This window comes from Stutzerimonas sp. Brlt_14 (genome assembly GCF_051948915.1).
Classification (GTDB): domain Bacteria; phylum Pseudomonadota; class Gammaproteobacteria; order Pseudomonadales; family Pseudomonadaceae; genus Stutzerimonas; species Stutzerimonas stutzeri.
This window is the reverse complement of record NZ_JAYJLM010000002.1, coordinates 114,005-229,347: the sequence shown is the minus strand read 5'-3', so window position 1 is coordinate 229,347 and position 115,343 is coordinate 114,005. Positions and strand designations below refer to the sequence as shown.

86 protein-coding genes (1 of these 86 cut by a window edge) are annotated in these 115,343 nt (G+C 65.2%); 47 read left to right on the top strand and 39 right to left on the bottom strand.

The genetic code is table 11. The features are described 5' to 3' along the window. The 6 genes from VF716_RS04950 to VF716_RS04925 all read left to right on the top strand — a co-directional run. A protein-coding gene (locus VF716_RS04950; protein WP_049324797.1) for an FUSC family protein crosses the window boundary here: on the top strand, window positions 1–367 show its 3' portion. The gene continues 1,673 nt to the left of window position 1, outside the view; the window shows 367 of its 2,040 coding nt (coding positions 1,674–2,040); its start codon lies beyond the left edge, outside the window; its stop codon occupies window positions 365–367. Further along, window positions 364–567 carry a DUF1656 domain-containing protein gene (locus VF716_RS04945; RefSeq protein WP_049324796.1) on the top strand — a complete coding sequence of 68 codons (204 nt, stop codon included), beginning with the start codon at window positions 364–366 and terminating at the stop codon, window positions 565–567. The genes VF716_RS04950 and VF716_RS04945 overlap by 4 nt, the downstream gene beginning before the upstream one ends. Window positions 568–570: 3 nt before the next feature. Then, the gene (locus VF716_RS04940; RefSeq protein ID WP_049324795.1) at window positions 571–1,470 is read left to right on the top strand and encodes an efflux RND transporter periplasmic adaptor subunit; all 900 of its coding nucleotides are present in this window, start codon (window positions 571–573) and stop codon (window positions 1,468–1,470) included. Then, entirely contained in the window at window positions 1,467–2,921 is a 1,455-nt protein-coding gene (locus VF716_RS04935) for an efflux transporter outer membrane subunit (RefSeq protein ID WP_049324814.1), read from the top strand. Before VF716_RS04940 ends, VF716_RS04935 begins: the two co-directional genes overlap by 4 nt. Beyond that, the gene (locus tag VF716_RS04930) at window positions 2,921–3,856 is read left to right on the top strand and encodes a LysR family transcriptional regulator (protein WP_049324794.1); all 936 of its coding nucleotides are present in this window, start codon (window positions 2,921–2,923) and stop codon (window positions 3,854–3,856) included. The genes VF716_RS04935 and VF716_RS04930 overlap by 1 nt, the downstream gene beginning before the upstream one ends. 279 nt (window positions 3,857–4,135) lie before the next feature. Next, window positions 4,136–4,372 (top strand): DUF2790 domain-containing protein, encoded by a 237-nt coding sequence (locus tag VF716_RS04925; protein ID WP_013982800.1) that lies wholly within the window; start codon window positions 4,136–4,138, stop codon window positions 4,370–4,372. A 41-nt stretch (window positions 4,373–4,413) separates the two neighbouring features. Here VF716_RS04925 and VF716_RS04920 read toward each other — a convergent pair whose 3' ends face one another. Next, entirely contained in the window at window positions 4,414–5,463 is a 1,050-nt protein-coding gene (locus tag VF716_RS04920; RefSeq protein WP_049324793.1) for a curlin associated repeat-containing protein, read from the bottom strand. A gap of 413 nt (window positions 5,464–5,876) precedes the next feature. Between VF716_RS04920 and VF716_RS04915 the strand changes: the two genes are divergently transcribed. Both VF716_RS04915 and VF716_RS04910 read left to right on the top strand, forming a co-directional pair. Continuing rightward, window positions 5,877–7,352 carry an FAD-dependent oxidoreductase gene (locus VF716_RS04915; RefSeq protein WP_049324790.1) on the top strand — a complete coding sequence of 492 codons (1,476 nt, stop codon included), beginning with the start codon at window positions 5,877–5,879 and terminating at the stop codon, window positions 7,350–7,352. 136 nt (window positions 7,353–7,488) lie between these two features. Beyond that, window positions 7,489–8,502 (top strand): SDR family oxidoreductase, encoded by a 1,014-nt coding sequence (locus tag VF716_RS04910; RefSeq protein ID WP_049324789.1) that lies wholly within the window; start codon window positions 7,489–7,491, stop codon window positions 8,500–8,502. 32 nt (window positions 8,503–8,534) lie between these two features. On the opposite strand, the gene VF716_RS04905 is transcribed toward VF716_RS04910, so the two are convergent. The 3 genes from VF716_RS04905 to VF716_RS04895 form a co-directional block, all read right to left on the bottom strand. Continuing rightward, entirely contained in the window at window positions 8,535–10,337 is a 1,803-nt protein-coding gene (locus tag VF716_RS04905; protein ID WP_049324787.1) for a thiamine pyrophosphate-requiring protein, read from the bottom strand. A gap of 62 nt (window positions 10,338–10,399) precedes the next feature. Then, window positions 10,400–12,955, bottom strand: a complete 2,556-nt coding sequence (ligD, locus tag VF716_RS04900; RefSeq protein WP_049324785.1) for a DNA ligase D — start codon at window positions 12,953–12,955, stop codon at window positions 10,400–10,402. 28 nt (window positions 12,956–12,983) lie between these two features. After that, the gene (locus VF716_RS04895; RefSeq protein ID WP_013982806.1) at window positions 12,984–13,280 is read right to left on the bottom strand and encodes a hypothetical protein; all 297 of its coding nucleotides are present in this window, start codon (window positions 13,278–13,280) and stop codon (window positions 12,984–12,986) included. A gap of 287 nt (window positions 13,281–13,567) precedes the next feature. Between VF716_RS04895 and VF716_RS04890 the strand changes: the two genes are divergently transcribed. Then, complete coding sequence (locus VF716_RS04890; protein ID WP_013982807.1) at window positions 13,568–13,843, top strand: DUF1652 domain-containing protein; 276 nt, start codon at window positions 13,568–13,570, stop codon at window positions 13,841–13,843. A gap of 6 nt (window positions 13,844–13,849) precedes the next feature. Here the strand turns inward: VF716_RS04890 and VF716_RS04885 are convergent, their stop codons facing one another. Continuing rightward, window positions 13,850–14,134, bottom strand: a complete 285-nt coding sequence (locus VF716_RS04885) for a DUF2061 domain-containing protein (protein ID WP_013982808.1) — start codon at window positions 14,132–14,134, stop codon at window positions 13,850–13,852. Between the two features lie 107 nt (window positions 14,135–14,241). After that, window positions 14,242–14,772: a ferritin-like domain-containing protein gene (locus VF716_RS04880; protein WP_053527438.1), complete on the bottom strand. Its 531-nt coding sequence runs from the start codon at window positions 14,770–14,772 to the stop codon at window positions 14,242–14,244. Between the two features lie 203 nt (window positions 14,773–14,975). Between VF716_RS04880 and VF716_RS04875 the strand changes: the two genes are divergently transcribed. Further along, the gene (locus VF716_RS04875) at window positions 14,976–16,088 is read left to right on the top strand and encodes a mechanosensitive ion channel family protein (protein ID WP_019406136.1); all 1,113 of its coding nucleotides are present in this window, start codon (window positions 14,976–14,978) and stop codon (window positions 16,086–16,088) included. A 3-nt stretch (window positions 16,089–16,091) separates the two neighbouring features. Here VF716_RS04875 and VF716_RS04870 read toward each other — a convergent pair whose 3' ends face one another. Next, window positions 16,092–16,598 (bottom strand): CinA family protein, encoded by a 507-nt coding sequence (locus tag VF716_RS04870; protein ID WP_019406135.1) that lies wholly within the window; start codon window positions 16,596–16,598, stop codon window positions 16,092–16,094. 298 nt (window positions 16,599–16,896) lie between these two features. Between VF716_RS04870 and glgA the strand changes: the two genes are divergently transcribed. From glgA to VF716_RS04835, 7 genes are all read left to right on the top strand, one after another. Then, entirely contained in the window at window positions 16,897–18,447 is a 1,551-nt protein-coding gene (gene glgA / locus VF716_RS04865; protein WP_045632111.1) for a glycogen synthase GlgA, read from the top strand. 12 nt (window positions 18,448–18,459) lie between these two features. Next, complete coding sequence (gene treZ / locus VF716_RS04860; protein WP_049324404.1) at window positions 18,460–20,232, top strand: malto-oligosyltrehalose trehalohydrolase; 1,773 nt, start codon at window positions 18,460–18,462, stop codon at window positions 20,230–20,232. Continuing rightward, on the top strand, window positions 20,229–22,304 hold the full coding sequence (malQ, locus tag VF716_RS04855; protein WP_049324402.1) for a 4-alpha-glucanotransferase: 2,076 nt from the start codon (window positions 20,229–20,231) through the stop codon (window positions 22,302–22,304). Before treZ ends, malQ begins: the two co-directional genes overlap by 4 nt. Continuing rightward, window positions 22,301–25,111, top strand: coding sequence for a malto-oligosyltrehalose synthase (locus VF716_RS04850; RefSeq protein WP_049324401.1), 2,811 nt, complete (start codon window positions 22,301–22,303; stop codon window positions 25,109–25,111). Before malQ ends, VF716_RS04850 begins: the two co-directional genes overlap by 4 nt. Beyond that, window positions 25,108–25,446 (top strand): DUF2934 domain-containing protein, encoded by a 339-nt coding sequence (locus VF716_RS04845; RefSeq protein ID WP_013982816.1) that lies wholly within the window; start codon window positions 25,108–25,110, stop codon window positions 25,444–25,446. The genes VF716_RS04850 and VF716_RS04845 overlap by 4 nt, the downstream gene beginning before the upstream one ends. A gap of 100 nt (window positions 25,447–25,546) precedes the next feature. After that, a complete protein-coding gene (gene glgX / locus VF716_RS04840) occupies window positions 25,547–27,697 on the top strand; it encodes a glycogen debranching protein GlgX (protein WP_049326132.1) in 2,151 nt (716 codons plus the stop codon). A 286-nt stretch (window positions 27,698–27,983) separates the two neighbouring features. Then, the gene (locus VF716_RS04835) at window positions 27,984–28,832 is read left to right on the top strand and encodes a M23 family metallopeptidase (RefSeq protein ID WP_011913275.1); all 849 of its coding nucleotides are present in this window, start codon (window positions 27,984–27,986) and stop codon (window positions 28,830–28,832) included. Window positions 28,833–28,836: 4 nt separating this feature from the next. On the opposite strand, the gene VF716_RS04830 is transcribed toward VF716_RS04835, so the two are convergent. Beyond that, complete coding sequence (locus VF716_RS04830; RefSeq protein WP_049326131.1) at window positions 28,837–29,676, bottom strand: DUF2218 domain-containing protein; 840 nt, start codon at window positions 29,674–29,676, stop codon at window positions 28,837–28,839. A gap of 27 nt (window positions 29,677–29,703) precedes the next feature. Further along, window positions 29,704–30,531, bottom strand: a complete 828-nt coding sequence (locus VF716_RS04825) for a DODA-type extradiol aromatic ring-opening family dioxygenase (protein ID WP_049326130.1) — start codon at window positions 30,529–30,531, stop codon at window positions 29,704–29,706. A 104-nt stretch (window positions 30,532–30,635) separates the two neighbouring features. On the opposite strand from VF716_RS04825, the gene VF716_RS04820 reads away from it, so the two are divergent. The 6 genes from VF716_RS04820 (at window position 30,636) to VF716_RS04795 (ending at window position 37,083) form a co-directional block, all read left to right on the top strand. Beyond that, complete coding sequence (locus VF716_RS04820) at window positions 30,636–31,556, top strand: LysR family transcriptional regulator (protein WP_049326129.1); 921 nt, start codon at window positions 30,636–30,638, stop codon at window positions 31,554–31,556. A 296-nt stretch (window positions 31,557–31,852) separates the two neighbouring features. Next, window positions 31,853–33,106, top strand: coding sequence for a zinc-dependent alcohol dehydrogenase (locus VF716_RS04815; protein ID WP_011913279.1), 1,254 nt, complete (start codon window positions 31,853–31,855; stop codon window positions 33,104–33,106). Window positions 33,107–33,120: 14 nt separating this feature from the next. Next, the gene (locus tag VF716_RS04810) at window positions 33,121–34,038 is read left to right on the top strand and encodes a DUF72 domain-containing protein (RefSeq protein WP_011913280.1); all 918 of its coding nucleotides are present in this window, start codon (window positions 33,121–33,123) and stop codon (window positions 34,036–34,038) included. Beyond that, window positions 34,035–34,838 (top strand): endonuclease/exonuclease/phosphatase family protein, encoded by an 804-nt coding sequence (locus VF716_RS04805; protein ID WP_013982822.1) that lies wholly within the window; start codon window positions 34,035–34,037, stop codon window positions 34,836–34,838. Before VF716_RS04810 ends, VF716_RS04805 begins: the two co-directional genes overlap by 4 nt. After that, a complete protein-coding gene (clsB, locus tag VF716_RS04800) occupies window positions 34,835–36,079 on the top strand; it encodes a cardiolipin synthase ClsB (protein ID WP_049326128.1) in 1,245 nt (414 codons plus the stop codon). Before VF716_RS04805 ends, clsB begins: the two co-directional genes overlap by 4 nt. Next, on the top strand, window positions 36,076–37,083 hold the full coding sequence (locus VF716_RS04795) for a lysylphosphatidylglycerol synthase domain-containing protein (protein ID WP_049326127.1): 1,008 nt from the start codon (window positions 36,076–36,078) through the stop codon (window positions 37,081–37,083). The genes clsB and VF716_RS04795 overlap by 4 nt, the downstream gene beginning before the upstream one ends. 141 nt (window positions 37,084–37,224) lie before the next feature. Here VF716_RS04795 and glgB read toward each other — a convergent pair whose 3' ends face one another. The 3 genes from glgB to VF716_RS04780 form a co-directional block, all read right to left on the bottom strand. Continuing rightward, window positions 37,225–39,438: a 1,4-alpha-glucan branching protein GlgB gene (gene glgB, locus VF716_RS04790; protein ID WP_350424153.1), complete on the bottom strand. Its 2,214-nt coding sequence runs from the start codon at window positions 39,436–39,438 to the stop codon at window positions 37,225–37,227. Next, a complete protein-coding gene (gene treS, locus VF716_RS04785; protein ID WP_125856198.1) occupies window positions 39,431–42,757 on the bottom strand; it encodes a maltose alpha-D-glucosyltransferase in 3,327 nt (1,108 codons plus the stop codon). Before treS ends, glgB begins: the two co-directional genes overlap by 8 nt. Before the next feature lie 134 nt (window positions 42,758–42,891). Continuing rightward, on the bottom strand, window positions 42,892–44,904 hold the full coding sequence (locus tag VF716_RS04780) for an alpha-1,4-glucan--maltose-1-phosphate maltosyltransferase (RefSeq protein ID WP_020307462.1): 2,013 nt from the start codon (window positions 44,902–44,904) through the stop codon (window positions 42,892–42,894). Window positions 44,905–45,223: 319 nt separating this feature from the next. On the opposite strand from VF716_RS04780, the gene VF716_RS04775 reads away from it, so the two are divergent. Next, on the top strand, window positions 45,224–45,388 hold the full coding sequence (locus tag VF716_RS04775; protein ID WP_013982827.1) for a hypothetical protein: 165 nt from the start codon (window positions 45,224–45,226) through the stop codon (window positions 45,386–45,388). A gap of 3 nt (window positions 45,389–45,391) precedes the next feature. Here VF716_RS04775 and fdhE read toward each other — a convergent pair whose 3' ends face one another. The 8 genes from fdhE to VF716_RS04735 form a co-directional block, all read right to left on the bottom strand. Continuing rightward, a complete protein-coding gene (gene fdhE / locus VF716_RS04770; RefSeq protein WP_017244540.1) occupies window positions 45,392–46,339 on the bottom strand; it encodes a formate dehydrogenase accessory protein FdhE in 948 nt (315 codons plus the stop codon). A gap of 21 nt (window positions 46,340–46,360) precedes the next feature. Next, a complete protein-coding gene (locus VF716_RS04765; RefSeq protein ID WP_017244541.1) occupies window positions 46,361–47,065 on the bottom strand; it encodes a formate dehydrogenase subunit gamma in 705 nt (234 codons plus the stop codon). Continuing rightward, window positions 47,062–48,000 carry a formate dehydrogenase subunit beta gene (gene fdxH, locus VF716_RS04760; RefSeq protein ID WP_017244542.1) on the bottom strand — a complete coding sequence of 313 codons (939 nt, stop codon included), beginning with the start codon at window positions 47,998–48,000 and terminating at the stop codon, window positions 47,062–47,064. The genes VF716_RS04765 and fdxH overlap by 4 nt, the downstream gene beginning before the upstream one ends. A 10-nt stretch (window positions 48,001–48,010) precedes the next feature. Next, window positions 48,011–51,076, bottom strand: coding sequence for a formate dehydrogenase-N subunit alpha (fdnG, locus tag VF716_RS04755; protein WP_141239052.1), 3,066 nt, complete (start codon window positions 51,074–51,076; stop codon window positions 48,011–48,013). Window positions 51,077–51,244: 168 nt separating this feature from the next. Beyond that, the gene (ligD, locus tag VF716_RS04750) at window positions 51,245–52,165 is read right to left on the bottom strand and encodes a non-homologous end-joining DNA ligase (protein WP_017244543.1); all 921 of its coding nucleotides are present in this window, start codon (window positions 52,163–52,165) and stop codon (window positions 51,245–51,247) included. 3 nt (window positions 52,166–52,168) lie between these two features. After that, on the bottom strand, window positions 52,169–53,125 hold the full coding sequence (gene ku, locus VF716_RS04745) for a non-homologous end joining protein Ku (RefSeq protein WP_014596735.1): 957 nt from the start codon (window positions 53,123–53,125) through the stop codon (window positions 52,169–52,171). 33 nt (window positions 53,126–53,158) lie between these two features. Further along, window positions 53,159–54,016: an SDR family oxidoreductase gene (locus VF716_RS04740; RefSeq protein ID WP_011913295.1), complete on the bottom strand. Its 858-nt coding sequence runs from the start codon at window positions 54,014–54,016 to the stop codon at window positions 53,159–53,161. Between the two features lie 106 nt (window positions 54,017–54,122). After that, window positions 54,123–55,139 (bottom strand): zinc-dependent alcohol dehydrogenase family protein, encoded by a 1,017-nt coding sequence (locus VF716_RS04735; protein ID WP_011913296.1) that lies wholly within the window; start codon window positions 55,137–55,139, stop codon window positions 54,123–54,125. Window positions 55,140–55,398: 259 nt separating this feature from the next. Here VF716_RS04735 and VF716_RS04730 point away from each other — a divergent pair, with 259 nt between their 5' ends. From VF716_RS04730 to VF716_RS04700, 7 genes are all read left to right on the top strand, one after another. Continuing rightward, window positions 55,399–56,316, top strand: a complete 918-nt coding sequence (locus tag VF716_RS04730; protein WP_049324462.1) for a LysR substrate-binding domain-containing protein — start codon at window positions 55,399–55,401, stop codon at window positions 56,314–56,316. Between the two features lie 282 nt (window positions 56,317–56,598). Further along, the gene (locus VF716_RS04725; protein WP_181120523.1) at window positions 56,599–57,828 is read left to right on the top strand and encodes an efflux RND transporter periplasmic adaptor subunit; all 1,230 of its coding nucleotides are present in this window, start codon (window positions 56,599–56,601) and stop codon (window positions 57,826–57,828) included. 97 nt (window positions 57,829–57,925) lie between these two features. Then, window positions 57,926–61,096: an efflux RND transporter permease subunit gene (locus VF716_RS04720; protein WP_440552030.1), complete on the top strand. Its 3,171-nt coding sequence runs from the start codon at window positions 57,926–57,928 to the stop codon at window positions 61,094–61,096. After that, complete coding sequence (locus tag VF716_RS04715) at window positions 61,093–62,481, top strand: efflux transporter outer membrane subunit (RefSeq protein ID WP_045159070.1); 1,389 nt, start codon at window positions 61,093–61,095, stop codon at window positions 62,479–62,481. The genes VF716_RS04720 and VF716_RS04715 overlap by 4 nt, the downstream gene beginning before the upstream one ends. 236 nt (window positions 62,482–62,717) lie before the next feature. After that, the gene (locus VF716_RS04710) at window positions 62,718–63,506 is read left to right on the top strand and encodes an AadA family aminoglycoside 3''-O-nucleotidyltransferase (protein WP_181120529.1); all 789 of its coding nucleotides are present in this window, start codon (window positions 62,718–62,720) and stop codon (window positions 63,504–63,506) included. Further along, the gene (locus tag VF716_RS04705) at window positions 63,506–63,862 is read left to right on the top strand and encodes an MmcQ/YjbR family DNA-binding protein (RefSeq protein WP_181120656.1); all 357 of its coding nucleotides are present in this window, start codon (window positions 63,506–63,508) and stop codon (window positions 63,860–63,862) included. The genes VF716_RS04710 and VF716_RS04705 overlap by 1 nt, the downstream gene beginning before the upstream one ends. A gap of 327 nt (window positions 63,863–64,189) precedes the next feature. Beyond that, complete coding sequence (locus VF716_RS04700; RefSeq protein WP_013982843.1) at window positions 64,190–65,182, top strand: TRAP transporter substrate-binding protein; 993 nt, start codon at window positions 64,190–64,192, stop codon at window positions 65,180–65,182. A gap of 56 nt (window positions 65,183–65,238) precedes the next feature. On the opposite strand, the gene VF716_RS04695 is transcribed toward VF716_RS04700, so the two are convergent. The 4 genes from VF716_RS04695 to VF716_RS04680 are packed head-to-tail and all read right to left on the bottom strand — an operon-like array spanning window position 65,239 to window position 74,183. Further along, entirely contained in the window at window positions 65,239–66,732 is a 1,494-nt protein-coding gene (locus tag VF716_RS04695) for an efflux transporter outer membrane subunit (RefSeq protein WP_181120532.1), read from the bottom strand. Next, window positions 66,729–69,833, bottom strand: a complete 3,105-nt coding sequence (locus VF716_RS04690) for an efflux RND transporter permease subunit (protein ID WP_440552025.1) — start codon at window positions 69,831–69,833, stop codon at window positions 66,729–66,731. The genes VF716_RS04695 and VF716_RS04690 overlap by 4 nt, the downstream gene beginning before the upstream one ends. Window positions 69,834–69,861: 28 nt before the next feature. Next, window positions 69,862–72,942, bottom strand: a complete 3,081-nt coding sequence (locus tag VF716_RS04685; RefSeq protein ID WP_125871837.1) for an MdtB/MuxB family multidrug efflux RND transporter permease subunit — start codon at window positions 72,940–72,942, stop codon at window positions 69,862–69,864. Next, window positions 72,939–74,183 (bottom strand): MdtA/MuxA family multidrug efflux RND transporter periplasmic adaptor subunit, encoded by a 1,245-nt coding sequence (locus VF716_RS04680; protein WP_053527453.1) that lies wholly within the window; start codon window positions 74,181–74,183, stop codon window positions 72,939–72,941. Before VF716_RS04680 ends, VF716_RS04685 begins: the two co-directional genes overlap by 4 nt. Before the next feature lie 276 nt (window positions 74,184–74,459). Here VF716_RS04680 and murJ point away from each other — a divergent pair, with 276 nt between their 5' ends. Further along, a complete protein-coding gene (murJ, locus tag VF716_RS04675; RefSeq protein WP_125883559.1) occupies window positions 74,460–75,926 on the top strand; it encodes a murein biosynthesis integral membrane protein MurJ in 1,467 nt (488 codons plus the stop codon). A gap of 102 nt (window positions 75,927–76,028) precedes the next feature. On the opposite strand, the gene VF716_RS04670 is transcribed toward murJ, so the two are convergent. The 6 genes from VF716_RS04670 to VF716_RS04645 all read right to left on the bottom strand — a co-directional run bounded on the left by VF716_RS04670 (window position 76,029) and on the right by VF716_RS04645 (window position 86,184). Then, window positions 76,029–77,216 carry an NAD(P)-dependent oxidoreductase gene (locus VF716_RS04670; RefSeq protein ID WP_011913309.1) on the bottom strand — a complete coding sequence of 396 codons (1,188 nt, stop codon included), beginning with the start codon at window positions 77,214–77,216 and terminating at the stop codon, window positions 76,029–76,031. Window positions 77,217–77,525: 309 nt separating this feature from the next. Then, complete coding sequence (gene tpx, locus VF716_RS04665; protein WP_011913311.1) at window positions 77,526–78,026, bottom strand: thiol peroxidase; 501 nt, start codon at window positions 78,024–78,026, stop codon at window positions 77,526–77,528. Between the two features lie 136 nt (window positions 78,027–78,162). Continuing rightward, window positions 78,163–79,506: an alanine/glycine:cation symporter family protein gene (locus tag VF716_RS04660; RefSeq protein WP_011913312.1), complete on the bottom strand. Its 1,344-nt coding sequence runs from the start codon at window positions 79,504–79,506 to the stop codon at window positions 78,163–78,165. Between the two features lie 481 nt (window positions 79,507–79,987). Then, a complete protein-coding gene (locus tag VF716_RS04655) occupies window positions 79,988–83,668 on the bottom strand; it encodes a translocation/assembly module TamB domain-containing protein (RefSeq protein ID WP_440552018.1) in 3,681 nt (1,226 codons plus the stop codon). Beyond that, window positions 83,665–85,347: an autotransporter assembly complex protein TamA gene (locus tag VF716_RS04650; RefSeq protein WP_440552367.1), complete on the bottom strand. Its 1,683-nt coding sequence runs from the start codon at window positions 85,345–85,347 to the stop codon at window positions 83,665–83,667. The genes VF716_RS04655 and VF716_RS04650 overlap by 4 nt, the downstream gene beginning before the upstream one ends. Before the next feature lie 201 nt (window positions 85,348–85,548). Then, entirely contained in the window at window positions 85,549–86,184 is a 636-nt protein-coding gene (locus VF716_RS04645; RefSeq protein WP_011913315.1) for a GNAT family N-acetyltransferase, read from the bottom strand. Between the two features lie 220 nt (window positions 86,185–86,404). On the opposite strand from VF716_RS04645, the gene xthA reads away from it, so the two are divergent. From xthA to xylB, 10 genes are all read left to right on the top strand, one after another. Further along, the gene (gene xthA, locus VF716_RS04640) at window positions 86,405–87,217 is read left to right on the top strand and encodes an exodeoxyribonuclease III (protein ID WP_013982852.1); all 813 of its coding nucleotides are present in this window, start codon (window positions 86,405–86,407) and stop codon (window positions 87,215–87,217) included. 91 nt (window positions 87,218–87,308) lie between these two features. Beyond that, a complete protein-coding gene (locus VF716_RS04635) occupies window positions 87,309–88,682 on the top strand; it encodes a phosphate ABC transporter substrate-binding/OmpA family protein (protein WP_440552014.1) in 1,374 nt (457 codons plus the stop codon). Between the two features lie 96 nt (window positions 88,683–88,778). Further along, window positions 88,779–89,711 carry a carbohydrate kinase family protein gene (locus tag VF716_RS04630; protein WP_125882150.1) on the top strand — a complete coding sequence of 311 codons (933 nt, stop codon included), beginning with the start codon at window positions 88,779–88,781 and terminating at the stop codon, window positions 89,709–89,711. A gap of 66 nt (window positions 89,712–89,777) precedes the next feature. After that, on the top strand, window positions 89,778–90,683 hold the full coding sequence (locus tag VF716_RS04625; protein WP_011913319.1) for an AraC family transcriptional regulator: 906 nt from the start codon (window positions 89,778–89,780) through the stop codon (window positions 90,681–90,683). Window positions 90,684–90,979: 296 nt separating this feature from the next. Next, a complete protein-coding gene (locus tag VF716_RS04620; RefSeq protein ID WP_014596749.1) occupies window positions 90,980–92,287 on the top strand; it encodes an ABC transporter substrate-binding protein in 1,308 nt (435 codons plus the stop codon). Window positions 92,288–92,369: 82 nt separating this feature from the next. After that, window positions 92,370–93,314: a carbohydrate ABC transporter permease gene (locus tag VF716_RS04615; protein WP_234492891.1), complete on the top strand. Its 945-nt coding sequence runs from the start codon at window positions 92,370–92,372 to the stop codon at window positions 93,312–93,314. 10 nt (window positions 93,315–93,324) lie between these two features. Then, the gene (locus VF716_RS04610; RefSeq protein WP_011913322.1) at window positions 93,325–94,158 is read left to right on the top strand and encodes a carbohydrate ABC transporter permease; all 834 of its coding nucleotides are present in this window, start codon (window positions 93,325–93,327) and stop codon (window positions 94,156–94,158) included. Between the two features lie 38 nt (window positions 94,159–94,196). After that, window positions 94,197–95,300, top strand: a complete 1,104-nt coding sequence (locus VF716_RS04605) for an ABC transporter ATP-binding protein (RefSeq protein ID WP_014596752.1) — start codon at window positions 94,197–94,199, stop codon at window positions 95,298–95,300. A gap of 103 nt (window positions 95,301–95,403) precedes the next feature. Continuing rightward, window positions 95,404–96,882 (top strand): mannitol dehydrogenase family protein, encoded by a 1,479-nt coding sequence (locus VF716_RS04600; protein ID WP_279641489.1) that lies wholly within the window; start codon window positions 95,404–95,406, stop codon window positions 96,880–96,882. A 10-nt stretch (window positions 96,883–96,892) separates the two neighbouring features. Further along, window positions 96,893–98,416, top strand: a complete 1,524-nt coding sequence (gene xylB, locus VF716_RS04595) for a xylulokinase (RefSeq protein ID WP_440552006.1) — start codon at window positions 96,893–96,895, stop codon at window positions 98,414–98,416. Window positions 98,417–98,510: 94 nt separating this feature from the next. On the opposite strand, the gene VF716_RS04590 is transcribed toward xylB, so the two are convergent. Continuing rightward, the gene (locus tag VF716_RS04590; RefSeq protein ID WP_013982861.1) at window positions 98,511–99,737 is read right to left on the bottom strand and encodes an acyl-CoA dehydrogenase; all 1,227 of its coding nucleotides are present in this window, start codon (window positions 99,735–99,737) and stop codon (window positions 98,511–98,513) included. Window positions 99,738–99,883: 146 nt separating this feature from the next. On the opposite strand from VF716_RS04590, the gene VF716_RS04585 reads away from it, so the two are divergent. Further along, window positions 99,884–100,795, top strand: coding sequence for a LysR family transcriptional regulator (locus VF716_RS04585; RefSeq protein ID WP_011913327.1), 912 nt, complete (start codon window positions 99,884–99,886; stop codon window positions 100,793–100,795). A gap of 24 nt (window positions 100,796–100,819) precedes the next feature. Here VF716_RS04585 and VF716_RS04580 read toward each other — a convergent pair whose 3' ends face one another. The 4 genes from VF716_RS04580 to VF716_RS04565 form a co-directional block, all read right to left on the bottom strand. Further along, a complete protein-coding gene (locus VF716_RS04580) occupies window positions 100,820–101,839 on the bottom strand; it encodes a LacI family DNA-binding transcriptional regulator (RefSeq protein ID WP_014596756.1) in 1,020 nt (339 codons plus the stop codon). 58 nt (window positions 101,840–101,897) lie between these two features. Further along, complete coding sequence (locus VF716_RS04575) at window positions 101,898–102,914, bottom strand: TRAP transporter substrate-binding protein (protein ID WP_014596757.1); 1,017 nt, start codon at window positions 102,912–102,914, stop codon at window positions 101,898–101,900. A 61-nt stretch (window positions 102,915–102,975) separates the two neighbouring features. After that, entirely contained in the window at window positions 102,976–104,253 is a 1,278-nt protein-coding gene (locus VF716_RS04570) for a TRAP transporter large permease (RefSeq protein WP_011913330.1), read from the bottom strand. Window positions 104,254–104,303: 50 nt separating this feature from the next. Continuing rightward, window positions 104,304–105,383, bottom strand: coding sequence for a gluconokinase, GntK/IdnK-type (locus VF716_RS04565; protein ID WP_440552365.1), 1,080 nt, complete (start codon window positions 105,381–105,383; stop codon window positions 104,304–104,306). 228 nt (window positions 105,384–105,611) lie between these two features. Between VF716_RS04565 and VF716_RS04560 the strand changes: the two genes are divergently transcribed. Then, a complete protein-coding gene (locus VF716_RS04560; RefSeq protein ID WP_011913333.1) occupies window positions 105,612–105,890 on the top strand; it encodes a peptidylprolyl isomerase in 279 nt (92 codons plus the stop codon). Here the strand turns inward: VF716_RS04560 and zapE are convergent. Both zapE and VF716_RS04550 read right to left on the bottom strand, forming a co-directional pair. Continuing rightward, window positions 105,878–107,017: a cell division protein ZapE gene (zapE, locus tag VF716_RS04555; RefSeq protein WP_170915858.1), complete on the bottom strand. Its 1,140-nt coding sequence runs from the start codon at window positions 107,015–107,017 to the stop codon at window positions 105,878–105,880. The two genes, VF716_RS04560 and zapE, sit on opposite strands and share 13 nt — an antisense overlap. A 32-nt stretch (window positions 107,018–107,049) precedes the next feature. Then, window positions 107,050–107,958: a LysR family transcriptional regulator gene (locus VF716_RS04550; RefSeq protein WP_045159086.1), complete on the bottom strand. Its 909-nt coding sequence runs from the start codon at window positions 107,956–107,958 to the stop codon at window positions 107,050–107,052. Between the two features lie 117 nt (window positions 107,959–108,075). On the opposite strand from VF716_RS04550, the gene VF716_RS04545 reads away from it, so the two are divergent. Together VF716_RS04545 and VF716_RS04540 are read left to right on the top strand one after the other, a co-directional pair. Continuing rightward, complete coding sequence (locus tag VF716_RS04545) at window positions 108,076–109,320, top strand: D-amino acid dehydrogenase (protein WP_108241718.1); 1,245 nt, start codon at window positions 108,076–108,078, stop codon at window positions 109,318–109,320. A 46-nt stretch (window positions 109,321–109,366) separates the two neighbouring features. Further along, complete coding sequence (locus VF716_RS04540) at window positions 109,367–110,344, top strand: TAXI family TRAP transporter solute-binding subunit (protein WP_108241717.1); 978 nt, start codon at window positions 109,367–109,369, stop codon at window positions 110,342–110,344. Between the two features lie 15 nt (window positions 110,345–110,359). On the opposite strand, the gene VF716_RS04535 is transcribed toward VF716_RS04540, so the two are convergent. After that, window positions 110,360–112,471 (bottom strand): TonB-dependent siderophore receptor, encoded by a 2,112-nt coding sequence (locus VF716_RS04535; protein WP_279640318.1) that lies wholly within the window; start codon window positions 112,469–112,471, stop codon window positions 110,360–110,362. Between the two features lie 330 nt (window positions 112,472–112,801). On the opposite strand from VF716_RS04535, the gene VF716_RS04530 reads away from it, so the two are divergent. Further along, the gene (locus VF716_RS04530; protein ID WP_017244570.1) at window positions 112,802–114,391 is read left to right on the top strand and encodes an ABC-F family ATPase; all 1,590 of its coding nucleotides are present in this window, start codon (window positions 112,802–112,804) and stop codon (window positions 114,389–114,391) included. Window positions 114,392–114,453: 62 nt separating this feature from the next. Here the strand turns inward: VF716_RS04530 and VF716_RS04525 are convergent, their stop codons facing one another. Further along, a complete protein-coding gene (locus tag VF716_RS04525) occupies window positions 114,454–115,284 on the bottom strand; it encodes an undecaprenyl-diphosphate phosphatase (RefSeq protein ID WP_013982872.1) in 831 nt (276 codons plus the stop codon). Window positions 115,285–115,343 lie beyond the last annotated feature (59 nt).

The following is a 115,343-nucleotide window of genomic DNA, read 5'->3' as shown; positions in this document are numbered from 1 at the left end:
GCCTCGACTGACACAACTCGCAAACCAGGGCCTGGCGCTGAACGATGTCACCCGCGAGCTGCGGGTCTGCTTTCGCTTGCTGGAATTGCGCGAGCTACGACCAAGCGGCCCCCTGCGCCGGCAGCTGACGCCGGTCCTGACGATGATTCAGACGTATTTTCGCGATTGCGCCATGGCGCAGCGTGAACTGCCGCCCCCGGCCGCCCTGCGCCATGCCTTGGAAAGCACCGTTGTGCGTCTGCAGCAGGAGGCCCCGCAGGCGGCGCAAGCCCTCCACGGCCTGCGGCTGGCCCTGTTCCCGGACGCGCCGGCCAGCGTGCCGTGTCGACCATCCGCCGGGCCAGCTAACGCAGGTGCCTTCGCATGACGGGCCATCTCAATCTCTACGGCGTCTATGTGCCAGTCCTGCTGGTGACAATGCTGGCGGCCTATGGCCTGAAGAGCCTATTCGCCGCGCTGTTGCAGCGTGTCGGCTTCTACCGCTGGGTCTGGCACCCGCCGCTGTTCAATCTCGCCCTGTACATCATCGTGCTCGGCGCCCTGGTCTATTTCGTAGCGCGGATTTGAATCGTGAAGAACTGGATACCCACCGCCGGCTCGGTACTGTTGACCCTGCTGGCTGTAGCCATCGCCACCGTCGTCAGCCTGCACCTGTGGGACTACTACATGGAAGCGCCCTGGACCCGTGATGGGCATGTGCATGCCGATATCGTCCAGGTCGCGCCGGATGTGTCCGGGCTGGTCACCGAACTGCGGGTGCGCGACAACCAGCGTGTCACGCGTGGCCAGGTGCTGTTCGTGATCGATCGGGCGCGCTTCCAGCTGGCCGTCGACGAAGCGAAGGCCACCGTGCTGGAGCGCCGCGCACAGCTGGAGCAGGCGCAGCGCGAAGCCCGACGCAACCGCGTGCTGAAGGATCTGATCGCCGCCGAGACGGTGGAAATCGGCGACACCCAGGTCAAGCGGGCCGAAGCGGCACTGGCAACCGCCGAGGCGGCCCTTGGCGTGGCGCAGCTGGACCTGGAGCGCACCAGCGTACTCAGTCCCGTGGACGGCTATCTGGGCGACCAGACCATGCGGGTCGGCGACTACGTGAAAACCGGCACGCCGGTGCTGTCCATCGTCGACACCAACGCCCTGCGCGTAGAAGGCTACTTCGAGGAAACCAAGCTGCACGCCATCGAGATCGGCCAGCCGGTAGACATCCACGTCATGGGCGAAACGCAGCACCTGCGCGGCCACGTGCAGAGCATCGCCGCCGGTATCGAGGATCGTGACCGGGTCCGCGGCAACTCGCTGCTGCCCAATATCGACCCGAGTTTCAACTGGGTGCGCCTGGCGCAGCGGATTCCGGTGCGGGTGCTGCTCGACGAAGGCCAGCCGAGCGACATCCGCCTCGTGGTCGGCCGCACGGCTACCCTCTCGGTGCTGCCGTGGCCGGCCGCCGACGCGAGCAGCGCGACACCATGAGCCGCTACCTGTACCCCGCCCTGCCCCTGCTCGCCACGCTGCTCGCCGCTTGCAGTGCGGTCGGCCCGGACTACCGCGTACCGGACCAGGCCGTGGTGCGCCAGGCTGCAGCGCAGGCGCCATTCGATACGCTCGGCAATCGAGAAGTCGAACAGACGCCGCTGCCGGACGGCTGGTGGCAGCTGTACGACGACCCCCTGCTCGACAGACTGGTGCGTGAGGCGCTGGCGGGCAACCGTGACATACGCCAGGCCCGTCACAACCTGCGTCAGGCCTATCAGGGCTTCCAGATGGCCCATCACGCCCAGGAAGTGGTGGTGGGTGGCGACGGTTCGCTGGCGCGCGGCCAGCTGTCCAGCGAGGCGCTGGCGCTGGAAGAGAGGCTGCCGGTGATGAACCTGGCCGATGCCGGCCTCGCCGTGAGCTATCAGCTGGACCTGTTCGGCCAGCTGCGGCGCGGCGCCGAAGCCGCCGGTGCAACAGCCGACGCCAGTGCGTCGCTGCTCGAGGCGGCACGCATCAGTGCGGTAGCCGGGGTCGTGCGCAGCTACATGACGGCCTGTCATGCCGGCGAAGAGCTGGCCATCGCCGAACACTCGCTGGCGATCCAGCAGCGCCAGCTTGAGGTGGCCGACCGCCTGCTCGCTGGCGGCCGCGGCAATGAAGTGGATGTTGCCCGCGCCCGAGCGCAGGTCGAGACCCTGCGCGCCGAGCTGCCTCCCTTCGAGGCGAAGAAGGCCGCGGCGCTGTATCGGCTCGCCGCCCTGCTCGGTCACACACCGGGCGAGCTGCCTGAAGCCGCCGCGGCCTGCAACCACGCCCCACAGCTGAGTCAGCCGATTCCGCTTGGTGACGGCGCCGCCCTGCTCCGCCGACGCCCCGACATTCGCGCAGCCGAACGAAGCCTGGCCGCGGCCACGGCACAGATCGGCGTGGCCACGGCGATGATGTACCCACAGATCAGTCTCGGCGGCACGGCAGGCTACACCGGCATGCTCGAACACCTCGGCGATGCGGTGACGCAGCGCTGGGCATTCGGCCCTTCGATCAGCTGGCACGTTCCAACCCAGGTCGATCGCGCCCGGGTGCGTGCCATGGAGGCCGGAGCAGACGCCGCCCTGGCCCGCTTCGACGGTGTGGTGCTGGAGGCACTGAGGGAAACCCAGACCCTGCTCAGCCGCTATGCGCATGATCTGCAGCGCGACCAGGCCTTGCACGAGGCGCGTGACGCGGCGCGCAATGCCGCCGATCACACCCGCCGGCTATACCAGGAGGGTCGCCTGGGTTATCTCGACAGCCTGGACGCCGAGCGCACCCTGGCCACCGCCCAGGCCGCGCTGGCCGCCTCGCAGGCGCAGCTTTCACTGGATCAGGTCGACCTGTTCCTTGCCCTAGGTGGAGGCTGGCGCACGAGCCAGCCGCCCGCCGCCAGCCAGGAGGACGACGGTTGATGGACATGCTGCATGCGATGCGCGCCTTCGTCCGGGTCGTCGACACCGGTAGCTTCACCGCGGCGGCCAGGCAGACCGACACCTCCACGGCGCAGGTGTCGCGCCTGGTCAGCGAGCTGGAGAACCATCTGCACGCCCGCCTGCTGCAGCGCACCACCCGGCGTCTGGCGCTGACCGAGGTCGGTGCACGCTTTCTCGAGCGTTCCCGCGAGATACTGGCGCAGCTCGATGACGCCCGGCAGGAAGCCTGTGGAGCGCACCTCACGCCGCGCGGTCGCCTGCGGGTGCACTCCACCACCGGCCTCGGCATCCAGCTCCTGTCCGGCCTCGCCGGGCACTACTGCGAGCGCTATCCGGAGGTCAGCCTCGAGCTGAGCCTGTCCCAACGCCAGCCGGACCTGCTGGAAGCCGGGCTGGACGTGATCATCACCCTGTCTCGTGACCTGCCCGACTCGGAATTGATCGCCCAGCGGCTCGGGCCGGTGTTTCACGTCGTCTGCGCCGCACCGAGCTATCTCCAGCGGCATGGCGTGCCGCGACGGCCAACCGATCTGCATGACCACCGCTGCCTGCGGCTGCTCGATCCGGTGTTCGCCGACGACTGGCACTTCGTCGGCGACGGCGTCGAAGAGGTGATCCGCCCCGGCGAGACGTTCAAGGTGAATGTCGCCGAAGCCATGGCCAGCGCCGCCGAAGCCGGCATGGGTATCTGCCTGCTGCCCGACTACGTGGCGGCGCCGGCGCTGCAGCGCGGGACGCTGTTGCGCCTGCTGCCGCAGTACCGCCTGCAGGAAAAGCAGATTCATGCGCTCTACCCCTCCCGCCGCTTTCTCGACGCGAAGATCAGGACCTGGCTGGACTTTCTCGCTCAGGCACTGCCGCGCGCCTTCGACGACTATCACCGGGTGCTGCGGGACGAGACGCATTGGGCCTGAACGATTGTTGCGCGCTCGGTAAAGGTGTTTCACCGGCGGCGCGGTTTTTCCGGCCCAGCGCGCTTCCTAGAATTGGCGGGTGGCAGCGGACGGGCAACCCTCAGTTCCGCGTTGCTGGCCGAATCGCTCCGTCGGCCAGCCGTCCGGCCACCTTCAGGCTGCTCCCCTCGTGGCAGCCTCGTTTATTCCTGACGCCCGCTGCTCGGCGGGCGTCGCTTGCAAGACCTGCCAATGCCCGTCGAAGCGTCTCGGGCGTGCAGGCGTTTCTGGAGGTTACCCGTGAAAAGACTGATCTGGATCGCCGCCCTGGCTTTCAGCGCCCAGCTGGCGCATGCCGCCGATGAGCCCAAGCCCTACCAGTACGGCGACAAGCTCGACATCGCCAAGGTCGTCTCGATGGACGTGCCCGCAGGCGGCTGCGAGATCGTGCAGGCCAGGATGACCTACGTGGACTCCAAAGGCGAAACCCACGAAACCACCTACCTGCGTCAAGGTCCGGACTGCATGGACCACTGAAAACGAAGTGCGACCGCCAATCGGTTGCGCCCGCTGACGCCTCAATAACGCTGTGTGATCGACGCGCTATTGCCGGTGCCGTTCTGGATGATGGCCGTGGCGGGCACCGGGAATTCGAACTGTGTCGTCTGATTCAGCAGCGCGACGTTGCCATCGCCAGTCTGGGCGATTGACACGGTGCTGTAGGGGGTATGCTGCACCACATCGATTTCGTTGGCCGAACCGTTCTGGGCGATGTCGAGCACCGGGCTGTCATAGATCTGGTCGATATTGACGCGGTTGTCGTTGCCAACCGTATTGCCTCGAATGATCCCGTCACGGGTCGCCTGCCGGGCGTTCAGATCGTTGCCGCTACCCTCCTGGGTGAAGGTGAAGCTACTGAAACCGGCCCATTGCGTTACCCGCGCGCGGTTAGCGCTACCGAGCTGTCTCAACTCGACCTGGCCGACGTAGTAGCGCCCGCCTTGCTGGTTGACCGCCGCTTCATTCGAGCCGCCGTCCTGATACACCGAGACCAATCCGCCATAAGGCAGGAAACCCTGCTCGATCGTGATCCGGTTGTGGTTGCCGAGCTGGTCGGTACGGGCGCTGCCGGCCCACTCCTGACTGATCTCGGTCAGGTTGTTCGTGCCAACGGAGCGGCTGTCGGCCTCGTTCATGTAATACAGCTGCGTAACCCGGTGAACATTGCCCGCTCCCTCTTGGTGAATGTTCGCCTGTGCGCCATTGCCATCCATCTGACTGACCTCGGCGAGGTTGTCCGTCCCGAGCTGAACGATGGATGCCGAATGTCCGGAGTAGATATCTCCGATCTGAATGACGCTTGCCTGGTTGGACGATCCGTTCTGCACCACTTCAGTCCAATTGTCGAGATTGAGCTGGTTCGTCTGCACCCGATTGTCACCGCCGTCCTGCCTGACCCGCGAATAATTGCGATCCCCTTGCTGCACCTGGCTTGCCGAGTTCCAGCCGTTCTGCTCGAGAATGATTTCGTTGTCATTTCCGGTCTGGGTGGCGGCGGTCTGTGCCAGCGCCAGTGCCGGCAGCGAGCCGAATAGAAAGCAAGCGATCAGCGGTTTATGCGAGAACATAGGGAACACTCCTTTGAAAGTCGTCGTCGGCCGACATCATGCTGACCCCGTCTGGCGTGTCCCTGCCGCTGCCACTCCCTGAACGCGCCGACTGTTTTGCCTGGCGCCGCGGAGCAAGTATTGCCTGTTCGGTGCAGACGAAACGGCGTTCGGACGGATGGCGGCTTAATCCTGTGCATGTTCGGTCCCCAACGCGCGCTACGCCCAATCCCGTACAGATTCCACCAGGTTGCGCTCCGTCCGCGGTGCACATTTGCGGGCGAACCCATCGCGCTTGAGCGGTCGGCTAACCGTCGCGCTCTGCCGGGCACGCCCGATGACGGCGGTGCCTCGATCGCCAACCGCCCGATGGTCGGAACCCGGTCGGGCAGGTCCGCTCTACAGCCTATGCCACCCGTGAGGAGGACCCGCCAATGCCTGCCCTATCCGCAACCCCTGATTGCTGCTGGAGCGCCAGCGCGCCGCGTGGCGACTTTCCGCGCCTGACCGGCCACAGCGAATGCGACGTGGTGGTGGTCGGCGCCGGCATCGTCGGGCTGAGCGCCGCCATGACGCTATGCGAAGCCGGCAAGTCCGTCGTGGTGCTCGAAGCCCGCGAGGTCGGCGGACAGGTAACCGGGCGCTCCACCGCAAAGGTCACCACCCAGCATGCGCTGATCTATCGCTACCTGATCGATACCTTCGGCCAGGAACTGGCGCAGTGCTACGCCGACGCCAACCGCGAAGCCGTGGAGCGTATTCGTCACTGGGTCACCGAGCACGCCATCGATTGCGACTACGAGCGTCAGTCCGCCTACGCCTATGCGTGCTCGGCGGACTGGCGCCGAGCCATCGACGATGAAGCCGAAGCGGCGCGCCGCCTGGGCTTCGCGGCACGGGTCATCGACCAGCCGCCCCTGCCCTTCGCCACCGCCGGCGCACTGGAATTTCCGGATCAGGCCCAGTTCAACCCGACACGCTATCTGATCGGCCTGGCCAACTCGCTGCACGCCCGCGGCGGGCGCATCCATCAGCACACCCGCGCGACGAGCTTCGAGCGCCAGGGGCGCTGGCAGGTTGGCTTCGATGGCGGAAGTGCGGAAGCCGATCAGGTCATCCTCGCTACGCACATGCCGGTGGAAACGCCGGTCGACCTCGTCAGCCCGACCCAGCCACGTTGCCACGTGGCCATGGCCTTTCGTCCGCAGGACGGCGCGCATCTGGACGGCATGTTCATCGGCGTCGACGAGCCGACTCATTCCATCCGCATGGGCCGTGATGACCAGGGGCTGCTGTTCATCGTGCTCGGTCCGCGCTTCAGGACCGGCCAGGACGCAGACGTCGCCAGGCGGTTCGTCGAACTCGAACACTGGGCACGCGGCCACCTGCCAGTGGGTGAGGCCGTCTGGCGCTGGTGCAACGAGGATTACGACACCGCCGACCGGGTCGCCTATGCCGGCGAGCCGGACCCGGAACAATCCCCCGGCCTGTTCGTGGCCAGCGGTTTCAACGGCTGGGGTATCAGCAACGGCACCGCCGTCGGGCTGGGCATGGCCCGCCAGATCATCACCGGCCGCTGCCCGTGGAAGCAGCTCTACGACCCCAACCGTCCCTCCCCTGATGACTTCAATCAGAGCAGCGATAGCCAGACCAGGGTCGACGACCTCGATGCCATCGGCCCGGGCGAAGGCGGCGTAATCACCCGCGGCGATGAACAGCTCGCGGTGTGGCGCGACGATGCCGGCACCCTGCATGCCGTGTCCGCGGCCTGCACCCACATGGGTTGCAGCGTGACCTGGAACAACGCCGACCGGACCTGGGACTGCCCCTGCCACGGCTCGATCTTCCAGGCGGACGGCGAAGTCATCCACGGCCCCGCCATCGAACCGCTGGCCGCCCGCTCGCTTTGAGCCTTTCTGCAGGGCACCGCACTGGCGGATCCCTGCGTCACGCACGTGGCATGCCGCCCAGGGACGCCGTCGGCCTAATTCAACGCGAGCCTCGACCGATGGACGGCCAACGCCGCAACACGCTGCAGGATTTCCCATGCATTCCGACGACCATGACAGCTCCCGACGCAAGCTCATCCAGGGTGCGGCCGCAACCTTCGCCGCCGGCATGGTGTTGCCGGGCTTTGCCCAGGCCGCTGATGCCGACGCCACGCCGCAGGCGGCGCCCGCACCGCTGCGCGATCCCAAGGCTCTGCATCCGCAACCGCCCTTCGACAAGCAGTCGCAGCCCTGGCCCGGCCTTGCACGGGACATGCAGCCACCGCCGGATCATGGCGAAAAGAGCTACCGCGGCTCCAACCGGCTTGCCGGGCGCAAGGCGCTGATCACCGGCGGAGACTCGGGAATCGGGCGTGCCGCAGCGATCGCCTTTGCCCGCGAAGGCGCCGATGTCGCCATCGGTTACCTGCCGGACGAGGAGCCGGATGCACAGGCAGTCGTGGCGCTGATCCGCGACGCCGGACGCAAGGCAGTGGCGCTGCCCGGTGACATCCGCAATGAGGCCTTCTGTCGTTCGATGGTCCAGAAGGCGGTGGAGGAACTGGGCGGGCTGGACATTCTGGTCAACAACGCCGCGCGACAGAGCAGCGAGCAATCGATCCTCGACATTTCCAACGAGGCGTTCGATTGGACGCTCAAGACCAATCTCTATGCCATGTTCTGGATCACCAAGGCCGCCGTGCCGCATATGCCGGCGGGCGCTTCGATCATCAATACCTCCTCGGTCACCACCTACGACCCACCTGCCAACCTGCTGGATTACTCACTGACCAAGGCGGCAATCACCAATTTCAGCAAGGGGCTGGCCAAGCAGCTGATCGACAAAGGCATCCGGGTGAATGCCGTGGCGCCCGGACCGTTCTGGACGCCCCTGCAGGTCAGCGGTGGGCAGACCATGGAGAACCTGCAGCGCTTCGGCGGCGATACGGCCATGAGCCGCCCGGGCCAGCCGGCCGAAATCGCCCCGCTGTACGTGCTGTTGGCGTCCACCGAGGCCAGCTACGTAACCGGCCAGGTGTTCGGCGCCTCCGGCGGCAACGGTCAGCCCTAGCGCCGGGCCTGTGCCGCCTGCTGAAGGTGGCTTCAGCGCTTGTCCTTGCGGTGTCCTGGCAGGATCGAGCCGAGCACCTGCTTGGCGGTCTGCTTGATGATGCCGGCCTGGTCCGGATCGCCATGCAGCAGCACCGAGGCGTAGGCCTTGACCTGCTCCAGCTTGATGTGAGGCGGCAGCGGCGGCACGTTGGGATCGGTACGAAACTCCAGCAGCACCGGGCGATCGGCGGCCAGTGCCTGCTCCCAGGCGGCGGCCACCTGGTCCTCGCGGTCGCAAAAGATGCCCTGCAGCCCGATCAGCTCGGCGAAGCGGTGATACGGCACGTCGGGCAGATTCTGCGAAGCCTCGAATTTCGGGTCGCCCTCCATCACGCGCTGCTCCCAGGTCACCTGGTTGAGGTCCTGGTTGTTGAACACGCAGCAGATCCACTGGTGGTTCTGCCACTGGCTCCAGTACTTGGCCACCGTGATCAGCTCGGCCATGTTGTTCATCTGCATGGCGCCGTCGCCGACCAAAGCCACCACCGGGCGGTCCGGATGGGCGAACTTCGCGGCGATGGCATAGGGCACCGCGGCGCCCATGGAGGCCAGCCCGCCGGACAGGGACCCCATCATTCCACGCCGCATTCGGATATCGCGGGCATACCAGTTGGCGCAGGAGCCGGAGTCGCTGGTGATGATGGCCCGTTCGGGCAAGCGGGGCGACAGTTCCCAGGCCACACGCTGCGGGTTGATCGGGTCGGCCGCCGCCATTGCCCGCTCCTCCAGCGTGCGGTCCCAATCGGCGCGCCATGCTTCGACCTGTTGCTGCCAGCTGCGATCGCGCTTCTTCTCCAGCAGCGGCACGAGCGCGCGCAACGTTTCGCCGGCCTCGCCGTGCAGATTCACCTCCATGGGGTAACGGATGCTCAGCATGTCGGGCTTGAGATCGATCTGCACACCCCTGGCCTGACCTTCCTCCGGCAGGAACTCGGAATAGGGAAAGCCCGAGCCGATCATCAGCAGCGTGTCGCATTCATTCATCAGCTTGTAGCTGGGCTCGGTGCCCAGCAGGCCGATGGCACCGGTGACCCAGGGCAGATCGTCGGGCACTGCCGCCTTGCCCAGCAGCGCCTTGGCCACGCCGGCGCCCAGCATCTCGGCCACGGCAATGACCTCGTCGGTGGCCTGCAGCGCGCCGGCGCCAACCAGAATGGCGACCTTGCTGCCGGCATTGAGCACCTCGGCGGCGCGCTGCAGGTCCGCGTCATAAGGAATGATCTTCGGCCGGCTGTAGCCGGTACCGGAAAGCACGGCACCGTGAGTCCTCGGCGGCTCGCTGTAGGGAGCCTCCTGCAGGTCGTTGGGCAGGATGATGGCGGCGACCTTGCGCTCGCCGATTGCGCTGCGAATGGCCCGATCCACCAGGTGGCGTACCTGTGCCGGCGCGCTGGCCTGCTGGACGAAGGCGCCGGCGACATCCTTGAACATCGCCGGCAGGTCGATCTCCTGCTGATAGTGCGCGCCCAGCGCGGTGCGGGCCTGTTGCCCGGCGATCGCGAGCACCGGCACATGATCCAGACGCGCGTCGTACAGCCCGGTCAGCAGGTGCGAGGCGCCCGGCCCCGACGTGGACAGGCAGACACCCAACCCACCGCCGAACTTGGCATCGGCCGAGGCCATGAAGGCGGCCATCTCCTCGTGCCGAGCCTGGATGAAGCGAATCTTGCCGCCCGCCCGGTTCAGCGCACCGAGCACGCCGTTGATGCCGTCGCCGGGATAACCATAGATGCGCCGCACGCCCCACTGGTAAAGCCGCTCGACCAGGTAATCTCCGACTGTCATGTCACTCATGCTGCCTCCTCTGATAGTTGCGTGCGCACTGGCGGGATGCCGATGCGGGCCCAGTCGCCGCATCAGGCGTTCAGGCGGTCGCGAATCTTTTTGGTCAGACGCTGGCGGGTCTTGCCGATGGCCGCCCAGGGGTCGTCGTCACCCAGTTCCTGCAGGCGTTCCAGCAGGTTGCGCACCGTCCACAGGTTGGCGCCCTTGAGGTCCGCCAGCTCGTCGCGGTGGATGGGTACGGAAACCGGCAGACCCTCGCGGGCGCGTACCGAGTACGGCGCGACGGTGCTGGCGCCACGGCTGTTGCGCAGGTAGTCGATGAAGATGCGCCCGACCCGGTTCTTCGGCCCGCTGACCGCGGAGAAATGGGACGGCAGGAGTTTTGCCAGGTGCCTGGCAATCGCCTGACTGAAGGATTTCACCTCGCTCCAGTCATGCACGGGGTCGAGCGGTACGACGATGTGCAGCCCTTTGCCGCCGCTGGTCTTGAGAAACGATGCCAGGCCGATCTCGTCCAGCAGCGTCTGGGTCAGCTGGGTCGCCTCGAGCATGCGCTTCCACGGCAGGGCCGGATCGGGGTCGAGGTCCAGCACGAAGCGGTCAGGGTGCTCGAGATCGGGCGCCACGGCGTTCCAGCTGTGCAGCTCGATAGTGCCCATCTGCGCGGCGCCGACCAGCGCCTCGGCGCTGTCGATCACCAGCAGCGCGCCGTGCTTGGGATCGAGCGCCGGGTCCAGCTGCGTGATATGCGGGATGGCCAGCTTGTCGGCGTGCTTCTGGAAGAACAGCTCGCCAGTGATGCCTTCAGGCGCGCGGACCAGGGCCAGCGGTCGGTTCTGCAATTGCGGCAGCGCCCAGGGGGCGATCTGCGCGTAGAAGCGGGCCAGTTCGATCTTGGTGATGCAGCTGGTGGGGTCGATGACCCGTTCGGGGTTGGAAATCTTGATCCGACCGCTGCCGAGGGGATCGGCCTTGCCGGCGACGTTCGGCTTTGCCCTGGCGACTGGTTTGGCCCGCTCGTGGGTGATGGCCTCGGCCGGCTTGTCGGTTCGCAGGCCGTGGAACACCGAGTGGCGCACCACACCCTGACGGGTCATTTCGGCATAGGCGACTTCGCACATCAGTTCCGGCCTGAGCCACTGCGCGCCACGTGCATCGGCTGCCGGCGGTGCCTTGGCCAGCGGGCTTTTATCGGTTTCCAGCTTCTTCAGCTTCTTGTGCAGGCTCTGCAGCGTTGCATGGTTGAAGCCGGTGCCGACCTTGCCGGCGTAACGCAGCTCGCCCTTGTCGTCGTGCAGGCCGAGCAGCAGCGCGCCGAAACCGGTGCGGGTACCCTTGGGCTGGGTATAGCCGACGATGATGAATTCCTGCCGGTTGCTGCATTTGATCTTCACCCAGCTGCTACTGCGTCGCGAGGTGTAGGTGCTGCCAGCGCGCTTGCCGATCAGCCCTTCGAGTTTCATCTGGCAGGCGCTTTCCAGAATGCTGTCCGGCTGCTCGGTGAAGTCCTCGGAGAAGCGCAGCAGCTCGCTGTCACTGCGCTCCAGTACCTCGCGCAGCGCTGCGCGGCGCTGCTCCAGCGCTACCTCGCGCAGGTCCATGCCGTTCAGGTAAGGCATGTCGAACAGATAATAGAGAATGCTGCCGCTGCGCCCCGCCTCGAAAGCGTTCTGCAAGGCCTGGAAGTCCGGCGTGCCCTCCTCGTTCGGCACCACCACCTCGCCATCCAGCCACCCGGACTCGAGCCCGAGTCCCGCAAGCGCCGCGGCCTGCTGGGGCATCTTCGCCGTCCAGTCGTGGCCGTTGCGGGTAAACAGCCTGACCTCGCCGGCGTCGATGCGCGCGAGCATCCGGTAGCCGTCGAACTTGATTTCGTACCGCCAGTCCCCGCCCGGTACCGTATCGACCAGGGTGGCCAGCTGCGGTTTGAAATGCTCCGGTAGCTCGGCCGGAACGGCCCCCTCGAGCGCGACCTTTGCCTTTCGCCTGGCCGGTTTCCGCTTCTTGGTGGGTGCCTTGACTGGCGCAGGCGGGGTTTCGGCCACGCGGGCCTTCGCGCCGCGCTTGCGCGGCACCAGAGTGCGGTCACTGAGCACGCTGTCGGGCTCGGCGGTGACGATGTCGTACTCGCTCTCCTCGCGCGCCGCCTCGTCACGGGATTTGATGAGGAACCACTGCTCCTTCTTCCCGTCCATCTGCGTGCGCACCAGGTTCCAGCTGCCGGCAAGCTTCTCGCCTTCCAGGCTGAACTTGAGCTTGCCCTTGCGATAGCCCTCCTGCGGGTCGCCCTGGGGTGTCCACACGCCACGGTCCCAGACGATCACGTCGCCGGCACCGTAATGCCCTTCGGGGATGTTCCCTTCAAAGGTGGCGTACTCCAGCGGGTGGTCTTCCACGTGAACGGCCAGCCGGCGCACGCCGGGGTCCAGGCTTGGCCCCTTGGGAATCGCCCAGCTCTTCAGGGTGCCGTCCAGTTCCAGGCGGAAGTCGTAATGCAGACGTGTGGCGTCGTGCTTCTGGATGCAGTACTGCAGCGCCTGGCTCTTGCGGGACTTCGGCCGTGCCTTGCCGGCGGGTTCCGGCGTGGCGGCGAAGTCACGCATGCGTTGGTAATCTTCGAGCGCCATGGCCAACCTCCGCGAGCTATGCCGGCGGCTATTCCAGCTTGCCGGCGTCGGTGGAAGTGTCGTTGGGGCCGCCCGGCGCCGAATGCCGGTCCGGATCGGTTGAAGGTTCCTCGCTGCCCGGCTGTGGCGCCACCAGCTGGCCGTCTTCGGTCACGGTACGGCCCTTGTGATCCTTGCGGGTTTCCACTTCTTCCTGCGGCGTGGGGTTGCCCATCGGGCTCGGACGTGACCCGGTATCGTCACGCGGAGTGCCGGCGGGAAACTGCGCCATCGCAGGCGCCGCAACCATTGCACTGAGCATTGCGCTGAGCAGCAGTCTTTTCATGTGGGATCTCCGCGTAGGCTGGGTAGTCATGGCTGTTACTTAATTTGGTCATCCCCCGCTGGTATGAGTTCAGGGGGGCGGCAACCGGTCCGCCCGACGGGTTCCGATAAGCGGCACTGGTCTGAAAAGGCTAGCTAGAGCGCCTGGGCGACTTAATCCGCTCAATGGACATATCGCCGCATTTACAAGGCGAACAGTGCTGCTACGGTTGAAGGACGTCGGAACGCCAGGGGTGCGCAGCGGATGCTGTACTGCGCTTTAGTCACCTCCTTTGCTAGGGAGGATTTATGAATACGCGTCTTCCTCTGTTCAAGATCGAAGCCATCCTGCACACCTACCTACGGCCGTTTCAGTGTGAATGCCGCGATGCTTCCGACAGTTCGCTCAGCGTGCGCCTCTACCATGAACCGCCAGATGAGGAACTGACTGTTCTCGGCATCTCCTACGACCAATGCCGCGACGCGGCCAATTTGGTGCGTCTGGCTCAGGAACTGCGCATCGAAATGTGCGCCACCCGCAGCACGCTGCCCGCCGAAACGAATCGGAGCGTGCGCACGGAGTGACCCGGCTCAGCGCGGCGTACGCGCGGCCCGGCCCCCGGCGGCCTGCCCCCGGCCCATGTACTTGAGGAACACATCGTGGCCGTAGCTGTGGGAGTGGGTCGCCTTCTGCCGGCCGAATCGCTGCCAGGCGCGTTCGTGCAGGTAGAACACCACGGTGTTGCACAGCGGCTCGATCAAGGCGACGGCGCCACCGATGACGGCGCTTCCGGTCAACGCATAAACGACGATGAAAGCCGTGGCGAAGTGCAGCACAGCGAAGGTCAGGGTCTTGACGAGCGGTCGTGGTCTCATGGACGGCTCCCGACGGACAGGCACGGCCGTTTGCGGTCCCGCAACGGCCCTGCGAAAGAGGATGGGGAAGGCCCGGCCGAGGTGGCCGGGCAATCAGGCAAGCCGTCTCAGCGCTTGGCTTCGACGTTGGGTTCCAGCGCGCGGGTCAGGTAGGCCTGGGTCAGCTCCGCCAGGTGGTCGCGCAGCCAGTCGGCCATGGCGACCTCTTCCACCAGGATGCGCTCGCAGACTTCCTTGGTCTGCATGTCGCCGACCGCTTCGGCGGCGGCAATCAGGATCTTGTAGGAGGCGATTTCGAGATTCTCGAAGACGTAGCCCATCTGCGCGCCTTTGACGATCTCGTCATTGACCATCATGCCGCCCATGGCCTGCCCCATCGCCATCATCTTGCCGCCGAGGTCCTTGAGGCCGGAATAGGACTTGTCGTAGCGCTGCAGGCAGCCTTCGATCAGCTTGGCCTGGTTCTGCGTCTCGGTGATGTGCTGCTCGATCCGCGCCTTGAGTTCGGGGTAATGCTCGATACGGCTTGCCTGCTTGTTCAGCATGGTCTCCGCCTGCGCTTCCATGGCATGCGCATCGCGCAGCCACTCGATGAGGCGTTCGGTACGGACGTCATTGCCGATCTGTGCACTTTGCATGGGATCACTCCTCAGGTCTGGAAAAGTCGGGGGGCGAATGTGGCCCGCTTGGTTTTGTGAAAGACCCTGCCAGCAAGAGTTCCCCCTACCCGACCGGCGCGCCCCCAGGCGCAACGGCCTGAACTTTTGCCAGACACAGCCTGTCACTGGCCCTGACGAACGGTTAACCGGAGCCCTCCGCCATCGAACTGCCCGCCTATCTCTTGCAATGGGATCAGTACATCAGCCAGCCAGCGCTGCGCACGCTCGCTGCAGCCTTGTTCGTGGTGCTGATCCTCAGCCTGTTCGGCCGTCTGCTGACCGCTCTGATGCTGCGCCTGGCGCGGGCCTTCCTGTTCACCCGCGAGCTGTCCGAACAGCTGGAAAAGCCCATCCGCGTGCTGCTGCCACTGATGGGCCTGCAGGGCGTCTGGACCTCGGCGCCTGATGACCTGCTGCTGATCGACGGCGCGCGGCATGTGACCACGCTTCTGATCATTGGCACCCTGACCTGGCTGGTGATGCGCCTGCTGCGCGGCCTTCAGCAGTTCATCCAACTGCGCAACCCGGTGGATGTGGTCGACAACCTGCGTGCCCGGCAGATCCAGACGCAATCTCGGGTATTGCTACGGACCCTGGCGTTCTTCGTTCTGCTGATCGGTGCCGCGGCGATGCTGATGACCTTCCCCGGCGCACGCCAGTTCGGTGCCAGCCTGCTGGCTTCGGCGGGGCTTGCAGGTCTTGCGGTGGGCTTTGCCGCGAGGCCGGTACTGGCCAACCTGATCGCCGGACTGCAGATCGCCATGACCCAGCCGATCCGCCTGGATGACGTGGTGATCGTCGAGAACGAATGGGGCCGCATCGAGGAAATCACCGGCACTTACGTGGTGGTGCGGATCTGGGACGACCGCCGGCTGGTCGTGCCGCTGCAGTACTTCATCGAAAAGCCTTTCCAGAACTGGACCCGTCGTGGCTCTAGCCTGATCGGCACAGTGTTTCTCTGGGCCGACTACAGCCTGCCTCTGGAGCCGCTGCGCGAGGAGCTGCGGCGGCTCTGCAAGGACGTTCCCGAACTGTGGGACGGTCGGGTCTGCGTGCTGCAGGTGACCGATGCCAGCGAGAAGTCCATCCAGCTGCGCGCCCTGGTCAGCTCCCCGGATTCGTCGCGCAACTGGGACCTGCGCTGCCACATCCGCGAGAATCTGCTGGGCTTCATCCAGCGGCAGTATCCGCATTCGCTGCCGCAGGTCCGGGCCGACCTGAGCGTCGGACACAAGCAGCGCGTCGATATGTCGCAACCGCAGCACGTCGAGCCGGAACGCCAGCCTCCGGTGTAGGCGTCAGGCGCCTTCACCCTGCTCGAGCTTCTGCACCAGCTGCGCATACTTGTTCTCCAGCTGGGTCAGGCCGTGCCGCGCCGCCTGCTTGCGAATCTCGACGCGGTCGCCGTCGAACTGCACCGTTTCGCTCACCACCACCTGTCGCTCGCCCCGCATCAGTGCATAGGCGTAGCACTGCGTGCCGCCTTCATCCTCCTGATCGTCGTCGGCCACGCCGGTATTGGCCACTGCCAGCGTGGCGACACTGGCGTTCAGCGCACCGATGGCCATCTCGCGGGCCACCTCTTCGCTGGTCAGGCCGAATTTCTCGATGGTCTCGAAATCCACGTTGAGCAGGCGGTTCTTGGCTTTCGGCGAGTAGACGACGAACCCGCTGTCGAGCACCTGGCCGCAACCCGGGATGTCACCCAGCAGCGAGGCCATCAAGCCGCAGGTACAGGACTCCGCGGTGGTCAGCTTGAGTTCCTCGCGCTGCAGGAATGCCACGACTCGTTCGATCTCCTGCATGTTTTTTGCTCCGCCACAAATGGGCCTTCAGGTTCGTGTTCTGAATTCGGAGCGGGTTGGCCTGGCGCGAGTTCCAACCGCGGTCGTCTGTTCTAGTTTTTTAAGAACTTCTACCGCGACATCGGGTCTGGTTTTTGGTAGGGCCGGCGCAGCTCTACCTGCCCTCGCGGCAGCTCCTAACAATCGTTTTTGCCTGGTCGTGTTCATGGTATGTGGCGGTCATCAGATCGTTGCATGGGAGAAATAAGCTCGTAGCTGGCACCGGCACCTGGAACGCCGGGGCTCTGGGGAGATCGTGATGAGTATTGCCGCTGTGAACGCCCGGCCTCTCGGACTACCGAAGGCCCAACCCGCTGTGCCCCCGGTTACTCGCCCTGCTCTGCAGATTCGCAGTAGCCACGATGACAAACGCAAGATCCTGTTCGTGACCTCCGAGCTGACCGACCTGGTCAAGACCGGCGGCCTCGCCGACGTGTCCGCCGCCCTGCCCCGAGCACTTGGCGCACGCCACGATGTGCGTGTGCTGATTCCCGGTTATTCGCAAGTCATCAACAGCGGCCACCCTATCCGCATTGTCGGCTCGCTGAGCGGATACGCCGAGGTACCCGGCTGCCGCATCGGCCGCATCGACATGCCGGATGGCCTGATCATCTATGTGCTGATCAGCCCTGAAATCTACGAGCGCGATGGTTCACCCTACGTCGACGGACACGGCAACGACTGGCTGGACAACCCGGTCCGCTTCGCCCGCCTCGGCCTGGCCGCTGCCGAGATCGCCGCCGGCACCGCCTGCATCAGCTGGGCGCCAGAGCTGGTCCATGCCCATGACTGGCCGGCAGGTCTGGCACCGGCGTACATGCACTGGCGCGGACTGTCGACGCCCAGCGTGTTCACCATCCACAACCTCGCCTATCAGGGCAATATCGACATGTCCCAGCGGCGTCTGCTGGGCATTCCCGGCGAGGCCTGCGACCCGGAGCGCATGGAGTTCTACGGCAAGCTGTCGCTGCTTAAGGCCGGCATCGCCTATGCCAATCACGTCACCACCGTGAGCTCGACCTACGCCAGGGAGATCACCACGCCGGAGTTCGGCTGCGGTATGGAAGGGTTCCTCAGCATGAAGGCCCGCCAGGGCCTGCTCAGCGGCTTGCTCAACGGCATCGACGAAAGCTGGGAGCCGGAAAGCGACCCTTACCTCGTCAGCGGCTTCAGTGCCCGTGACTGGGCCGGCAAGCAGGCCAATGCCGCCTATGTGCGGGACGCGTTCGGGCTGGAGATGCGCGACGCTCCGCTGTTCGCCGTGGTCTCGCGCCTGGTGCATCAGAAAGGCGTGGACCTGACCCTCGATGTGGCCCATGCCATCGTCGAAGGCGGCGGTCAGCTGGCCATTCTCGGCCAGGGCGAGAGCCAGATCGAAGCGCAGGTCCGTCAGCTGGCCGAGCAGTATCCCGGACAGGTCGGAGCGCACATCGGCTTCAACGAGACCGACGCGCGCCGTCTGTTCGCCGGCAGCGACTTCCTGCTCATGCCGTCACGCTACGAGCCCTGCGGCCTGAGCCAGATGTACGCCCAGCGCTACGCCTCGCTGCCCATCGCCCGGCGTACCGGCGGGCTGGCGGACTCCATCGAGGACGGCATCACCGGCTTCCTGTTCGACGCACCCGACGCGGCCAGCTATCGCCAGGCCGTACAGCGCGCCCTGGCGGTGCATCACCACCCTGAACTGCTCGGCGCCATGCGCTGCCGGGCCATGGCGGCCGGATTCTTCTGGCGCCATGCCATCGAACCCTATGACGCGCTCTACCAGCAGCTGCTCGGGGAGCGCCGCGAGGTTCGTCTTTTAATCTGAAGAGGCTATTCAATGCACAAGCAGCGTGCCTTTATCGGGCATCACGGTCCGGAACTGCTGGATGACGGGACCACCCGCTTCAGGATCTGGGCGCCCGATGCGCAAAACGTCAGTCTGATCGTGGTTGGCGCCCAAACACTGCCGATGACCGCCAACGAAGATGGCTGGTACAGCATCGATGCCCCTTACGGAGCCGGCACCCTCTACCGCTTTCTCATCGACGATGAGTTACAGGTGCCGGACCCCGCCTCCCGCGCCCAGGCCGGCGACGTGCACGCGCCCAGCCTGGTCGTCGACACCAGCAGCAACTATCTGTGGCGCAACCCGAACTGGCTGGGCCGTCCCTGGGAGGAAACCGTCCTCTACGAGATGCACGTCGGGCTGTACGGCGGCTTCGCCGCCATGGAAAAACACCTCGCCGACCTGGCGGAGCTTGGCGTTACCGCCATCGAGCTGATGCCGATCGCTGAATTCCCCGGCGATCGCAACTGGGGCTACGACGGCGTCCTGCCCTATGCGCCGGAAGCCGCCTACGGAAGCCCGGAAGAACTCAAGCACCTGATCGACACCGCCCACGGGCTGGGCCTGATGGTCTTTCTCGACGTGGTCTACAACCACTTCGGGCCGGACGGCAACTACCTGGGCCGCTATGCCAAGCACTTCTTCCGCCACGACCAGCAGACGCCCTGGGGCGACGGCATCGATTTCCGCCGCCGCGAAGTGCGCGACTTCTTCATCGACAACACCCTGATGTGGCTGTTGGACTACCGCTTCGACGGGCTGCGCTTCGACGCCGTGCATGCGATTCCCGACCGCAGTTTCCTCACCGAGCTGGCCGAGCGCGTGCACGCCAGCGTCGAGCCTGGCCGCCACGTGCACCTGGTACTGGAAAACGAGGACAACCGCGCCAGCCTGCTGACCGCCGGCTTCACTGCGCAGTGGAACGACGACGGCCACAACGTGCTGCATGCCCTGCTCACCGACGAGAGTCAGGGCTACTACGCCGACTATCACCAGGACGCCACGACCAAGCTGGCGCGTTTCCTCGGTGAAGGCTTCATCTACCAGGGGCAGAACAATCGTCGCGGTGAAGCACGTGGCGAGCCCAGCGGCCATCTGCCGCCGACCTCCTTCGTGCTGTTCCTGCAGAACCATGATCAGACCGGCAACCGCGCCTTCGGCGAGCGCCTGGTCAGCCTGGCCGATGCCGACGCATTGCGTGCTGCTACCGCCGTGCTGCTGCTGTCGCCCATGGTGCCGCTGTTGTTCATGGGCGAGGAATGGGGGGCGCGCCAACCATTCCTGTTCTTCACCAGCCACCACGGCGAACTGGCCGATGCAGTGCGCGAAGGGCGGCGCAACGAGTTCGCCGAGTTTGCCGAGTTCGCCGACGAAGCCACCCGCGAGCGCATTCCCGACCCCAACGCGGTTTCCACCTTCGAAAATTCGCGCCCGGATTTCAGCGCCCGCCAGGAACCTGGGCATGCCGAATGGTATGCGCTGTATCGCGAGTTGCTGAGCATCCGCCACCGGGAGATCGTGCCGCGCCTGCAGGGTGCGCACTTTCTCGAATCCCGTGTGCTGGCGCAAGCGGCGGTGCTCTCCCGCTGGCAGCTCGGCGATGGCAGCCGGCTGCGTCTGGAGCTCAACCTTGGCACCCAGGCCGCACCCCTTCCGACGGCATCGATCAGCGGCGAGCTGCTGTTCGCCAGCCGCGAGGCCACGCATGCGCATGACCAGTTGGCACCTCGTATGGCCAGGCTGTATCTGGAGAAAGCCACATGAGTGACGAAGCCCTGATCCGCCTGGCTGACGCAGCCGGGTTGTCCATCGACTGGGTGGACGCCGACAACCGTCAGCAGCGGGTGGAGCCGCAAGTACTGCGTGAAGTGCTCGGTTGCCTCGGACTCGAGGCAGATACCGATCAGCAGATCGAAGCCAGCCTGAAAGTCATCGCGCATCAGAACAACCACGGCGGCGTACCGCCGCTGCTGACCTGCGACCAGAACGCCGTGCTGGAGCTGGCGGCCTACTTCCCGCCGTCCAGCCGTTACGAACTGGTGGCCGAACAGGGCGACGTGCTGCACGGCACGCTGGACGACCAGGCACGGCTGCATGTGCCGGACACCCCCGGCTATCACCGCCTGAGGATCGACGAGACCGAACTGACCGTGGCGGTCGCGCCGCCCTCGTGCCCCACGGTTGCGCAGCTCGCCGGCCCGAACGCCTGGGGGCTGACGGCCCAGCTGTACAGCCTGCGCCGACCGGGCGACGGCGGGCTGGGCGACACCCAGGCGCTGGAAGCACTGGTGCGCAATGCCGGTGCCCATGGAGCCGACGCGCTAGGCATCAGCCCGGTGCATGCCATGTTCGGTGCGCATATCAATCAGTACAGTCCCTACTCGCCCTCCAGCCGACTGTTTTACAACGTGCTGCACGCGGCGCCGGGCTCCATTCTCGGCGAGTGGCCGGTGCGTCAGGCCATCGAGGCGTGCGGACTCGGCGAGGAGCTGGAGCGCCTCGAGCGACTGGACCTGATCGACTGGCCTGCCGTGGCGCAATCGCGTCAGCGCCTGCTGCGCCAGCTGTTCGACGACTTCAGCCAGGGCGAGAACCCGCAACAGGCCGATTTCGACAGTTTTCGCGCCAATGGCGGCGAAGCGCTGGAGAACCATTGTCGTTTCGAGGCGCTGCACCAGCATCTGCGTGACGCCGAAGGCCATCCGCAGCATTGGCCCAACTGGCCGCAGGACTACCGCGACCCGGCCAGCCCGGCAGTGGAACGCTTCGCCCGCGAACATGCCGACGAGGTCAGCTATCACGCCTTCGGCCAGTGGCTGATGGCGCGCGGGCTCGAGCGCGCACAGGTTGCCGCACGCAGCGCAGGCATGCGCATCGGTCTGGTCTCCGACCTTGCCGTCGGCGCCGACGGCGGTGGCAGCCAGGCCTGGAGCCGCCAGGGCGAACTGCTCGCTTCGCTGAGCGTCGGCGCACCGCCGGATGTGATGAACCGCGACGGACAGAACTGGGGCATCTCCGCGTTCTCGCCCTGGGGCCTGCGTCAGCATGGCTTCCGGGCCTATATCGAAATGCTGCGCGCCAATCTCGCCCACGCCGGCGGCATGCGCATCGACCACGTGCTGGGCCTCAAGCGCCTGTGGGTGGTGCCGGCCGGCGCCGACCCCAAGCGCGGCGTGTACCTCAACTTCCCCTTCGACGACATGCTGCGCCTGCTCTGCCTGGAGGCCTGGCGGCATCAGGCGGTGATCCTCGGCGAGGATCTCGGCACCATTCCCCACGGGTTTCGCGACGTGCTCGCCGCCAAGGGCATCCTCGGCATGCGGGTACTGCTGTTCGAACAGCACGACGGCCATTTCCAGCGTGCCGACCAGTATTCCGACCAGGCCCTGGCGACCAGTACCACCCACGACATCCCGACCCTGAGGGGCTGGTGGAACGGCCATGACATCGACTGGCGCATCAAGGTCGGTCAGGTGCAGGAAGCCGATCGCGATCAGCAATGGCGTTCCCGCGAACATGAGCGCGCCGGGCTCAACCGTGCGCTCTGCGAGGATGGCGGAAAAGATCCTCATCATCTGCTGAGCGCCGAACAAGCCGTCGATGCAGCGGCCTGTTTTCTCGGCCACACCCGCGCGCCGCTGGTGTTGTTTCCGGTCGAGGACGCCCTCGGCCTGGAGGAACAGACCAACATGCCGGGCATCGTCGAAACCCATCCCAACTGGCGTCGCCGCTATCCCGGCGACAGTGCAACGCTGCTCGACGGCGAAGCCAGCCGCCGGCGCCTGGAATGCCTGGCGCAGGCACGCCGCAACCATCGTGGAGCTGCGCATCGATGAAAGACCTTACCGCGACCCTGCGACTACAGTTTCACCGCGACTTCACCCTGGATCACGCCACCGCACTGGTGGATTACTTCGCCGAACTCGGCATCAGCCACATCTACGCTTCACCGCTGCTCACAGCCCGCCCGGGCTCCATGCACGGCTATGACGTGATCGACCCGACCCGCATCAACCCGGAACTGGGCGGCGAGCCGGCGCTGCAGCGTCTCGTTGAGGCCCTGCGCGGCAAGGGCATGGGACTGATCCTGGACATCGTCTCCAACCACATGGCCGTGGGTGGTTCCGGTAACGCCTGGTGGCTGGACGTGCTCGAATGGGGTCGCCGCAGCCCCTATGCGCAGTTCTTCGACATCGAATGGAATTCGCCGGACCCCCTGCTCGAAGGGCAGCTGCTGGTGCCCTTCCTGGGCAGTGACTATGGCGAGGCGCTGCAACAGGGCACCGTTAAACTGCGCCTGGATATCGACAATGGCGCCCTGTACGCCGAGCACTACGAGCATCGCTTCCCGATCACCCCGCCGAGCTACGGCGAGGTACTGCGCGCCGCCGAGCATCCGCAGCTGCGGGCGCTGGCACAGCATTTCGATGCACTGAAGACCGAGCCGGCGCCTTACCAGACCGCTCGCCTGCTGCGGGCCGACCTGGCCGAACAGCTGCAGGACGCTGAAACGCGACAGGCGCTGGAGCAGGCGCTGAACTGCTACGACTCGACCAGCGAGGACGGCTTCAAGCGCCTGCACGGCCTCCTTGAACGCCAGCATTATCGACTGGCCAGCTGGCGCACCGCCGGCGACGACATCAACTGGCGACGCTTCTTCGACATCAACGAGCTGGGCGGCCTGCGCGTCGAGCGGCCGGTGGTGTTCGAGGAAACCCACGCCAAGATCTTCGAGCTGATCGGCGACGGCCTGGTCGATGGCCTGCGCATCGACCACATCGACGGTCTGGCCGACCCACGCGGCTACTGCCGGCGCCTGCGCCGTCGTGTCGACCGGCTCAATGCCGGCCGTCCGTCGGAAGCGGTACAGGATCACGTGCCGATCTACGTCGAAAAGATCCTCGCCGGTGGCGAGCGACTGCATGACGACTGGGGCGTGGACGGCACCACCGGCTACGAGTTCATGAACCAGGTGTCGCTGCTGCAGCATGACCCGGCTGGCGAAGCGGTGCTCTGCTCGCTGTGGAGCGAGACCAGCGGGCGCACCACCGATTTCATGGAAGAGGCCCGCCAGGCCCGCCAGCTGGTGCTGACCGGTCCCTTGGCCGGCGATTTCGAAACCGTCGCCCAGGCGTTGCTACAGGTGGCTCGCGGCGACGTGATGACTCGCGACATCACCCTCGGCGCGATCCGTCGAGCGCTGCTGGAGCTGATCATTCACTTCCCGGTGTACCGCACCTATATCGCCGCGTCAGGCCGGCGCAAGGCGGACGAGCCGTTCTTCCAGCAGGCGCTGGAAGGCGCGAAGACAACCCTGGGCGAAGCGGACTGGCCGCTGCTGGAGCATCTGCAGCGCTGGCTGGGCGGCGAGAGTCTGCGTCAGCTGCCGCGCCACCTGCGCAAGATTCGCCGCTACGCCTGCACACGCTTCCAGCAGCTGACCTCGCCGGCGGCCGCCAAGGCCGTCGAAGACACCGCCTGCTACCGCTCCGGCATCCTGCTCTCGCGCAACGACGTGGGCTTCGACCCGCAGCACTTCAGCGCACCCGCGCAGGCCTTTCACGATGAATGCCTGCAACGCGTCGAGCATTTCCCGCGCAACCTGCTGACCACCGCCACCCACGATCACAAGCGCGGCGAGGACACCCGTGCGCGCATCGCGGTGCTCAGCGAGCGCGCCGACTGGTTCGCCGGCAAGGTCCGCCACTGGCGCGAACTGGCAGCAGGACAGATCCGCCAGCTGGACGATGGCCCCGCGCCCTCGCCCGCCGACGAGCTGATGCTGTTCCAGATCCTGCTCGGCAGCTGGCCGCTGGACCTGCAGGCGGACGACCGACCCGCCATGGAGCAGTACAGCGCGCGCATTCTGCAATGGCAGGAAAAGGCCTTGCGCGAAGCCAAGCTGCGCACCACCTGGAGCGATCCCAACGGCGACTACGAAGGCGCCTGCCGGCAATACGTGGAGCACCTGCTGCTGGCCGCCGAAGGCGCACCATTACGGGACGAAATCGCCGCCGCAGCCGCTGAGCTGGCGCCCGCCGGTGCATTGAACAGCCTCGTGCAGACCTTGCTGCGCATGACCACCCCCGGTGTGCCGGATCTCTACCAGGGCGCCGAGTTCTGGGACCTGAGCCTGGTGGACCCGGACAATCGCCGCCCCGTGGACTTCGCCGCGCGCCGCAACAGCCTCGAGCAGCCCGCAACGCCTGACCAGCTGCTGCAAAGCTGGCATGACGGTCGCATCAAACAGCTGGTGATCAGCCGCACGCTGCAGGCTCGTCGACGTTTTCCGCGGCTGTTCACCGAGGGCCGTTATCTGCCGCTTTCGGTGAGCGGCGAGCAGGCCGAGCGCCTGCTCGCCTTCGCTCGCGAACTGGACGGGCAATGGCTGGTGGTGGTGGTGCCGCGGCTGGCTGCCGGCCTGCTGAGCGACAGCAGACAACCTCGGATTCCAGCGCAGCGTTGGGGCGATACCCGCATCGCATTGCCCGAGGCGCTGGACGGTAGTGAGTTCGAGCGACTTTTCGACGGAACGACAGTCACATCCCAACAAGCCAGCCTCGAGGCTGCGCGCGTTCTGGACGGCTTGTCGGTGGCCGTCCTGCATACGTCTACGAGAGCAACAGGAGAATCCCAACAATGAGTGCAGAAGAAAAACGTATCCGCGAGTTCGCCTACCAGATCTGGCAGTCCGAAGGCTGCCCGCACGGTGAGGAAGAGCGTCACTGGGAGATGGCTCGCAAGCTGGTCGAGGCCGAAAAAGGGGCCCCCGTGGCCAAACCGGCGACCCGCGCGCGCAAAACCGCCACCAAGCCCACCGACGCCACACCGAAGGTCAAGGAAGCGCCGGCTGCGAAGCCCCGCGCGAGCCGTGCCAGTGCCAAGGCTGATACCGCCAAGGCGGACACCGACGCCAAGGCCGGCACACCGGAAACCATCAAGAAGACCCGTACCCCGCGCGCAAAGAAGGAAAGCTGACCGGCGGCAGGCAATCTTGTCGGCGTCGGTTCGGTCTAATGACCGTCCGCGCCGACAGGCGCTTCGCTGTGCCTTCCTGAATCCGTCCTTGGAGTTTTCAATGAGTAAGAAAAAGCCCCACGCGCCACAGGTCATGACCCCTTCCAGGATTCGCGAGGGCCTGCCCTTCCCTCTCGGGGCGACCTGGGACGGCTTGGGCGTGAATTTCGCCATCTTTTCCGCACACGCCACCAAAGTGGAGCTGTGCCTGTTCGATGCCAGCGGTGAAACCGAGATCGAGCGCATCGAACTGCCCGAGTACACCGACGAGATCTGGCACGGCTACCTGCCCGACGCCCACCCCGGTCAGATCTATGGCTATCGCGTGCACGGGCCCTACGACCCGGAGAACGGTCATCGCTTCAACCCCAACAAGCTGCTCATCGACCCCTACGCCAAACAACTGGTGGGCGAGCTGAAATGGTCGGAAGCGCTGTTCGGCTACACCATCGGCCATCCCGACGGCGATCTCAGCTTCGACGAGCGCGACAGCGCGCCCTTCGTGCCCAAGTGCAAGATCATCGACCCGGCCTTCACCTGGGGCCGCGACCATCCGGTGCAGGTGCCCTGGGATAAGACGATCATCTACGAGACCCACGTGCGCGGTTACACCATGCGCCACCCGTCCGTGGCCGATGACGTACGCGGCACCTTCGCCGGCTTCAAGACGCCGGAAGTCATCGACTACATCCGCAAGCTCGGCGTCTCTTCCGTCGAGTTCCTGCCCATTCATGCCTTCGTCCAGGACCAGCATCTGCTGGAAAAGGGCATGAGCAACTACTGGGGCTACAACAGCATCGCCTTCTTCGCACCGCATCCGAAGTATCTGGCCAGCGGCAAGATCACCGAATTCAAGGAAATGGTCGCGCACCTGCACAATGCCGACCTCGAGGTGATCCTCGACGTGGTCTACAACCACACGGCCGAAGGCAACGAGCTGGGCCCGACGCTGTCCATGCGCGGCATCGACAATGCCTCCTACTATCGCCTGATGCCGGACGACAAGCGCTACTACATCAACGATTCCGGCACCGGCAATACGCTGGACATGAGCCACCCCTGCGTACTGCAGATGGTCACCGATTCGCTGCGCTACTGGGCCACCGAGATGCACGTGGACGGCTTCCGCTTCGACCTGGCGACCATTCTCGGTCGCGAGCACTACGGCTTCGACGAGCGTCACGGCTTCCTCGTCGCCTGTCGCCAGGACCCGGTGCTGGCCAAGACCAAGCTGATCGCCGAACCTTGGGACTGCGGCCCCGGCGGCTATCAGGTCGGTGGCTTCCCACCGGGCTGGGCCGAGTGGAACGACCAGTTCCGCGACACCGTGCGGTCGTTCTGGAAAGGGGATGACGGCCAGCTGGCCGACTTCGCCAGCCGCCTGACCGGCTCCGGCGACCTCTACAACCAGCGCGGGCGTCGGCCGTTCAGCTCGGTCAACTTCGTCACCGCCCACGACGGCTTCACCCTCAAGGACCTGGTGTCGTACAACCACAAGCACAACGAGGACAACGACGAGGACAACCGCGACGGCAGCGACAACAACCTGTCCTGGAACCACGGCGTGGAAGGCCACACCGACGATCCGGAGATCAACGAGCTGCGCTATCGGCAGATGCGCAACTTCCTCGCCACGCTGCTGTTCTCCCAGGGCACCCCGATGATCGTCGCCGGTGACGAGTTCGCCCGGACCCAGCACGGCAACAACAACGCCTATTGCCAGGACAGCGAGATCGGCTGGGTGAACTGGGACATCAGCGAGGACAGCTACGGCCTGCTGGGCTTCGCCCGCAAGCTGATCCGCCTGCGTCAGCGCTTCCCGATGCTGCGCCGCAGCCGCTTCCTGGTCGGCGCCTACAACGAGGAACTGGGGGTCAAGGATGTCACCTGGCTGGCGCCGAATGCCGAAGAGATGACCATCGAGCAGTGGGAAGATGCACACAACCGCTGCATGGGCATGCTCCTCGACGGCCGTGCCCAGCCGACCGGCATCCGCCGCGCCGGTTCGGATGCGACGCTGCTGATCATCGTCAACTCGCACCACGACCTGGTGAATTTCACGCTGCCCGAGGTGCCCCAGGGCATCTACTGGAACCGCCTGATCGACACCAACCACCCCACCGCGCGGCCGGAACGTTTCGACTTCAACGACGAGTACGCCGTCACCGGCCGCTCGCTGTTGCTGCTGGAACTGATCAAGGCTGACGAGTGATGAAGCGCCCCGGACCGTGACAGGTTCGGGGCGACGTCGCCTGGCCCGTCGCGTTCTGACGCTGTCGGCTGCCCACACCGCTACGGCGTGGGCTCCCGCTTCGGCCGGCCGGGGCGTCCGTCCGCATTTCTCGCAACGACAAAAACCACCTGGAAAAACGACATGCGGCAGTGAACCTCGCCGCGTGACGCCAGTCCCAAAATCCAGCGCGGCCCCCTTAAACAACCAACGGATTCGTTCTGCTCGTCGCCGGCAGCCTTGTCTTTTCCGTGATGGATCACACGTCATGCTCTCTCTGCGACCGCTCATCTATCCCCTTCTGCTACTGATCGGGCTGGCTCCGCTGGCTCCCAGCTTCGCCTCCAGCAAGCAAGCGAAAGCAACCGACAAACCGGGCTCGGTACGGCTGCTCATCAACCGTGCCGGCAGCGGCAAGGCCATGGATGTCAGCAATACCCTGGAGGTACCGGTGGAGGTGACGCTGCGCCTGACGCGCATGGTCAACGTGGCGGGCGTCGGCAACGGCGTGATCCGCAAGACGGTGCCGGCCAACAGCCGAGTACGCGTCGCCACGCTGAGCAAGCGTCAGGCGGGCGGGCCGATCATGTTCAAGCACTCGTTCAGCTATGCGCTGATCTTCTCGCCGGAGCCGGATCAGCCTGGTGTCGTCGATGGCCCGGCCTACGCCCTGCCGTGGCAAGGAGGACCGTTCCGGATCTCCCAGGGCGCCGGCGGCGACTTCAGTCACAACTCGCCGAGCGGCCGTTATGCGGTGGATATCGCGATGCCGGTGGGCACGCCCATCGTCGCGGCCCGCGCCGGGACCGTGGTGAAGGTTCGCGACGGCCAGGGCGGGCGGCTGCCCGACCCGGCCGGCAACCATGTGCGCATCGAGCACGACGACGGCACCCACAGCGCCTATCTGCACCTGAGCCGGGGCTCGGTGCGGGTCAAGCCGGGGCAGCGCGTGGAAGTCGGCACGCTGCTCGGCAAGTCCGGCAATACGGGCCGCAGTACCGGCCCACACCTGCATTTCGTGGTACAGAAGCCCTACGGCGCGGCGATGGTGTCGATCCCCTTCCGCTTCAACCAGCCGGTGGAATCGCTGCCCAACTTCGCGCTGAGCAGCCAGTGATGAACTAGAGCATGCGCTGCATGATGTCGTCGCGCTTCACCAGCCGGTGATACAGCGCAGCGCCGATATGCCCGATCACCAGCAGTACGGTCAGCCAGGCCAGCGGCGAGTGCAGACCACCGATCGAGGCCGCCCAGGCGATCTCAGGCCCCTTCTCCACCAGCTGCTGGCCGAACACCTTCAGACCGTAGCCATTGCCGACCAGATAGAGCACGCCGGTGATCGGCATCGCCACCATGCAGGCATACAGCGCCAGGTGCCCAGCCTTGACCAGCCAGGCCGTGGCCGGGTCGTGCAGCGGCCGTCGGCTCAGCTGGCTGGCCGACCAGAAGATCCGCAGCAGCACCAGAACCAGCAGCACGGCCCCCAGAGAAACGTGCCAGGGCACCAGCGTCTGCCCGACCCAGTGCTCCCCCTCTTCGATGCGGTCACCCAGCTTGAGGAACTGCCAGACGATCAGCAGCGCCATCAGCCAGTGAAATACCCGAGAAACGGTGCCATAGCGGCTTCTGGAATCCAGCGCGCGGTTTTCGGCCGGCTGTGCGGCTGGCTCGGCACCGGTTTCGGTCTGCCAGGCGATGCCAAGCGGCTCGTCGCCGGCCATGCGCGCTAGGTGATCGGCGACCACTTTCTGCAATTGCTGCAGCTGTGCCCGATCGGTGGACTCCAACCGCGCGTCCAGCACGCCCTCGTTGGCGCGCAGGCTGCAGCGGCCGAGCGGCAGTTCGATGTCGCCGCCCTGCTCGTCCAGCTGCACGGGAAACTTGTGCCGCCAGTGATTGCACAGGCGCTTGATCAGGCGCGACGGATTGCTCGCCGTGATTCGGCTTTGTGATCGGTACATGGTGTTCCCCTCGATGAAATGTGCGCGTCAGCCAAAACGGTAGGCTGACAGCGTGGTGTGCATGACGCGGTCGCTGAAGACCTTGCGTCCGTTCGAATCACCCGCTGCGCCGGCAGCCACCAGCAGCGGGATCAGGTGTTCCTCGGCCCTCGGCGGATGACACAGGCGCGCCGCCGGAGCGTCTTCCCAGCGCTGCAGCGCCCGGTCTCGCTCGCCGGGCGGCAGTTCGACCGCAGCGGTGAGCCAATGATCGAATTCGTCCGAAATCGGAGCGAAACGCGGGTCGCCATAGCCGCGCATGTTGTGAAAGCTCATGCCGCTGCCGACGATCAGTACGCCCTCGCCGCGCAACGCCTGCAGCGCGCGACCGGCCTCGATGTGTGCCCGCGGGTCGAGGTCGCTGCGCAACGAGAGTTGCACCACCGGGATGTCCGCGTCCGGGAACATCAGCTTCAGCGGGATGAACATGCCGTGGTCGAAGCCACGCTGGGCATCCTCACGACCGCCAAGTGCCGCACCGTCGAGCAAGCCGGCGATTCGGCTGGCCAGTGCCGGATCGCCCGGTGCCGGATAGCGCAGTTCATAGGTGTGCGGCGGAAAGCCGTGATAGTCGTAAATCAGCGTGGGGCGTGCGGCCGTGGTCACGCTGAAGGTCGACTGCAGCCAGTGGCCGGAAACCAGGACAATGGCGGTCGGCCTCGCCGGCAGGGTCGCGGCGATGCCCTTTAGGAAGGCCGCCATGGCATTCCAGGCGGTTGGCGGGTTCCAGTCCATGAAGAAACAAGGGCCGGCACCGTGCGGTACGAACAGGGTCGGTATTGTCTGGCCGGCGCCCGACGTGCTGAATGAGGTCATCGCATGAACTCCCGGAACGGATATGCGGGCATCATGGCTTACACTCAGAGGTGCGAGAACCTGGCATTACAAGGCGACACCTTTTACTGATAGTGAGAAATACCATGCTCGATCGCATCACCGGCATGCGTGTGTTCGTTCGCGCTGCCAGCGCTGGAAGCCTGTCGGCAGCAGCGCGGCACCTGGAGATGTCCCCGGCGATGGCCAGCAAGCACGTGGATGCGCTGGAACGCCGCCTGGGCGTCAAGCTGTTCCATCGCAGCACCCGCCGCCTGAGCCTGACCGAGGCAGGCGGCAACTACCTGGAGGCTTGCCAGCGCATCCTCCCGGAGATCGACGAGGCGGAAGCCAGCGTCGCCTCCCAGCGGGTGGAAGCCACCGGGCTGCTACGGATGAACGTGCCCTTGACCTTCGGCACGCAGTTCATCGCCCCGCTGATCCCCGAATTCAGCCGCCGCCATCCGGCGGTAAAGGTGGAGCTGGGCCTGACCGACAGCCAGGTCGACCTGCTCGATGGTGGCTGGGACATGGCCGTGCGCATCGGCCGACTCGAGGACAGTCCCTTGCAGGCCAGGCGTCTGGCAGATTGCCCGCTGCTGGTGTGCGCCGCGCCGAGCTATCTGGACCAGCGGGGCGTACCGCGCAGTGTCGCTGACCTCGGCCAGCACAACTGCCTGGGCTACAGCCTTTCGGCGCTGGCGGGGGGCAAGCACTGGGCCTTCGGCGAGCACGCCGAGCTGCGCGTCGCCGTCAGCGGCGACCTGCTCGCCAACAACGGCGAGGCGCTGGTGGCGGCGGCCGTGGGCGGCCAGGGGGTGATCTATCAGCCGCAGTTCATCGTCGCCTCCGCCCTGCGCAGCGGCGAGCTGGTGGCGCTGGAGCTGGACCAGCCGTGCATGGGGCTGGGTGGCATTCATGTGGTCTACCCGCCTGACCGGCGGCCGCCGGCCAAGGTCCGGGTCATGATCGATTACCTGGTCGACGCCTTTGCCGGCGAGCTGCCCTGGAGCCTGCCGCCCGCCTGACCGCCCTTCCCGCCTTTCAGCCGGTCACCCTAGTCGTCCGCAGCAGCCTTACCCCCCTAGAAAGCGGCGAGCCCACGTCGCATCGAAATCGCCGCACCAGAAAAAGATGAACCGCCAACGCCGGGAAAAGTCGGAACAGATGTGCCCGGCGAATCCCGTCGTGCGCGCGAGTATTCCAGTACCCCGCGGAGCCTTCGATCCGAACATTCGCGCCGGTCTTCTTTCCCGCCGTGCAGCCTGCTCGTCCGCTCCGCCAGCATCCGTCCCGGTCCGCGAGCCGGGCCAATGGAGTGACCATGAAAGCTGTTGTCTACCACGCCGTTGGCGATATCCGTTTCGAAGACGTGCCGGAACCACGCATCCTGGCGCCCACCGATGCCATTGTGCGCATCACCGCATCGGCGATCTGCGGCACCGACCTGCACTTCGTGAGGGGCACCGTCAGCGGCATGCAGCCGGGCACCATTCTCGGCCACGAAGGTGTCGGCATCGTCGAAGCCCTGGGCGCCGATGTGCGCAACCTGCAGATCGGTGATCGGGTCGTCATCCCCTCCACCATCGCCTGTGGCAACTGTTCCTATTGCCGGGCCGGCTACTTCGCCCAGTGCGATGGCGCCAACCCGAACGGCAAGGAGGCCGGCACCTCGTTCTATGGCGGTCCGCAGACCACCGGACCATTCCATGGTCTGCAGGCTGAGAAGGCCCGTATCCCGTTCGCCAACATCGGGCTGGTCAAACTGCCACCGGAGATCAGCGACGATCAGGCGATTCTGCTCTCTGACATCTTCCCCACCGGCTACTTCGGCGCCGAGATGGCCGAGGTGGGCAGCGGCGACACCGTGGCGGTGTTCGGGTGCGGCCCGGTGGGCCAGTTCGCCATTGCCAGCGCCAAGCTGCTGGGCGCTGGCCGGGTGTTCGCCATCGACCGCCATGACGATCGTCTGCGCATGGCGCAGCGCCAGGGCGCGGAGGCGATCAACTTCGATCGCGAAGACCCCGTCGAGACGCTCAAGCGGCTCACCGGCGGTATCGGTGTTGACCGGGTGATCGATGCCGTGGGCGTGGATGCCGAACATGGTTGCTGCGGCGCCGCGGCGACCTCCAGCTCGGCTCAGGGTCAGCTCTGGCAGCCCGGCGATGCTCCCTCCCAGGCGCTGGAATGGGCGGTGCAGAGCATCGCCAAGGCCGGCACGCTGTCGATCATAGGCGTCTACCCACCAGATGCGATGACCTTCCCCATCGGCATGGCGATGAACAAGAACATCACCATCAACATGGGCAACTGCCACCACCGCAAGTACATCCCGCGGCTGATCGAGATGGTCCAGGCGCGGCGTATCGACCCGGCGAAGATCCTCACCCAGGTGAAGCCGATGACCGACGTGATCGCGGCCTTCGAGTCGTTCGATCGACGGCAGAACGGCTGGATCAAGGTTGAACTGCAGCCACAACGCAGCGATGCGCGCGGCAGCGAAGAGCGGGTGCTGGATGAGGCGGTGGCCGAAACCTTCCCCGCCAGCGACCCGACCAGCATGCAGAATCCACGCTGACCCGAGGGCAGGCCATGGCGGGTATCCACATCGGCATCTCCGGCTGGCGTTACGCGCCCTGGCGCGGCGACTTCTACCCCAAGGGGCTGACGCAGAAAAAGGAGCTGCGTTTCGCCTCGCGGGCGGTGAGCAGCATCGAGATCAACGGTTCGTTCTATTCACTGCAGACCCCGGAGCGCTACGCGGACTGGTACGAGGACACGCCCGAGGGCTTCGTCTTCAGCATCAAGGGGCCGCGCTACATCACCCACATCCGCCGGCTCAACGAGGTGGAAAAGCCGCTGGCCAACTTCTTCGCCTCGGGCATCTTCCAGCTCAAGGAAAAGATGGGGCCGATCCTCTGGCAGTTCCCACCCTCGTTCAAGTTCGATCCCGAGCTGTTCGAATCCTTCCTCCGCCAGCTGCCCCACGACAGCGAAGCGGCGCTGGCTATCGCCAAGGGTTGCGAACCACGCATGGAAGGTCGCAGCTACCTGGCCATCGACCGCAAGCGCCCCATGCGCCATGCGGTGGAGATCCGCCACACGAGCTTCGTCGATCCCGCCTTCGTCGACCTGCTGCGCAAGTACCGGGTCGCCCTGGTGGTGGCCGATACCGCAGGCAAATGGCCGCACCAGGAAGATCTCACCAGCGACTTCGTCTACATCCGCCTGCACGGTGCCGAGGAGCTCTACACCAGCGGCTACACCGATGCCGCACTGGATGACTGGTGTCAGCGGATCAGACGCTGGAGCGAGGGCAGCCAGCCCGACGACGCACGGCTGATCAGCGAGAAGAAACCGCGGGCCCGGCGTTCGCGGGACGTGTACTGCTATTTCGACAACGACGTGAAGGTCCGCGCGCCCTACGACGCGCGGCAACTGCTGCGCCGGCTCGGCCTGGACGAACAGCTGCAGGCCACGCCCGGTCAACTAGAAGGAGCAATGGTTTGACCCTGGACAAAGACCATCCCATCGAAAGCGCCGATCTCGATGCCCACATGGCCACGGCGGTCAATTCGATCCGCATCCTCACGGTCAACACCCACAAGGGCTTCACCGCCCTCAACCGCCGCTTCATCCTGCCCGAGCTGCGCGAAGCGGTGCGCAGCGTGTCAGCGGACGTGGTGTTCCTGCAGGAGGTGCTGGGCACTCACGAAAAGCACGCGATGCGCTTTCACAACTGGCCGAAGACGCCCCAGTACGAGTTTCTCGCCGACAGCATCTGGACCGATTTCGCCTACGGGCGCAATGCGGTCTATCCCGACGGCGACCATGGCAACGCCCTGCTCTCGAAATTTCCCATCATCCGCTACGAGAACCTCGACATCTCCATCGCCGGCCCCGAGCGTCGCGGCCTGCTGCACAGCGTGCTGCAAGTGCCGGGGCACGAGGAGTTCCATGCCATCTGCGTGCACCTGGGGTTGCGTGAGCCGCATCGCGCGCAACAGCTGGAGCTGCTCTGCAACCTGCTCGACTCGCTGCCCCAGGGTGCCCCGGTGGTGGTGGCCGGTGACTTCAACGACTGGCGGCTACGGGCTACGCACACCCTGGACCGCTGCGCCGGCCTGCACGAAGTGTTCGCCGTCGCCCATGGCCAGGTGGCCAAGACCTTCCCCGCGCGCTGGCCGATGCTGCGCCTGGACCGCATCTATGTGCGCAATGCCACCAGTCACAAGCCGCGAATACTTGGTAACAAACCCTGGACGCACTTGTCCGATCATCTGCCCCTAGCGGTGGAGATACATCTATGAGTTACCACTGGAGAGACGGGAATCGCCTTCAGTTACTGGAAAACGGCGAAGAGTTCTTTCCTCGAGTGTTCGAGGTCATCGCCCAGGCCAAGAAAGAGGTGTTGCTGGAAACCTTCATCCTGTTTCAGGACAAGGTCGGCAACGAGTTGCAGAAAGCTCTGATCGCTGCGGCAGAGAATGGCGCCAGCGTCGACGTCACGGTCGACGGCTACGGCTCGGCCGACCTGCATGGCGAGTTCGTCACGGCCATGACCCGTGTGGGCGTACGCATCCACATGTTCGACCCCGGCAAGCGTCTGCTCGGCCGCCGGCTCAACGTGTTCCGCCGTATGCACCGCAAGATCGTGGTGGTCGATGGCGAGGTTGCCTTCATCGGCGGCATCAACTTCTCCGCCGATCACCTCGGTGACTTCGGCCCTGCTGCCAAGCAGGACTACGCCCTACAGGTGGAAGGCCCGGTGGTGCGCGACATCCATCACTTCGCCCTGAGCCAGATCGCCCCGAACAAGCCGCCGCAGCACCGCTGGTGGCGACGCCGCGTGCGCCAGCAGACGCCGGGCTACGGCCGCATCAGCCGCGGCGAGGCACGCGCACTGTTCGTCGTTCGCGACAACGATCAGCACCGCAACGACATCGAAGAGCACTACCTGCAAGCGATTCGAGATGCCCGCTCCAGGTTATTGATTGCAAACGCTTATTTCTTTCCCGGATACCGCGTACTGCGGGAAATCCGCAATGCCGCGCGACGCGGTGTACGGGTGCGGCTGATCCTCCAGGGCGAGCCGGACATGCCCATCGCCAAGTTCGGCGCGCGCATGCTCTACAACTACCTGATGCGCGACGGCGTGGAAATTCACGAATACTGCCGCCGACCGTTGCACGGCAAGGTGGCGCTGGCTGACTACGAATGGTCCACGGTGGGTTCGAGCAACCTCGACCCGCTGAGCCTGTCGCTGAATCTGGAAGCCAACCTGATCATCCGCGACCACGTGTTCAATCGACATCTGCACGAGCGGCTCGATCATCTGCTGCAGACCGACTGCCGGCGCATCCCCCTTGAACGGATCATCCGCGGCTTCTGGTGGCGCGCACCGCTGGCGTTTCTGATCTTCCATTTCCTGCGGCACTTCCCTGGACTGGTGAACCTGTTCCCCGAGCACAAGCCGCGCCTGGAGCTGATCGACGCCGACGCATCGCCACTCGATACCGTGCCCGCCCCCATTCAGCGAGAACAACGATGAGCGAGACCACCCAGGGCGAGGCGAAGAGCGGCTGGCGCCGTCGTTGGCCGCTGATCAAGAAGATCCTGACGTACGTCTTCTTCGCGCTGGTTGCCGGCCTGCTGATCGGCCTGGCGCGCAACCTCGACTGGCAGGAGGTCTACAACACCTTGCGCAACTACCAGGCGAAGACCCTGTGGATGGCGGGAGCGGCGGCATTCGGCAGTTACGTCGTGTACTGCTTTTTCGATGTGCTGGGTAAACGCTATGCGCGCCACGACCTGCCGGTCCGGCAGATCCTTCCGGTGACCTTCGTCTGCTATGCCTTCAATCTCAACCTGAGCGCCTGGGTGGGCGGCATCGCCCTGCGCTTTCGCCTGTACTCGCGCCTTGGCCTGAAGCCCGCGCAGATCACCCGGGTGTTCACCATGAGCGTCCTGACCAACTGGCTGGGCTACATGTGGCTGGCAGGGCTCATCTTCGCCATGGGCTGGATCGAGCCGCCGGCCAGCTGGGAGATCGGCTTCACCGCCCTGCGCGTGGTAGGCGGTGGCCTGTTGGTGGCGTGCGTGGTGTACCTGGGCCTGTGCGGCTTTTCCAGACGGCGTTCCTGGATCATCCGCGGCCACGAGATTCAGCTGCCATCGCTGCGCCTGGCGCTGATCCAGCTGGTCCTCGGGGCGGCCAACTGGTCGCTGATGGCGCTGGTGGTCTATTACATGCTGTCGCAGCAGGCGGACTATCCCGAGGTGCTGGGCATCCTGATGATCAGCAGCATCGCCGGCGTGGTCGCCCACATTCCCGCCGGGCTCGGGGTGATCGAGGCGGTGTTCGTCGCCATGCTCGCCGACGAGATGAGCAAGGGCGCCATCGTCGGCGGCCTGATCGGATATCGGGTGATCTACTTCCTGATCCCGCTGCTGTTCGCCACGCTGGTCTACGTGGTGCTCGAAGCGCGGGCGAAGAAGCTGCGCAGCAGCAACCAGGCCGGTGACCAGGAGCCGGTTTCCCAGGAAACGGGCTGAGGGACCGCAGCATCTGTGGGACGCGGTCTTGATCGCGCATCTCGCTGTGCAGTCCGCCGCCACGCGTTAACAAGCTGTTGAATTCACCTAAAAAAACGCCGCTCAGGTTGCCCCGAGCGGCGTTCTTCATCGCTGCAGCCTTCAGACCTGCGGTCGCAATACCAGCACGCCCAGCGGCGGCAGGGTCAGCGACAGCGAAACCTTCTCGCCGTGACTCTCCACCGGCTCGGCCAGGATGCCGCCGCCGTTGCCGGTATTGGAGCCGCCGTAGCACTCGGCGTCGCTGTTGAAAACCTCCAGCCACCTGGCATCCACCGGCACACCGATGCGATAGCCCTTGCGCACCACCGGGGTGAAGTTGCCGACCACCAGCAGCGGATGGCCGGTCGAGCTCTTGCGCAGCCAGGCGAATACGCTGTTGGCGCGATCATCGCCGATCAGCCACTGGAAACCGCGCGGGTCGCTGTCCAGTTCGTGCAGCGCCGGCTCCTGGCTATACAGGCGGTTAAGGTCGCGCACCAGGTTCTGCACGCCACGGTGATCAGCGTCTTCCAGCAGATGCCAATCCAGCTCGCGGTCGTGGTTCCACTCGCGCCACTGACCGAACTCGCTGCCCATGAATAGCAGCTTCTTGCCCGGGTGGGTCCACATGAATGACAGATAGGCGCGCAGGTTGGCGAACTTCTGCCAGCGGTCGCCCGGCATCTTGTCGATCAGCGAGCCTTTGCCGTGCACCACCTCGTCATGGGAGATCGGCAGCACGAAATGCTCGGAATAGGCGTAGACCATGCCGAAGGTCAGCTTGTCGTGATGGTACTGCCGGTGGATCGGATCTTCCTGGATGTACTTGAGCGTGTCGTGCATCCAGCCCATGTTCCACTTGTAGGAAAAGCCCAGCCCACCTTCGCTGGTCGGCTTGCTGACGCCGGGAAAGGCGGTGGACTCCTCGGCGATCACCAGCGCGCCGGGGGTCTCGGTGGCCACCACATCGTTCAGGTGACGAAGGAAATCGATCGCCTCCAGGTTCTCGCGCCCGCCATGGCGGTTGGGAATCCATTCGCCATCCTTGCGCGAATAATCCCGGTAGAGCATCGAGGCCACCGCGTCCACGCGCAGCGCATCGACGTGGAACTCGCGCAGCCAATGCAACGCCGAGGCCAGCATGAAGCCATGCACCTCGGTGCGACCGAGGTTGTAGATGTAGGTATCCCAGTCCTGGTGGAAGCCCTCGAACGGGTGGGCGTACTCGTACAGCGCAGTGCCATCGAACTCGCCCAGGCCATGAGCGTCGGTGGGGAAATGCGCCGGCACCCAGTCGAGGATCACGCCGATACCCGCGTTGTGGCAGGCGTCGACGAACTCGGCGAAGTCGTGGGCATTACCGTAGCGCGCGCTGGGAGCGAACTGCGAAAGCAGCTGGTAGCCCCAGGAGCCGCCGAACGGGTGCTCCATTATCGGCATCAGCTCGATATGGGTGAAGCCCATGTCCACCACGTAAGGGATCAGCCGCTCGGCCAGCTCGTGCCAGTTGTACATTCGCCCGTCGTCGCCACCCTCGCGTCGCCACGACCCGGCATGCAGCTCGTAGATGCTCATCGGCGCCTCGAGTGACTGGCGCGCGGACCGCTGTTGCAGCCAGGCCTGGTCCTTCCACTGATAGTCCAGTGGCCGGGCGATGACCGATGCGGTTCCCGGCGGATGCTCGGTGGCGAGTGCGACGGGATCAGCCTTCAGCGGCAGGATGCCGTTGGGGCCGAGAATCTCGTACTTGTAGGTATCGCCGGGCTGCAGGCGCGGAATGAACAGCTCCCATACGCCGGACGGAAAGCGCAGCCGCATCGGGTGTCGGCGTCCGTCCCAGCCATTGAAGCTGCCGACTACCGAGACCCGCCGCGCATTGGGTGCCCATACGGCGAAACGCACACCCTGCACACCGTCGACCTCGATCACCTGGGAGCCGAACACCCGGCCGATCTGCCGATGGTTGCCCTCGGAGAACAGATGCATGTCCAGCTCGCCCAGCTGCGGACCGAAGCTGTACGGGTCTTCGGTGATCTGCTCACCGCCGGCCCAACGAATGCGCAGCAGGTAGGGTTGCTGGTGAGTCAGACGGGCGACGAAGAAGCCGGGCACCTGGCCCTGCTCCATCACCGTCAGCAATTGCTGGTTGCGGTCCAGCACTTCCGCGCCCAACGCGTTGGGCAGGTAGGCGCGCACCACCATTGCTTCGCCATCGGGGTGCGGCCCGAGAACGGAGAACGGGTTGCCATGCTCGGCTCGCACCAGAGCATCGACATCGGCGTCACTAGGCATCAGGGTTTCCCCTGGCATGGTCAGGGCCGGGCGATCAGTCATTGGAATCTCCATCGAAAAGCTGTTGTGCCAGGGCCATCAGCCCCTGTAGCGGGACGGGCAACCAGGTCGGACGGTTCTCCGCTTCGTAAACGATCTCGTACGCGCATTTCTCCAGGCTGAACAGTAGCAGTGCAGCATTCGCGCCATCCTGCTCCTGCCAGGCATGTGGCAGCTCCCGGGTGGCCTCGCGGTACGCATCGAGGAAGGCTTGTTGTGCGCTGCGCTGGTAGCTCGCGGCAATGCGCTGGCGAGCCTGATCGGCCTCCGGCGTGCTGTCGCTGACCTGTGCACCACGAATGGTCATGGCCGCGGCGTATTCGAACGAGCGCAGCAGGCCTGAGACATCCTTGAACGGGCTGTGTTTCGCTCGCCGTTCGTCTAGCGAACGGGCCGGCTCGCCCTCGAAGTCGATGAAATACGCATCGCCCTGCACCACCAAAACCTGCCCGAGGTGCAGGTCGCCATGCACGCGGGTGCGCACGCCCCCCACCGTTCTAGCTGCCAGACGTTTCACTTGTGCGAGCAGCTGATCGCGGCGCTGGAGCAGCTGCCCCACCGCGGCGGCATCCCTGCGCTCGAGAGTGGAACGGTGTTCGTCGATCCGCTGCAGTGCCTGCTCGAGCTGGGCGCTGATGCTCTGCGCCCACTGCTCGACGTTCGCCGGGCTGGTGATTTCGTAGGCAAATGCGGCATCGTCGGTGTCCGCTGCCAGGGCCATGTGCATCTCGCCCAGACGCTGCCCGAGCAGCCGGTTGAAGGCCTGCAACTCGTCGAGGGCACTGAACTGGTTCTCGTGCATCGATACACCGCCGGCGATTTCGTCGCGTACGGCGCGGTCGAGGTTGTTCAGCGTCCAGACCCAGGCGTCACCCTGGCTGTCGAGGAAGTGCTGGATCACCATCAGCGCCACCGGCTCGCCCTGCTTGTTGATCCGGCTGACCTGCCCGAGCATGCCGGAAATGTGGGCGAAACCGCGCGCGGTGAGGAACCCGCCCATTTCCAGTTCAGGGTGAATCCCCGCTGCCACGCGACGGAGCAGCTTGATCATCACCTTGTTGTCGATGATCGCCGAACTGTTGGACTGCTCTGCCGAAATGAATCGTACCTCGGGCTGCTCCGGCAACTGCAGATCGTCCAGTTGCGGCATCGGCACAAAGCGGATTTCACCGTCGCTGCACGGCAACACCAGCTCGTCGCGCAGTCCCTGGATCACAGCGGCGCTGAACTGCTCGAGGGCGAAGGCATCGGTCATCAGCCCTACCTGTGGGCCGCGGCGTACTCGGGCCAATGCCAGCTGCTGGGGCAGCGCGGTGCCGAAATCAGATTCGTCGAGGAAACCCAGCGGCAACTGGTAGAGGTCGCTGCGCCCGGCCGATTCCACGCAGAGTTCACTGAGCAGCACCGGCCGGTTCGGGTCGCCGAAGGGTACGCAGTAGCTGATGCGGATCGAGTCGATTGCCACATCCTTGGCCGCGAACCAGCGCCGCTTCGGCAGATAGGCCGGCAGCGACTCGGCTTCCAGCGTGCGTCGATTGGCGGCGGTCAGGGTGTCGAGGCGCTTGAGTACCAGGGTCTGGAAGTCCGGCATGGTCTCCACCGGCTCCTGATGCCAGCTGGGCATCTGGTTGGTGGGCGCCAGCTGGAACCAGTAGAACCCGTAGGGCGGCAGTGTCAGCAGGTAGGGCAGCTGGCCGATGGGTGGAAAGGCGCTGCCGCCGACCATCTCCACCGGGACCATGCCGGCGTACTGCGACATTTCCAGTTCCGCCGCCTGGGCCGAACGCGAGACATTGGCCACGCAGAAGATGATCTCGGTCTGGCCATCCGCCCCGGTGAATTCACGCAGATAGGCCAGGATGCGCCGGTTGCTCGGCGCCAGCATCTTCAGCGTGCCGCGGCCGAAGGCCTTGAACTGCTTGCGGATGGTGAGCATCCGCCGTGTCCAGTTCAGCAGCGAATGGGGGTCGCGCTGCTGCGCCTCCACGTTGATGGTGTAGTAGCCGTAGAGCGGGTCCATCACCGGCGGCAGCACCAGGTTCGGCGGGTCGGCGCGGGAGAAACCGCCGTTGCGGTCCACCGACCACTGCATGGGCGTGCGCACACCGTCGCGATCGCCGAGGAAGATGTTGTCACCCATGCCGATCTCGTCACCGTAGTAGATCACCGGCGTGCCCGGCATGGAGAGCAGCAGGCTGTTGAGCAGTTCGATGCGGCGACGGTCGCGCTCCAGCAGCGGCGCCAGACGCCGACGGATGCCGAGGTTGATGCGTGCCCGCTTGTCCGAGGCGTAGTAGTTCCACAGATAGTCACGCTCGCGATCGGTGACCATCTCCAAGGTCAGCTCATCGTGGTTGCGCAGGAAGATCGCCCACTGACAGTTGTCCGGGATGTCCGGCGTCTGCCGCAGGATGTCGGTGATCGGAAAGCGGTCTTCCTGGGCGATGGCCATGTACATGCGCGGCATCAGCGGGAAGTGGAACGCCATGTGGCATTCGTCGCCAGGGCCGCCGTCTTCGCCGCCGAAGTACAGCTGGGTATCCTCCGGCCACTGGTTGGCCTCGGCCAGCAACATGCGATCGGGGTAGTTGGCGTCGATCTCGGCGCGGATGGCCTTGAGCACCGCGTGGGTCTCGGGCAGGTTTTCGTTGTTGGTGCCGTCACGCTCGACCAGGTAGGGAATCGCGTCCAGGCGCAGACCGTCGATGCCCATGTCCAGCCAGAAGCGCATGACGGCCAGTACCGCCTTCATCACCTGCGGGTTGTCGAAATTCAGATCCGGCTGGTGGGAATAGAAGCGGTGCCAGAAGTACTGTTTGGCCACCGGATCCCAGGTCCAATTGGACTTCTCGGTGTCGAGAAAGATGATCCGCGTGCCCTGGTATTTGTCGTCGGTGTCGGACCAGACGTAGAAATTGCGCGCCGCCGAGCCCTTCTTCGCCTTGCGCGCCCGCTGGAACCAGGGATGCTGGTCCGAGGTGTGGTTGATGACCAGCTCGGTGATCACCCGCAGCCCGCGCTTGTGCGCTTCGGCAATGAAGCGCCGTGCATCGGCCATGTTGCCGTACTCGGGATGCACGCCGCGGTAATCGGCAATGTCGTAGCCATCGTCGCGCCGCGGCGAGGGATAGAACGGCAGCAGCCAGATGGTGTTCACGCCCAGGTCGGCGATGTAATCCAGCTTCTCGATCAGCCCGACGAAGTCACCAACGCCGTCATTGTTGGAATCGTAGAAGGATTTCAGGTGCACCTGGTACACCACCGCGTCCTTGTACCAGAGCGGATCCTTGATGAATGCGGCCGGTTTGCGCGGTTTTGCCATGTTGTTCATTCCTGTCGCAATGAAGGGCCGCGGTCGTTCGCAGCCCGGGCAACGACGAAACTGCAGCTGGAACCAATATCAACAAATCAACGCAACATGTTGATTTTGCAACGATTCCAGCCACATCCGAGAAACTACTTGAGGTCGGGGTCCGGTCGCTGGGCAGTCAGGCGCCAGATTCCGAATGGCAGATGCCACGGTTCGATACGCATCCACTGGGTCTTGCCATACCAGGTCCAGCGATGCCCGTTCATCAGGTCTTCGCCCTGGGTATGCGCGTCGTCCGGCAGGCCGAGCTCCCACAACGGCAGTTCGAAATGCGCTTCCTGCGCGTTGTGCGGATCGAGGCTGATGGCCACCAGGATGAAGTTGGACAGGTCCGGCGAGCGCTTGCCGAAGTAGAGGATGTTGTCGTTCCACGCCAGGTAGGGTTTGAAACCCAGGTGCGTCTGCAGCGCCGGGTTCTGCCGGCGGATGCGGTTGAGCTGGGCGATCTCGGCCACGATGTTGCCCGGCGCCTGATAGTTGCGTGGCCGGATCTGATACTTCTCCGAATCCAGGTACTCCTCCTTGCCCGGAATCGCCGCCGACTCGCACAGTTCGAAGCCCGAGTACATGCCCCACAGCCCTGAGCCCATGGTTGCCAGTGCCGCGCGGATCAGAAAACCGGCGCGACCGGAGTCCTGCAGGAAGAACGGGTTGATGTCCGGTGTATTGACGAAGAAGTTCGGCCGGTAGCAGTCGCGCAGCGGCGGCTCGTTCAGCTCGCTGAAGTACTCGGAAAGCTCCGCTTTGGTGTTGCGCCAGGTGAAATAGGTATAGCTCTGGCTGAAGCCGACCTTGCCGAGGCGCGCCATCATGCCCGGGCGGGTGAAGGCCTCGGAGAGGAACATCACGTCGCGGTCGCGCTCGCGGATATCGGCGATCAGCCACTCCCAGAACGGCAACGGCTTGGTGTGTGGGTTGTCGACGCGGAAGATCTTCACGCCCTGCTCCACCCAGTGCCAGACCACGTCACGTAGCGCGATCCAGAGGTCGGGCATGGCGTCCTCGGCGTAGAAGTCGACGTTGACGATGTCCTGGTATTTCTTCGGTGGGTTCTCGGCGTACTTGATGGTGCCGTCCGGGCGCCAAGAGAACCAGCCCGGATGCTCCTTGAGCCAGGGGTGGTCCTGGGAGCACTGGATGGCGAAGTCCAGAGCGATCTCTAGGCCGTGCTCGCGGGCCGCGGCCACCAGTTCGCGGAAATCGTTCAGCGTGCCCAGCTGCGGGTGGATGGCGTCGTGACCACCCTCTTCGCTGCCGATGGCATAGGGGCTGCCCGGGTCGTTCGGGCCGGCTTGCAGGCTGTTGTTCGGACCCTTGCGATGCTGGCGCCCGATGGGGTGGATCGGCGGGAAATACAGCACATCGAAGCCCATGTCGCGGATCGCTGGCAGACGCTTGTGCACGTCGCGGAAGGTGCCGTGTCGATTGGGGTCATCGGTCTCCGAGCGCGGGAACAGCTCGTACCAGCTGGCGAACTGGGCCAGCGGTCGTTCGACGTCCAGCGGATAGACCGGGCTGCGACTGCAGTGCTCGCGCGGGTCGGCCGCGGCCATGGCTGCAGCGGTTTCCGCCGCCAGCAACAGCGACACGCGTTCGTCTTCCAGATGCGCCGAACCCAGCCGGTGCAGCAGGTCGTCGAGGATCGCGCGGTTCTCGCCCTGGGCGCGGGCTACGGCCTTCTCCAGCAGCAGCCGGCCCTCTTCCAGCTCCAGCTGAACCGGCACGCCGGCGGTGTGCTTCTTCGACAGCTCGTAGCGATAGCTTTCGAACACGTCCCACCAGGCCTCGATGACGAACTCGTGTTCGGCCACCTGGGTCGGGGTGAACTGGCCTTGCCAGTTGTCGTTGCCGAGCAGCTTCAATCGCGCGCGGCGCCAGTTGCTCTCGCCTTTCTCGCGCCAACAGACGGCGGCGGCCAGCTGGTCGTGCCCATCGGCGAAGATCCGGCTGGTCACCATCACCGGCTGGCCGATGATCGCCTTGGCGGCGAAGCGACCGTCATCCACCACCGGCAAGGTGGATTCGATGGCGATGCGCGGCATCTGCAAGGCTTGTTCGAGTCGAGGGTGAATCGTCGCGTTGGGCTGTGCATCGCTCATCGAACGGGCTCCTGAGGCGCAAGGGTTCGGATTGCCCGAGCCGCCTCTGGATGCGTCATCGTGCGGTTCGGGCGCCGACCCGCGGATGGCGGTTTTTGTCGGCTCTATCTTCCGAGCCGAGGGGCAGGGGAAAGTTCAGCGTTTTCCGGCCGCCAGGCAGCCCGTCCGGCGGCCGGTCGACCGGCCAGCAGGAGCGATTGCAGCCGGCTGTCGCCGGGCGCTGGAGAGCCGACGTCTGGCCGGAACCGCTGCCCTGTGGCGCCCATCAATGAAGAACGTTCAGCACTGTCGCAAACCCCAGAAAAGGAGGAGGACGACCATGACGCATGCACGCCCCGATGTGCCACAGCCCGACCCGATCGTGCACGACCAGCCGGGCGACGTGCCGCAGGTACCCTGCGCCGACGAGCTGGACGAGCACAAACCCGGCTCCCCCTATGGCAACCAGACAGTGGTGGATGCCGATAGCGCGCAGCCGGCCTGAGCGCTACTCGCCAAAGACCAGCAGGGGGTTGTAGCCGCTTCTGGCATAGACGCCCTTGTCGGCCAGCATCAGGTCCAGCGGCAGGCTGGCAAGATCGTCGGCGACCGGGTCGGCGCGGCCCTGCAGTTGCCGCAGCACGATCTTCAGGTAGCTTTCGCAGGCGCCGCAGGCTTCCGCCTGTACCGGCAGGAACGGCTCGCCCTGCTCATCGTCCAGCCCCAGATAGAGCAGCTGCCCACCCGTCTCGCAGTTGCTGCACTTGACCCGCTCCAGGTGCCATTCCGTTGCACACAGCGCGCAGTGCAGGAAGCGCACGCCGCTGCGATACGGTTCGTTGTGCACCACGCTCGCTACGGGCGGCGAGCCACAGCACGGGCACAAGGCCCGCGCCTCGGCCAGCGGTTGCGCTGGCGGACGTGGCAAGGCCGCCGCCAGGCGCACCCAGGCCACCTGCAGCGCGGCTGCCACCAGCGGCATCAGCCCGCGGGTATCGGCGCTGCCGGCGCGCTGTTCCAGTACATCGTCGGCGATCGCCTGCAGTGCATCGGCATTCGCGTCACGCAGGGCTTGCAGCAGCGGTCTCTGCCGCTCACCGACGTGCAGCGCCAGCGCATCGAGGATCGAGCGCAGATCGCCCTGCCAGTCCAGATCGCGGCGCAACGCACGAAAGCCCAGCGGCGGCATGCGATGCTCCAAAGCCTGATCGAAGGCATCCGGCGCCGGACGCCAGGACGGTTCGCGCCCACTCAGGACCTGATGCTGGGCCTGCGCCAGGCGCGCCATGAAGTCGAGAAACTCGTCCAGCGCCGGCACCATGACCATCAGCTCGCGCAGGCGCAGCGCACGGCGGCTGAACAACTGGTCGTCCGGCAGGACTACCTGCGGCGGTTCCATGATGGTGGTGGGTGCGCTGCCGAATTCGTGGCTCGCGGGGCCGCGTTTTCCTTTCATGCTCGATTCCCTGTTGGTCAGTCATGTTCGGGTTCTGGACGCCGCGGCATCGCCGGGCTCGCGATGGGGCAAGGCCGTCTCGTCGCCACGTTTCTCGCCGGCCATGACCTCGTCGTACCAGAGCTTGTGGTGATGCCGGGCCCAGGCCGGGCTGACCCGGCCCTGGGTCATCGCGCGGATCGAACCCTTGACCCAGATGGCCGAGTAGACGTGGATGATCAGCGTGAGGATGGCGACGAAGGCCGTCAGCGCGTGGATCAATGCCGCCCAGCGCAGCGCCCAGATCGGCATTTCACTGGCCACCCAGGGCCGCCAGAGCACCACACCGGTTACCAGCAGCACTGGTACCGTGGCCAGGAACACCCAGTACACCAGCTTCTGCCCGGCGTTGTTCTGCCCCACCGGCGGAAGGCGCTCGTCCCGGTTGGACAACATGTCGCCGATCTGCCGCGCCCATTGCACGTCGTAGCGGCGGAACAGATTGGCGCGAAAGAAACGCACCGCCTGGATCAGGAAGAACAGAGTCATGAACACACCGATGTACGGGTGCACGATGCGCGTCGGCTCCGGCCCGCCGAACAGCGCGGTGAGGCCGAAGAACGCCGGGTAGAACAGCGCCAGTCCGCTCAGGGTGAGCAGCACGAAACAGATCGCGACGATCCAGTGATTGGCCCGCGCCCAGGGGCCATAGCGCAGGATGCCCTTGCGTACGTTGGAATGACTCATGGCCGCCGCTCCTCGTCACGCAGATCCTGTTCACGGTCCGCCGCGGCGTTTTCCGCCTCGGGGTCGTCCTCCGGTTCTTCCTTCGGTCCCTTGGTCATGTAGTGGAAGAAGCCGGCCAGCACCGAGACGCCCAGTACCGCGGACATGATCGGCTTGGTCACGCCCTTCCACAGCTCCACCGTCGGGCTGATATGCGGGTCCTTCGGCAGGCCGCTGTAGATCTCCGGCTTGTCGGCATGCTGCAGCACGTAGACCACATGGGTGCCGCCGACGCCGGCCGGGTCGTAGATGCCGGCGTTCTCGAAGCCACGCTCCTTGAGCTTCTCGACCCGATGCGCGCCGTAGTCGAGCATCTGCTCCTTGGTGCCGAACTGGATCGAGCCGGTCGGGCAGCTCTTCACGCAGGCCGGCTCCAGGCCGTGATAGACGCGATCGGAACAGAGCGTGCACTTGTAGGCCTTGTTGTCCTTCTTCGAGATGCGCGGGATGTTGAACGGGCACCCGGCCACGCAATAGCCGCAGCCGATGCAGTGCTCGGAATTGAAGTCGACGATGCCGTTGGCGTACTGCACGATGGCTCCGGGCGACGGGCAGGCCTTCAGGCAGCCCGGCTCGGCGCAGTGCATGCAGTTATCCTTGCGGATCAGCCACTCCAGGTCGCCTTCCTCGTTCTCGTACTCGGAAAAGCGCATGACCTCGAACGACGATGGGGTCAGGTCCTGCGGGGCATTGTAGGTGCCGTCGCATTCGCCGACCTCGTCGCGCAGGTCGTTCCATTCCATGCACGCCACCTGGCAGGCCTTGCAGCCGATGCACACCGACACGTCGATCAGCTTGGTCACCTTCTCCACGCCGCCGGAGCGGATCTGCGGCGAAGGCTCGGTGGTCGCCGAACGCGCGATGATGTTCTGCAGGTTGATCTGGTCACCTCGCATCAGGCGTCTCCTATAGCTTCTCGACGTTCACCAGGAACGACTTGAATTCCGGGGTCTGGGTGTTGCCGTCGCCCACGAAGGGGGTCAGCGTGTTGGTCAGGTGAGCCTTTCTCGCCACGCCGGTGAAGCCCCAGTGGATCGGGATACCGACCTGATGCACGGTGCGCCCGTCCACCTGCAGCGGACGCAGGCGCTTGGTCACCACCGCCACCGCATCGATATGCCCGCGCTTGGAGCGCACCCGCACCTTTTCCCCCGCGGCGATGCCCAGCTCGCCAGCCAGCACCTCGCCGATCTCGACGAACTTTTCCGGCTGGACGATGGCATTGAGCAGCACGTGGGTCGTCCAGTAGTGGAAGTGTTCGGTGAGGCGGTAGGTGGTCGCCGCATACGGAAACTCTTCGTAGGTGCCGAAGGTATGTCGATCTTCGGCGAAGATGCGGGCAACCGGATTGTGGTAGGCCAGCGGATTGTCCGGGTGCAGCGGATTGTTGGGGATCGGCGATTCCAGCGGCTCGTAGTGCTCGGGGAACGGCCCCTCGCCCAGCCACTCGCTGGCGAAGAAGTGCCCGGTGCCGCTCTCGGTGAGGATGAACGGCTTGACGTCATCTTCCGGCGGCGCGGCCACGGGGTAGTCCGGTACGTCGGCACCGACCCAGCGTTCGCCGTTCCACCAGACCAGCGCACGGTTCGGGTCCCACGGCGTGCCGTCAGGTCGGGCCGACGCGCGGTTGTAGAGAATCCGCCGGTTCAGCGGCCAGGCCCAGGCCCAACCGAGGGTGACGCCGATGTCGTAAGGGTCCGAGTTGTCGCGCCGGTCCATCATATTGCCCTGCTCGGTCCAGGCGCCCGAGTAGATCCAGCAGCCGCAGGACGTCGAACCGTCCGCGCGCAGCTCGCCGAAGTCGTTGAGCAGCTCGCCCTTGCGACGGATGATCCGCCCCTGGTCCTCGATGTCCGCCAGCGCGCGGCCGTTGTATTCCTTGGCCAGCTCCGACGCGGCGGGATGCGCCGGGTCGCTGTAGTCCCAGGTCAGGTTGAGGATCGGCTCGGGGAAGGCGCCGCCCTCCTGCTGGTAGAGCTTCTGCAGGCGGTGGAACAATCCGGCGAGAATCGCCGTGTCGGTCTTCGCCTCACCGGGCGGCGGTGCCGCCTGGTGGTGCCACTGCAGCCAGCGCGAGCTGTTGGTGATCGAACCGTCGTCCTCGGCGAAGGTGGTGGTCGGCAGGCGGAACACCGCGGTCTGGATCTGGCTCGGGTCGACGTCGTTGAACTCGCCATGGTTCTTCCAGAACTCGCCGGTCTCGGTGGCCAATGGATCCATGATCACCAGCCACTTGAGCTTCGACAGTCCATCCAGCACCTTCGCCTTGTTCGGGAAGGCCGCGAGGATGTTGAAGCCCTGGCAGAAGGCGCCGGTCATCTTGCCCTTGGTCATGTCGTTGACCGCATAGAGCACGTCGTACAGCGGCTCGGAGAGCTTCGGCAACCAGTCGTAGCACCAGTCGTTCTCGGCGCTGGCGGCATCACCGTAGAACGCCTTCATCATGCTGACGAAGAACCGCTCGTAGTGCTTCCAGTACGACACCTGGTTGGGCAACAGCGGCTGGCGCACCTTCTGCCGGATGTAGTCCTCATAGCGCTGGGCGCCAGCCGCCGGCAGCGTCATGTAGCCGGTCAGCAGGTTGGAGAGCAGGCCGATGTCGGTCAGCCCCTGGATGTTGGAGTGCCCGCGCAGCGCGTTGACCCCGCCTCCCGGCATGCCCATGTTGCCCAGCAGCAGCTGGACCATGGCGCCGGTGCGGATCATCTGCGCGCCGATGGAATGCTGGGTCCAGCCCAGGGCATAGAGGATGGTCATGGTCTTGTCGGGCGCCGCGCTCTGCGCCAGCAGTTCCCAAAGCTGCAGAACCTTGGCCTGCGGCATGCCACAGACACGCTCGACCATCTCCACCGTGTAACGGCTGTAATGCTTGCGCATCATCTGGAACACGCAGCGCGGGTGCTGCAGCGTTTCGTCGCGACGGACGAAGCCCTGCTCGTCCAGGTCGAAGTTCCACGTGGCCTTGTCGTACTGGTGGCGCTCCTCGTCGTAGCCGGTGAACAGCCCGTCGTTGAATTCGAAGCCTTCACGCACCAGGTGCGCCGCATCGGTGTAGTGCAGCACGTATTCGTGGGCGTAGCGATCGTTCTCGATCAGGTAGCTGATCAGCCCGCCGAGGAAGACGATATCGGTCCCGGTGCGAATCCAGGCGTGATAGTCCGCCACCGCAGTGGTGCGGTTGTAGCGAGGGTCGATGGAGATCAGGATCGCGTCGCTGCGCTCCTTGGCCTGCATGACCCAGCGGAAGCCCACCGGATGCGCCTCGGCCGAATTCCCGCCCATGGACAGGATGATGTTGGCATTGCGGATGTCGACCCAGCTGTTGGTCATGGCACCGCGACCGAATGAAGGGGCAAGACCTGCCACCGTCGGTCCGTGTCAGACGCGCGCCTGGTTGTCGAGTTTGAGAATACCCAGCGCCCGGGAGATCTTCTGCGTGAGGTAGGCCGTCTCGTTGGTGCACGCCGAGGCCGCCACCATGGAGGTAGTCATCCAACGGTTGACCAGCTGTCCCTGGTCATCGTGGGTCTCGAAGTTGCGGTCGCGGTCGTCCTTCATCAGGCGGGCGATGCGGTCGAGCGCCTCGTCCCAGCTGATGCGCTTCCACTCGTCGGTACCTGGCTCGCGGACCTGCGGGTAGCGCACCCGCGAATCGCTCTTGATGAAATCGAGCACGCCGGCGCCCCGTGGGCAGAGCGAACCGCGGCTGACCGGATGATCCGGGTCGCCCTCGACATGGAAGATATGGTCATGGCTGTTGATCGCGCCGTCGCCGCGCGCGTACAGCAGCATGCCGCAGCCCACCGAACAATAGGTGCAGATGTTGCGGGTGACCTTCGCACCGGTGAGCTTGAAATGCCGCACCGAGGCCAGCGCCTCCTGCGGGGCGAACCCCATCATCGCCATGCTGGAAGCGCCCAATCCGGCTGCGCCGAACTTGAGAAACTGCCGCCGGGATACTCGTGCCGTCATCGGTATCTCCTGTCATGAATGCTCGGCTCAACTGCTAGAGGGTCGACTGGGTACGGCTGGCAGAGGTTCAGACGGGATGACGGGCGGCTCTACCGCCGGGGGTGCAAGGTGGTCGGAATGCGCTGCGTCCCGTCGGAAGCGTGACTGCGAGGGTGCACAAAGGGCCGCTTAGCGGCCCTCGCGCAACCGCTCGAGCAGCTCCCGTCCCAGCCGCTGGCGGGTGTTGCCGTAGTCGGCCCAGGGATCGTCGCTGCGCGTATTCAGGTAGTCGCGGACGTTGCCCAGCCGCCACTGATCGGCGCCCTCCAGGTGGCGCACCTCTTCCAGGCTCACCGGCAGCGACACTCCAAGGCCGGGCCGCGCCCGCACCGAGTAGGCGGCGACGGTACTGGCGCCCTTCTGGTTGCGCAGGTAGTCGACGAAGATGCGCCCCACACGATTCTGCGGGCCCATCTTGTCGACGATCAGCTGCGGCGACCCCCGCGCCAGCCGCTCCGTCACCGAGCGCGCGAAGCTGCGCGCACAATCCCAGTCGTGGCGCCGCTCGATCGGCACCACCACATGCATCCCGCGCCCGCCGCTGGTCTTGAGGAAGGCGCGCAACCCCAGCTCGTCCAGCAGCGCCAGGGTCAGCTCGGTAGCCTCGACCATGCTCGCCCAGGGCAGTGCCGGGTCCGGATCCAGATCGAAGATCACCCGGTCCGGTCGCTCGATGCGATCGCTGCGGGCGTTCCAGGTATGGAATTCGACGCTGCCCATCTGCACCGCCTCGATGACGGCGGTGATGTTGTCGGCCTGGATCAACCGGGCGTGCTCGGGATCGAGTTTTTTCGGCAGCGCGCGCATGTGCGGCATCTTCAACCGGCCGCAATGACGCTGGAAGAAGCTCTCGCCGCCAATACCTTCCGGCGCGCGGACGATGGAAAGCGGTCGCCCGGCGAGCTGTGGCACCAGCCAGTCCGCCACCGCCAGGTAATACTCTGCCAGCGCCAGCTTGGTGGTGCCGCTGGCCTCGTCGATCACCCGCTGATGGCTGCTGATGCCCACACCGCCTACCAATGGGCGAGCGCTGTCCTTTCGCGCGGCCATGCCTCAGCTGGCCTTCTTGCTGGATTTGCTGCTCGCCGCCGGTGCCTTGCGTGTGCGTGACGAGCTGGACGACTTGCTGGTCTTGGCCTTGCTCGCAGGCTTGGATTTGGCTGGCGCCTTTTCCGGCGCATCGTCCTCTTCGTCCGCCTCGGCGGCGCGCGCCTTGCCCGGCTTGGCAGCCAGGCTGCGCTTGAGCAGCTCGGTGAGGTCGATGACATCCGCCGAGCGGCGATCCACCGCCTCTTCCGGCCCGCCCACGGCTTCCAGCTTGCCTTCGCGTGCCTTCTTCTCCACCAGGTCCATGATCTGGTCCTGGAAGGTGTCCTTGTACTGCTCCGGCTTCCACTTCTCGGTCATGTCTTCCACCAGACGCTTGGCCATGTCCAGTTCGCGCTCGGCCAGGTCCGGATCGAGCGCTTCGTCCTTCAGTTCGAGGTACTCGACGCCGCGCACCTCGTCGGCCCAGCGCAGGGTGTTCATCACCAGCGCCTTGCCCAGCGGCATCACCACCGCCAGATGCTGCTTGTTGCGCAGCACCACGTTGGCGATGCCGACCTTGCCGGTCTGGATCAGCGTCTCGCGCAGGAGCGCGTAGACCTTTTCCCCGCGCCGGTCCGGGGTCAGGTAGTACGGCGTGTCGATGTAGAGAAAGGAGATGTCCTTGGCGTCGACGAAAGCGACGATGTCTACGGTCTGCGTGGCCTTGGGATGCGCCGCCTTGATCTCGTCGTCGCTGATGACCACGTAGTGGCCCTTCTCGTATTCGACGCCCTTGACAATGTTCTCGCTGTCGATGTCCTCGCCAGTGGTCTTGTTGATGCGCTTGTAACCGACCCGATCCATGCTGCGCTTGTCCAGCCAGTCGAAATCGATGCCCTGCCGTGTAGTGGCCGGCACCAGCGCCACCGGGATGTGTACCAGTCCGAAACTGACCGCGCCTTTCCAGATCGTGCGTGGCATATCCTGTACTCCTTCGTAGGTGCCGGCCTGCGGTCAGCCGTTGACCACGGTGCCGCCGTTGACGTGAATCACCTGCCCACTGACATAGGACGCATCGCTGCTGGCCAGATAGACGTAGGCCGGCGCCACCTCTTCAGGCTGGCCGGGCCGTTTCATCGGCACGTTGGAGCCGAATTCGGCGACCTTGTCGGCATCGAAGGTGGAGGGAATCAGGGGCGTCCAGATCGGTCCCGGCGCCACCGAGTTCACCCGGATGCCTCGCTCGGCCAGGCTCATGGCCAGGGCACGGGTGAAGGCGACGATGGCGCCCTTGGTGGAGGAATAGTCGATCAGCATCGGATTGCCCTTGTAGGCGGTCACCGAGCTGGTGTTGATGATCGAGGCGCCTTCCTGCAGGTGCGGCAACGCCACCTGGGTCAGCTGGAACATGCCGAACACGTTGGTACGGAAGGTCTGCTCCCACTGCTCCGGCGGAATGTCCTCGAAACGATCGCGGGGATGCTGCTCGGCAGCATTGTTGACCAGGATGTCCAGCTTGCCGAACTGCGCCAGCGTCTCGTCGACGACCTTGCGGCAGACATCGCGGTCGGCCACGTCACCGGCGAAGGTCAGGCAGCGCCGGCCGTGTTGCTCGACGTCCTTGCGTGTCTGCTCGGCATCCTGGTGTTGGTCGAGGTAGAGGATGGCCACGTCGGCGCCTTCGCGGGCGAACAGCACCGCCACCGAGCGGCCGATACCACTGTCGCCACCGGTGATGATGGCGACCTTGCCGGCGAGCTTGCCGGCCGCCTTGTAGTCCTCCCCGCGATATTGCGGCCGCGGGTTCATCAGCCCTTCCTTGCCGGGTTCTGCCTGCTTCTGTGGGGGTAGGGTCTGATTGTCATCGGCCATGGAAAATCCTCCGTCAAGGTAGTGAGCCTGTCTTCGGAGGACTGGAACGGCGCGCGAAAAGTTTCTGCGGGGCGATGAGAGGGCCCGGCCACGGGGCCCTCGCGGATCAGGAAAGCGTCAGGACGACACGACCACGCGGGATGCCGCTTTCGACGTAACGATGGGCCTCGATGGCCTGCTCGAAGGGAAACTGCCGATCGACCTGCGGACGCACCAGGCGGTCGACGGTCAGTTGGTTGATGTGTTGCAGCGCGCGTTCGACGGCCTCGCGGTTCTGCTCGATCCCGAGTTCCGGCTGCCCGGTGAAATCGCACAGGCAATGCAGGAAAAACTTGAAGTTCTTCTTGAACGCCGCGCAGACCGGCAGTGCGGTCTCGTTGCCGCCGTTCATGCCATAGAGGATCAGCTTGCCCAGCGGCGCCATGACATCACCGAGCAGCTTCATCTGCGAGCCGCCACAGGCATCCAGCACCACCTCGACACCGCGCCCTTCGGTCAGCTTCTGCAAGCGACCGACCAGGTCTTCTTCCTCGGTGACGATCACCGTCTCGGCACCCAGTTCACGCAGGTAGTCACGGTCCTCGCTGGTGTCACAGGTGGCGATCACCCGCCCGCCCAGCGCCTTGGCCAGCTGCACGGCAGCCGGGCCGGTGCAATGCGCGGCCTGGTTGATCAGCACGTACTGACCGGGCTCCAGCTGAGCCAGTTCGACCAGGGCGAAATAGCTCACCAGCATCGGCGTATAGTGGATCGCCGCCTCGCTGGCGCTGAGCATGTCGGGGTAATGCACCAGGGCCTGCTGAGGCAGCAGCGCGTGTTCGGCATACAGCGGGTACTGATTGAGATCGTGGGCGGGAAAACCCGCCACCTGGTCGCCGACGCTGAAGCCCTGGACGCCCTCGCCCACCGCCAGCACCTCGCCCGCCACCTCGCTGCCGAGCCCGGCGGGCAGACGCGCATGGCGCGGCGCCAGGTCCTGCCGCCAGAGCACGTCGTTCCAGCTCACGCCGACGGCGCGCACGCCGATCAGGACCTCGCCCGGGCCGGCAACCGGCACCGCGCGCTCTTCCTGACGCAATACGTCGGCCGGGCCGAACTGATGAAAACGGATGATGCGGGACATTGCGACCCCTCGCTTACTACTGTGCAAACGGACTCTATCGTCAGTATCGTCACAACTCCAGCGAGCGACGCGGATTCCCATCGATAGTTGCCATGCACGGCAATGATGGGTTTGCGTATGTATCCCCGCGGGGCGCATCGCAGGTTTGTGCATTTCGAAAGCGGAATCGGGCATGCGCTCGTCTGCGCAAGCTGTCTAGAATGCAGCGACCCACCGAACCGGACCGTGGTCCGGCCACCAGGCTCGACGTGAACCAGGCATGAATCGCAACGACCTTCGCCGTGTTGACCTCAATCTGCTGATCGTCTTCGAAACGCTGATGCACGAGCGCAGCGTGACCCGCGCCGCCGAGAAGCTCTTTCTCGGCCAGCCGGCGATCAGCGCCGCGCTGGCCCGCCTGCGCGCGCTGTTCGACGACCCGCTGTTCGTGCGCACCGGTCGCAGCATGGAACCCACTACCCGCGCGCTGGACATCGCTCAGCTGTTGTCGCCGGCGCTGGACTCGATCTCCACCGCCGTCAGCCGCGCCTCCACCTTCGACCCGGCCACCAGCACCCAGGTGTTTCGCATCGGCCTGACCGATGAGGTCGAGTTCGCCCTGCTGCCGCCGCTGCTGCGCCGCCTGCGCGCCGAAGCGCCGGACGTGGTGCTGGTGGTGCGCCGCGCCAACTACCTGCTGATGCCCGGCCTGCTGGCCTCCGGGGAGATCTCGGTGGGTGTCTGCTACACCGAGGAGCTGCCGGCCAATGCCAAGCGCAAGGTACTGCGCCGGCCCAAACCGATGCTGCTGCGGGCCGACAGCATTCCCGGCCGGCTGAGCATGGAGGACTACTGCAGCCGTCCGCATGCCATGGTTTCCTTTGCCGGCGACCTCAACGGCTATATCGACGAGGAGCTGGCCCTGCACGGCTGCAAGCGCAAGGTGGTGCTGGCGGTGCCGCAGTTCAACGGCCTGGCCAGCCTGCTTGCCGGCACCGACATCATCGCCACCGTCCCGGATTACGCCGCGGCCGCGCTGGCGGCGAACGGCGGCGTGCGCGCCGAGCCCCTGCCCTTCCAGACCAGCCAGGACTTCGAGCTGTCCATGGCCTGGCGCGGCGCCCAGGACAATGACCCCGCCGAGCGCTGGCTGCGCTCGCGTATCCAGATGTTCGTCGGCGATCCGGATAGTCTGTAGGGTGGAAAACGGCGCAGCCTTTTCCACGCGTATCCATACCCACGCACACTGCCTCGTGATTCCAGTGCCCTGCCCTGGCGGCTCCTTTTACCAACCGGGATAGCCCTCGATTGGTGGAAAGACCTGGCGGCCGTTATCCACCCTGCGGATATCACGTGGGCCTGATACTCGATGCCTAACCATAACCGCCAATGATATTCACCTTCGCCTCGTTCGATTTTTGCTGAACGGTTTGACCACGCAGACTCCCGCCATCAACAAATCCGACTTGCGGAGTCAAGCATGGAACGTTCGTTCAACGCCTTGCGTTTTCCTCTTATCGCCCTGACGGTGCTGATCACCGCCGCTTGCGGCAAGGCACCGGAGGCCACCCAGCCGGGCACGCCGCCGCCCGTCGTCAGCGTCGCGGAAGTCATCGAACAGCAGGTGACCGAGTGGGACGAACTCACTGGCCGTCTGGAAGCGCCGGAGTCGGTGGAGATTCGTCCGCGCGTATCCGGCTTCATCGACAAGGTGGCCTTCGAGGAAGGTGCGCTGGTGAGCAAAGACGACCTCTTGTTCCAGATCGACCCACGTCCGTTCCAGGCCGAGGTCAAGCGCCTGCAGGCGCAACTGCAACAGGCTCGCGCCAATCAGCAACGTACCGTCGCCGAAGCCGAACGCGGCGAGCGCCTGCGCAAGAAGAACGCGATTTCCGACGAGCTCGCCGACGCCCGCGTCAGTGCCGCCAGCGAAGCCCGCTCGGCAACCGCGGCGATTCAGGCGCAACTGGACCGCGCGCAGCTGGATCTCTCCTTCACCCGCGTGACCGCGCCCATCGACGGCCGCGTCGGCCGGGCGCTGATCACCGCCGGCAACCTGGTCAACGCTGGCGAGGCGCTGCTGACCACGCTGGTCTCCACCGACAAGGTCTATGCCTATTTCGAGGCCGATGAGCGTACCTACCTCAAGTATCGCGAGCTGGCACGCAATGGCGACCGTGGCGAGGCGACCCCTGTCTATCTCGGCCTGTCCAGCGATGACGGCCATCCGCACCTGGGACACATGGACTTCGTCGACAACCAGGTCGACCCGCGCACCGGCACCATCCGTGGTCGCGCTGTGTTCGACAACCGTGACGGCAGCTTCACCCCCGGCCTTTATGCGCGCCTGAAGCTGGTCGGCAGCGCCACCTACGACGCCGTGCTGATCAAGGACGCCGCGGTCGGTACCGACCTGGGCAAGAAGTTCGTCCTGGTGCTGACCGAGGACGGCACCGTCGCCTACCGCCCGGTCGAAGTCGGTCCCAAGCTCGAAGGGCTGCGCATCGTTCGCAGCGGTCTGGCCAAGGGCGAGAGCATCGTGGTCAACGGCCTGCAGCGCGTACGCCCGGGCAGCCCGGTGCAGCCGGAGTCGGTGCCCATGGCCGACGCCGAGACGCTGGCCACCCTGCGCCAGCAGAACCGCGCGATCAGCGAGGCGATGAAACCACAGGTCGTCGAGCGCAGCCTGGCCCAGCGCCCTAGCAGCTGAGTACCCCCCGCAACTGCCCTGAACTCCGGCGCGCCTGCCGCGCCAATCCGATCGATCCGCCAGGGCGCCAGACGCGCGCCCTACCCCGGAGTGCGCCATGAATTTCTCGCAATTCTTCATCAAGCGGCCGATTTTCGCCGCCGTGCTGTCGCTGGTGATCCTCATCGGCGGCGCCATCTCGCTGTTCCAGTTGCCGATCAGCGAATACCCGGAAGTCGTTCCACCCACCGTGGTGGTGCGGGCCAACTTCCCCGGCGCCAACCCCAAGGTGATCGGCGAGACCGTTGCCTCGCCGCTGGAACAGGCCATCACCGGCGTCGAGGGCATGCTTTACATGTCGTCCCAGGCGACCGCCGACGGCAAGCTGACGCTGACCATCACCTTCGCCCTCGGCACCGACCTGGACAACGCCCAGGTGCAGGTGCAGAACCGCGTGACGCGCACCATGCCGACCCTGCCCACCGAGGTGCAGCGCCTGGGCGTGACCGTGGACAAGGCCTCCCCCGACCTGACCATGGTGGTGCACCTGACCTCGCCGGATAACCGCTACGACATGCTCTACCTGTCCAACTACGCCGCGCTCAACGTCAAGGACGAGCTGGCGCGACTGGACGGTGTGGGCGACGTGCAGCTGTTCGGCCTCGGCAACTATTCCCTGCGCGTCTGGCTCGACCCGAACAAGGTCGCCCAGCGCAACCTCACCGCCACCGACGTGGTCAACGCCATCCGCGAGCAGAACCGTCAGGTCGCCGCCGGTGCCCTGGGCGCACCACCGGCGCCGGGCGCCACCGACTTCCAGCTGTCGATCAACACCCAGGGGCGCCTGGTGGACGAGGAGGAGTTCGAGAACATCATCGTGCGTGCCGGCGAGGACGGCGAGATCACCCGCCTGAAGGACATCGCCCGCATCGAACTGGGCTCCAGCCAGTACGCCCTGCGCTCGTTGCTGAACAACCAGCCGGCAGTGGCCATCCCGATCTTCCAGCGCCCGGGCTCCAACGCCATCGCCATCTCGGACCTGGTGCGCGAGCGCATGGCCGAGCTCAAGCAGAGCTTCCCCCAGGGCGTGGACTACGAGATCGTCTACGACCCGACCATCTTCGTGCGCGGCTCCATCGAGGCGGTGGTGCACACCCTGCTCGAGGCCATCGTGCTGGTGGTGCTGGTGGTGATCCTGTTCCTGCAGACCTGGCGCGCCTCGATCATTCCGCTGGCCGCCGTGCCGGTGTCGCTGATCGGCACCTTCGCGGTCATGCACCTGCTCGGTTTCTCGCTCAACGCGCTGTCGCTGTTCGGCCTGGTGCTGGCCATCGGCATCGTGGTGGACGACGCCATCGTCGTGGTGGAAAACGTCGAGCGCAACATCGGCCTCGGCAAGTCGCCGGAGGAAGCGACCCGTCAGGCCATGAAGGAAGTCACCGGGCCGATCATCGCCACCGCCCTGGTGCTCTGCGCGGTGTTCATCCCGACTGCGTTCATTTCCGGCCTCACCGGGCAGTTCTACCAGCAGTTCGCGCTGACCATCGCGATTTCGACGGTGATCTCGGCGTTCAACTCGCTGACCCTGTCGCCGGCCCTGGCCGCTACCCTGCTCAAGGCCCACGATGCGCCCAAGGATGGTTTCTCGCGGCTGCTCGACCGACTGTTCGGCGGCTGGCTGTTCGCGCCGTTCAACCGCATGTTCGACCGCGCCAGCCACGGTTACGTCGGCCTGGTGCGGCGCATCCTGCGCGGCAGCGGCATTGCGCTGGTGGTTTATGTCGGACTGGTCGGCCTCGGCTACATGGGCTTCGCCAGCACGCCGACCGGTTTCGTGCCGCCGCAGGACAAGCAGTACCTGGTCGCCTTCGCCCAGCTGCCGGACGCCGCCACCCTGGACCGCACCGAGGACGTGATCAAGCGCATGTCGGAAATCGCCGGCAAGCACCCCGGCGTGGAGAACACCGTGGCCTTCCCGGGCCTGTCGATCAACGGCTTCACCAACAGCCCGAACAGCGGCATCGTCTTCACTCCGCTCAAGCCGTTCGATGAGCGCAAGGACCCGTCACTCTCGGCCAACGCCATCGCGGCGGACCTGAATGGCCAGTTCGCGCAGATTCAGGATGCCTTCATCGCCATCTTCCCGCCGCCACCCGTACAAGGCCTGGGCACCATCGGCGGTTTCCGCGTGCAGGTGCAGGACCGCGGCAACCTCGGCTACGAGGAGCTGTACACCCAGGTGCAGAACGTCATCGCCAAGAGCGCCGACTATCCGGAGCTGGCCGGCCTGTTCACCAGCTACCAGGTCAACGTGCCGCAGGTGGATGCCGACATCGACCGCGAGAAGGCCAAGACCCACGGCGTGGCTATCGACGAGATATTCGACACCATGCAGGTCTACCTTGGCTCGCTGTACGCCAACGACTTCAACCGCTTCGGTCGTACCTATCAGGTCAACGTCCAGGCGGACCAGAAGTTCCGTCTGGCCCCGGAGCAGATCGGTCAGCTGAAAGTGCGCAACGACCGCGGCGAAATGGTCCCGCTGTCGACCTTCGTCAACGTCACGGATAGCGCCGGCCCGGATCGGGTGATGCACTACAACGGCTTCCTCACCGCCGAGATCAACGGCGCCGCCGCACCGGGCTACAGCTCGGGGCAAGCCGAGGCCGCCATGGAGCGTCTGCTCCAGGCCGAGCTGCCCAACGGCATGACCTACGAATGGACCGAGCTGACCTACCAGCAGATCCTCGCCGGCAACACCGCGGTGTTCGTCTTCCCGCTCTGTGTGCTCCTGGCATTCCTGGTGCTGGCCGCGCAATACGAGAGCTGGAGCCTGCCGCTGGCGGTGATCCTGATCGTGCCGATGACCCTGCTCTCGGCGATCACCGGGGTGATCCTCGCCGGTAGCGACAACAACGTCTTCACCCAGATCGGCCTGATCGTGCTGGTGGGCCTGGCGTGCAAGAACGCCATCCTCATCGTCGAGTTCGCCAAGGATAAGCAGGAGGAAGGCATGGACCGGCTGGCCGCGATCCTCGAAGCCTGCCGCCTGCGCCTGCGGCCGATTCTGATGACCAGCTTCGCCTTCATCATGGGCGTGGTGCCGCTGGTGCTCTCCAGCGGGGCCGGCGCCGAGATGCGCCATGCCATGGGTGTTGCGGTGTTCAGCGGCATGCTTGGGGTGACCTTCTTCGGTCTGCTGCTGACCCCGGTGTTCTATCTGGTGATTCGTGCCTTCGTCGAGAAACGCGAAGCCCGCAAAGCGGTTTACAAGGAGGCCCGCGCATGAAGTTCTTCGCCCTTTCCCTGCTCGCCCTGACCATCACCGGTTGCGCCGTCGGCCCGGATTACCGCGCGCCACAACCGGAGCCGGCGCGGCTGCTTCAGGCCGAGCGCGGCGATCACGACCGCTCGCGCTTCGAGGCGGCTTGGTGGCAGCAGTTCGAGGACCCGACACTGGATGCCCTGGTCGGCGAAGCACTGGCCGAAAACCGCGAGCTGCGTATCGCCTATGCCCGTCTGCGTGCGGCGCGGGCGATTCGCGACGATGTCGGCAATGATCGTCTGCCCACCGTCACCGCAGGTGCGCGCGCCGATATCGGCAAGGCCCAACAACCCGGTTTCAGCGAAGAGCGGGTGAACGCCGAGCGTTACGATCTGGGCCTGGACATGGCCTGGGAGCTGGACCTGTTCGGCCGTATCCAGCGCAGCCTGGAGGCCAGCGAAGCGCAGGCCGAAGCCGCCGAGGCCGAGCTCTATCAACTACAGGTCAGCCTGATCGCCGAACTGGTGGATGCCTATGGTCAGCTGCGCGGTGCCCAGCTGCGCGAGCGGATCGCCCGCGACAACCTGGCCAACCAGCGCAATTCCCATGAACTGACCGAGCAGTTGCGCGAAGCCGGTGTCGGCAGCGAACTCGATGTGCTACGCGCCGACGCCCGTCTGGCGGCCACCGAGGCGAGCCTGCCACAGCTGCAGGCGCAGCAGACCCGCGCCCGCAACCGCATCGCCACCCTGCTCGGCCAGCGCGCCGATCAGCTCAGCGTCGACCTCTCGCCGCGCGAGCTGCCGGCGATTGCCAAGGCGCTGCCGATCGGCGACCCCGGTGAGCTGTTGCGCCGACGCCCGGACATTCGTGCGGCCGAACGCCAACTGGCCGCCGCGACTGCAAACGTCGGCGTGGCCACAGCCGATCTGTTTCCGCGGGTGAGTCTGTCGGGCTTTCTCGGCTTCATCGCCGGACGCGGCTCGCAGATCGGCTCCAGCGCCGCACAGGCCTGGGGCGTAGCGCCCAGCATCAGCTGGGCGGCGTTCGACCTGGGCAGCGTGCGCGCCCGTCTGCGCGGTGCCGAGGCGGATGCCGACGCCGCGCTCGCCGGTTATGAGCAGCAGGTGTTGCTGGCGTTGGAGGAATCGGAAAACGCCTTCAGCGACTACGCCCGCGCTCAGGACCGCCTGTTGTCGCTGCTGCGCCAGTCCACCGCCAGCCGCGCCGCGGCACAGCAGGCGGAAATTCGCTACCGCGAAGGCACGGCGGACTTTCTCGTACTGCTCGATGCCGAGCGCGAACGGTTGCTGGCCGAAGACGCCCAGGCCCAGGCCGAAGTCGAGCTGTATCGCGGCGTAGTTGCCATCTACAAGGCGCTCGGTGGCGGCTGGAGGCCGAGCGCCTGATATCGGCTCTCTCGTTGGATCGCCTCCTGGTCGATCACTTCTGCCCCGGGTGCTGCAACGCCGCGGGGCATTTTTTTGCCGCTCGGCAGCACCACTCTTTCGTCCGCCTCGCTCTTGAGCGAAGCACGCCGTGCCTGGCTGCCGATGAATGCACCGGCTGGCGCCAGCTTCGTCCCGTTTGTATTGTCGGAGGCGGACAACAATCCGGACTGACCCAGATGCCCCTAGGAGCGCTCATGAACCCATCCGTGTCCAGCCAGCTCCAGCAGGCACTGGCGCTGCTGCAGCGTCACCTGGGCGGGAACCTGCTGGCCGTGCATCTGTTCGGCTCGGCCGTTGTCGGTGGCCTGAAACCCGGCAGCGATCTCGACCTGCTCGTTACCGTCGCCGCCCCCCTGCCGACAGCCACGCGCCACTCGCTGATGCGCGAGCTGCTGATGATTTCCGCCTGGCCGGCCAACGAGCGAATGCGCCCGCTGGAAGTCACCTGGGTGGTACACCACTCGGTACGGCCCTGGCGTTATCCGGCAATGCGCGAACTGCAATTCGGCGAATGGCTGCGCGCCGATATCGAAGCCGGCCGCATCGAGCCTCCCCAGGAGGACCACGATCTGGCCATTCTTCTGCACCAGGCGCGCAAGAACGGCGTCTGTCTGATCGGCCCTGGCGCGGCCGAATTGTTCGACCCGGTGCCCGAGGAGGACATGCGCCAAGCCTTGCGCGACACGCTGGCGCAATGGCGCGAGCCCGCCGACTGGCAGGGAGACGAATGCAACGTGGTGTTGGCCGTGGCGCGCATCTGGCTCACCCTGACCACCGACGCCATCGCCCCGAAGGACGTCGCAGCGATCTGGCTGCTCGAGCGTCTGCCGGATGAGCACCGTGCCGTGCTGGAGAAAGCCAGCCAGGCCTATCGGGGCGATGCGATCGAAAAGCCTGCCCTGAGCCCACAGGCGGTGGAGGCGTTCATCCGGCATGCGCAAACGCGGCTGCAGCCGTCGCAACCAACAGGAGCAGCGCGATGATGACCACTGACCAGATCGCCGCCTTCTGCCTGGCTCTGCCCGGCACCCGTGAAGATCTCAAGTGGGGCAGCAATCGGGTGTTTTCCGTGGCGGGCAACAAGATGTTCGCCGTTCTCGATTTCCTTGGCGAGAACCTGGCATTCAAGGTCCACAGCGACCTCTTCCTGGGTTTCGTGGACCGTCCCGGCATCCGCCCTGCTCCTTACCTGGCACGGGCGCACTGGATCAGCATGAGCAGTCGCCAGATCCCCATCGGTGACGACGAGCTGCGCCACCTGCTGACCCGCGCGCACCAGCTGGTGGTACGCAAGCTGCCAAAGCGCCTGCAACCCGGACTGTTACTGGATCTGGATTGAGTCAGCGCTGGACGGATCAGTCGCAGCGAACCGACGGCGATGCACGCAGGCGATATCGAATCCTCCTGTCACTGCAGCGGCTGCGCCGGCCTCCTCTGCCTCGGCGCTTCAGGCCGGACGGGCCAACCGGTGTACCCGTGGCTGCTAGACCACGGTCGCTGGGCCACCGGCAAAATGTGACGTAGTGCCGCTCCCGTCGGCTTGGCTCGGCAAAGCGCTTTAAGTCGTCACTCATCTTTGGCATAAGGAGCGGCTGAAAGCCGAGAAGCGTCCCCGCGGTCGGTCCGCATGGATGCACTGCCAACCAACCAGAATAAAGAGTCTTTCATGAAGCCGATCATTACCCTTGCCGGGCTCGTGCTGGCTGCCGCCAGCGCCTTCGCCCAGGCAGAGCCCATCGTCATCAAGTTCTCTCACGTAGTGGCCGAGGATACCCCCAAGGGCAAGGGTGCGTTGATGTTCAAACGCCTCGCGGAGGAACGCCTGCCCGGCCAGGTCAGCGTGGAGGTATACCCCAATTCGACGCTGTTCGGTGATGCCACCGAACTGGAAGCGTTGCGCAACAACGAAGTGCAGCTGCTCGCCCCGTCGCTGGCGAAGTTCGAGCAGTACACCAAGCAGCTGCAGGTTTTCGACCTGCCGTTCCTGTTCGACGACATCGATGCCGTCAACCGCTTTCAGAAGCGCACCAAGGGCAAGCAGCTGCTGCGCTCGATGGAAGACAAGAACATCACCGGCCTGGCGTACTGGCACAACGGCATGAAGCAGCTTTCGGCTACCCGCATGCTGCGCCTGCCGGGTGATGCGTCGGGGCTGAGCTTCCGCATCCAGCCGTCCGCGGTACTCGAAGCGCAGTTCGGCGCGGTGGGTGCCACCACCCAGAAGATCGCCTTCGCCGACGTCTACGACGCGCTGCGCACCGGCACCGTACAGGGCGCGGAGAACCCCTGGTCGAATATCTACAGCAAGAAAATGCACACTGTGCAGCCCTACATCATCGAAACCGACCATGGCGTGCTGGACTACATGGTGGTGAGCAACACACGCTTCTGGATGAGCATGCCGCACAAGATCCGCTTCGAGCTGGAGGCGATTCTCGACGAGGTCAGCTTCATGGTGAACCGCGAGGCGGAGGAGCTGAACCAGGCCGATCGCGAGCGGATTCGCAAGGCGGGTACTTCCGAGATCGTCACCCTGACGCCGGAAGAGCGCGAGCGCTGGCGCGAAGCGATGCGCCCCGTCTGGAAGGAGTTCGAACCGATGATCGGCGCGGACATCATCAAGGCCGCCGAGACCGTCAACCGCAAGCAGCGCGACTGACGAACATCCAGATGAAAAAGCCCCGCCAGCTGGCGGGGCTTTTTTGTGTGGCCTGCTCAGAGTTTGCCAGTGCCCGTGGATAGCAGTGGATCCTGTTCCAGCTGCTGCGCGTCCCAGCCGCCGCCCAGTGCAGCGATCAGCAGGACGCTGGCGGTCAGGCGATCCCCCAGCAGGGTCAGGTTGGTGCGCTGGTTGTTCAACGCGGTGGTCTGCACGGTGGCCACGCTGAGGAAGTCGACGGTACCTGCGCGGTACTGGTTTTCGATCAGCCGCAGGGACTCCTGTGCGGCCTCCAGCGCTTCGCGCTGCACCGCCGCCTCCTGTTCCAGCACGCGCAGCTGCACCAGGTAGTTCTCCACTTCGCGGAAGCTGTCGAGCACGGTCTGGCGGTAGTTGGCGACCGTCTGGTCGTAGCTGGCCTCGGCCCGCTCCAATTCCGCACGACGGCTACCGAAGTCGAGCAGGGTCAGCGCCAGTTGCGGCCCCAGCGACCAGAAACGGTTCGGCACGCTGAACAGGTCGCTGAAGCTGCTGTTGCGATAGCCACCGCTGGCCGACAGTGTCAGGTCCGGATACCAGGCGGCTTCCGCCACGCCGATGTTGGCATTGGCGGCCATCACCTGGCGCTCGGCCGAGGCAATGTCGGGGCGCCGCTCCAGCAACTGGGACGGCACCGCCAGCGGTATATCGGGCAGCGCCGGGATGTACTCGCGTACGGCGATCTCCAGCTCCGACGGCGCGACGCCCACCAGCACCGCGATGGCATGCTCCATCTGCGCCCGCTGCCACTTGAGGTCGATGGCTTGCGCCTGGGTACTCTTGAGCTGCGTCTGCGCCTGGCTGACATCGGACCGGGGCACGATGCCGGCGCGGTACTGGTTCTCGGTCAGCCGCAGCGAGCGCGCATAGGCTTCAACGGTCTGGTCGAGCAGCCGCTGGTGTTCGTCGATCACCCGCAGCTGCAGGTAGGTCTGCACCAGCTCGGCCTGCAGGCTCAGGCGAGCCGCCGCAAGGTCCGCCGCGCTGGCCTGCATGTTCGCCCGATTGGCTTCGAGGTTGCGCCGCAGCCGGCCCCAGATGTCGGCCTCCCAGGATGCGCTCAGGCCCGCTTCGTAGGTTTCGCCGACACCACTGGCAAAACTTCCGCTGGTGGTATCCGAGCGGCTGCCACCCTGCGCCGAGCGCGTGACGCCTGCGTTGCCGGAGAAGATCGGAAACAGCTGCGAGCGCGCCCCACGAACCAGCGCCCGCGCCTGACGAAACTGCGCCTCGGCCGCGGCGAGGTTCTGGTTCGAGACATTCAGCCGCGCCACCAGCGCATCCAGTTCGGCATCGCCGTACAGCCGCCACCACTCGCCCCGTTGCAGCGCATCGGCCGGCGTGGCGGGTTTCCAGCCTTCGGCCTGCTTGAATTCGCTGGCCACGGGCAGATCCGGTCGCTGGTAGTCGGGGCCGAGCGTGCAGGCTGCCAACGACAGCGTGAGCATGGCTACCGCCAGGGGGCGCAGGACATGGTTCAGCAATGAGGGGTGCAACGACGACGAGTTCATAGCGAGTTTTCCAGGGCGGCATCGGTGCGTACACCGCGCCAGCTGTTGAAACGGTGGCGCAGACGATCCAGGTACAGATAGACCACCGGCGTGGTGTAGAGCGTGAGGATCTGGCTCAGCAGCAGACCGCCGATGATGGTCAGACCCAGCGGCTGGCGCATCTCGGCCCCTTCCGCACCGCCGAGCAGCAGCGGCAACGCACCGAGGATCGCCGCCATGGTGGTCATCAGGATCGGTCGGAACCGCAGCAGACAGGCGCGATGGATCGAATCGGCGGGCGACAGCTTGTCCTGGCGCTCGAACTGCAACGCCAGGTCGATCATCAGGATCGCGTTCTTCTTCACCACCCCGATCAGCAGGAACAGCCCGAGCAGCGAGATCAGGCTGAACTGGTCGCCGGTGAGGATGATCGCCAGCAAGGCGCCTACCCCGGCCGAGGGCAAGGTGGAGAGGATGGTCAGCGGATGGATGTAGCTCTCGTAGAGGATGCCCAGCACGATGTAGACCAGCAGCAAGGCGCCGAGAATCATCAGCGGCTGGCCTTCCTGGGTCGTCTGGAACGCGCTGCCGGTGCCACCGAGCCGCCCCTGCACCTCGCTCGGCAGTCCGATGGCCGCTACCGCGCGTTCGATGGCCAGCGTCGCCTGGTCGAGGCTGATGCCGGGGGCCAGGTCGAAGTCGATGTTCTCGGCGGCGAACTGCCCATCGTGGCTGACCCGATCTTCCTCCAGGCTGCGCTCGTAATGGGCGAAGGCCGCCAGCGGCACCCGCCGGCCATCGCCGGTGACGACGTGGATCTGCTCCAGCACCTCGGGGTACTGCGCGTAGCTCGGGTCGATCTCCATCACCACCTGATACTGGTTGAGCGATTCGTAGATGGTCGAGATCTGCCGCTGGCTGAAAGCATTGTTGAGCAGCGTGGTCACGGTGCTCATGTCGATGCCCAGGCGCTTGGCCGCGTCACGGTCGATCTTCAGGCTGATCTGCTGCGCGCCCTCGCCGTCGTTGGCGTCGATGCTGGTAAGCTCCGGCAGTTCGGATAGCGCCCGGGTTACCCGCGGTACCCAGGTACGCAGGTCGTTGAGATCGCTCGCCAACAGCGTATAGGCGTAGGCCGAGCTGCTCTGCCGACCACCGCCAAACTGCAGGTCCTGGTCGGCCATGAGGAACATGCGTCCACCGGGCACTTTCGGCTGGTTCTTGCGGATGCGCTCGATGACCTTCTGCGCCGAAATCTTGCGCTCGCCAAGCGGTTTCAGCCGCACGATCATGAAGGCATTGTTGATGCCGCCCTGCCCGCCGATGAAGCCGGCCACGCTTTCCACCGCCGGGTCGGCGAGGACTGCCTTGCGGAAGATTTCCATCTTCGGCTGCATGACCTGGAACGACATGCCGTCGTCACCGCGGATGAAACCGGTGATCTGTCCGGTGTCCTGCTGCGGCAGAAAGGTCTTGGGCACCTGCACGTAGAGCACCACGTTCAGCGCGATGGTCGCCAGCAGGCTCAGCAAGGTGATGCGTCGATGACGCAGCGCCCAGCTCAGCGAGCGATCGTAGTAGCGCAGCAGCCACTGATGGGCGTCGTGGCTCCAGCGCTGCAGACGCCCTTCCTTCTCCGGTTCGTGCGGTTTGAGCCAACGGGCGCAGAGCATCGGCGTCAGGGTCAGCGAAACCAGCAGCGACACCAGGATCGCCGCGGCCAGGGTGATGGAGAACTCGCGGAACAGCCGCTCGACGATGCCGCCCATGTAAAGGATGGAAACGAACACCACCACCAGCGACAGGTTCATCGACAACAGCGTGAAACCCACCTCGCGGGTGCCGACGTAGGCCGCCTTCAGCGGCGGCATGCCGTCGTCGATATGCCGTGCGATGTTTTCCAGCACCACAATGGCGTCATCCACCACCAGCCCGGCGGCCAGGATCAATGCCATCAGCGACAGCACGTTGAGCGAAAAACCGAACAGGTACATGACGGCGAAGGTGCCCACCAGCGACACCGGCACCGCCAGCGCCGGGATCAGTGCGGTGCGCAGGCGGCCGAGGAACAGGAACACCAGCACGATGACCAGGCCCACCGCAATCAGCAGCGTGCGCTCGGCCTCGTGCAGCGTCGCGCGAATCACCGGCGAGCGGTCCATGGCAATGTTCAGGTCGACGCTGCCCGGCATGATCGCCTGCAGGGCCGGCAGCTCGCGGCGGATGCCTTCGATGGTCTCGATGATGTTGGCACCAGCCTGGCGGTTGACGATCAGCAACACCGCCTGTTCGTTGTTGAAGAAGCCGCTGTTGTAGCGGTCTTCCACCGAATCCCGCACCCGTGCCACGTCGCCGAGACGCAGCGCGGCGCCATCCTGGTAGCGGATGATCAGCGGCATGTAGTCGGCCGCCTGGTGCAGCTGGTCGTTGGCGCGCACCTGCCAGTGCTGATCGGCGTCCTCCACCATGCCCTTGGGCCGGCGCACATTGCCGTTGGCGATGGTCTGGCGCACCTCGTCCAGTGACACACCGTACTGCTCCAGCTGCTGCGGCTGCAGTTCGACCCGTACCGCGGGCAGCGAGCTGCCGCCGACCTGGATTTCGCCGACGCCGGACACCTGCGACAGCTTCTGCGCCAGGATGGTGGAGCCGATGTCGTACAGCTCGGCCTTGCCCAGCACCTCCGATGTCAGCGAAAGCACCATTATCGGTGCCTGGGACGGATTGATCTTGCGGTAGGTGGGCATGCTGCGCATGCCGCTGGGCAACAGGTTGCGCGAGGCGTTGATGGCCGCCTGCACGTCGCGGGCAGCGCCGTTGATATCGCGATCCAGATCGAACTGGATGATGATCCGGGTCGAGCCCTGGCTGCTGCGACTGGTCATCTGGCTGACACCGGCGATGCTGCCCAGCGAGCGCTCCAGTGGCGTGGCCACGCTGGAGGCCATGATTTCCGGGCTGGCGCCGGGCAGGCTGGCCTGCACGGTGATCACCGGAAAATCCATGTTCGGCAGCGGCGACACCGGTAGCAGGCCGAAGCTGACTCCACCCAGCAGCAGGATCGCCAGGCTGAGCAGCATGGTCGCCACCGGGCGGGCGATGAACGGGGCGGAAAGGTTCATGCCTGCCCCCGCGCGATTGCAGTCCGGCTCACGCTTGCGCCTCCGCCAGCGGCTCGCGACGGCGCCCGAAGCGCTGGCCGAGGCGGTCGAAGAAGAGGTAGATCACCGGTGTGGTGAACAGTGTCAGCAGCTGGCTGAGCAGCAGGCCGCCCACCAGCACCAGGCCGAGCGGCTGGCGCAGTTCAGCACCGGATCCGGATGCCAGCATCAGCGGAATCGCACCGAACAGCGCCGCCAGGGTGGTCATCAGGATCGGCCGGAAGCGCAGCAGTGCCGCGCGGTAGATCGCATCCTGCGGGCTCATGCCTTGCTGCCGTTCGGCCTCCAGGGCGAAGTCGATCATCATGATCGCGTTCTTCTTGACGATGCCGATCAACAGGATGATGCCGATGATCGCGATCAGCCCCAGGTCGTTGCCGGTCAGCAGCAAGGCGAGCAAGGCGCCTACCGCTGCCGAGGGCAGCGTGGAGAGGATGGTGATCGGGTGGATGTAGCTCTCGTAGAGCACGCCGAGCACGATGTACATGGTCACTACCGCGGCGAGAATCAGCAGCAGCGTGCTCGACAGTGAGGCGCGGAACGCTTCCGCGGCGCCCTGGAAGCGCGTCTGGATGCCGGCAGGCAGGCCGATCTCCTGCTCCACCGCCTCGATCACCTGCACCGCCTTGCCCAGCGACACGCCACTGGCCAGGTTGAACGAGAGCGTCACCGCCGGGAACTGGCCGATATGGTTGATCAGCAGCGGGGCGTTGCGCTGCTCCAGCGTCGCCAGGCTGGACAGCCGCACTGGCGTGCCACCTTCGCTTTGCACGAACAACTGTTCCAGCGCCTGCGGACCCAGGCGGTTGCCCGCCTCCGCTTCCAGCACCACGCGGTACTGGCTGGCCTGGGTGAAGATGGTGGAAATCTGCCGCTGGCCGAAGGCGTCGTACAGCGCATCGGTGATGTCCGCGACCTGGATACCCAGGCGCGCCGCCGCGTCGCGATCGATGTCCAGGTAGATCTGCAGGCCATTGCTCTGCAGGTCGCTGGCCACGTCGGTCAGTTCCGGCCTTTCGCGCAGGGCCTCGACCAGGCGCGGCGTCCACTCCTGCAGCAACTCGCTATCCGGCGTTTCCAGGCTGAACTGGAACTGCGTGCGGCTGACGCGATCCTCGATGGACAGGTCCTGTACCGGCTGCAGATATAGCTCGATACCCGGCACCTTGGCCAGCTCCGGCCGCAGGCGATCGATCACCTGACTGGCGGTCAGGTCGCGCTCGCCGTGGGGCTTGAGGTTGATCAGCAGACGCCCGCTGTTGAGCGTGACGTTGTCGCCGTCCACGCCGATATAGGACGACAGACTGTCCACCGCCGGGTCGGCGAGGATCACCCGGGCCAGTGCCTGCTGGCGCTCGCTCATGGCGCGGAAGGAGATCGATTGCGGCGCCTCGCTGATGCCCTGGATGACGCCGGTGTCCTGCACCGGGAAGAACCCCTTGGGTACGGCGAGGTAGAGCACCACCGTCAGCCCCAGCGTGGCCACCGCCACCAGCAGGGTCAGGGTCTGGTGGCGCAGCACCCAGGTCAGCCAGCGCGAGTAGCCGCCGATCAACCGCTCGACCCAGTCGGGCTTGGCCTCGGCGACACTGTGCGGCTTGAGCAGCTTGGCGCACATCATTGGCGTCAGCGTCAGCGAGACCACCAGCGAGATGAGGATGGCCACCGCCAGGGTAATGGCGAACTCGCGGAACAACCGGCCCACCACGTCCTGCATGAACAGCAGCGGGATCAGCACGGCGATCAGCGAGAAGGTCAGCGAAATCAGCGTGAAGCCGATCTGCCTGGCACCCTTGAGCGCGGCATTGAGCGGTGTCTCGCCCTCTTCCAGATGCCGCGCGATGTTCTCCAGCATGACGATGGCATCGTCCACCACGAAGCCGGTGGCGATGGTCAGCGCCATTAGCGTCAGGTTGTTCAACGAGAAGCCGCACAGGTACATCACGGCGAAGGTGCCGACCAGCGACAGCGGCACCGCGATCGACGGGATCACCGTGGCCGACAGCTTCTTGAGGAAGACAAAGGTCACCATCACCACCAGGAAGGTGGCGAGCATCAGCTCATGCTGCACGTCCCGCACTGCGGCGCGGATGGTCTGGGTGCGGTCGGTGAGCACCACCACGTCCAGCCCGGCCGGCATGCTGGCCTTCACTTCCGGCAACAGCGCCTGGATGCGCTCGACCACCTCGATGACGTTGGCGCCCGGCTGGCGCTGGATGTTCAGCAACACCGCCTGGCTGTCATTGGCCCAGGCGGCCAGGCGCTCGTTCTCGGCACCGTCGACGATATCGGCGACGTCCTTCAGGCGCAGGGCCGCACCGTCCTGGTAGGTCAGGATCAGCTCGGCGTATTCCTCCGGCGTCTTCAACTGGTCGTTGGCATCGAGCATCGACACCCGGGTCGGCCCGTCGAAGTTGCCCTTGGGCTGGTTGACGTTGGAGCTGGTGATCAGCGAACGCACGTCTGCCAGCGACAGCCCATAGGCCGCCAGCGCCTCGGGGTTGGTGCGGATACGTACCGCCGGGCGCTGACCGCCGGCGATGCTGACCATCCCCACTCCGCTGATCTGCGCCAGCTTCTGCGCCATGCGCGTATCGACCAGATCGTGCAGCTTGGGCAACGGCAGCGACTCGGAAGTCACCGCCAGCGTCAGTACCGGCGTGTCGGCCGGATTGACCTTGTTGTACACCGGCGGTGCCGGCAGGTCGTTGGGCAACAGGTTGTTCGCCCCGTTGATCGCCGCCTGCACCTCCTGCTCGGCCACATCCAGTGCGACATCCAGCGAAAAGCGCAGGGTGATCACCGAGGCGCCGCCGGAACTGGTCGACGACATCTGTGCCAGCCCCGGCATCTGGCCGAACTGGCGCTCCAGCGGCGCGGTCACGGCGCTGGTCATCACCTCCGGGCTGGCACCCGGATATAGCGTCATCACGCGGATGGTCGGGTAATCCACCTGCGGCAGCGCAGCCACTGGCAGCAGCTTGTAGGCGATCAAGCCGGCCAGCAGGATCGCGACCATGCTCAGCGTGGTCGCGACCGGGCGCAGGATGAACAGACGGGAGATGCTCATTGCGCCTCGCGCTCCGCGGCCTCGCCGCCACCGAGCACCGGGTTCTCGGCGGCCTCTTCGGCCATGCGGCGACTGCCGACCACTTCCACCTCGGCACCGTCACGCAGTCGGTCGGTCCCCTCCATCACTACCCGCTCACCCACCTCGAGCCCCTCGAGCACCACCGTCGTCTCGCCGTTGCTCGGCCCGGCCTTGAGCAGACGCAGCTGAACCTTGCTGTCCTCGCCAACGACGTAGGCGAAGGTGCCGCGCGAGCCGAACTGCAGCGCCGCGGTCGGAATCAGCACGGCATCGCGCAGGGTTTCGACCCGCAGCCGAACATTGACGAACTGGTTGGGGATGAGCAGTTCCTGCTCGTTGTCGAAACGCGCCTTCAGCCGCAGGGTGCCGGTGGTAGCGTCGATCTGGTTGTCGATGCTCTCCAGCACGCCCTCGCCGAACATGACCTTTTCACCACGGTCCCAGATCTGCACCACGAGCTTCTCGCCCTGGCGGTAGCGGGTCAGCACCGGCAGCAGATCGCCTTCCGGCAGAGTGAAGCTGATCGACATCGGTTGTGTTTGGGTGATCACCACCAGCGGCGTGGTGTCGTTGGCAGCGACCAGGTTGCCAACGTCGAGCTGACGCAGACCGACGCGGCCATCGATGGGCGCGCGAATCTGGGTGAACTCCAGGTTCAGTCGTGCCTCATTGACCGCCGCCTGATTGGCCGCCAGGGTGCCCTGGTACTGGCTGACCAGCGCTTCCTGGGTATCCAGTGTCTGCTTGGCGATGCTGTCGTCGGCATACAGGCCCCGATAGCGTTCGAAATCCACCTGGGCGTTCTTCAGCTGCGCGCGATTCTGCTGCAGGGTGCCTTCCGCCTGCTGCAACGCCACCTTGTAAGGGCGCGGATCGATCACGGCGAGCAGATCGCCCTTCTTGACGCGCTGCCCCTCTTCGAAGCGCAGCTCCACCAGCTCACCCGCCACGCGGCTGCGCAGGTTCACCGTGTTGAGTGGCGTGACGCTGCCGAGTGCCTTGTTGAACACCTCGAACTCGCCCTGCTCCACCTTGGCGACGCGCACGGGAACCGCCCCGCCGAACGCACCGAAGCCGGGACGCCCGCCCGGGCGCTGCGGCGCTTCCTTGTTGGGAGCAGGCCACAGCCACCAGAGCAGCGCTGCGATGGCAATGACGACGAGGATCAGGAGCGCCCAGCGGAGGCTGGAGCGCGCGGTAGTGGGATGCGTCTCGGACATGAACGGAGTTCGCTTGAAAAGGAGCGTGAACCATAAGCAGTCGCGAACCGCTCGCAAAGTGCCTTTACGGCATTTTTACGTATCGACATGTATGCGAACGGGTCGGCGCGGCAGACCGGAACCATGCGGCAGGTCTTAAGTCTATTTAACGTTCTTCTCGCGGCTCCGCGGCGAGAAAAACGCTGTAAGCGGGCCTCGCGCCGTGCAGCACGTCGAAATCGGACATTGTCGTGTCGTTAACCGGTCATTGCATCAATGACCGCATAGGATCAAGGAATGAATGTATCGCTGGTCATTCTGGCGTTGACTGTCGCCAGTTTTCTTCTGGGTTTTCTTCGCGACCTGTTCATTGCCCGCTCTTTCGGCCTCAGCTGGGAAGCGGATCTCATCTTCGTTGCGCTCATCCTGCCGCTGTTCTTCGAGAACTTCCTGGGCCTGGCATTGCGCGACACCATGATTCCCTACCTGCAGAAGCTACGCAGCCAGTCGCAGTCTCTGTTCGAATCCGTCGCGCGCTGGCTCTACTGGCGCATCATGCTGCTCGGTGGCGCAGCCTGCGCGCTGATCCTGCTGACCAGCTACTGGGTGCTCAACGCCCTGGCGCCGGGCTGGACGCCCGAGCAGGTCGCCAACGGCCAGCTGGTTTTCTGCGTCGGCGCGCTGCTGATCGGCGTCCAGGCCGCGCTGTACTGCCAGGGTGCGCTACTGAACATGGACAACGTGTTCATCATGCCGATGACCCGCACCCTGCTGCTCAATGCCGGCGCGATCATCGGCATTCTGCTGTTCGAGCCCAGCGGCATGGTCATTTTTCTCGGCATGCTGCTGCCGCAGGTGGTGCTGATCGTCCTGCAGCATCGGCGCATCCATTACCTGCGCGGTGAGGCGATGCCGCTCGAGAAAGGCCATGGCAGCCAGTTCGGCCTGGCTTTCGCGCCCATTCTGCTGGCGGCCGGTGCGCAGCAGGCCTGCATACTGGCCGAGCGGATGTTCGCCTCGTTCCTCGATGAAGGCAGCATCACCATGCTGTCGTTCGCGTTCCGTATCGTCACGATCCCGCTGACCCTGTATGCCATGTCGGTGCTGTCGGTGCTGTTCCCGCAGTTCTCCTCCAGCTGGAACGACGAGGACCACAACGCCCACGCCGCGGTGATCCGCAAGGGGCTGCTGGCGACTTTGCTGTTCCTGGTGCCGGCGACCGTGGTGCTCTGCTCCTTCCCGGAGGCCGTGGTGGCGGTCCTACTAGAACGCGGCGAATTCGGCGCTGCGCAGACCCAGGCCACCGCCTCGCTGATGGTCATCTACGCGCTCGGCCTGCCGGCGATGGGTCTCGCGCTGCTCTGGGGGCGCGCGCTGCTCGCGCAGCATCAGGCTCGCCTGTTCCTGGTCATCACATTGATCAGCTCGACCATGACCATCGCGCTCGATGCACTACTCTATCGGCATTACGGCGCCGCAGGGCTGGCGCTGGCGTTCTCCAGCGGTGCCGCGCTGCAGGCACTGTTCATGGGCCTGTTCGTCTATCGCGCCTCGCCGCGCGGTGCCGGCGTACCGGTGCTGGTTCGCTGGCTGGCGACGGCAACCGTGCTGGCGGTGGCGCTGCATTTCGTACCGCAGCCAGAGGGGTTCATCCAGCTGTGCCTGTATATCGGCCTGGTGCTGATAGGCTTCGCCGCTGGTGTGATGCTGCTGGGTGAGCGGGATCTGTTCAAACCTGGCTACTGGTCCATGCGCAAGGCCTGAGGGGCGCAACGGCGGTAAGCGATTGCCGCATCTTCCCGCAATCAATCGCACAAACGAAAAGGCCGCTGCAGATGCAGCGGCCTTTTGCTGTGCGCGTCGTGCTCAACCACCCAGGGCAAGCATCCCCATCGTGTTGATGCAGGGGGCCGTCCAACCTTCCGACTTCGACTCGACTTCCACCAGCCGCGGTTTGCGCTGCTCCATGACGATATCCAGGGCGCGGCTCGGCAGGATGTCGATATCGTCGAAGGTAATGATCTGGCCAGGCTCGACGGCACGCTTGAGCGCCGTCTTGCGCAGCAGGCCGATCGGCACGTGATCCGGATGCTGGGCCAGCTTGATCGCCTCACCGCGGAACTGAAAGCCGCCGATGCCACGCTCAATCAGCTCGCCCGGCTTCATGGCGCGCTTGGCGATGGCGGCAACCCCGAGGGTCGGCTCGGTCGAGTTGTTGAGCAGCACGCCGCCGCCGCTGAGCACGCGGCGTACGGTCTTGCCCACTTCCAGCGAGCACAGATGGAACGGCCGCACCAGCGTGTAGAACGGGCCGCGTCCGAGCTTGAAATATTCGATGGCCCGGGCCTGATCCTCGTCGTGCCTGCCTACCAGGAACACGCCGCCAGCCGGATAGCCGGAGGGGATCACGTAATCGACGATGGGCTGCCCCACCCGTTCGGCCATCATGCCGAGCAGGCTGGCGCTGTCGTCCAAATTGGTCGAGGCGAGGCCTTCCATGCCCTGACGGGTGATGGTCGCACCCAGCCCGTTGCCGATGATCACCTGCTCGATCTGCACCTTGGTGCCGTCGGTGAAGGAGGTCGTCTGATCGACGCTGATGCCTTGCCGGTTGGCCCAGTAGGCCATGTCCTCGGGGGAAGGGTCATGGTTCAGATAGCCCTTCATGTTGCCGTAGACCAGCGGCTGGAAGCCCATCTGCAGCGCATCCTCACGCAAGGCCGCCAGCGAACCGGGCTGATCGCCCTCGGCTTCCGTGAGAAAGCCCTTGCCCGCCAGGTACGAACCCGTGGTGACCTGCAATTCGGCGTTGACGGTCACGACCTTCAAGCCGGCTTCGAAGGCGCGCTCGATGACGGCCGTTCCGTGGAACACATCACCACTGCACTCGACGATCAGATCGGAATTGTCGATCAGCTCGTCCAGCGAATTGGTAAGGACGTCCGCCAGCGGGAAGTCGGTCATCGTCGAAAGTGGTCGGCGCGTGAGGACACGGGAAATCTGCATGTCCTGATAGTGCTGTTTGATCAACCGGACGAAGCCGTGGGCGATCATTCCGGTTCCGGATACACCGATTCTTTTGATTTCTGAGGTAGGCATAACTGAATCCATTCAATGGGCATCAGCTCTATGACAGCAGCCGTGCGAAAAGATTTTTTAAAAAAGCTGCCTAATTGCCATGTTTGTGGCGCTGCGCTCACCCTTGAAATCCTGGGCACGGGCATGACGGAAAATAGTTGGCCACCTCGGTTTGCGCTAATTGACGACGACAGACGGTTTCGCTTGAACTGCTGGCTTTCCGTCGCCAAAAAAAAAAACGGCGAGCCCCATCAGGGCTCGCCGCCGAGCTGCTAGCGGTGCACTTCAGCCAAGCGAGGCGATGGCCGCCTCGTAGTTCGGCTCGCTGCCGATCTCGCTGACCAGTTCGCTGTGCAGTACGCGGTCCTGCTCATCCAGCACGATCACCGCGCGTGCGGCGACGCCTGCCAGAGGGCCGCTGGCCAGGGCCACGCCGTAGTCGCGAAGGAATTCGGCACCGCGCATGGTGGACAGGTTGACCACGTTCTCCAGCCCTTCGGCACCACAGAAACGCTTCTGCGCGAACGGCAGGTCGGCGGAAATGCAGAGCACCACTGTGTTTGCCAGGGCGCTGGCCTGGGCGTTGAACTTGCGTACCGAGGTGGCGCAGGTCGGCGTATCGACGCTTGGGAAGATGTTGAGGATCTTGCGCTTGCCGGCAAAGGCTGCCAGCTCGACGTCGGCGAGGTCGGCGCCTACCAGGCGAAACGGCTTGGCCTGCTGGCCGGCCTGCGGAAACTCGCCGGCTACCTGGACGGGGGTGCCTTTCAGGGTGACTTCTGTCATTGCTTCGCTCCTCGATGGGTGACACGAAAAGGCCGCGGGGCCATCAGCCCCACGGCCTGAAAGAGGGCCCGAGTGTAGCCTCGGACCGCCGATCGGTGAACCGCCAGCTAGGGCGATTACCGACCGTTATCGGACATCAGCTGCGCGCGAAATACTCCTTGGTCAGCTTCACCACGACCGGGCTCAGCAGCAGCAACGAGACCAGGTTGGGGATCGCCATCAGGCCGTTGAGCGTATCGGCCAGCAGCCAGGCGAAGTCCAGCTGAGCGATCGCACCGAAGGGCACCGCCAGCACCCAGATCACCCGGAACGGCCAGATGGCCTTGGTACCCACCAGGAATTCCCAGCACTTTTCGCCGAAGTAGCTCCAGCCAAGGATGGTGGTGAAGGCGAAGACCACCAGCGCGATGGTCAGGATCACCCCACCGATGCCCGGCATCGCCGACTCGAAAGCCGCCGCGGACAAAGCCGCGCCGCTGGCGCCGCTGGTCCAGACGCCGGTACAGATGATCGCCAGGCCGGTCATCGAGCAGACAATGATGGTGTCGATGAACGTGCCCAGCATACCGATCATGCCCGAGCGCACCGAGCTGGTGGTCGTGCCGGCGGCCTGGGCGATACCGGCGGTACCGAGACCGGCCTCGTTGGAGAAGATCCCGCGCGCGACACCGAAGCGAATTGCGGCAATCACCGCGGCACCGGCGAAACCGCCAGTGGCGGCGATCGGCGTGAAGGCATGGGTGAAGATCAGGTCGAACGCGGCCGGGATCGCGGAGGCGTTCACCACCAGCACCACCGCGGCAGCAATCAGGTAGGCCAGGCACATGAAGGGAACCAGCGACGCGGCCACAACGCCGATGCGGCGGATACCGCCGAGAATCACCAGGCCGACCACGACCATGGTGATCAGGCCGGTCGCCCACAGCGGCACCGAGAAGGTGGTTTCCAGCGCGTGGGCCATGCTGTTGACCTGCACCATGTTGCCAATGCCGAAGCCGGCCAGCCCGCCGAAGATGGCGAACGCAGTGCCAAGCCAGACCCACTTCTTGCCCAGCCCGTTCTTGATGGCATACATCGGGCCGCCGACGTGCTCGCCACGGTCGTCCTTCTCGCGGTAGTGAACCGCCAGCACGACCTCGCAGTACTTGGTGGCCATACCGACCAGCGCGGTGCACCACATCCAGAACAGCGCGCCCGGGCCGCCGAGGAAGATCGCCGTGGCGACGCCGGCGATGTTGCCGGTACCTACCGTTGCGGCCAGCGACGTCATCAACGCCTGGAACGGGCTGATCTCACCGGTGGATTCGTCGCCCTTGGCACGACCGCGCCACATCAGGGCGAAGCCGGTACCAATGCGGGTCAGCGGCATGAACTTGAGCATGATCATCAGCACCAGGCCGGTGCCAAGGATCAGGACCAACATGGGCGGGCCCCAGACGAGGCCGTTAATGGTGTTGACGAGGTTGTTCAGAAATTCCATTCGAGCACCTTATTTCTTATAGGCGAGTTCCCTCGCGTTGGGGTCGCGCTACCGTGGAGCCGTTGAAAAACATGACGCTTGTGGCGGTGGTTTTTCAGCGACCAGGTAACGACGATTCCGATCCGCCTCTGGAGCTTGTAAGCGCTGAGGTCGACAGCACTTTGCAAGACTCGTGCTAGAGCGTTGCGCGGCGGTGACCGCGACGGCCGGAAGCGTGGATGCTACCACTGCATTCGCTCGTTGGGCGCGGGGCAATCGCGCCAGATTCGATGATCGAATCGACGCCGGAATCAGACCGAACGGTCAAACCCTGCAAGCCCGCGTCCGCCGAATAGCAAATGGCACGGAAAGCGAACTCAGCGTAGCCCAGTCTGGTGCACGCGCCAGTGGTCGCTGACTCGCACTGGTGCGGCGGTCGCGGCAAGGGAGCGGCCTGACCGGCGCACGGCGTCGGACGCCACGCACCAGCGCCGTGCCGCGGTCAGAAATCGCGGCGATAGAACACGTCGAGCGAACTGGCCAGGCCGCTGGCCGCTTCGAGAAAGATACGTCGGGTCAGCTGATAACGCAGGGCAATGGTGTTGGTCGGTTCGAACACGCCCACGCCATAGCGCAACGCCAGACGTTCGGTAAGCCGTCCAGTGGCGACCACACTGGTGCCGGCGCCCGTTCCCTCTGTGTCGAGCTGGAAGTCCTGGATGCCGAGCCGCTGCGCGAGTCCGCCGGTGATCGATGAACTGCCAGCCAGGCCGAGCCCGAGCGCGGCCTGGGCCAGCAGATTGTTATCGCCGGAATCGGCGCCCAATGGCCGACCCAGGACGAGATAGGCCAACGCCTGTTCCTGACTCATGGCCGGTTCGGAGAACACATCGATACGCGGTTGCTCGGCGCTGCCGGTGATGCGCAGGCCGGCAACGACGTTCTCCGCCTCGATCCGGCGGATCGCCTCGATATTGAGGAACGGCTGGCTGATCAGGCCGGTGAACAGCAGCTCGGCCCGGCGGATGGTCAGCCGCTGGCCATAGGCGCGATAGCGGCCGTTCTTCAGCTGCAGCTCGCCACGGGCATCCAGGTTGTCGCCGATATGCAGGTAACCGGCAAGGTCGGCGGTCAGGCCGAAGCCGGAGAAGCGCAGGCGGTCCTGGCCGACCTCCACATCGATATCCATCTTCACCGCCAGTGGCGTGGCCTCCTCCTCGGCTTCCCGGCCGACGATCACGGTGTCCTCTGAGACCTTCACCGTCGCCGGAGGCAGTTCACGCACGGTGATCGCGCCCCGTGGCACCTCGACCCGACCGCTGACCGCCAGCTGCTGGCCACTCAGCACGATGCGCAGATCCGGCTCGACCTCGAGATCCGCGTAGGGCTCGACCACCACCGGCAGGCGGTCGCCCTTGATGGCCAGGTCCAGGTCCAGCTCGTCCTGCCAATCCAGCGTACCGCTGAGGCTGCCGCGCCCCTGCTCGCCGGCACGCCAGCCGCCATCGATGTTCAGGCGCTCGCCCTCGATCAGCAGGCGTACCCGCAGGTCCTCGAAGGTGGTAGGCAGTTCGCTGCCGGCGATTTCGCCGCCGGTCAACAGCAATTGGCCGTTCAGGGTGGGTTGCTGCAGGCTGCCGGCGAGCTGGCCACTGCCATTCAACTCGCCGCGCAGGCGCTCCACCATAGGCACGAAGGGTCGTGCCACTGCGATATCGAGACCGCTGAGGCGGAACTCGCCGTCGATCGGCTTGGCTTCGGGACGCGGGTCGATACGCAGCTGTACGTCCAGGTCGCCCAATTCGCCACCGGCAAAGCGCAGCTCGCTGTCGACCCGTTCAGGCCGCAGGCGGCTATTGAGCGCCAGGGTCTGGTAGGGAAAGTCGTGCCACTGATCCGCATCGCGGATGCGCAACACGCCGGGGCCGGCGTCGACTTGCACCTGCCCGTTGGGCCCTGCCGCTGGCAGATCCAGTTCGATGTCCGCGTTCAGCTCACCCTGCCAGGCGAAATCCTCGGGCAGGTAGTCGGCCAGGGATTGCAGGGCGAAGTCGCGCAGCCGATAGCGGATCCGCGGATCAGGCATCAGCCGCTGATCTTCGGCGCAAAGGCTGGCGGGACCGGAAAGCCAGCAGTGCGCGCCGAGATCGAGGCGGCCATCGGCCAGGCGCTGCAACGACGCCGGGCGTTGTAGCGCCCAGTTCTGTTGCTGCGCGCTGAGCTCGCCGCGGGTGAGCCGGCCGATCCAGTCATCGCCGCGCAGACCACCGTCGAAGGCCAGCAACAGGTCGAGCAGTGGCCCCTGCAGTTCCAGCTCGGCCTGGTGCTGCGCGGCGGTGCCCTGGCCGTTCAGCTGCAGGGTTCCCAGGTCGGTTTCGCCGGCGCGGATGCGCTCCGCACTCAAGGTCAGGCGGCCACGCTCGCCTTCGGACAACTCGCCCTGGACGCTCAGCCGCCGCGCCCGGTTGTCCTGATAGCCAAGGTTGCGACCGTCGAGTGCGACGGTGCCACTCGGTGCATCAGCGGTTCCGCCGAGCCTGATCTCGCCGGCGAGCTGGCCGTGCAGATCAGGCCAGAGCTGCGCCAACCGGCTCAGTTCCAGCTGCAGTTGCCCGTCCAGCGTCTGCGCCCAGCGGCCGCTGCCATGCACACGGTTGTCTCCCATGCGCAGATCGATGCTGGGCAGGTTCCAGCTTTCGCCCTGTCCGTCGGCCTGTAATTGCAGGCTGGTGGCCTGCCCACGCAGCCGGCCAGCGATGTCCAGCTGGGCCTCGGCCTGCAGAAGTTCGTCGCGCAGCGCGCCGCTGGAGCGCAACGTGCCACCGAGCCTGCCCGGCAGCTCCGCCAGCCAGTAGGCGGGATCGAGATCGCTCAGCGCCAGGTCGGCCCTCCAGTCGATGCCGTCCGCGAAACCGACGCTCAGCGAACCGCTGGCGCTGCCCTGCCCGGCCCGCAGCGCCAGCTGCGGTAGATGCACGGCTTCGAGATTGCCGCTGACCGGACTCGCCAGCGTGAAATCCCCGGCCGGTCCGGTGATAGACGAGTCGAAGTTGCCGAGGTAGTTACCGTTGTCGTACTGGACCTGCGCGTTGAGTTCGCGCAGCGTCACAGGCGGCTCCTCGAGCTCGGGGTAGAGCCGGCGCCAGGGAAAGTCGCGCCACGCCAGTTCGGCGTTGGCGGCCAGGCCGTCCTGCCAGGCGACGTCGCCGCTCAGGCGCACCCGGCGCTGTTGGCCGGCATCCAGTTCGAGCACGGAGATCTGCGCGCCGCTCGGATTGACCACGCCTTCGAGCGCCAGGCGCACGGCGCCACCCTCGCCCGGCAGGCGACCAGTACCGAGCAGGCGGTAGCCGTCTCCCATGTTGCCGCTGGCAGTGAGCTCCAGCTCATGCACACGCAGGGTTTCGGGCAGATCGGGCACTGCCTTGAAGCCGTCGGCGGTGAGCCTGATGGTCGCCGGCAGCTGCTCGTCCAGCGCACGGACATGACCGCTTAGCATGCCGTCGAGGTAACCCTGACTTTCGACCTCGAGCCGCACCTGCTCCCGCAGATCACCCTCGATGGCAATCTGCAGGGCCCACGGCTGCTCGTCCGGCGAGCGCAGTGCGGCCTGCCCTTGCAGCTGCAGCGGCCATGCACCACTGGGCTGCAGACGGCCGTCGAGCACCAGGTCGAGGTCGTCCCGGCGCAGCTCCAGACGGTGGATGTCCAACCCGTCCGCGCGCCAGTCGGCCTGCACGTGCAGACGACGCAGCTGTTCGCTTTCGTTGAGCGTCAGCCGACCGATCTCGATACGCTCGACCTGCAGCGCCAACGGCAGCTTCAGCTCCGGCAGGCTGAACGGCTCGGCGTTCGGGTCAGGCTCGGATGGGGCGAAACTGAGTTCGATATCCCCGGTAACCAGCTCTTCGATGCACAGAGTGCGTTTGAGCAGGCACGCCGGTGACCAGGCCAGACGCGGTTGTTGCACCTCGACGCGATCCTCGCCCTGCGTCCAGACCAGGCGCTCGGCTTGCCAGCGCTGCCCGAGCCGGCCTTCGAACGCTTCCACGTTGAGCCCAGGCACTTGCGCCAACAGCCAACGACTACCGCTCGTGGTGCCCAGCAGCGTGCCGAGGCCGATCATAACCAGCAGCAGCAAGGCCAGCAGCGTCAAGCCAACGCCCCACAACAGCCGCCTCACAGTTCCGGCCCCATTGAGAAGTGCAGCCGCACGCCGCCCTCGCTATCCAGCGGGTGGGCCAGGTCGACGCGAATCGGCCCGACCGGCGAGACCCAGCGCACGCCGACACCGACTGCGCTCTTCAGCGTCGGGATCTCCAGCGAATTGAATGCGTTGCCCTGATCGACGAAGGTCGCGATCCGCCATTTCTCGGCGATGGAATACTGATACTCGGCGCTGACAGCGAACTGATAGCGACCGCCGATCTTGTCGCCGTCGGAGTTGGTTGGCGACAGGCTCTGATAGTCGTAGCCGCGCACGCTCTGGTCGCCACCGGCGAAATAGCGCAGCGATGGCGGCACGTTGACGTATTCATCCGTCCAGTTGCCGCCCAGTTGCACCCGACCGAGGAAACGATGGCGCTGCCCCAGGGTGGTCAGCCCGCGCAGCAGCACATTGGCGTGGATCAGGTCGGCATCGGAAAACACGCCGTCCTTGGCCGCCGCCACTTCGAACTGCAGGCGGTAGCCCTGGCTGGGATCGATGCGGTTGTCGCTGCGCAGGTAGCTGTAGGCGACGCCGGGCATCAGCAGCGTGCTCAGCCCTGAATCGTCGCCGAGGCGGTATTCCTCGTGCTGCCATTTCAGCGAGAGCACCCGTAACCAGCCACTGGGCAGGCGGCTGTGCCATTCCGGGCCGACCTTGAGCAGACGGTTCAGCGTGTCAGTGCCGGCAATTTCCTCGTACTGATAACCACCGACGAAGCGCAGCTTGTCGGTCAGCGGCGGATCGAGCGGAATGTCGTACCAGAGCCCGACGTTCTGCCGCGGTGCGGAGAGTTCGGTTTCCGCGCCATAGCTGTGCCCTTGCGGGTTGACCCAGTGGCGCGTCCAGTTCAGGCGGATGCGCGGCCCGACGTCGGTGGAATAGCCAAGGCCGAGGCCGAAGGTGCGCGGCTTGCGGGTGGTCAGGGCAACGGCGACGGGAATGCGCTGCTCACTAGCGCTGGCGGGGTTGGCATCGACCCGCACGCCCTCGAAATAGCCGCTGGACTGCAGCGCTTGGCTGAGTTCGGCGATCAGCTCGGAGTCATAGGGCGTATCGGCCTTGAACGGCACCATGCGCGAGAGCAGGTCGTCATCGAATGGCGCATCGCCCTCGAAGCGCACGTCGCCGAGGCGATAGCGCGGCCCGCTGTCGAATACCAGCTCGACATCGGCGGTGTTCTCCCGGGGGTCGACCGCCAGGCGCTGGCGGGTGAAGCGCCCGTCGAAATAGCCGTAGCGCGAGGCCTGGTTGAGGAACTGCTGCTTCACGTCCTCGTAGCGACCATGATTGAGTACGTCACCCTGACGCAGGCTGCGCTGGGCGACGCGAAAGCCCGAAAACTCGGCCGCCGGCCCTTCCAGGCGCACGGTGATGTTGCGCAAGCGCACCGGTTCGCCGGTCCGCACTCGCAGCACCAGGGTCGGTTCCTCGCCCTCGCGCACATCGGTGCGGATGCGGCTGCGGTAATAGCCAAGCGCCTGCAGCGCTTTCTCAGCCTGACGCTGCGCCACCCGGCTGTAGCGCAGCAGCTCGCGCGCATCCCGATCGCCCAGGTCGCCGATGTAGTTTTCGATATTCTCCCGCAACGCGCGGTTTTCCGGCTCGACCCGTACGTCCAGCTCGGCCGCGCCGGCCTGAACGCCGCTCAACATCAGGATCGCGATTGCGGCTACCAGCAGGCCGACTCGGTTCGTTTTACGCATGGCGCGCAATGCTAGCACGGGCTGTCTGGCATGCCCGAGCACGCGGGCCAGAGGGTGTGTAAGGCGATCTTGCGGGGGGACGGGCATCGGCTGACATCGCGAGACTTCAGTCCAATCAGACTGACCCGGCCGGATAAAATTCGCCCACACCTAGCGTGCCGCTTCCATCCGCCGGGGCGCCGGATGGAAGAAGACGTGTTCGACGACCGGCCCTACTGCCACCTGGCCGATTTCTTCGTAGCCTTGCCGTTGATAGAAGTTCAGGTAGCGCGGGTTGCCGGTGTCGATGACCAGGCCCTGGGAGGTTTCGTCCTCGGCGCACCACTCATGCACTGCTTCCAGCAACTGCTCGCCATAATGCTGGCCCTGGAACTGCGGGTGCACGCCAAGCAACGGCAGCAGGTGCACGGCACCGCTGGGCAGGCAGGCGAGCACCGCGGCGTGGTAATCCAGGTAGCGCCGCGTGCAGCGAAAACCGGCAGTCAGCAGCATCCGTGCCCGCCAGGCCCAGCTCTCGGTGATGTCCAGCCGACGCTGCGGCGGCGCGATCAGCGCAACGGCGATCAGCCGGTCGTTCAGCAACAGCCCCAGCGCCGGTTGCTGTTGCAGGAAATGCTGGTTCACCAGTTCACGCACCGTGGCGCGGACCCGCTGCTGATAGCCCGGGCGGTCGGCCTCGAAGAGATAGGCAAAGGTCGGTTCGTGGCGGTAAGCGTGATACAGCAGCGAACGGGTTTCGCGGTCGTAACCACTGTCGAGCGTGCGAACCTCGGCGGACATCGGCATGACGACTCTCGGCTTTTCATGATGGATGATTGCAACTTAGCAGCGCTTCGCGCGGCCCGCCATGTCGACGGATGACCAGCGGTGCGCGGCGCGACAATCGCCATGACGGTGCCTTTGTACCCGTCACGTGGTGTCTCTAGAATCAGCCCTTCAAGTCCATCAGTTACAGTGCGCGCCGTTGATACGCGGCGCCGACAGCGTCCTCTTCCATGGAACTCTCATGAAAATTGTTTCGTTCAACATCAACGGCTTACGAGCCAGACCTCACCAGCTTTCTGCGATCATCGAGAAGCATCAGCCGGACGTCATCGGCCTGCAGGAAACCAAGGTGGCCGACGAGCAGTTCCCGCAGGCGGAGATCGAGGCCCTCGGCTATCACGTCCACTATCACGGACAGAAAGGTCACTACGGGGTCGCCCTGCTCTCGCGCCAGGCGCCGCTGGAAGTTCACAAGGGCTTTCCCAGCGACGGCGAGGAGTCGCAGAAGCGTTTCATCTGGGGCCGTTTCGCCGATGCAAACGGCCAACCGGTCACCGTCATGAACGGCTACTTCCCCCAGGGCGAAAGCCGCGCCCATCCGGTGAAGTTCCCCGCCAAGACCAAGTTCTATGCCGATCTGCAGGCCCTGCTCGAACAGCGTTTCAGTCCGGACGAATCGCTGGCGCTGATGGGTGACTTCAATATCTCGCCGCAGGATTGCGACATCGGCATCGGCGAGGTGAATGCCAAGCGCTGGCTGCGCACCGGCAAGTGCAGCTTCCTGCCGGAGGAGCGCGAGTGGCTGGAGCGGATCAAAGGCTGGGGCCTGCAGGACAGCTTCCGCACCCTCAATCCGGAGGTGGTCGATCGCTTCAGCTGGTTCGATTATCGCAGCCGTGGCTTCGAGGACGAGCCGCGTCGCGGCCTGCGCATCGACTACATCCTCACCACCCATGCGCTACATGAACGGGTGACCGATTGCGGCGTGGACTACGATATCCGCGCGATGGAGAAGCCGTCCGACCACTGTCCGGTCTGGATCGAGCTGCGTTGAACGCCATCGATACCACGCCGGGCGCGCCGTCTGTCATCTTTCGGTAACCGGATCGTCTTAATCTCGCGGCCTTCAACAAGGAGGTCGCACGATGGCGCCATGTTTCGCTGCTGGACGGTTCTGGATTCGGCTTTTCTCTCCTCTGCTGCTGGCGGTGGCAGCCAGCAGCTCGACCGGCGCCCTCGCCGCACTGCCGATCCCGGCAGACGGGTCCGCGGTACTGCGCATCCACGGCTCCAACACCGTTGGCGCCAAGCTGGCCCCCATGCTCATCGCCGGGCTGTTCGAGGCCGAGGGCTTTCAGGACATCAGCATTCGGCCGACCGAGGTCGAGAACGAGCAGCGGGTCAGCGCTCGCACGCCTCAGGGCAAAGCGGTCATCGCCACGGTGGCCGCGCATGGCACCGGTACCGGCTTCGCTGGGCTTAAGAATGGTCAGGGTAATCTCGCAGCAGCGTCCAGGCCGATCAAAACCAGCGAGCGCGCCGAGCTGGCCGAGCTGGGGGACATGCGCAGCGCCAAGGCGGAACAGGTGATTGCCATCGATGGCCTGGCCATCGTCGTGCATCCGGGCAACCCCGTCGATTCATTGACCACCGCGCAACTGGCCCGGCTGTTCGCCGGCGAAATCCGCAACTGGCGCGAGCTCGGCGGACAGGACCTGCCGGTGCGGCTGCACGCGCGCGATGACCGTTCCGGTACCTACGACACCTTCAACGAGCTGGTATTGGCGCGTCAGGGCAAGTCGCTCTGGAGCGACGCGCGTCGCTATGAATCCAACGACGAGCTGTCCCGCGCGGTCACCCTGGATGCAGGCGCCATCGGCTTCACCGGCCTGGCCTCGCTGGGCAAGGCCAAGGCGCTGGCCATCGCCGATGGCGACTCGCAACCGATGCTGCCCTCCCGCGCCCTGGTCGCGACCGAAGACTACCCGTTGTCGCGCCGGCTGTTCCTCTATGCCCATCCGCGCAAACAGTCGCCCTGGACCGAGGCCTACATCGAGTTCATCCATAGCAAGGCCGGCCAGACCATCGTCGAGCGATCCGGCTACGTCGCCCAGCATGTCGAGGCGATTCGGCAAACCGCACTTGCCGACATGCCCGCCTTTTATCAACAGCTTGCGAGCGAAGCCCAGCGCCTGACGGTCAACTTCCGCTTCGAGGAAGGCAGCGCCCAGCTGGATAACAAGGCGCAGCGTGACCTCGAGCGGGTCGTCGAGTACCTGCGCGATAACGGCAAACTCACCGACAGCGCGGCCTTGGTGGGCTTCGGCGATGCGACGGGCGATCCGGCACGCGCGGCATTGCTGTCCAAGCTGCGCGCCATGACGGTGCGCCGCGAACTCAACAAACGAGGAGTGTTTCTCAAGGAAATCAATGGGATGGGTTCCGAACTTCCAGTTGCCTCCAACGATGCGGGAAGCGGCCGGGTGAAGAACCGCCGGGTGGAAGTCTGGGTGTACTAGCAGTGCAAGATCGTATCGGCGGCCGGCCACCGGCGTACTGTCTCGGTGCCGGCGCCGCGTTTAAGCTCGGCGGATTTCCAGCAGCAGGAATCCTTCATGTACCTCGTCTGTGGTGAAGCGCTTTTCGATGTGTTCACGGGCCCAGGCGCCAGCGGCAATCGCCTGAATCTGGAAGCGGTGGCCGGTGGTTCGCCGTATAACGTGGCGATCGGCCTGGCGCGACTGGGTGTCAAGGCGGCGCTGCTCGGCGGATTGTCCAACGATCACTTTGGCCAGCGCCTGCTCGGTCTGCTGCAGAAGGAAGGCGTCGATACCGGCCAGCTGGTGATCTTCGATGCACCGACCACGCTGGCGATGGTTGCGCTGGGCAACGATGGCGCGCCGGTCTACAGCTTTCGCGGTGACGGCTGTGCCGACCGTCTGCTGCAGCCCGAGCAGTTGCGGCCGCTGCCCGACAGCGTCCGCGGCATCCACTTCGGTTCCTACTCGCTGGTGGCCTCGCCCATCGCCGAGACGCTGCTGGAACTGCTGCGCCGTGAACAGGCACAACGCCTGATTTCCCTCGACCCGAACGTGCGGCTCAACGTCGAGCCTGATCTTGCCCGCTGGCGCGAGCGGGTCGAGGCCTTCGCCGGGCAGGCCCATCTGATCAAGGTCAGTGACGAGGATCTGCGCCTGCTTTACCCGGGCGTCGAACCACATGGCATTGCCGAACGCTGGCTGGGCAACCGCGCCGAGCTGGTGGTGATCACCCGGGGTGGCGATGGCGCTCAGCTGTTCAGCCGGCAGCACGGCCAGCTCGCTATCGCTGCGCAACCAGTGACGGTGTGCGACAGCGTAGGTGCTGGCGACACGTTCCAGGCCGCCCTGCTGGCCTACCTGACCGAACAACGGCTGGACTCGCCAGCGGGGCTCGCACAGATGTCGCCGGCACAGCTGCAGGCCATGCTCGAATTCGCCAGCAAGGCGGCAGCCATCACCTGTTCCAGACGTGGTCCGGAGCTGCCTTACCGATACGAAATTGCCTGAGCGATTTTGCCATCGTCGCCAGAGCGGCTATAACGCTTCGATGTCTTTCTCGACAACGGACCCTGCATGAGAGCGTTGAAGATCTCCGACCCGTCCTACGAACTCATGGACGATCACCACGGCAACTCACTGATCTACCGCGAGCACGGTTTCCCCTGCCCTCTGGTGCGCTGGCACAACCACAAGGAGTACGAGCTGCATCTGATCGTCGCCAGCTCGGGCAAGGTTTTCGTCGGCGACTACGTGGGCAATTTCGGGCCGAACAGCCTGTTTCTCACCGGTCCGCATCTGCCGCACAACTGGATCAGCCAGGTCGAGGAAGGCGAAGTCGTGGCCAAGCGCGACATGCTGGTCAACTTCACCGACGAAATGCTGGAGGCCGGCCACAGCGTGTTCTCCGAGCTGCGCAGTTTCACGCCGATGCTCGAACGCTCGCGTTACGGCATCGAATTTCGTTGCCCCAGCACAATCGACCAGGCCGGCGAGCTGATGCAGCGGATCGCCGACAGCCGCGGCGCCACCCGCCTCGGCTACTTCCTGATCATGCTCGAGCTGCTGGCGCGGTGCGACGACTACCAGCTGCTCTCCGGCGCCACCTCGGCACAGCTGAGCGACGAACACCATGCCGACCGCACCAACATGGCGGTCAACTACATCTTCGAGCACTACATGCGTGAACTGCCGCTGGAAGAAGTCGCCAGCCATCTCGGGATGAAACCCACCTACTTCTCGCGCTTCTTCAAGCGCGCCACCGGCCGCTGCTATGTCGAGTTCGTCAACAGCCTGCGCATCAGCAAGTCCTGCGAGCTGTTGCTCGATCAGGACAAGCCGGTTACCGACGTCTGCTTCGAGTCGGGCTTCAACAACCTGTCCAATTTCAATCGCCGCTTTCAGCAGCTCAAGGGCATGACGCCGTCCTGCTATCGCCGCCTGGTCGAACAACGGCTGACCGAACAGAACCTGGCCGGCTGATACGCTTCCGGCCAGCCGAATTCGACGCCATCTTCCCCGCCCGTTGCTCCGCACACGTCTCTAAGGTCATGGAAAAGCCTTGTTCTTGAGCCTCTTGGAGGCGTCTGGGTGGCGGCACCGTGGGCGGTCGACCTCAGTCCAAGGAGTGCAAAAACGTATCGGTAGAAGTGCAGTCACGGCTTTGTCGCGCTGCCACTTCGGGCGCTGTAATGCCCACGAGACGCTCGTAGCGCAGTACGCGGGCAACAACAAAAACAATAGCTGCTTCAGGTTCCGGCCTGGAGGGGAGTCCACGAATGAAAGCATTCCACTTGCTGCTCGGCACCGCCTGCATCGCCTCGCTCGGCATGGCCCAGGCCGCCGAAACCCTCACCGTCGCCACCGTCAACAACGCGGACATGATCCGCATGCAGCGCCTCTCCAAGACCTTCGAACGACAGCACCCCGACATCAAGCTCAACTGGGTGGTGCTGGAGGAAAACGTCCTGCGTCAGCGCCTGACCACCGACATCGCCACGAACGGTGGGCAGTTCGACGTGCTGACCATCGGCATGTACGAGGCCTCGCTGTGGGGCGACAAGGGTTGGCTCGCTCCGATGACCGACCTCCCTGACGACTACGACCTGGACGACGTATTCCCCTCGGTTCGCGAAGGCCTTTCGGTCGATGGCACCCTCTACGCGCTGCCCTTCTATGCCGAAAGCTCGATGACCTACTACCGCACCGACCTGTTCGAACAGGCCGGCCTGCAGATGCCCGAACACCCCACCTGGACCCAGATGGCCGAGTTCGCCGAGAAGCTGCACAAGCCTGGCGAGGACCAGTACGGCATCTGCCTGCGCGGCAAGGCCGGCTGGGGCGAGAACATGGCGCTGGTCACCACCGTCGCCAACGCCTTCGGCGCGCGCTGGTTCGACGAGAAGTGGCAACCCGAATTCGACGGCCCCGAATGGACCAAGGCGGCCAGGTTCTATGTCGACCTGCTCAGCCAATACGGCCCGCCCGGTGCCTCCAGCAATGGCTTCAACGAAAACCTGGCGCTGTTCAACAGCGGCAAATGCGCCATGTGGGTCGATGCTACCGTTGCCGGCTCCTTCGTGACCGATGAATCGCAGAGCAAGGTCGCCGACAAGGTCGGTTTCACCTTCGCACCGCAGGAGACCACCGACAAGGGCTCGGCCTGGCTGTACTCCTGGGCACTGGCGATCCCGACCAGCTCCCAGCAGAAGGACGCCGCCAAGACCTTCACCGCCTGGGCGACTTCCAAGGACTACGCCAAGCTCGTCGCCGAGACCGATGGCGTCGCCAACGTGCCGCCGGGCACGCGCGAGTCCACCTACAACGAGCAATACATGGCGGCCGCGCCGTTCGCGGAGATCACCCTGGAGTCACTCAAGCAGGCCGATCCCGCCTCACCATCGGCCAAGCCGGTGCCCTACGTCGGTATCCAGCTGGTCACCATCCCTGAGTTCCAGGCCATCGGTACCCAGGTCGGCAAGATGTTCTCCGCCGCGCTGACCGGGCAAATGCCGGTCGAGCAGATGCTTACCGCGGTGCAGCAGTCGACCACCCGCGAAATGAAACGCGCCGGTTATCCCAAGTAGACCAGGCGCACGTCCCGTGAAGGCGTAAACCCGCGAGGGCTCCGCGAGCCCTCATCGGCCCCTCTTCAGCCGGAGCATCATCATGGCGACCACCACGACTGCCTTGCCCAAGGCCCCTGCGAGCAACGCATCACCACAACCTGCCGAGCGCCGCCGGCCGCGGTTGGCCCCGAGCTGGTTCCTGGTCAGCCCTTCGGTCGCGCTGTTGCTGCTGTGGATGCTGATACCACTGGCGATGACCCTGTACTTCTCGCTCGTGCGCTACAACCTGCTCTATCCGGGCGAAAAGGAATTCGTCGGGCTGGAAAACTTCCACTACTTCCTGACCGATGCCGGCTTCATCCCGGGCATGACCAACACCCTGATCCTGGTCGGCAGCGTGCTGCTGATCAGCGTGGTACTCGGCGTGCTCATCTCCGCATTGCTGGAGGCGGCGGACTTCGCGGGGCGCGGGATCGTCCGCGTGCTGCTGATATCGCCGTTCTTCATCATGCCGACCGTGAGCGCCCTGGTCTGGAAGAACCTCATCTATCACCCGGTCTCGGGCATTCTCGCGGCGGTGTGGAAGTTCTTCGGCGCACAGCCGGTGGACTGGCTCGCACAGCATCCGCTGGCGTCCATCGTGATCATCGTGGCCTGGCAGTGGCTGCCCTTCGCGATGCTGATCCTGATGACAGCCATGCAGTCCCTCGATCAGGAACAGAAGGAAGCCGCCCGCCTCGATGGTGCCGGCCCCATCGCGATCTTCTGGCACCTGACCTTACCCCACCTGGCCCGGCCCATTGCCGTGGTGGTGATGATCGAGACCATCTTCCTGCTTTCGGTATTCGCTGAGATCTTCACCACCACCAGCGGTGGTCCCGGCTACGCATCCACCAACCTCGCGTACCTGATCTACAACCAGGCGCTGCTGCAGTTCGATGTCGGCATGGCCTCGGCCGGCGGCCTGATCGCGGTGGTGATCGCCAACATCGCGGCGATCATTCTGGTGCGGATGCTCGGCAAGAATCTCACCGAGAAATATTGAGGACAGACCGATGCTGACGCTCAAACAAAGTCGCCGCCTCAACACCCTGGTGGTCGGGCTGTTCGCCTGGGCCGTGGCGCTGCTGCTGTTCTTCCCGATCTTCTGGATGCTGCTGACCAGCCTGAAGACCGAGATCGACGCCTTCGCCACGCCGCCGCAGTTCATCTTCACGCCGACGCTGGAAAACTACCTGCACATCCAGGACCGCAGCGGCTACTTCAAGTACGCCTGGAACTCGGTGACCATTTCCTTCGGCGCGACCGCGCTGGGCATGCTGATCGCCATTCCCGCCGCGTATTCGATGGCCTTCTACGAGACCAAGCGCACCAAGGGCACGCTGCTCTGGATGCTCTCGACCAAGATGCTGCCGCCGGTGGGCGTGCTGGTGCCGATCTACCTCTTGGCCAAGCAGTTCGGCCTGCTCGACAGCCGCGCGGTGCTGATCATCATCTACACGCTGATCAACCTGCCGATCCTCGTGTGGATGATCTACACCTACTTCAAGGACATCCCCCGCGACATCCTCGAAGCGGCCCGCATGGACGGTGCCACGCTGCTGCAGGAGATGCTTCGCGTGCTCCTGCCGATCAGCAAGGGCGGGCTCGCCTCGACCATGTTGCTGTCGCTGATCCTGTGCTGGAACGAAGCCTTCTGGTCGCTGAACCTGACCTCGTCCAACGCCGCGCCGCTGACCGCGCTGATCGCCTCCTACTCCAGCCCCGAAGGCCTGTTCTGGGCCAAGCTCTCGGCCGTCTCCACCCTCGCCTGCGCCCCCATCCTGATCTTCGGCTGGATCAGCCAGAAGCAGCTGGTGCGCGGCCTGTCGTTCGGCGCCGTGAAATGAGCGCCGCCTGACAACCAAGAACAACTGAGGATTCGAACATGGCAGACCTGAAGATCCACAACCTGAAGAAAGGCTTCGACGGCAACGAGATCATCAAGGGCATCGACCTGGACATCCGCGACCGTGAATTCGTCGTCTTCGTCGGCCCCTCCGGCTGTGGCAAGTCCACCCTGCTGCGCCTGATCGCGGGGCTCGAGGAGGTCAGCAGCGGGCGGATCGAACTGGACGGGCGCGACATCACCGATGTCAGCCCGGCCAAGCGCGACCTGGCCATGGTGTTCCAGACCTATGCGCTCTACCCGCACATGACGGTGCGCAAGAACATGTCCTTCGCCCTGGACCTGGCCGGTGCCGACAAACAGGAGGTTGCCCGCAAGATCGAAGCGGCCGCGCGCACCCTGGAGCTGGAACCGCTGCTCGAACGCAAGCCACGCCAGCTCTCCGGCGGCCAGCGCCAGCGCGTCGCCATCGGCCGCGCCATCGTGCGCAACCCCAAGGTGTTTCTCTTCGATGAGCCGCTGTCCAACCTTGATGCCGCGCTGCGTGTACAGATGCGCCTGGAGCTTTCGCGCCTGCACCAGGAACTGCAGGCCACGATGATCTACGTGACCCATGATCAGGTCGAGGCCATGACCCTGGCCGACAAGGTGGTGGTGCTCAACGGCGGGCGCATCGAGCAGGTCGGCTCGCCCATGGAGCTCTATCACCATCCGGCCAACCTCTTCGTCGCGGGCTTTCTCGGCACGCCGAAGATGGGCTTTCTCAACGGCCGCGCAAGCCGTGTCGAAGCCAGCGGCTGCGAAGTCGAGCTCGACGCCGGTTGTCGCCTGTTCCTGCCGGTGAGCGGCGCCACGCTGAAGGCGGGCGATCCGGTCACCCTCGGCATCCGCCCGGAGCACCTCAACCGTGGCAGCGAAGGCAACTGCCAGTTGACCGTGAAGGCCGACGTCAGTGAACGGCTGGGCAGCGACACCTATTGCCACGTCGTCACCGGCAACGGCGAGCAGCTGACCATGCGCATTCGTGGCGACTTCACCCCGCGCTACGGCGAGTCGCTGTCGCTGACGCTGGAGGCCGCCCATTGCCATCTCTTCGACAGCAGCGGTCAGGCGGTCGGCCAGCCGCTCCAGCAGGTGGCCTGACGCCCGACGTCGCGCCCAGCTCTTCCAACGGCAGCTCGCTGCGCCCGTAAAGGCAGCGATCCCGCCCCCGGCTTTTCCACATTCAAGCCCAGCGAGGCCCGAGATGAAGTTGAAAGAAGCGAATCTGCCACAGCTGCCGGCCCCTATCGCGCGACCCGACTACTGCCTGGCCGAGGTCTCCACCGGCATCGCCCACATCGGCGTGGGCGGCTTTCACCGCGCCCACCAGGCGGCCTACACCGATGCGCTGATGAACACCGGCGAGGGGCTGGAATGGGGCATCTGCGGCATCGGCACACGCGCCGAGGAACGCTCGATGCGCGACGCGCTGGCCGCGCAGGACTATCTCTACACCCTGGTCGAGCTCGACGACCGGCCTGACACCGAGGTCCGGGTGATCGGCAGCATTCGCGACATGCTGCTGGTGGACGAGGATGGTTCCGAGGCGGTGGTTGCTCGCCTGGCCCATCCGGCGATTCGCATCGTCTCGCTGACCATCACCGAGGGCGGCTATTGCCTGGACGACAGCACCGGCCAGTTCAATGCGCAACTGCCCCAGATTCAACACGACTTGCAGCACCCGCGCCGTCCGGTCAGCGTGTTCGGTCTGCTCTGCGCGGCGCTGGCCAAGCGCCGCGGCGACGGTGTCGGCCCCTTCACGGTGATGTCCTGCGACAACCTCCCCCACAACGGCGACGTGACCCGCAAGGCCACGCTGGCGTTCGCCGGCCTGGTCGACCCCGACCTGGCCCGCTGGATCGAGCGCAACGTCAGCTTTCCCAACGCCATGGTCGACCGCATCACGCCCATGACCAGCACGGCGCATCGCCAAGACCTCAAGCGTCAGCACGGCCTCGATGACGCCTGGCCGGTGGTCTGCGAACCCTTCGTGCAATGGGTACTGGAAGACCGCTTTGTCGCCGGTCGGCCGGCCTGGGAAAAGGTCGGCGTGCAGTTCACCGACGACGTTTCGCCCTACGAGGAGATGAAGATCAAGCTGCTCAACGGCAGCCACCTCGCGCTGACCTACCTCGGCTTCCTGCGCGGTTATCGCTTCGTCCACGAAACCATGGCCGATCCGCTGTTCGCCGAGTACATCCGCCGCTACATGGACGAGGACGTCACTCCGCAACTGGCTCCCGTGCCAGGCATCGATCTCGCCCGCTACAAGCAGACCCTGATCGAGCGCTTCTCCAACTGCGCCATTGCCGACCAGCTGGAGCGGGTGTGCTCCGACGGCTCGTCGAAGTTTCCCAAGTTCACCGTGCCGACCATCAACCGCCTGATTGCCGATAAGGCCGCCCTGGACCGGGCCGCCCTGGTGGTCGCCGCCTGGGCGCTGTATCTGCGGGGCGTCGATGAAAACGGCGAGCGGTACCGCATCCCCGATCCGCGCGCGGATTTCTGCCAGTCGCTCGTCGCGGAGGACGACGATCTCACCGAACGCCTGCTGGGGCGCGAGGAATTCTTCGGCACGCAGATTCCGCGTTCGCTCGCCTTCCGCGATGCCTTCGAGCGCAACCTGCTGCGGCTGCGCACGCTGGGGGTGAGCGGCACCCTTGATCTGTTGCTGACGCAGTGAGGGACCCGGCATGTTTCTCGGGATCGATTGCGGTACCCAGGGCACCAAGGCGCTGTTGCTCGACGCCAGCAGCGGACGCGTGCTCGGCCAGGGCTCGGCCGGCCACGATCTGATCAGCGGGCCCAACGGCCGGCGCGAGCAGGACACCGGGCAGTGGACCGCCGCTTTCGCCAGCGCTACCGCGGCAGCTCTGGCCGAGGCCGGGGTCGACGGCGGCGCCGTGCTGGGCATTGGTGTCTCCGGGCAGCAGCATGGACTGGTCACGCTCGATGCCGCGGGCCGCGTCTTGCGCCCGGCCAAGCTGTGGTGCGACACGGAGTCGGCTGCGGAGAATCAGCGCCTGCTCGACTGGCTGGGCGGTGAACAGGGTTCGCTGCAGCGCCTCGGTATCGTCATCGCGCCGGGCTACACGGTTTCCAAGCTGCTGTGGATGAAGGAGCAGCACCCCGCGCTGTTCGCGCGCATCGCCCATATCCTGCTGCCCCACGACTACCTCAACTACTGGCTGACCGGACGGTGCGCGAGCGAATACGGCGATGCCTCCGGCACCGGCTATTTCGACGTGCGCGCGCGGCAATGGGCACCCGAGATCCTGCGCCATATCGATGCCGAGGGTCGTCTGGAAGCCGCGCTGCCCGAGCTGATCGAGTCCCACCAGCCGCTCGGCCGCATCCGGCCCGAACTGGCTGCCCGGCTGGGGCTCAATCCGCAGGCCATGGTGGCGAGCGGCGGTGGCGACAACATGATGGGGGCCATCGGTACCGGCAATATCCGCCCCGGCGCCATCACCATGAGCCTGGGCACCTCCGGCACGCTCTACGCCTTTTCCGGCGAACCCCGTATCAGCTCGCAGCCGGCGGTGGCTACCTTCTGCTCGTCCAGCGGGGGCTGGCTGCCGCTGATCTGCACCATGAACCTGACCAATGCCAACGCGGCAATGCGCGGCCTGCTGGAGCTGGACCTGGAGGCGTTCAACGCGCTAGTGGCGCAAGCGCCGATCGGCTGCGAGGGTGTCACCATGCTGCCCTTTCTAAACGGCGAGCGCGTCCCCGCCCTGCCCCAGGCCAGCGCCAGCCTGCACGGTCTGACCGCCGACAACCTGAGCCGAGCCAACCTCTGCCGCGCCGTGCTCGAAGGCGTGACCTTCGGCCTGCGCTACGGGCTGGACCTGCTACGCGAAAGCGGCATTCGCAGCGAGCGGATCCAGCTGATCGGCGGCGGCGCGAAGAATCCGCTGTGGCGGCAGATCGTCGCCGACATGATGGCCACGCCGGTGGTCTGTACCCGCTATAGCGAAGCCGCGGCACTGGGTAGCGCGATCCAGGCAGCGTGGTGCTATGCCAGGCAGCGTGATCCCGCGGCGAGCCTCGCCGAGCTGTGCCAGCGCTGTGTCAGCCTTGACGAGACCACGGCGGTCGCGCCTGACACCGCCGCGGTCCTGGCCTATGAGCAGGCCTATCGGCGTTATCGGCAACTGGTAGCCAGCATCTACGGTCAGCAGACACCACCGGACCTGACGCCGGTCGCCTCCTGAGGCGCAGCGCTCGGTCGACAGGGGAATAGCTCATAAAAAAAGGCAAAGCCACAGTGTGTGGCTTTGCCTTTGGTCTTTTCCCAGGGACGACGCCTCAGCGGCTGCGCAGCGCCTCGCGCGGCACGTACTTGCCCAGCTCGTGACGGGCAATGGCCACCCGATGCACCTCGTCCGGGCCATCGGCCAGGCGCAGCGTGCGCTGCATCGCCCACCAGTGCGCCAGCGGGAAGTCCTCGGAAACCCCGGCGCCACCGTGGATCTGGATGGCGCGGTCGATGACCTTCAGCGCGACGTTGGGTGCGACCACTTTGATCTGCGCGATCTCGCTGGCGGCGATCTTGTTGCCCACGGTGTCCATCATGTACGCCGCGTTCAGCGTCAGCAGGCGCGCCATGTTGATCTCGATGCGGCACTCGGCGATGTGGTCGAAGTTCGCGCCCAGCCGGGCCAGCGGCTTGCCGAAGGCGGTACGGCTGACGGCACGTTCGCACATCAGCTTCAGTGCGCGTTCCGCGACACCGATCGAGCGCATGCAATGGTGGATGCGGCCCGGGCCGAGACGCCCCTGGGCGATCTCGAAGCCGCGGCCTTCACCGAGGATGACGTTCTCGTACGGCACCCGCACGTTTTCCAGCAGCACTTCCGCGTGGCCGTGCGGGGCGTCGTCGTAGCCGAACACCGGCAGCGGGCGCAGCACCTTCACGCCGGGAGTATCCATCGGCACCAGAATCATCGAGTGCTGGGCGTGGCGCGGTGCATCCGGGTTGGTCAGGCCCATGAAGATCATGATCTTGCAGCGCGGGTCGCAGGCGCCGGAGGTCCACCACTTGCGACCATTGATGACCCATTCGTCACCCTCGCGCACCGCGCGGGCTTCCATATTGGTGGCGTCGGACGAAGCCACGCCGGGCTCGGTCATGCCGAAGGCCGAACGGATTTCGCCGCGCAGCAACGGTTCCAGCCACTCGCGCTTCTGCGCCTCGCTGCCGTAGCGCACCAGCACTTCCATGTTGCCGGTATCCGGCGCCGAGCAGTTGAACGCTTCCGGGCCGAGGCCCGAGCTGCCCATGATTTCCGCCAGCGGTGCGTATTCGGTATTGGTCAGGCCGGCGCCCAGTTCCGATTCCGGCAGGAACAGGTTCCACAGCCCCTCCGCCTTGGCCTTGGCCTTGAGTTCCTCGACGATAGCGGTCGGCTGCCAGCGGTCACCCTCGGCGACCTGCTGGTAGAACACCTTTTCGGCGGGATAGACATGAGCATCCATGAACGCTTGCACGCGCTCTCTCAGCTCTTGAACCTTCGGGGAGTAGGCGAAATTCATGGGCGACAACCTTCTGGCAGGTAATGTTTTGTAGTTTTGAATGCTAGAGGAGGCCCAGCGATTTATCGAAGCTATTTTCCTCGTGTATAAACATTCATCACCGATATATGATCGGCGAATTCCGATACACGCCGGAGAGCACAACAATGAACCTGAACAAGGTCGATCTGAATCTTTTCATCGTCTTCGATGCCATCTACACCGAGGCCAACCTGACCCGTGCCGGGCAGATCGTCGGCATCACCCAGCCCGCTGTTTCCAACGCCCTTGCCCGCTTGCGCGAGACGTTCAACGATCCGCTGTTCGTGCGCACCGCCCAGGGCATGGTGCCGACGCCGATGGCGCAGAACATCATCGGCCCGGTGCGCAATGCGCTGCAGCTGTTGCGGGTATCGGTGCAGGAAAGCCGCACCTTCAGCCCGGCGCAGGCAAACAAGACGTTCCGCATCAGCATGACCGACCTCACCGAGGCGGTGATGCTGCCGCCGCTGTTCCAGCGCCTGCGCCGCCTGGCACCGAACGTGAAGATCGAGAGCATGCTGGCCAAGCGCCGCGAGACGACCAAGGAGCTGGCCGCCGGCCGCCTGGACTTCGCCATGGATGCTCCACTCAACACCGACCCGCAGGTGCGTCACGTCAAGCTGCTGGAAGACCGTTACATCTGCGCCATGCGCCGCGGCCACCCGCTGGCCAAGGACAAGCTCACCCTGGAGCAATACCTGTCGCTGTCGCACATCCACATTTCCAGCCGCCGCAGCGGGCTCGGTCTGGTGGACCTGGCATTGGGCAAGATGGGCCTGCAGCGCAAGATCGCCCTGCGCTCGCAGCACTACCTGATGGCGACCCAGGTGATCGACCAGACCGACATGGCGGTGACCGTTCCCGAGCGTTTCGCCCGGCGGCACAACCTGCACCAGGTCGACCTGCCGGTGGACATCATGCCGCTGGAAACCCACATCTACTGGCATGAAAGCACCGATCAGGACCCGGCCAACCGCTGGATGCGCGAGCAGATGATCGAGATCGCCCAGCAGGTCACCGCGCAGCAGGATCTCTGATTTCCTGGCGGGTGAAAGCCCGCCTCAGGCGCTGTCGCGCATCACCACTTCGAAGCCCACGTCGATACAGCGCTCGGCCGGCTGCTGACCTCGCATCAGGCTCAGCAGCATCTGCGCCGCGAGTTCGCCGATCTCGCCACGCCGGGTGCGTACGGTACTCAGCGCCGGATGCATCCAGGCCGCCGCCGGCAGGTCGTTGAAGCCGGCGATCGCCAGCCGCCCCGGCACTTCGAGCCCCAGCTGATGGGCACGAAACAGCGCACCGAGGGCCAGGTCGTCGTTGTTGAAGAACACCGCGTCGATCTGCGGATGCTGCGCCAGCAGCCGATCCAGCAGCTCGGCACCCAGACCGATGGATGACAGCTGCGGCGTCAGCAGCTCCAGGGTCGGCTCATAACGCCCGGCCTCGCGCATTGCCTGGCGATAGCCCTCGGCGCGCTGCAGGGTGCGCGGGTCCAGCTGCGCCGCGGCGAACGCAACGTGACGATAGCCGCGCTCGAGCAGCGTGCGGGTCATCGCCGCGCCGGCCTGCAATTGCGAGAAGCCGACGCAATAGCTGTCCGCCTGATCGCTCAGCTCCATCAGCGTGACCCGTGGCGCCGTGTAGCTGGCCAGCACTGCCCGCGCCGCCTCGCTGCGCTCGAAACCGGTGAGCAGCAGTCCGGCCGGCTGATGGGCCAGGTACGCGCGCAGCAGGCGTTCATCCTCCTCGGGCCGATAGTGGCTGACGCCAATCATCATTTCGTAGCCCGCCGGCATCAGCACGCGCTGGATGGCCTCGACGGTATCGACGAACACGGCGTTGGACAGCGAGGGGATGATCACCGCCACCAGATTGGAGCGCGAACTGGCCAGGCTGCGCGCCGCGGGGTGCGGCACATAACCAAGCGCCTTGACCGCCTGCTCGACACGCTCACGCAATGCATCGGAAACCAGCTCCGGTTGTGACAGCGCGCGGGATGCCGACATCAGCGAGCAGCCGGCGTTGCGTGCGACATCGGACAGGGTTACCCGCTCGGCGGAGCGGCGACGGCGTGTGGTCATGCGCAATCCATGGGTCGAAAGCGGCGGATTCTAGCAGCGGGCAGGTGCCGATCGGCTCCTAGCGCGCGGCCTTTTCGACTTCGGCCTGGACCTGGTCGAACAGCTCCTGGCCGACGGCGTCGATCACCGTCTGGATCGCCGGCTGCGCCTGTTCGCGCATGCGCTGGATCTCCTCCGGGCTGACCTCGTTGATCTGCATGTCGTGCTCCTTCAGCGCCGCCAGGGCCTGGCTCGCCTCGCGACGGGTGTCCTCGCGCTCGGCATCACGCGCCTTCTGGGCCGCCGCCATGATGATGCCCTGCTCGGTTTCCGAGAGCCCGTCCCACCAGCGCTTGGACGCCGTGACGATCCAGGGGCTGTAGACGTGATTGGTCACGCTGAGGAACTTCTGCACTTCATAGAACTTGGAGGACAGGATGGTGTTGTAGGGGTTTTCCTGGCCGTCCACCGCCTTGGTTTCCAGCGCAGTGAACAGCTCGGAGAACGGCAGCGGCACCGCATTGGCGCCCATGCGCTTGAAGGTGTCGATGAACACCGGATTGGGCATCACGCGCAGTTTGATGCCATTGAAGTCCTCGAACTTCTCGATCGGCCGCGCGCTGTTGGTCACGTTGCGAAAGCCATTCTCCCAGTAGACCAACCCGACCAGCCCCTTTTCCTCGAGCTTGTCCATGATCTGCCGACCCACCGGCCCGTCCAGTACCTGATCGGCCTGCCCAGGATCGGTGAAGAGAAACGGCGTGTCCCACACCGCCATTTCCTTGGTGATGCCAACCAGCGTCGCGGTCGAGCCAACCATCATTTCCTGTGCGCCGCCGATCAGCGCGTTCTGCATCTGGTCGTCCGAGCCGAGGCTGGCCGAACCAAAGGTACGCACTTTCAGCTTGCCGTCCGAAGCCTTGGCCACCTCTTCGGCGAGCAGTTTCACTGCCCTGCCCTGGTTGCTGTCTTCGTTGAGGCCGTAGCCGAAGCGGATCATGCGCGGGCGGATGTCGTCCGCGGCGTGGACCTGGCCGAGGCCGAGTGTGCTGCCGAGCAATGCGGCGGTCAGGGTGCTGATGATGAGTCGTTTCATGGAGCGGTACCTTTCTTGTTGTTGGGCTGTTGGGTGTGTCGTTGGGGTTGCACGACCGGCGTTACCGCAGCCAGGCCAGGGGTACGGTAATGATCGAGGGCACGGCTATGAGCAGCCCGACGATCACCAGGTAGACCAGGAAGAACGGCATCACGCCGCGCACCAGGGTTTCCATGCGCAGCCGGCCGATGCCGCCGACCACGTTGAGCACGGTGCCTACCGGCGGGGTGATCAGCCCGATGGAACCGATCAGCACGAACATCACGCCGAAATACACCGGATCGATGCCGGCCTTGATCGCGATCGGCGCCAGCACCGGACCGAGGATCAGAATGGTCGGGGTCAGGTCCAGCACCATGCCGACAGCGATCATCAGCAGCATGATGGCGACCATCAGCAACTTGGGATCCTGCGCCAGCGGACCGAGCATCGCCGCGATCTCGTCGGGCAGCTGGGCCAGGGTGATCATGTACGCCGATACCGTCGCCGCGGCGCAGAGAAACATCACCGACGCCGTGGTGCGGCTGGCACGCGTGAGCACCTCGACCAGCCCGGCCCAGGTCAGTTCGCGATACAGCAGGGTCGACACCGCCAGCGCGTAGACCGCGGCGACCACGGCGGCTTCGGTCGGGGTGAACAGCCCGCCGCGCAGGCCGCCGACAATGATCACCGGCAGCATCAGCGCCGCCGCCCCATCGACCAGCACGCGGCGGCGCACGGCACCGCTGGCCTTTTCCTGCTTCGGTTCGTCGATCCGCCGGGCGATCAGCGTCCAGGCGACGATCAGGCCCATGCCCATGATCAGCCCCGGCACCATGCCGGCGAGAAACAGCTGGCTGATCGACGTGCCGGTCACCACGCCGTAGATCACGAACGGCATCGACGGCGGAATGATCGGGGCGATGATCCCGCCAGCCGCCACCAGGCCCGACGACGAACTCAGCGGGTAGCCGCGCTCGCGCATCATCGGCAGTAGCAGCGTCGCCAGCGCGGCGGTATCGGCCAACGCCGAGCCGGACATGCTGGCCAGCAGCACCGAAGCGGCAATCGCCACGTAACCCAGGCCGCCACGCTTGTGGCCGAAATAGGCCTGCGCCATGGCGATGATGCGCCGTGAGATGCCGCCAGCATTCATCAGCTCGCCGGCCAGGATGAAGAACGGCACCGCCAGCAGCGGGAAGCTGTCAGCGCCAGCCTGCAGATTCTGCGCGAGCAGCTGCACGTCCCAGAAATCCAGGTACCACATCAGCACCGAGCCGGTGAGCAGCAGTGCGAAGGCGATGGGCATGCCAAGCGTCATGAAGCCCAGCAACGAAGAGAGGAAGACGACGACGGTCATGAAAGGTCCTCGGTTGGGCAGTGCCCGTATTGTTCTGAATGCGGCATCGCTCAGTCCGCCGTGATGTTCGCGGTGGCTGCTGCCGCTGGCTCGTCGCGCCGCCAGACATTCACCAGCTGCACCAGCGCCAGTACAGCCATGGCCAGCATGCTCGCCGCTACCGGCAGCATTGCCAGGCCCAGCGGGTAACCGACCACCGGGCTGTTGATGGTCCAGCCGAACTGCATCTGGTTCCATCCGCCCCAGGCCGCCAGACAACTCGCGCCCGCCACCAGCAGCCAGCTCAGCGAGTCGACCACCCGGCGCAGCAGATGAGGGAAACGGTCACGCAGCATGGCGAAGCTCATCAGCTCGCCGCGGCGCATGCTCGAAGCCACGCCGACGAAAACCAGCCAGACGAATGCCAGCCGTGACAGTTCCTCGGCACCCGTCCAGCCGGTGCCGAAGGCGTAACGCAGCACCACGCTGGAAAACACCACGATGACCATGAAGGCCATCAGCGCGGCCATCAGCCAGTCGGTCAGGAGGTCGAAACGCTGCGCCAACGCGCCGCTGTAGATCGGCGCATTGGTCAGCGGTGGCGCCGTGGTAGCGCTATCAAACGGACGCGCGGAAAGATCGACGCGGGACTCGATCAGTTCATCCAGCTCGGCGCCGCGCATCCATTCGACGATTTGCAGCAACACCACGTCGCGAGACTGACTGGCATCGACGGTCAACACGCCTGGCTCACCCTCGGGCGATTCGAGGGTGGCGAACTGGCTGTCGACCAGGGAGATCGGCATGAAGTGCCCCGGTCGCGCACCGACGCGCTGCACCGCGGTGTCGTAATCGATGGCCAGATGGGCGAAGCGCAATCCCGGGACAGCACTGCGCAAGAGCTCACGATAGCTGCGCTTGAGCGCCGAGCAGGCCAGGACGAAGCCACTGCCGCTATCGAGCGTGCGCTGCATCTCGCCGATCAGGGCGTACAGCCATTGCACGCGGTCGGTATCGGACAACGGTGTACCGGCACGCATACGCGCGACGTTTTCCGCAGGGTGAAAGTTATCCGCCTCGATGTGCGGCAGGCCGAGCGCGTCGGCGACGGCGTGGCTGGTATCGGTCTTGCCCGAACCGCTGACGCCCATGACAACCAGGACCGGCAACGCGGTAGCCCGGGAAGGCTGCTTTGAAGGCATGAAGAAATCCGTCGTTGTTGTGCTTGTTTGGCCGGATGTTAGCGCTATCAAACATACAGATAAAACTACCGCTCGTCGCGCCTGACCAGACCCCGTGCCGACAGCGCAACGGCTGGACGATCGACAAGCGCGGCAAGGCGACTACAATCGCGCCCCTCAATGCATGAGGACAGCGACATGCCCAAAGCCATGGCCCGCCACATTCTGGTCAAGACCGAAGCCGAAGCCGCGCAACTGAAGAAGCGCCTGGCCAACGGCGAGGCGTTCGACGTGCTGGCCCGCAAGTATTCGACCTGCCCGTCCGGGAAGAAAGGCGGCGACCTCGGCGAAGTGCGCCCTGGGCAGATGGTGCGCAGCATCGATCAGGTGATCTTCAAGAAGCCGCTGCGTGAGGTGCATGGCCCGGTAAAGAGCCAGTTCGGCTATCACTTGGTACAGGTGTTCTACCGCGACTGACTCAGATGCCCGTGGCCGAAGCGCTGCAGCTGCATCTCCCGCAGCCGGCTCAGCGTGCGGCGGAACGGGAACGCCAGATACCCCTCGGTATACAACTCGTCCAGAGCCACCTCGGCTTCGATATACAGCGGAATCCGCCGGTCGTAGCACTCGTCGACCAGGGCGATGAAGCGCCGCACCGCATCGTCCCGGGCGGCTAGCGTCGGCAGCTGGCGGTCTCCGGCGACCACTCGCGTCGCCGCATCCTCGGTGCCACGGGCGATGCGTCCTTCCCGCGGCGCGCCACCCAGACGCGGTACATCACTGATCAGTATGGCGGCGAAGCGATCGCACAGCTCGATGAAGTCCAGCGCCGAGAACGGCTGTTCGCAAAGGTCGGCGAAGCGACACCAGAGCACCGCTTGGTCATGGCGCACTACCGCCAGGGGGCGACGGCCCAGGGATAGCGGCTCGCCGCTGCCAGGGCCTCCGGCCAGGTTGGCGAACACGGCCGCCAGCGCCGAGGTAGCTCCGGGCGCGGCGACCCAGTAGCGCCGCTGCGCAGCACCCGGATGCAAGCGGTGGTCGGTGTCCCCGTCCACGCTCAGCACCTGCATGTGCCGAACGATGGCATCGATGGCCGGCAGAAAACGTTCGCGATTGAAGCCATCGGCGTACAGCTGCTCCGGTGGCTGGTTGGAGGTGGCGACGACGACCACGCCGTGCTCGAAGAGCACCTGGAACAGCCGACCGAGGATGATCGCGTCGCCGATGTCACCGACGAACAACTCGTCGAAGCACAGCACGCGAATTTCCTCCGAAAGCGCTTTCGCCAGCGCCTGCAACGGATCAGCCGTGCCATTGAGCTGGTACAGCCGAACATGTACCCAGCGCATGAAGTGGTGAAAGTGCTGGCGGCGCGCAGGCACGGGAACGCAAGCGTGGAAGATGTCCATCAGCCAGGTCTTGCCACGGCCGACCGGGCCCCACAGGTAGACCCCGGACGGCGCGCCGTCAGCGCAACGCAACGCCTGGTGGCAGGCCTCGAGCAGTTGCGCGGCGTGCTGCTGCGCGGGATCCGGTACGAAGCCACCCTGCGCAAGGGCCTGCTGGTAACGTTGCAGCGGTGAATCGTCGTGCATGGTCATCGGCGCAAAGCGCTCATGGTAACGGCCCTCGCTCAGGCATGCTCGGCCTGCAGCAATCGCGCGGCCTGCTCGCCGAGTGCATCGAGCAGCATTGCCTGCGCCGGCAGCGGCTGCTCGTGCACCCGGGTGAGGGCATAGAGCGGCACGCTGATGGCGGGCTCTAGCAAACGCGTCTGCACCTCGCCGCCATCGGTCGCCAGCGCGGTGAATGGATCGACCAGGGCCACGCCCTGCCCCGCCGATACCAGCTGGCGCGCCAGCTGATAGGTCTGCACCCAGGTGACCACGCGCGGCGGTGGGTCGAGCTCTTCGAGATGCCCCCGCAGCAGGCTGCCAAGGGCATCGCGGGTATCCAGGCCGATCAGCGCCCGGCCCGCCAGCGCCTGCAGCCGGACTGGCGTGTGCAGGTCTTCTTGCGCCCAGCACCCGGGCGGCGCAATCACCCGCATGCGTCCTTCGGTGAGCATGCGGCTGCACAGGCCGGGGTGTTCCACTGCCTGCAGCGTCAGGCCGAGGTCCGCCTCGCGTAGCAGCAAGGTCTCGACGATCTCCGCGGTGTGCTGAGTGGCGAGCTGGCAGGCGGTGCGCGGAAAACGCTCGCGCCAGCGCTGCAAGGCCATCGGCAGCAGCGCCTGGGCCAGTGCGGGGGTACAAATCAGACGCAGGGCTCGGGCGTCGCCTCGCCCGAGATTGTCCGCCAGGCGGCGCAGGTTCTGCAGGTCGATGGCGAGGCGCTCGGTCTGCTGCTGCAGCAGTCGCGCCTCGGCGGTGGGCTGCAGTTTGCCGCGCACCCGATCGAACAGGGCGAAGCCGAGCTGCTGCTCGGCATGCTTGAGAATCTTGCTCGCCGCCGGCTGGGAGATATGCAGCAGCTCGGCCGCGGCAGTGAGGCTGCCGGTTTGCAGAATCGCCTGGAACAGTTCGATATGACGCAGACGCATGTGCGGCCCTCCTCCAGCCCCGAGCATAACCGCAGGTTATGGCTGGCCTCCATCCTTTCATTGGCCGCCTCGCTGGCTGGCGCCTAGGCTGCGCTGATCGAATACGAGGAGCAGTGCATGCGTGTTGCAGTCGTCGGCGGCGGCGTCATCGGGCTGGCCACCGCTTATTCTCTGGTGCGCCAAGGGCACTCGGTCGAGCTGATCGAACGGCGTGACGACGTGGGTCTGGAAACCAGCTTCGCGAACGGCGGCCAGCTGAGCTATCGCTACGTCTCGCCCCTGGCCGATGCCGGCGTGCCGCTGCAGGCACTGGGCTGGATGCTGCGCGGGCAGACGGCGCCCCTGCGCTTCAGTCCGCGGGCGAGCCTGCGGCAATGGCGCTGGTGCCTGCGCTTCCTGGCGGCCTGCCGGCGCTCGGTCAACCGCCGCAACGCCGCTCATCTGCTGCGCCTGGCCCTGCACAGCCAACAGGTTCTGCGCAGCTGGCGCGAGGAGGACCGATTGGACGGTTTCGCCTGGCGCGCCAACGGCAAACTGGTGATCTACCGTGATCGGGCAAGCGTCGCCAAAGGCGCTGTGGCGCTGGATGAGCGGTCCGGTCAACGGCTGCTGGATGCGGCTCAATGTGTGGAGATCGAACCTGCACTGGCGCCACTGAGCGCCGCATTGCAGGGCGGCATCTACTCGCCAGGTGACGAGGTCGCCGATTGCCAACGGTTCTGCCACCAGCTGCTGCAGCGGCTGCGGTCCTCGCCAGCGTTCCGCCTGCACACCGGGCAGGCGGTGGAGGCGCTGCCCAGCGACGGTCGCCGCGTGCGTGCCGTGCGTATCGGCCGGGAGGAGATCACTGTCGATCATGTGGTGATCGCCGCCGGAACATCCAGTGTCGGGCTGCTGCGGCCCCTGGGCATCGATCTGCCGATCTATCCGCTCAAGGGCTACAGCCTGACCCTGCCGCTGGGCGAACGGAGCCAGGTGCCGCAGACCAACGTCACCGATTACGACAACAAGGTCGTCTATGCCCGCCTGGACGATCAGCTGCGCGTCGCGGCAATGGTGGATATCGGCGGCTGGGACAGCGCACTCGACCACAAACGCATCGCGACGCTGCAGCGCCTGGCTGGCGCGACCTTCCCCGACGCGGGGGACTACCGGCACGCCCGCCAATGGGCCGGTCTGCGCCCAGCCACACCGGAGGGCACGCCGCTGATCGGCCGCAGCGGCATCGATAATCTCTGGCTCAACGTCGGCCACGGCAGCCTGGGCTTCACGCTCGCCTGCGGCAGCGCCGACCTGCTGGCGAGCGAAATCGGCGGATCGCCGCCAGCGGTTTCGCTGCAGGGGCTGAGCCTAACCTGCTGATCTCACAGCCGTACCGTTCCGACTAAACCAACAAGAGGGAACCACGATGAACCACCAGATCCGTATCGGCCTGTTCGGCATCACCCTGGCAGGCGCGCTGGCGATGGCGAGCCCAGGCGCGCTCGCCCAGGAGCGTTTCGTCACCATCGGCACCGGCGGCCAGACCGGCGTGTACTACACCGCCGGCCAGTCGGTGTGCCGCTTCCTCAATCGCGCCGAGGTGAAGCCGGCCATCAAGTGCAACGCACCCTCCACCGCTGGGAGCGTGACCAACATCGTGGCGTTGCAGAAAGGTGAGTATGATTTCGGTTTCATCCAGTCCGACCATCAGCACAAGGCCTTGCAAGGCCTGGCTCCGTTCGACCGCGACGGTACCGTCGACGAGCTACGCGCGGTGTTCTCGCTGCAATCGGAAATTCTCACCGTGGTGGTGCGCGAGGACAGCGGCATCCGTGATCTGGATGGCCTGGAAGGCAAACGCGTGAACATCGGCGTGCCCGGCTCCGGTAGCCGCGATACCTTCGAGGAAGTCATGAAGGCCAAAGGCTGGAGCAATGCCAGCTTCGCCCTGGCCGCCGAACTCAAACCCGCGGAGATGGCCTCGGCACTGGGCGACAACAACCTGGATGCCATCACCTATGTGGTGGGCCATCCCAGTGGTGCGATCCAGGAGGCACTTACGAACGTGAAGGCGCGGATCATCCCGGTCCAGGGCGAGGCGATCGACGCCCTGCTCGCCAAGGCCGACTACTACAGCGCGGCGCCGATCCCCGGCGGGCTCTATCCGGGTGTCGATGACGCGGTCCCCTCGATCGGCGGCAAGGCGGTTCTGGCCACCACCAGCAAGACCGACCCCGAAGTCGTCTACCAGCTGGTCAAGTCGGTGTTCGACAACCTCGAACGATTCAAGCGCCTGCATCCGGCCTTCGCCGAGCTTCAAGCCGAGGACATGATCCGCGTCGGCCTGACCGCGCCCCTGCACGAGGGCGCGGAACGTTACTACCGGGAAAAAGGCTGGCTGTGACGCAGCCGCCCGCCGTCAGAGCGCCAGGGACAGGCTCAGGCTGAGGTTGCGCGGGTCACCCGGCATCACCCAAACGTTGCTGTATGAGCGCTCGTAGTAGGTACGGTCGAAGGCGTTGTTCAGGTTCACTCCCAGCGTCAGGTTCTGCGTGGCCTGGTAGCGCGCGAGCAGATCGACCGTGGTGTAGGACGGCAGTTCGAAGTCGCTGTGGGCCTGCCCTGCCCGATCGCCCACATAGTTCAGCGCACCGCCCAGGGAAAGACCGCGCAGATCGCCATCCTGGAACTCGTAGGTGGTCAGCAGGCTGCCGCTGTGGCGCGGCACGTTGAGCAGGCGACTGCCGCGTGCCAGGGTGTTGTCGCGGGTCACTTCCGCATCCACGTAGGCGTAGGCGCCGATCACTCGAATGGCGTCGGTGAGCTGGCCGGCGAGCTGCAGATCCACACCACGGCTGCGAACTTCGCCCGCAGCGATCTGGAAGCCATCGTTGGCCGGATCGCTGGTCAGCACATTCTGCTTGGTCAGGTGAAATGCCGCGGCGGTCAGGCCCAGACGGCCATCGAACAGGTCGAGTTTGACGCCCACCTCGTAGCCCATGCCCTCTTCCGGATCGAAGGTCGCGCCACTGGCAGCGGCTCCGTTGTTCGGTTTGAACGACTGCGAAGCGTTGGCGAACAAGCCGACCTCCGGCAACAGCTGGTAGAGCACGCCGACCCGAGGCGTGATCTTTTCGTGCGTCTGCTCGGCTCGCCGGCCGCTCACCTCGTTGTCCAGGCGCTGTTCGTAATGGTCGTAACGGGCCCCCACCACGCCGAACAGCTTGTCGGTCAGACGCATCTGGTCCTGCAGATTCAGTGCGCGGTTGTGCACCAACTCGTTGCGATCGACCGTGCGGGCCGGATTGAACGCCGGTCGCGGTGAGCCATAGACGGGGTTGTAGAGGTCGATACTGCGCAGGTTGTCGGAACGCAGCATGAATTCGCTCAAGGCATAGCGTTCGTACTCGGTGCCGATCAGCAGCTGATGTTCGATCGAACCGGTGTCCACCCGGCCGTGCAGTTCCAGTTGGGTGATCGCGTCCTGCCAGTCATAGTCGCGATAGCGCAAGTTGCGCGACAGCGTTCGGCCGTCTGCTGCGACCGCCGCTGCTTCGGTGGCATAACCGTCCATGCGCCCCTGCTTGTAGTGACTGGCCAGGCGCAGTGTCCAGACCTCGTTGAGGTCGTGTTCGAGTTCGGCCTGCAGCGTTTCGTTGTCGTTGCTGATCGGACCATCGGAGGGTTCGCCATAGAAGGCCGAGCGGGACACCCGGCCCAGGTTGCCGCCGGGTGCGACCACGCCGCGATCGAAGGTCTGCCGATTGCGCACCACCTCAGCCTGCACCAGCAACCGCGTATCGGGGCTCAGCTCCCAGCTGAAGGACGGCGCCACGAACTGCCGTTCGGATTCGCGATGGTCGCGGAAACTCTTGTTGTCTTCGACGGCGATGTTCATGCGGTACAGCATGTTGCCGTCTTCATCCAGCGGCGTGTTCACGTCCAACGCGCTGCGGTAGCGATCCCAACGCCCGGCGCTCAGGTCGAGACGGGCGAAGCTATCCAGCTGCGGCCGCTTGCTGACGATGTTGATGGTGCCGCCCGGATCGCCACGGCCGTACAGGCTGGCGGATGGTCCCTTGAGAACCTCGACACGTTCGATGCTCGCCGCGTCCGGCGGGTTCATGTAGCCCCGGTTGACGCTGAAGCCATCCTTGTAGAACTCGCTGGTGGTCAACCCTCGGACGCTGTACTCGTACATCGTCAGGCCGCCAAAGTCGTTCTGCCGTGCAACGCCCCCGGCGAAGTCCAACGCCCTTTCCACTCGCGGGATGTCCAGATCGTCCAGCACCGAGGCCGGGACGACGCTGATCGACTGCGGTATTTCCTCGATGGGCGTATCGGTCCTGGTGGCACTGCGCGTGCGCTTGGCGCGATAACCCTGCACCGGTCCGTCGGCACGTTCCTGATCGGCAGTGATGACGACCGAATCCAGCACCGCCGCCTCCTGCGCGCCCGCCAGCGGCGCACCCGCCAGCATCAATGCCGCTCCGGCACCCACCCACTTCAATACCGCGACTTTCTCACTCATGCCTAATGCTCAAAGGTAACGACGTTATATCGTAACAATGCTGTCCGTTTGGCTTGGCGCTGTCAATGGAACGATTCGCATCTGCTTCGCCACGAAAGGCCAGTCCATCGATCGCTGCGTGCGGCCCTGCTTACTCCGATGGCATAGCTATGCGACAATGCGCGCCTTTCGCTCGGCCGCAATCCCCGCATTCGTTCTGACAGCCGGCCTCCGTCGCTGCCGTACTCCTCAACACTGCAGGATCACCAGCTCCTTCGCTGCGAGCTGGAGCGCCGAGTATTGCTGCAGGATCGGCGATGCACGCCGCCACATACATTGATAGGTAAGTCCTTGATCTCCACCGCCAACATCACCATGCAGTTCGGTGCCAAGCCGCTGTTCGAAAACGTCTCCGTCAAATTCGGCGGCGGCAACCGCTACGGTCTCATCGGCGCCAACGGCTGCGGCAAGTCGACCTTCATGAAGATCCTCGGTGGCGAACTGGAGCCATCGGCCGGCCAGGTGATGCTCGAGCCCAACGTGCGCCTGGGCAAGCTGCGCCAGGATCAGTTCGCCTATGAAGATTTCAGCGTGATCGACACGGTGATCATGGGCCACACCGAGCTGTGGAAGGTGAAGGCCGAGCGCGACCGCATCTACTCGCTGCCGGAAATGAGCGAAGAAGACGGCATGGCTGTCGCCGAGCTGGAGGTGCAATTCGCCGAGTTCGACGGCTACACCGCGGAATCGCGCGCCGGCGAGCTGCTGCTCGGCCTCGGCATCCCGCTCGATCAGCATTTCGGCCCGATGAGTGCCGTGGCGCCCGGCTGGAAGCTGCGCGTACTGCTGGCCCAGGCGCTGTTCTCCGACCCGGAAGTGCTGCTACTGGACGAACCGACCAACCACCTGGACATCAACACCATCCGCTGGCTGGAATCGATTCTCACGGCGCGCAACAGCACCATGATCATCATTTCCCACGACCGCCACTTCCTCAACAGCGTCTGCACCCACATGGCCGACCTGGATTATGGCGAGCTGCGGCTGTTCCCGGGCAACTACGACGAATACATGACCGCCGCGACCCAGGCTCGTGAACGCCTGCTGTCGGACAACGCCAAGAAGAAGGCGCAGATCGCCGAACTGCAGACCTTCGTCAGCCGCTTCTCGGCCAACGCCTCCAAGGCCAAGCAGGCCACCAGCCGCGCCAAGCTGATCGACAAGATCCAGCTCGATGAAGTGAAGCCGTCCAGTCGCGTCAGCCCGTTCATCCGTTTCGAGCAGTACAAGAAGCTGCATCGCCAGGCGGTCACGCTGGAGCGCGTCAGCCAGGGCTATGACGGCACGCCGCTGTTCCGGAACCTGAATCTGCAGGTCGAAGCCGGCGAGCGCGTGGCCATCATCGGTCCGAACGGCATCGGCAAGACCACCCTGCTGCGCACTCTGGTCGGTGAATTGCCACCCATGTCCGGTGAAGTGAAATGGACCGAAAGTGCCGACGTGGGCTATTTCGCCCAGGACCACGCCGAGGACTTCGAGGACGACGTCACCCTCTTCGACTGGATGGGCCAGTGGACCCAGGGCGGCGAACAGCTGGTACGCGGCACCCTTGGCCGCATGCTGTTCTCCAACGACGAGATCAACAAATCGGTCAAGGTCATTTCCGGTGGTGAACAGGGCCGCATGCTGTTCGGCAAGCTGATCCTGAAGAAGCCCAACGTGCTGGTGATGGACGAACCGACCAACCACCTGGACATGGAATCCATCGAGGCGCTGAACCTGGCGCTGGAGAACTATCCGGGCACGCTGATCTTCGTCAGCCATGACCGCGAATTCGTCAGCTCCCTGGCCACACGCATCATCGAACTGTCGGAGAACGGCGTCACCGATTTCAGCGGCAGCTACGACGACTACCTGCGCAGCCAGGGCGTACAGGTCTGACCGTCGAATCGGCCCCCAATAAAAAGCCCCGCACTAGCGGGGCTTTTCATTTCTTTGACGCTCTAGCCGACGGCCGTGCTCCAGTCGATCATGCCCAGCTGCCAGGTCGCCAGGATCAGCAACCCGAAACCGATCCGGTACCAGGCAAACGCGGCATAGCTGTGGTTGCCGATGAATTTCAGCAGTGCCCGCACGGCCAGCATGGCGAAGATGAACGAAGTGACGAAGCCGATGGCGAACACGGCAAAGTCACCCGGCTGGAACAGATCGCGGTACTTGTAGCCGGAGTAGACCGCAGCACCGACCATGGTGGGCATTGCCAGAAAGAACGAGAACTCGGTGGCGGCCTTGCGCGACAGGCCGAACAGCAGCCCGCCGATGATGGTCGAGCCCGACCGCGAGGTGCCCGGCACCAGCGCCAGACACTGAGCGAAACCGACCTTCAAGGCCAGCGTCCAGGTCATGTCATCGACTGTCTCGGCGCGAATCGCGTGATCACGACGCTCGGCCCAGAGCATGACGATGCCTCCGATGACCAGCGCGGCGGCCACGGTGATCGGGTTGAACAGGTATTCGTGAATCAGATCGGCAAAGGCCACGCCGAGCACCACGGCCGGCATGAAGGCAATCAGCAGGTTGACGGTGAACTTCTGTGCCTGACGCTCCTTGGGCAGGCCGACCACCACGTCGATGATCTTGCGCCGATACTCCCAGATCACCGCGAGGATCGCGCCCAGCTGAATGATGATATTGAAGGCCAGTGCGCGTTCGCCGCCAAAGCCGATCAGATCCGCCACGATGATCTGGTGACCGGTGCTGGAAACCGGAAGAAATTCGGTAATCCCCTCGACGACACCCAAGATCAGCGCCTGAATCGCAACCCAAAGATCCATCTATTCCCCTACAGCGATGCAGTCCATCGCGACTCAATGCAACCAAGGTATATGTCAGA

What these genes read in the sequence shown, in the direction of transcription:
- fdxH (WP_017244542.1), bottom strand. Translation starts at nt 48,000, where the DNA reads ATGCGAGGTGACCAGATCAACCTGCAGAACATCATCGCGCGTTCGGCG.
- VF716_RS04585 (WP_011913327.1), top strand. Translation starts at nt 99,884, where the DNA reads ATGAACCTGAACAAGGTCGATCTGAATCTTTTCATCGTCTTCGATGCC.
- xthA (WP_013982852.1), top strand. Translation starts at nt 86,405, where the DNA reads ATGAAAATTGTTTCGTTCAACATCAACGGCTTACGAGCCAGACCTCAC.
- zapE (WP_170915858.1), bottom strand. Translation starts at nt 107,017, where the DNA reads ATGACCATGCACGACGATTCACCGCTGCAACGTTACCAGCAGGCCCTT.
- VF716_RS04935 (WP_049324814.1), top strand. Translation starts at nt 1,467, where the DNA reads ATGAGCCGCTACCTGTACCCCGCCCTGCCCCTGCTCGCCACGCTGCTC.
- tpx (WP_011913311.1), bottom strand. Translation starts at nt 78,026, where the DNA reads ATGACAGAAGTCACCCTGAAAGGCACCCCCGTCCAGGTAGCCGGCGAG.
- VF716_RS04885 (WP_013982808.1), bottom strand. Translation starts at nt 14,134, where the DNA reads ATGAGACCACGACCGCTCGTCAAGACCCTGACCTTCGCTGTGCTGCAC.
- VF716_RS04695 (WP_181120532.1), bottom strand. Translation starts at nt 66,732, where the DNA reads ATGAACTCGTCGTCGTTGCACCCCTCATTGCTGAACCATGTCCTGCGC.
- VF716_RS04710 (WP_181120529.1), top strand. Translation starts at nt 62,718, where the DNA reads ATGAACCCATCCGTGTCCAGCCAGCTCCAGCAGGCACTGGCGCTGCTG.
- VF716_RS04590 (WP_013982861.1), bottom strand. Translation starts at nt 99,737, where the DNA reads ATGAATTTCGCCTACTCCCCGAAGGTTCAAGAGCTGAGAGAGCGCGTG.
- treZ (WP_049324404.1), top strand. Translation starts at nt 18,460, where the DNA reads ATGCACAAGCAGCGTGCCTTTATCGGGCATCACGGTCCGGAACTGCTG.
- VF716_RS04830 (WP_049326131.1), bottom strand. Translation starts at nt 29,676, where the DNA reads ATGTACCGATCACAAAGCCGAATCACGGCGAGCAATCCGTCGCGCCTG.
- VF716_RS04545 (WP_108241718.1), top strand. Translation starts at nt 108,076, where the DNA reads ATGCGTGTTGCAGTCGTCGGCGGCGGCGTCATCGGGCTGGCCACCGCT.
- VF716_RS04815 (WP_011913279.1), top strand. Translation starts at nt 31,853, where the DNA reads ATGAAAGCTGTTGTCTACCACGCCGTTGGCGATATCCGTTTCGAAGAC.
- VF716_RS04685 (WP_125871837.1), bottom strand. Translation starts at nt 72,942, where the DNA reads ATGAGCATCTCCCGTCTGTTCATCCTGCGCCCGGTCGCGACCACGCTG.
- VF716_RS04575 (WP_014596757.1), bottom strand. Translation starts at nt 102,914, where the DNA reads ATGAAACGACTCATCATCAGCACCCTGACCGCCGCATTGCTCGGCAGC.
- VF716_RS04645 (WP_011913315.1), bottom strand. Translation starts at nt 86,184, where the DNA reads ATGCCGATGTCCGCCGAGGTTCGCACGCTCGACAGTGGTTACGACCGC.
- malQ (WP_049324402.1), top strand. Translation starts at nt 20,229, where the DNA reads ATGAGTGACGAAGCCCTGATCCGCCTGGCTGACGCAGCCGGGTTGTCC.
- VF716_RS04825 (WP_049326130.1), bottom strand. Translation starts at nt 30,531, where the DNA reads ATGACCTCATTCAGCACGTCGGGCGCCGGCCAGACAATACCGACCCTG.
- VF716_RS04810 (WP_011913280.1), top strand. Translation starts at nt 33,121, where the DNA reads ATGGCGGGTATCCACATCGGCATCTCCGGCTGGCGTTACGCGCCCTGG.
- VF716_RS04680 (WP_053527453.1), bottom strand. Translation starts at nt 74,183, where the DNA reads ATGTCCGAGACGCATCCCACTACCGCGCGCTCCAGCCTCCGCTGGGCG.
- murJ (WP_125883559.1), top strand. Translation starts at nt 74,460, where the DNA reads ATGAATGTATCGCTGGTCATTCTGGCGTTGACTGTCGCCAGTTTTCTT.
- VF716_RS04735 (WP_011913296.1), bottom strand. Translation starts at nt 55,139, where the DNA reads ATGTCCCGCATCATCCGTTTTCATCAGTTCGGCCCGGCCGACGTATTG.
- VF716_RS04690 (WP_440552025.1), bottom strand. Translation starts at nt 69,833, where the DNA reads ATGAACCTTTCCGCCCCGTTCATCGCCCGCCCGGTGGCGACCATGCTG.
- VF716_RS04720 (WP_440552030.1), top strand. Translation starts at nt 57,926, where the DNA reads ATGAATTTCTCGCAATTCTTCATCAAGCGGCCGATTTTCGCCGCCGTG.
- VF716_RS04890 (WP_013982807.1), top strand. Translation starts at nt 13,568, where the DNA reads ATGAATACGCGTCTTCCTCTGTTCAAGATCGAAGCCATCCTGCACACC.
- fdhE (WP_017244540.1), bottom strand. Translation starts at nt 46,339, where the DNA reads ATGAAAGGAAAACGCGGCCCCGCGAGCCACGAATTCGGCAGCGCACCC.
- clsB (WP_049326128.1), top strand. Translation starts at nt 34,835, where the DNA reads ATGAGTTACCACTGGAGAGACGGGAATCGCCTTCAGTTACTGGAAAAC.
- glgB (WP_350424153.1), bottom strand. Translation starts at nt 39,438, where the DNA reads ATGACTGATCGCCCGGCCCTGACCATGCCAGGGGAAACCCTGATGCCT.
- VF716_RS04850 (WP_049324401.1), top strand. Translation starts at nt 22,301, where the DNA reads ATGAAAGACCTTACCGCGACCCTGCGACTACAGTTTCACCGCGACTTC.
- VF716_RS04895 (WP_013982806.1), bottom strand. Translation starts at nt 13,280, where the DNA reads ATGAAAAGACTGCTGCTCAGCGCAATGCTCAGTGCAATGGTTGCGGCG.
- VF716_RS04795 (WP_049326127.1), top strand. Translation starts at nt 36,076, where the DNA reads ATGAGCGAGACCACCCAGGGCGAGGCGAAGAGCGGCTGGCGCCGTCGT.
- VF716_RS04740 (WP_011913295.1), bottom strand. Translation starts at nt 54,016, where the DNA reads ATGGCCGATGACAATCAGACCCTACCCCCACAGAAGCAGGCAGAACCC.
- VF716_RS04610 (WP_011913322.1), top strand. Translation starts at nt 93,325, where the DNA reads ATGCTGACGCTCAAACAAAGTCGCCGCCTCAACACCCTGGTGGTCGGG.
- ligD (WP_049324785.1), bottom strand. Translation starts at nt 12,955, where the DNA reads ATGGCGCTCGAAGATTACCAACGCATGCGTGACTTCGCCGCCACGCCG.
- VF716_RS04605 (WP_014596752.1), top strand. Translation starts at nt 94,197, where the DNA reads ATGGCAGACCTGAAGATCCACAACCTGAAGAAAGGCTTCGACGGCAAC.
- VF716_RS04705 (WP_181120656.1), top strand. Translation starts at nt 63,506, where the DNA reads ATGACCACTGACCAGATCGCCGCCTTCTGCCTGGCTCTGCCCGGCACC.
- VF716_RS04670 (WP_011913309.1), bottom strand. Translation starts at nt 77,216, where the DNA reads ATGATCGCCCACGGCTTCGTCCGGTTGATCAAACAGCACTATCAGGAC.
- VF716_RS04915 (WP_049324790.1), top strand. Translation starts at nt 5,877, where the DNA reads ATGCCTGCCCTATCCGCAACCCCTGATTGCTGCTGGAGCGCCAGCGCG.
- VF716_RS04775 (WP_013982827.1), top strand. Translation starts at nt 45,224, where the DNA reads ATGACGCATGCACGCCCCGATGTGCCACAGCCCGACCCGATCGTGCAC.
- VF716_RS04715 (WP_045159070.1), top strand. Translation starts at nt 61,093, where the DNA reads ATGAAGTTCTTCGCCCTTTCCCTGCTCGCCCTGACCATCACCGGTTGC.
- VF716_RS04540 (WP_108241717.1), top strand. Translation starts at nt 109,367, where the DNA reads ATGAACCACCAGATCCGTATCGGCCTGTTCGGCATCACCCTGGCAGGC.
- glgX (WP_049326132.1), top strand. Translation starts at nt 25,547, where the DNA reads ATGAGTAAGAAAAAGCCCCACGCGCCACAGGTCATGACCCCTTCCAGG.
- VF716_RS04560 (WP_011913333.1), top strand. Translation starts at nt 105,612, where the DNA reads ATGCCCAAAGCCATGGCCCGCCACATTCTGGTCAAGACCGAAGCCGAA.
- ku (WP_014596735.1), bottom strand. Translation starts at nt 53,125, where the DNA reads ATGCCACGCACGATCTGGAAAGGCGCGGTCAGTTTCGGACTGGTACAC.
- VF716_RS04525 (WP_013982872.1), bottom strand. Translation starts at nt 115,284, where the DNA reads ATGGATCTTTGGGTTGCGATTCAGGCGCTGATCTTGGGTGTCGTCGAG.
- VF716_RS04625 (WP_011913319.1), top strand. Translation starts at nt 89,778, where the DNA reads ATGAGAGCGTTGAAGATCTCCGACCCGTCCTACGAACTCATGGACGAT.
- VF716_RS04550 (WP_045159086.1), bottom strand. Translation starts at nt 107,958, where the DNA reads ATGCGTCTGCGTCATATCGAACTGTTCCAGGCGATTCTGCAAACCGGC.
- VF716_RS04820 (WP_049326129.1), top strand. Translation starts at nt 30,636, where the DNA reads ATGCTCGATCGCATCACCGGCATGCGTGTGTTCGTTCGCGCTGCCAGC.
- VF716_RS04650 (WP_440552367.1), bottom strand. Translation starts at nt 85,347, where the DNA reads ATGTTGAGCGGCGTTCAGGCCGGCGCGGCCGAGCTGGACGTACGGGTC.
- VF716_RS04580 (WP_014596756.1), bottom strand. Translation starts at nt 101,839, where the DNA reads ATGACCACACGCCGTCGCCGCTCCGCCGAGCGGGTAACCCTGTCCGAT.
- VF716_RS04845 (WP_013982816.1), top strand. Translation starts at nt 25,108, where the DNA reads ATGAGTGCAGAAGAAAAACGTATCCGCGAGTTCGCCTACCAGATCTGG.
- VF716_RS04780 (WP_020307462.1), bottom strand. Translation starts at nt 44,904, where the DNA reads ATGAGCGATGCACAGCCCAACGCGACGATTCACCCTCGACTCGAACAA.
- VF716_RS04880 (WP_053527438.1), bottom strand. Translation starts at nt 14,772, where the DNA reads ATGCAAAGTGCACAGATCGGCAATGACGTCCGTACCGAACGCCTCATC.
- VF716_RS04765 (WP_017244541.1), bottom strand. Translation starts at nt 47,065, where the DNA reads ATGAGTCATTCCAACGTACGCAAGGGCATCCTGCGCTATGGCCCCTGG.
- VF716_RS04660 (WP_011913312.1), bottom strand. Translation starts at nt 79,506, where the DNA reads ATGGAATTTCTGAACAACCTCGTCAACACCATTAACGGCCTCGTCTGG.
- VF716_RS04905 (WP_049324787.1), bottom strand. Translation starts at nt 10,337, where the DNA reads ATGAGTGACATGACAGTCGGAGATTACCTGGTCGAGCGGCTTTACCAG.
- VF716_RS04620 (WP_014596749.1), top strand. Translation starts at nt 90,980, where the DNA reads ATGAAAGCATTCCACTTGCTGCTCGGCACCGCCTGCATCGCCTCGCTC.
- VF716_RS04870 (WP_019406135.1), bottom strand. Translation starts at nt 16,598, where the DNA reads ATGCAGGAGATCGAACGAGTCGTGGCATTCCTGCAGCGCGAGGAACTC.
- VF716_RS04635 (WP_440552014.1), top strand. Translation starts at nt 87,309, where the DNA reads ATGGCGCCATGTTTCGCTGCTGGACGGTTCTGGATTCGGCTTTTCTCT.
- glgA (WP_045632111.1), top strand. Translation starts at nt 16,897, where the DNA reads ATGAGTATTGCCGCTGTGAACGCCCGGCCTCTCGGACTACCGAAGGCC.
- VF716_RS04565 (WP_440552365.1), bottom strand. Translation starts at nt 105,383, where the DNA reads ATGGGCGTCAGCGGTTCGGGCAAGACCGATACCAGCCACGCCGTCGCC.
- VF716_RS04920 (WP_049324793.1), bottom strand. Translation starts at nt 5,463, where the DNA reads ATGTTCTCGCATAAACCGCTGATCGCTTGCTTTCTATTCGGCTCGCTG.
- VF716_RS04945 (WP_049324796.1), top strand. Translation starts at nt 364, where the DNA reads ATGACGGGCCATCTCAATCTCTACGGCGTCTATGTGCCAGTCCTGCTG.
- ligD (WP_017244543.1), bottom strand. Translation starts at nt 52,165, where the DNA reads ATGGCCGCGCGAAAGGACAGCGCTCGCCCATTGGTAGGCGGTGTGGGC.
- VF716_RS04535 (WP_279640318.1), bottom strand. Translation starts at nt 112,471, where the DNA reads ATGAGTGAGAAAGTCGCGGTATTGAAGTGGGTGGGTGCCGGAGCGGCA.
- VF716_RS04630 (WP_125882150.1), top strand. Translation starts at nt 88,779, where the DNA reads ATGTACCTCGTCTGTGGTGAAGCGCTTTTCGATGTGTTCACGGGCCCA.
- VF716_RS04615 (WP_234492891.1), top strand. Translation starts at nt 92,370, where the DNA reads ATGGCGACCACCACGACTGCCTTGCCCAAGGCCCCTGCGAGCAACGCA.
- VF716_RS04600 (WP_279641489.1), top strand. Translation starts at nt 95,404, where the DNA reads ATGAAGTTGAAAGAAGCGAATCTGCCACAGCTGCCGGCCCCTATCGCG.
- VF716_RS04700 (WP_013982843.1), top strand. Translation starts at nt 64,190, where the DNA reads ATGAAGCCGATCATTACCCTTGCCGGGCTCGTGCTGGCTGCCGCCAGC.
- VF716_RS04910 (WP_049324789.1), top strand. Translation starts at nt 7,489, where the DNA reads ATGCATTCCGACGACCATGACAGCTCCCGACGCAAGCTCATCCAGGGT.
- treS (WP_125856198.1), bottom strand. Translation starts at nt 42,757, where the DNA reads ATGGCAAAACCGCGCAAACCGGCCGCATTCATCAAGGATCCGCTCTGG.
- VF716_RS04835 (WP_011913275.1), top strand. Translation starts at nt 27,984, where the DNA reads ATGCTCTCTCTGCGACCGCTCATCTATCCCCTTCTGCTACTGATCGGG.
- VF716_RS04930 (WP_049324794.1), top strand. Translation starts at nt 2,921, where the DNA reads ATGGACATGCTGCATGCGATGCGCGCCTTCGTCCGGGTCGTCGACACC.
- VF716_RS04730 (WP_049324462.1), top strand. Translation starts at nt 55,399, where the DNA reads ATGAATCGCAACGACCTTCGCCGTGTTGACCTCAATCTGCTGATCGTC.
- xylB (WP_440552006.1), top strand. Translation starts at nt 96,893, where the DNA reads ATGTTTCTCGGGATCGATTGCGGTACCCAGGGCACCAAGGCGCTGTTG.
- VF716_RS04570 (WP_011913330.1), bottom strand. Translation starts at nt 104,253, where the DNA reads ATGACCGTCGTCGTCTTCCTCTCTTCGTTGCTGGGCTTCATGACGCTT.
- VF716_RS04725 (WP_181120523.1), top strand. Translation starts at nt 56,599, where the DNA reads ATGGAACGTTCGTTCAACGCCTTGCGTTTTCCTCTTATCGCCCTGACG.